This is a genomic window from Streptomyces sp. NPDC013317 (assembly GCF_055563155.1).
The window spans coordinates 1-112,417 of sequence record NZ_JBVHDX010000008.1 but is presented as its reverse complement, the minus strand read 5'-3'; the positions used below and the strand labels follow the sequence as shown (position 1 = coordinate 112,417).

Genomic DNA, 112,417 nt, shown 5'->3' with positions numbered 1-112,417 from the left:
AGTCCGTCGCCACCCGTCTCGTCGTCGAGCGCGAGCGCGAGCGCATCGCCTTCCGCTCCGCCGAGTACTGGGACCTCACCGGCACCTTCTCCACCGGTCGCGCCGGCGACCCCTCCGATCCGTCGTCGCTGGTCGCCCGGCTGAACACGGTCGACGGCAAGCGCGTCGCGCAGGGCCGTGACTTCGGCCCCGACGGCCAGCTGAAGACCGCGAACATCCTCCACCTCGACGAGGAGAAGGCGCGGGCGCTCGCCGCCTCGCTCGCCGACACCTCGTTCAGCGTCCGGTCGGTCGAGTCGAAGCCGTACCGCCGCTCCCCGTACGCCCCGTTCCGTACGACCACCCTCCAGCAGGAGGCGAGCCGGAAGCTGGGCTTCGGCGCGAAGGCGACCATGCAGGTCGCCCAGAAGCTGTACGAGAACGGCTTCATCACGTACATGCGTACGGACTCGACGATCCTGTCCGACACCGCCGTCTCGGCGGCCCGGGCGCAGGTCACGCAGCTGTACGGCGCCGACTACCTGCCGGAGAAGCCGCGCGTCTACGCGGGCAAGGTCAAGAACGCGCAGGAGGCGCACGAGGCGATTCGCCCTTCGGGTGATCGTTTCCGCACCCCGGCGGAGACCGGTCTCACCGGCGACCAGTTCCGGCTGTACGAGCTGATCTGGAAGCGGACCGTCGCCTCCCAGATGAAGGACGCGACCGGAAACTCGGTCACCGTGAAGATCGGCGGCCGCTCCGCGGACGGCCGGGACGCCGAGTTCAGCGCCTCCGGCAAGACGATCACCTTCCACGGCTTCATGAAGGCGTACGTCGAGGGCGCCGACGACCCCAACGCCGAGCTGGACGACCGTGAGCGCCGGCTGCCGCAGGTCGCCGAGGGCGACGCGCTCTCCGCCGAGGAGATCACCGCGGACGGCCACGCGACCAAGCCCCCGGCCCGCTACACCGAGGCCTCGCTGGTCAAGGAGCTGGAGGAGCGCGAGATCGGCCGCCCGTCGACGTACGCGTCGATCATCGGCACGATCCTGGACCGCGGCTACGTCTTCAAGAAGGGGACGGCGCTCGTGCCGTCGTTCCTGAGCTTCGCCGTCGTCAACCTGCTGGAGAAGCACTTCGGCCGGCTCGTCGACTACTCCTTCACCGCCAAGATGGAGGACGACCTCGACCGCATCGCGCGGGGCGAGGCCCAGGCCGTGCCGTGGCTGAAGCGTTTCTACTTCGGCGAGGGCGGCGACTCCGCGGAGGGCGGCGCCGCCGACGCGGGCAACGGCGACGGCGACCACCTGGGCGGGCTGAAGGAGCTGGTGACCGACCTCGGCGCGATCGACGCCCGGGAGATCTCCTCCTTCCCGGTCGGCGAGGGCATCATGCTGCGCGTCGGCCGGTACGGCCCGTACGTCGAGCGCGGTGAGAAGGACGCCGAGGGGCACCAGCGGGCGGACGTGCCCGAGGACCTCGCGCCCGACGAGCTGACGATCGCGTACGCCGAGGAGCTGCTCGCCAAGCCGAGCGGCGACTTCGAGCTGGGCGTCGACCCGGTCAGCGGCAACCAGATCGTCGCGAAGGACGGCCGGTACGGCCCTTACGTCACCGAGATCCTTCCCGAGGACACCCCGAAGACCGGCAAGAACGCGGTGAAGCCGCGGACCGCCTCCCTCTTCAAGTCCATGGCGCTGGACACCGTCACGCTGGAGGACGCCCTCAAGCTGATGTCCCTGCCGCGCGTGGTGGGCGCGGACGCCGAAGGCGTGGAGATCACGGCGCAGAACGGCCGCTACGGCCCGTACCTGAAGAAGGGCACCGACTCGCGGTCGCTGACGGAGGAGGAGCAGCTCTTCACGATCACGCTGGAGGAGGCGCTCGCGATCTACGCGCAGCCCAAGCAGCGTGGCCGGGCGGCCGCCAAGCCGCCGCTGAAGGAGCTGGGCGTCGACCCGGTCAGCGAGAAGCCCGTCGTCGTCAAGGACGGCCGCTTCGGCCCGTACGTGACCGACGGCGAGACCAACGCAACCCTGCGGACCGGCGACAGCGTCGAGGAGATCACGCCCGAGCGCGGCTTCGAACTGCTCGCCGAGAAGCGTGCCAAGGGTCCGGCGAAGAAGGCGGCCAAGAAGGCGCCCGCGAAGAAGACGGCAGCCAAGAAGGCCACGCCGGCCAAGAAGACGGCGGCCAAGAAGACGGCCGCGAAGAAGACGACGACGGCGAAGTCCGCGGCGGCGAAGAAGACCACCGCCGCGAAGACGGCGGCGTCCAAGTCGGCCGCGTCCAAGCCGGAGTAGCCACACGTTCGCAGGTGTAAGGGGCGGGGTCCTGGACACCCGTCCCTTACACGTTTCCCGGGCCCCCGACGTTTGTTCGGATGCAGGCCACGGGGAGTCAGAGGGTCCGGATAGGGTGGACGGATGACGCGAGCAGAGCAGCCAGACTCCGACGTCGCGCTTGTCGCAGACTCCCGGGAGCGCGCCGTACGGGCGCTTTTGCGCCACCAGCCCCTCCGGAGACTGTGGAGCGCTCAGTTCGTCGGTGGGACCGGTGACGCGCTCGCCGTGCTCGTCCTGGTGCTCCTCGGGCTCCAGGCCGCCGTCTCCGAAGGCGCCTTCGGTGGCGGGTACCGCGGCGCGGCGCTCGCCGTCGCGGCGGTGATCGGCGCCCGGCTGCTGGCCTCGGTGCTCTTCGGGGCCGTCCTGCTCGGACCGCTCACCACGCTCACCGGGCCCTCGGGCGTGCTCGACCGCCGCTGGACGATGATCGGCGCCGACGGTCTGCGGATCGCGCTGCTCGTGATCGCCCCCCTGTGGATCGACTGGGTCCCGGACAAGGCGCTCGGCTTCCTGCTCGGCACCGTCTTCGTCACCGGCGCCGCCGAGCGGCTGTGGACCGTGGCCCGCGAGGGCGCGGCCCCCGCACTGCTGCCCGCGCCGCCGCTGGAGGGCGCCGCCGTACGTCCGCTGCCGGACCACCTCGACGCGCTGCGCCGACTCTCGCTGCGTACCGGCTTCCTGGCCGTACCGGCAGCGGCCGCCGTGCTCCTCGTCGCCACACTGCTCAGCAATCTGCTGGGCACGGGCATCGAGTGGTTCACGCTGCATCAGGCCGCCCTCGGCTCGTACGTCGCCGCCGGCCTCTTCGCCGCCTCCGTCTCCGTCCTCTACTTCATCGAGCTGCCCGGCGGACAGACGCCGAGGCCCCGCTCGCCGCTGGAGGGCCTGCGCCGTCCCACGGCCGAGAAGGGCCGCACGGGCGCGGTCGGACTGCTCGTCCTCGCCTGCGCCATGGTCGCCGGAGCCGTCGCCGCCGCGGCGGCGGTCTCCGTCCTGCACGCGTACGACCTCGGCGGCGGCCCGGTCACCTTCGCCCTGCTCGTCCTGGCGCTGAGCGGCGCCACGGCCGTCGGCATCCGGACGGCCGGCTCCGTGCTCACCGTCCTCTCCCGCCGCCGGCTCCTCGCCCTCGCGATCGCCCTCACCGGCGTCGCGCTGCTCGCGATGGGCCTCGTGCCGGACACGGCCACGGTGCTCCTCCTCGCCGTCCTCGCCGGCTACGCGGCCGGTGTCGCCGCCAACACCGGCCACACCCTCGTCGACCAGGAGACCGAGGAGGCCCGGCGCCCCCGCGTCACCGAGCACCTGCAGGCCGTCGCCCTGGTCGCCATGGCCGTCGGCGCCCTCGGCGCGCCCCTGCTCGCCGCCGCCATCGGGCCGCACCGGCTCGCCTCCGGCAGCTTCGTCTTCGCCCACGGCGGCGCCGCGTTCACCCTGATGCTGGTCGGCGCGCTGCTGCTGCCCGTCGCGGCCGTCGTCCTTGCCAAGACCGACGACCGGTCCGGTGTACCGCTGCGCCGCGACCTGCGCGACGCGCTGCGCGGCGCCGACCCCGTCCAGGCGCCCGCCACGACGGGCTTCTTCATCGCCCTGGAGGGCGGCGACGGCGCCGGCAAGTCCACCCAGGCCGAGGCGCTCGCGGAATGGATCCGCGCCAAGGGCCACGAGGTCGTCGTCACACGCGAGCCGGGCGCCACCCCGATCGGCAAGCGGCTCCGCTCGATCCTGCTCGACGTCTCCAGCGCCGGGCTCTCGAACCGCGCCGAGGCGCTGCTGTACGCCGCCGACCGCGCCGAGCACGTCGACTCGCTGGTCAAGCCCGCCCTGGAGCGGGGCGCGGTGGTGATCTCCGACCGGTACATCGACTCGTCCGTGGCCTACCAGGGCGCGGGGCGTGATCTGTCGCCGACCGAGATCGCCCGGATCAACCGCTGGGCGACCGGCGGACTGGTCCCGCATCTGACCGTGCTCCTCGACGTCTCGCCGGAGACCGCGCGGGAACGGTTCACCGAGGCGCCGGACCGTCTGGAGTCCGAGCCGCCCGAGTTCCACGCGCGCGTGCGGGCCGGATTCCTCGCCCTGGCCGCCGGTGACCCCGGCCGCTACCTCGTCGTCGACGCCGGCCAGGAGCCGGAGGCCGTCACCACGGTCGTACGGCACCGGCTCGACCGGATGCTGCCGCTCTCCGAGGCCGAGGTGAAGGCCCAGGAGGAGGCGCGCCGGAAGGCCGAGGAGGAGGCCAGGCGCCGCGCCGAGGAAGAGGCCGCGCGCAAGGCGGAGGAGGAGCGGCTGGAGCGCGAGCGCCAGGAGCAGCTCGCCCGGCTCCGTGCCGAGGAGGAGGAGCGCAAGCGCCAGGAGGAGGAAGAGGCGCGTCGCCGCGAGGCGGAGCGCCAGGCCGAGGAGGCGCGCCGGCGCGCCGAGGAGGCCCGGCTGGCCGCCGAGGAGGAGCGCAAGCGGCGCGAGGCCGAGGAGAAGACCCGCCGCGAGGAGGAGGAACGCCGCCGCAAGCAGGCCGAGGAAGAGGCCCGGCTGCGTGCGGAGGCGGAGGAGCGCCGCCTCGAGAAGCAGCGCAAGGCCGAGGAGGCCCTGCTGCGTGCGGAGGAGGCCCGGCGCCTGGCGGAGGCCGCGGCGGCCAAGGCCGCGGAGGAGGCCGCGCGCAAGGCGGCGGCGGAGGCCGCCGAGAAGGCGGCTGCCGAGGCCGCGCGTGCCGAGGAGACGAGGAAGGCCGCGGAGGCGGCCCGTGCCGAGGAGGCGCGGAAGGCCGCCGAGGCACAGCGGGCGGCGGAGGCGAAGAGCGCCGCCGAGGCCGCCGAGGCACGGAAGGCCGCCGAGGCCGCTGCCGCCAAGGCCGCCGAGGCCGCCCGCGCGGCGGAGGCGTCGGCCAACGAGGTGACCGTCGAGACCCCCGTGGTGCAGCCGAACGACGTGACGCAGGCGGTGCCCCGCGTCTCGCCGAACGAGATCACCGTCCCGACCCCGATCGTGGACCCGGAGGCCGTTCGCCCGGAGGGGGCGAAGACGGCCCGGCCGGAGGCGAAGACGGCCCGGCCGGATGCCAAGAAGGCCCGGCCTGAGGCGGAGACCGTCCGGCCCGAGGCGGAGACCTCCGTCCTGCCGCAGGTGCGCGAGGCGGACGAGACGGCGGTCCTGCCGCCGGTGCGGGCCGCCGACGAGACGGCCGTGCTGCGTCCCGTACGGTCCACGGACCCGGTCGACCGGGTCCCGCCGGGCATCTTCCGTGACGAGCAGGCCGCCGGATCCAACGAGCAGACGCGCGAGCTGCCCCAGGTCGACGACCAGGGCCGTCCGCGCCGCCGCTCCGACTGGGCGGAGGAGACCCCGCTCGACGACCTCCCGACCCTGGCGGACGAGCTGCTCGGCCCGCACGACGACGAGGACGACGGCCGCCGCCGACGCCGCTGACGCGGGGCGGGATCTGGGACGGGGATCTGGGACGGGGATCTGAGACGGGGATCTGAGACGGGGATCTGAGGGGCGGGGCGCGGTGCGCCCCGCCCTCCGCTCTTCTCGCTCAGCCCGGCCGGTGGTGTCAGAGGGGTGCCCCACAATGGAGGGCGTACCTGAGGAGGGCACATGGCCGTATGGGACGACCTGGTCGGGCAGGCGCGGGTCGAGGAGCAGCTGGCCGCCGCTGCGCGGGACGCCGACGCCCTCGTGACCGCCCACGCCGCCCGGGAGCCCGAGCCCGAGGCGTCCAAGATGACCCACGCCTGGCTCTTCACCGGCCCTCCGGGCTCGGGGCGGGCCACGGCGGCGCGGGCCTTCGCCGCCGCGCTGCAGTGCGTGAGCCCGGACCGGGCGCTGGGCGGGGCGCCGGGGTGCGGGTTCTGCGACGGCTGCCACACCGCGCTCGTCGGGACGCACGCCGACGTGGAGGTCGTCCGCACGGACCTGCTCTCCATCGGTGTGAAGGAGACCCGCGACCTCGTCCGGCGCGCCCAGCTCTCGCCGGCCAACGGCCGCTGGCAGGTGATCGTCCTGGAGGACGCCGACCGGCTCACCGAGGGCGCGGGCAATGTGCTTCTGAAGGCCGTCGAGGAGCCCGCGCCGCGCACGGTCTGGCTGCTCTGCGCGCCCTCCCTGGAGGACGTGCTGCCGACCATCCGCTCCCGCTGCCGCCACCTGACCCTGCGTACGCCCGCCGTCGACGCGGTCGCCGACGTGCTCGTACGCCGCGACGGCATCGACCCCCGGATCGCGGCGGCCGCCGCCCGCGCCACCCAGGGCCACATCGACCGCGCCCGCCGACTGGCCACCGACGAGCGCGCCCGGGCCCGCCGGGCCGTCGTCCTCAAGCTGCCGCAGCGCGTCGGGGACATCGGAGGCTGCCTCAAGGCGGCCCAGGAGCTGGTGGACGCGGCGGGCGAGGACGCCAAGCAGGTCGCCGAGGAGATCGACGTCAAGGAGACCGAGGAGCTGAAGGCCGCGCTCGGCGGCGGCCAGGGCTCGCGGATGCCCCGCGGCACCGCCGGTGCGATGAAGGAGCTGGAGGAGCGGCAGAAGCGGCGCAAGACCCGTACGCAGCGCGACAGCCTGGACCTGGCGCTCACCGACCTGACCGGCTTCTACCGCGACGTGCTCACCCTGCAACTGCGCACGCGGATCCCGATCGCCAACGAGGACGTACGGGACGCGGTGGAGCGGATCGCCCAGGACACCGCTCCCGAGCGGACCCTGCGCCGGATCGAGGCGGTACTCGCCTGCCGCGAGGCGCTGGACCGGAACGTGGCCCCGCTGCTGGCGGTGGAGGCGATGACCATGGCCCTGCGCGACTGATTGGACACGGTCCGTACTCGTGCGGATACCCTCCGGACATGGATTCCAGGCGTTTGCTCCGTACGTCCGCCACGGCCCTCGCGGCCGCCGGGCTGATCCTCTCCGGCTGCGCGGGCGGCAGCGACGCCGCCGCGCCTTCGGGCCCGTCGGCGGCCGCGCCGCCCGCCGCGCCCACCACGCCGGACCCGGCCCTGGCGAGCTTCTACGGGCAGAAGCTCGCCTGGCGCGACTGCGGTGTGCCGAAGTTCCAGTGCGCGACGCTCCGCGCCCCGCTCGACTACGCGAAGCCGACGGCCGGTGAGGTGAAGCTGGCCGTCTCGCGTGTCGCGGCGACCGGCCCGGGCAAGCGGCTCGGCTCCCTCCTGGTCAACCCCGGCGGACCCGGCGGCTCCGCCGTCGGCTACCTCCAGGGGTACGCCGGCATCGGCTACCCCGCCCCGGTCCGGGCGAGGTACGACATGGTCGCCGTCGACCCCCGCGGAGTGGCCCGCAGCGAGCCCGTCGAGTGTCTGACGGGACCCCAGATGGACACGTACACCCAGATCGACCAGACGCCGGACGAGGCGGCCGAGACCACGGCGCTGACCACCTCGTTCCGGGGCTTCGCGACGGGCTGCGAGAAGCTCTCCGGCACGGTCCTGCCCCATGTCTCCACGGTCGAGACGGCGCGGGACATGGACATCCTGCGGGCCGTTCTCGGCGACGCGAAGCTGAGCTACGTCGGCGCCTCGTACGGCACCTTCCTCGGTGCCACCTACGCCGAACTGTTCCCCGGCCGGGTGGGCCGCCTGGTCCTCGACGGAGCGATGGACCCCTCGCTGCCCGCGATCGACCTCAACCGCGACCAGACCGCCGGCTTCGAGACCGCCTTCCGGGCCTTCGCGGCCGACTGCGTCGAGAAGCCGGACTGCCCGCTCGGCACGGGCTCCGTCGAATCTGCCTCGGACGCGCTGAAGGGCTTCTTCCGCGCCCTGGACGCCAACCCCGTGCCGACCGGCGAGAGCCGCCGGCTCGGCGAATCCCTGGCGACGACCGGGGTGATCGCGGCCATGTACGACGAGGGGGCCTGGCCGCAGCTGCGCGAGGCGCTGACGAGCGCGATGGGCGGCGAGGGCGCGAGCCTGCTCGCCCTGGCCGACAGCTACTACGAGCGCGAGCCGGACGGCACGTACGCGAACCTGATGTACGCCAACGCGGCCGTGAACTGCCTCGACCTCCCGGCGGCCTTCACCGGCCCCGCGGACGTCGAGAAGGCGGTCCCGTCCTTCGAGAAGGCGTCCCCCGTCTTCGGCAAGGGCCTCGCCTGGGCCGCCCTGAACTGCGCCTACTGGCCCGTCCCCCCGACCGGCCGCCCGCACCGCATCACCGCCGACGGAGCCGCCCCGATCGTCGTCGTCGGCACCACCCGAGACCCGGCGACCCCCTACAAGTGGGCCCGGTCCCTCGCGGCCCAGCTCGCCTCCGGCTCGCTCCTGACGTACGAGGGCGACGGCCACACGGCCTACGGCCGCGGCAGCGACTGCATCGACTCGGCGATCAACACCTACCTCCTAGAGGGCACGGTCCCGAAGGACGGCAAGCGCTGCACGTGAGGGGTGTCGTGGACCACGCGAAGGGTGGTCAGGAGCACCCCGGGAAACTGTGTAGACTTGGCGTCGCTGCTGCACCCACCATGGGTACGCAGGGCGTGCCGCCTTAGCTCAGTTGGCCAGAGCAACGCACTCGTAATGCGTAGGTCTCGGGTTCGAATCCCGAAGGCGGCTCCACGAAAACCCCAGGTCGGATCTCATCCGACCTGGGGTTTTGTGGTTCATCGGCCGCGGCGCCGACGTCGGGCGGGAGCGGTCCGGGGATCTTGGAGTCTTGGCCGGACCTGGTGCGCCTGCCTCGGTTGACTCTCCCGTAGGGCGAGACGGGAGGCTGGGGCGCATGGACAGCTACACGCTCTATTCCGTCGGGGAGTTGTCCCGCCGAACCGGGCTGGCGTGAAGACGATCCGGTTCTGCTCCGACCGCCTCCACGGACCTCCACGCCGACCCCGAGTGCGTCGGCCGAATGCGATCCGCTCTGCCGGAGCTCCCCGGCGAGCCCACTCCTGAACAGGCCATCGACCGGGCGATGCGTGAACGGATCGCCGAGGGCGTGGCCGCCGGGCTGCTTCCGGCCTCCGCCGAGGACGCGTCCCCGGCCGGCTCGCTGGGAGAGCTCTACGCCCCCGCTTTCGAGAGCGTCGAGGAGAGCGATCTGCGGCGCCGGCTCCTCGCTCGCATGCGAACGAGTGCCGACCCGTTGATGGAGCGCTACTGGTGGCTCCTGGCGGACGGTCAACGGATGGCCCCCGTCGTCAACGCTCGCGCCCGTTCACTCCTGGTTCGCAGGGGCAGCGGCAGAAGGACGGGCCACCTGACAGGTACCTGGTGATTTCGAGGGTGGCGGTGGGGGGCTCGGGGACGTAGAACACCTTCGAGGCATCCGCCTGTACGCGCCCTACGAAGAGGACACCCATGAGCACCGTCGTCGAACCCATACCCGCGCCGGACGAGTTCGGGCCGAGTGAGCGCACGCGGTTGCGACGGATGCGGCACAAGGGGAGTCATCGGCGGGAGGACCTGGACGCCGTGCTCGCCGCGGGGTTTCTCTGTCATCTCGGGGTCGTCGTCGACGGCACGCCCATGGTCGTGCCCACCGCCTACGGCACCGAGGGTGACCGGCTCTACGTTCATGGTTCCGTCGCGAGCCGGAGTCTCGTGCAGGCCCCCGGTGCCGCCGTCTGTGTCACCGTGACGCACGTCGACGGACTCGTGCTCGCCCGCTCCGTGTTCGAGCACGGCGTCAACTACCGGTCCGCCATGGTCTACGGCGTTCCGCGGGAGGTGACCGATCCCGCGGAGAAGCTGCTCGGGCTGCGGGCGCTCACCGAGCAGTGCGCGCCGGGGCAGTGGGAGTACGCCCGGCAGCCCAGCCGCAAGGAGCTGGCGGCGACCTCGCTGCTCGCCCTCGACCTCACCGAGGCATCGGTCAAGATCGCTTCCGGCCCGCCGGACGACGGCGACGGTTCCGACGCCGAACTGGGGCTCTGGGCCGGGGTCCTTCCCGTCGTCACCGCCTTCGGCGCGCCGGTCGCCGACCCGGTCCTGCCGGCCGGTGTCGAACCGCCCGCGCACATCGCCGCCCGTGGGGGCCGTCCGGCGGTCGGGCCCGCCAAAGGGTAGGAGCGCTTAAGCGTTCCCGTAGAACAATTTGATTGTGCTGATGCGTCGGGGTGCGGCAGGTTCGTGTCCATGCGACCCGACTCACCCTGGCGCGTCCCCGACTTCCGCACGCTCTTCTCCGCGGCCGTCCTCAGCCAACTCGGCACCAACATCGGATACGTGGCCGTTCCGCTGATCGCCGTCGAGGTGCTCGACGCCGGCCCCGGCGAGGTCGGGGCACTCGCGACCCTCTCCACCCTCGCCTTCCTCCTCATCGGGCTGCCCGCCGGGGCGTGGGTGGACCGGCTGCCGCAGCGCCGGATGCTCGTCGTGGCGGACGCGGTCCGTGGGCTGCTTCTGGCTTCCGTGCCCGTCGCCTGGTGGTGCGACGCCCTGACCCTCGCACAGTTGTACGCCGTCGTGCTGCTCAGCGGCTGCGCCACGGTCTTCTACGACGTCACGGGCCAGAGCATCCTGCCCCGCTTCGTCGGCCGCGACGGACTGGTCCCCGCCAACGCCGCCATGGTCAGCCTGATGGCAGCCACCAACGTGGCCGGACGCGGGGCGGGCGGCGGCCTGGTCCAGCTGCTCACCGCGCCGCTCGCTGTGGCGGTCACCGCGGTCAGCCATCTGGCCTCCGCCGTACGGCTCCTGTGGCTCAAGGAGACGGCCGCGCCCTCGTCTTCGCCCCACCGGACGCGGGAGCCGCTGCGGGCCCAGATCGCCACGGGCGTACGGCACGTCCTCGGGAACAGGGAGCTGCGCGCGCTCGCCCTGTCCGCCTCGCTCACCAACCTCGGCTTGCAGATCCTCAACACGATGATGCCGGTCCTCTTCGTCCGCGAACTCGGTCTCTCCGCAGGCGTTCTCGGCCTCTACTGGGCGGCCGGCGGCGTCGGTCTGCTGCTCGGCGCGCGCTGCGCCCGCGCCGTGGCGGCCCGCCTCGGATTCGGCCGTACGCTCGGTCTCGCAGGGCTCGTCCTCGCCCCCGCCGGCCTCCTCGTCCCGCTCGTCGGGCGCGGCCCCTGGCTCTGGGTCGCGGGCGCGGGGTGGCTGTGCGCGATGTTCAAGACAGGGATGGACAACGTCCTCGGCGTGAGCCTGCGTCAGAGGATGACCCCCGACGCGCTGCTCGGCCGCATGAACGCGACCTTCCGTTTCCTGCTCACCGGCGCCATCGCGATCGGCGCCGCCGTCTCGGGCCTCCTGGGCGAACTCGTCGGTCTCCACGCCACCCTGTGGGTGGGCGGCTCTCTCTGCTCGCGTGCGCCTTCCTCCCGGTCTTCCTCTCGCCCGTCCGCACCCGACGGGCTCTTCCGGCAGAGGCGCGGGAGCCGGAGAGCGCCCATCCGGCGCCGCTTCCGCGCGTACGGGAGGGGTGAGGCCCGCCAGGAGCCTGGCGCCTCAGTCCGGGAGGGTCTCCACGGCCAGGCGTTCGACGTGGTTCGGGTCCATCAGGATGTCGGCCGCGGTGACGCGGCCCTCGATGACCGTGAAGGCGATCACCGCGCCCGGACCGCCTTCCGGGGCCGCCACCAGGCCTGCCGCGCCGTCCACCAGGGCCATGCGGGCAGACCCCGCCCGCTCGGCGAGGCGGGCCGCGACGGCCATGGGGCCGTGGGCGGTCGCCGCGCCGGCCCGTACCGCTTCGGTGTCCGCCCGCAGCAGCACCTCCGGATCGAGCAGCTCGCGCAGCGCGAGCGGGTCGCCGTCGCGTGCGGCGGTGAGCACCGCGGCCACCACCTCCCGCTGGCGTGCCAGGTCCGGCTCCGGCATCTCCTCCGTACCCCGCACGCGCGTGCGTGCCCGGCTCACCAGCTGCCGGGTGGCCGCGGGAGTGCGCTCCAGGACCGGGGCGATCTCGTCCACGGGCACTGCGAACATGTCGTGCAGTACGAACGCCACCCGTTCCGCGGGCGTCAGCGTCTCCAGGGCCGCCTCCTCGGACCGGTCCGTCGTCCGGCCGGACTCGGTGGCCGACCACGGATCCCAGGGGGCCTCCTGCCGCGCCGCGCGCGACCGCAGCCTCGCCAGGCAGACGCGCGCGACGGCCGCGGTGAGGTCGGGCGTGGTGCCGCCGGTGTCGGGCGTGGTGGCGTCGGTGTCGGGCGTGGTGCTGCCGGGCGTGGCGGCTGCCCCGGCGGCCGGGTCACCTGGCCGCCGCGCGTCCGGCGCGCTCCGCGCCTCCCGCACCGCGTCGTCCGCCTCGTCGGGCGAGCCCAGCAGCCGGTACGCCACCGCCCGCTCGTGGCTCACGGCACTCACCGCCTGACCGGACACCGCTCAGTCGCCGTGCCCCGTGCCGCCGCTGCCGAAGCCGCCGCTGGAGATCCCGCCCCACTTGCGCTTCTCCTCGCTCGGGGGGTCCGGGGACTCCTCCGAGCCGCTCTTGAGCTCGTACGGCATGAGCCGGTGCTCGCCATCGGTCTGGGGCATCTCCGAGGGCTTGCGGTACTCGGACGTCTCGCCGGGAAGCCCGCCCTCCGGCCGGTGCGGCTGCTCATCCGGCTTGGGTGTGGGGGACTCCTTGTCCCTGACCCTCATCCCCAGCCAGAAGGCGCCGATCAGTACGGCGACCACGACCAGGCCGCCGAGAACCTGAGCCATCCCGGACTGCCAGACACCGGCCGCCGTCGTGACCCCTGTGGAACCCACGAGAAAACCGTTCATACTCCACATTTACCCAATTCTGGGCGATCTGGGACATCCGGCTTGCGGTGAACTCGTGGAAGCTCGTCGAATCTCGTCGAACCTCGTGTGAAACATTTCCCCGGGCCCGTCGCGTCAATGGGGTGTAAGGACGCCGCGACGGAGGGGAGGGGCATGAGACAGTCCCACGTGGACGGCTTTCTGGAGTTCGCCACCGCCAGGACCGGCCATCTCTTCCGGTCGGCATGCCTGCTGACCAGCGGCGACACCCATCTCGCCGAGGACCTCGTCCAGGAGACCCTGGGCCGGATGTACAGCCTGTGGGGGCGCGTCCAGCGGATCGGCAATCCGGCGGGGTACGCGCAGACCGTCCTGGTCCGCACGTTCCTCAGCCACCGGCGCCGACGCTCCGCGACCGAGCGCCCCCTGGGTGAGCTGCCGGACCGGGCTCCCGAGAACGGCGACGACCCGGCTCTCCGGCTGGCACTGCTCGACGCGCTCGCGGCTCTCGCGCCCAAGGACCGGGCCGTGGTCGTGCTGCGGTACTGGGAGGACCGCAGCGTCGAGGAGACCGCCGAGGTGCTCCATGTGAGCTCCGCGGCGGTCCGTACCCGTTCGACGAGGGCGCTCGCCAAGCTCCGGGAGCGGCTCGGCGGCAGCATCGTCGAGTTCGCCTCCCGCTGACCCCGCACCTCGCACGCTTCCCACTTCTTGCTTTCACTCATGGACCGGAGACGGTGATTCGGCATGCCTCTGAACGAGGGACACGACGGTTTCGCGGAGGAGCTCGGCCAGGCCCTGCGCCGCACGGGCGACGGATTCGCCACGGAGGACGGCCGCGAGCTGGTCGCCGGTGGTCTGGCTCGCGGCCGGCGCCGGCTGATGCGCCGCCGCGCGGCCGCGGTGACCGGTGGAGTGCTGGCCTTCGCCGTGGTGGGCGTCGGCGGGATCTACGGCGGAAACCTGCTCGGCGCGGGACCGCGGACCCAGGGAGCCGTGGGGGCCGGGGACTCCTCGGTGACCACGGCGAGCCGGACCGCCCTGCCCGCCACCAAGAGGCCGGGGCCCGCGCCCGCGCTCCAGGTCAAGGACCTGGCAGCCGTCCTCAAGGCGAACACCCCCGCCGGGACCTGGACCATCGCCGACGAGGGCTCCAAGGGTGAACACGTCTCGGGCGTCTACCAGGACGGCAAGGGCGAGTCGGCCGTCTCCGTGGGCCTCTACCGGGCAGGCGACACCGGGGAGGGGGGTGCGGATCAGGTGGAGTGCCCCGACAAGACCTTCGTCCCGCACGACGGGTGCACCAGCGAGAGACTGCCGAACGGCGACCGGCTGATGGTCATTCAGGGGTACGAGTACCCGGACAGGCGGGAGGACACCAAGAACTGGCGGGCGGTCCTGCTCACCAGGGACGGGTTCCTCGTCGACGCGAGCGAGTACAACGCCCCCACGGAGAAGGGCTCCGCCGTCACCCGCGCGAACCCGCCTTTCAGTCCCGCCCAGCTGAAGACCCTGGTCACCGCCGAGGGATGGCGGCCGCTGTTCAAGCAGCTGGCCGTGACCACGAAGCCCACCGTGCCGGGCCAGGGCACCAAGCCGGGCGGGGGCGCCGAGTCAGGCGGAGGCACCAGGCAGGGCGGCGGCGCCGGGCCGGGCGGGGACACCGCGCCGCCGGAGGCGGACGGCCGGGCCGTACGGAAGACCCTGCGCGCGCTGCTCCCCGAGGGGCTGAAGGTGACCTCCCAGGGCGGCGACGGCGAGTTCGCGTACGTGGTCGTGGACGACGGCAAGGGCAAGAGCCTGGTCCAGGTCAACGTGCAGAACGGCATGGACGATGTCGCGGACCAGCTCTACGCCGGCGCCACGAAGCTGCCCGACGGGCGGCTGGTGAAGGTGACGAAGGAGGCCGGCGAGAAGGGCGGAGCGGGTGCCGTCGCGTGGACGGCCGACATGATGCTGCCCTCGGGCTTCCGGGTGGTCGCCTCCGCGTTCAACACCGGCGCGCAGCACCAGGCCGCCACGCGCGCCGAGCCCGCGCTGACGACGGACCAGCTCAAGGCGATCGTCCTCGACGACCGGTGGCTGAAGTTCTCCTGAGGTGACGCCTCGCGGCGCGTCATGCGCGCGTCGCGAGGCGGCCTCCGGAACGGGTGGGCCGGGCCCCGGCGGGGGCCCGGCCGTGCACCCGTTTCCCGTGCACCCGTTTCCCTCGTGCGCACCCGTACGTACGAGCACAGGCGCACGTCACTTGGCGTCCGCGTACCGGCCCACCGTGGCCGTCGTGAACGGAAAACGTACCGGCGTCGCGCCGAAGGCGATCCGCCCCGCCTCGTCCCCGGCCGCGCGGATCGCCGCCGTGACCGCCTCCGCCTCCTCCGCCGGGCAGTGGACGATCACCTCGTCGTGCTGGAAGAAGACCAGCTCGGCCCGCATCCCCGAGAGCGCGCGACGCAGGGCGGCCAGCATCAGCAGCGCCCAGTCGGCGGCGCTGCCCTGGACGACGAAGTTACGGGTGAACCGGCCGCGCGCCCGCGCGTTGCCGGAGGCGTATCCGGGCGTGAACTCCCCTTCCCCCGAGGCCGGTTCGTCCGCGGCCTCCTGGGGGATGCCCGCCTCCTCGGCCTCGCCGGCGCCGACCGCGCGCGGGCTGGTCCGGCCGAGCCAGGTCCGTACGAGCCGGCCCTCCTCGCCGGCCTTCGCCGCGTCGTCCACATAGGCCACGGCGCGGGGGAAGCGGCGGCGCAGCGCGGCCAGGTTCTTCAGACCGTCGCCGCTGGTCTGCCCGTAGATCGCGCCGAGCAGGGCGATCTTCGCGTGGTCGCGGTCGCCGGAGAACGCGCGGTCCGAGAGCCGGGTGTACAGGTCGTCGGGGTGCCCGGCGACCTCCATCAGCCCGGGATCGCGGGAGATGGCCGCCAGGACCCGGGGCTCCATCTGGTCGGCGTCCGCCACGACGAGCCGCCAGCCCTCGTCCGCCACGACGGCCCGCCGGATGACCTTGGGGATCTGCAGGGCGCCGCCGCCGTTGGTCGTCCAGCGGCCGCTGACCGTGCCCCCGGGGAGGTACTCGGGGCGGAAGCGGCCGTCGCGGACCCAGTCCTGGAGCCAGGACCAGCCGTGGGCGGTCCAGATCCGGTACAGCTTCTTGTAGGCGACGAGCGGGGCCACCGCCGGGTGGTCGATCTCCTCCAGCTCCCAGCGGCGGGTGGACCGCACCCGGATCCCGGCCTGGGCGAAGGCCCTGACGACGTCGGCGGGCAGATCGGGACGGACGCGCCGGCCGAACGCGGCGGACACCTCGTCGGCGAGCTCGGCGAGGCGCCGGGGCTCCCCTCCGCCCGCGTACCGCTCGCCGAGCAGCTCGTGCAGCAGCTCGCGGTGCACGTCGGCGCGCCAGGGCAGCCCCGCCCGGTTCATCTCGACGGCCACGAGCATGCCCGCGGACTCGGCGGCGGTGAGCAGCCGCATCCGGCCCGGGTGCTCGGCCAGCTCGTGGCGGCGCTGCTGCTCCGCGTAGACGGCGAGGAGGTCCTCGAAGGGGACGGCGGTGGCGCTGGGTCTGGCCTCGAAGAGGGAGTCCTGCGAGCCGGGTTCGGCGGCGCGCTGGGGCGGATCGGGCGGTACGGGAGCGTTCCGCAGCCGCGCGAGGGCGGCGGCCGCGGACCGGGGCTCCCCGAGCCGTCCCTCATGGCCGAGGAGGAGGCCCTCGGCGACCTCGATGTCGTAGCAGCGCTCGACGCGCACCCCGGCGGCGAGGAGCCGGGGGTGGACGACGGTGGTGGACCGCCACACCCAGCGGGCGACACCGGGCCGGGAGCGGACGGCCTCGACGAGATCCGGTTCGTGGAGGACGGGTCCCGCGGGCAGCGCGTCGGGGCCGAGGGGGACGAGCCGCGCCCCGTCCCCGTCCGCCTCGGCGTCCACCGCCCACCTCTCGCTCACGGATGCGAGTCTGGCACCCGCCACTGACAGCGACCCCGATCACGCGCCGCGTGCGGCCCTGCCGCCTGCGTCCCGGCCCCCACCCCTGCCGTCACGCCGCCCTGTGGAAGAGCGCGGCGGCCTCTCCTCGCGAACCGACCCCCAGCTTCGTGAGGATGTTGGCGACGTGGAACTTCACCGTGGACTCGCTGATGTGCAGCTCCTGCGCGATCTGCCGGTTGCGGTGGCCGAGCGCCAGATGGGTGAGGACCTCCAGCTCACGGCCGCCGAGGTCGGCCAGCGGGTTCGCCGTACCGTCGGGGGCGTCCGAGGTGGCCAGCGGGATCACGGCCAGGAGGGTCGTGCCCCAGCCCTGGACCGCTTCCATGTCCAGGCGGCCGCCCAGCACCTCCAGACGGTCGGTGATGCTGCCCGCCCCCAGGTCGCAGCGTTCGAGCGTGCCCGAGCCGTCGTCCCGCACCGTCGCCCGCAGCTCGTGCTCGGTCAGCTGCCAGCCGACGTGGACCCGCCGCACCGAGTCCTGCTCCAGGATCACCAGGAGCAGCGCCCGCACGATGGCCCGCGCGCTGTGCGCCACGTCCGCCGCGAGCGAGCGGTCGGACTCCGGCGGGCCGAGTTCGAGCCGTACCGGGGTGTGCCGGAGCATCGGGCGCAGATCGTCGGCGAGCCGGGCGAAGGCCTGCTGGGCCGGTTCCTCGGCGATCGCCCGGTCCCGCTTCGTCGCAGCACGCATCTCGATCAGCGCGGAGGCCGTGAGGTCGATGGCCGTCGCCCGGGCCGTGGCGTCGTCCAGGGCCCGGCTGCGGAGCACCCCGAGCACCCCGGAGACGGCGGCCGCGTGGGCGGTGGACAGCTCCGAGATCACCCGGGCCCGGGTGTCGGCCGCCGCGCGCGACCGGGCCAGCGCCCCCGGCGTCGCCTCGACCGCGAACCGGTCGAAGTGGCTGGTGACCAGGTCCCAGAGGGCCTGCGCCACGGCGAGCCCGTCCTCGTCGACGGGCGCGGAGCCCTCGTCGCGTACGAGGACGAGGACGGAACGGCGCGCGGTCGCGTCGCTGGTGACGGCGACGACCTCGCGCTCGGTGCCGCCGATCGTGGCCCGCCCCTGCCAGGGGCTTCCGGCAATGCCGGTGGCCAGCATCGTGGTGAGTTCGGCCGCGACGAGCAGTTCCGTCTCCCCGACGGTCTTGAACGGCGAGTGGGCGCAGTGCGTGGAGAGTTCGGCGGCCCCCCGGTGCGGGATCAGGGGCGCGAGGGCGGCCGAGAGGCGGGGCAGGATCTGCCCGAGGGGCTGCCGGATGATCTCGTACGCGGTCGTCAGCGTGGTCGCGTCCATGGGGCTCAGCGTAATGAGGGGGCCGGGGCGGTTGGCTGTCCTTTCGGCCAGGTGGGACTGGCCGTCGGGAGGGCGGGGTGGCGGGGTCGTCGGGCGCACGCTTGATCCGTCGGAGCGGCGAGTGCTCAACGAGGGTCCACGGAGGGCGAGATGGAAGCGATCACGTACGAGGAGTTCGGCGGCCCGGAGGTCCTGCGCCACGAGGCTGGGGTGACGGTGCCCGAGCCCGGCGCCGGTCAGGTGCGGGTGAAGGTGGCGGCGGTCGGCGTCAACCCCGTGGACTACAAGCGGCGTTACGGCTGGGTCGAGGCGTTCTACCCGACCACCTTCCCGGCCGTGCCCGGCCTGGAGTTCGCCGGCACGGTGGACGCGCTCGGAGAGGGTGTGACGGGGGTCGAGGCCGGTGACGAGGTGTTCGGCTGGACGATGACCGGCGCGTATGCCGAGTACGCCCTGGCCGAGGTCTTCGTCCCCAAGCCGGCGGGCCTGAGCTGGGAGCAGGCGGCGAGCATCCCGGTCGCGGGGGAGACGGCGCAGCGGGTCCTGGACCTGCTCGCCCTCAAGGAGGGCGAGACGCTCCTCCTGCACGGCGCCGCGGGCGCGGTCGGCGCGCTGGCCGTCCAGCTCGCGGTGGCCGCAGGCGTGACGGTCGTCGGCACCGCCTCGGCACGCAACCACGACTTCCTGCGCGGCCTCGGCGCGATCCCCGTGACGTACGGGGAGGGCCTGGCGGACCGCGTCCGGGCGGCCGCGCCCCAGGGCGTCGACGCCGTCTTCGACGCGGCTGGCCACGACACGCTGCCGGTCTCGATCGAGCTGACGGGCGGCGCGAAGGAGCGGATCGTGACGATCGCGGCGGTCGACGCGGAGGAGCACGGCATCGTCTTCAGCGGTGTCACGGTCGACCCTCCCCTCGCCCGCACCTGGCTGGCCACCCACGCCGGCCTGGCGACGGTGGGGCGGCTGCGCCTCGACATCGCCGAGACCTTCCCGCTGAAGGAGGCGGCGAGGGCCCAGGAGCTGAGCGAGTCGGGGCACGTGCGAGGCAAGCTGGTGCTGCTGCCCTAGCCGCGACGGGTGCTGTGACCGGAAGGGCGCGCCGGGGCTGTGCGCCCGGTCCCAGGGCGGGGCGGGTCCCAGGGTGGGTCCGGTCCCAGGGTGGGTCCGGTCCCAGGGTGGGTCCGGACCGGTGGACGTTCCCGGTCGTCGCCCCGGCCGGCCCATGGCAGGCGCACGGCTGCGATCTCGGTGTCCGCGAGCAGCACCCCGACGGGCGGGCGGGGTCGCAGGCCTTCGTGGCCCGCCGCACGGGGCCGCCGGTGAGGGCGGGGCGGTGGCCCGGCTCCGACCCTGGACACCGCCCCGTCCACCCACCTTCGCCGCTCAGCGCGTCAGGCGCCACGCGGGGAGCGCCGCGCAGGCGACCGCGACCACGCCGCACGCCCCGGCCGCCGCGCCCATGGCGCCCCACGGCACGGTCAGGGCCACCGGCGCGGTCAGGGCCGCCAGCCCCGCCCCCAGCGTGCCCAGGTTGACCGCGGTCACGGCGAGGCCGAGGGCTGTCCCGACCGCCACGGCGAGCGCCGCCTCGCCGGTCACGACCCGCAGGATCTGGGCCCGTGTGGCGCCCGCCAGCCGGAGCGAGGCCAGCTCCGCGCCCCGTACGGAGGTCGCCATCAGCAGCGTGTTGGCGAGCGCGATCACCGTGTAGACGAGCGCGATGCCGAGGACCAGGAGCAGCCCGAGCCGGGTCTGCGGGCTGGTCGACGGGTGCGTGGCGGCGGCCCACTCCTCCACCGTGCGTACCGTGCCGCCCGCCGCCGCGAGGGCCTCCGGCGTCACGCCGGCCGCCGCCTCGATCCGGTCCACCGCGGCCCCCGGCGCGTTCGCCCGCGTCACGTACGGGCCGTTGTCGCCCGTACCGAGCGCGAGGACCGCCACCACCCGCAGCGTCACCGGTCCGCTGCCGTCCGCGCGCCACACCTCGACCCGGTCGCCGACCGTCCGACGCTCCCACTCCTCGTTGACGACGATCGATCCGTCGTCGAGGTCGGCCATGTCCCCCGCCACCACCGGCAGCCGCGCCAGCCTCGCGAAGGCCGCGGGGTCGGAGACCGCCCGCGCCCCGTACTTGACCAGCGCCTCGGCCCCGTCCCGTACGAAGACGGACGTCGTCGCGGTCGCCGAGGCACCGGGCACCGGCCGCAGGTCCTCGCCCGTCACCACCCGCTCCGCGCGGGTCTGCTCCCGAGCCTCCGCGGCCCTCGCGCTCGTGACCGAGGCCGCCGAACCGAGGAGCGAGCCCGCCAGCGCGACCGTCACCAGGACCGGGGCGGCGACGGCGGCGGTGCGGCGGACGGCCGCCGCGCTGTTCTCCCGTACGAGCATCCCCGTCGCGCCCGGCAGCCGCAGCGCCCGCGCCACCGGCCGGACCAGCACCGGGGCCAGCAGGGCGACGCCGGTGATCAGAAGCATCGGCACGGTCGTGTAGGTCTTGCGCTTGAGCAGTTCGGACGGCTCCGTGACCGCGGTCCACACGAGCAGCCCAGCGCCCGCCAGGAGCAGCCCCGTGCCGAGCAGCGCGCGGCCGGGCGGCAGGACGTCCGTGTCGACGTCCGCCTCGCGCAGCGCCGCCGTCGGGCCGACCTTTCCGGCCCGCCGCGAGGCGGCCACCGCCCCGGCGAGGGCGACGGTCACCCCTGTCCAGAAGGCGGTGTGCAGCGGCCAGGTCGCGTCGCCGATGCCGAACCAACCGGGGGCCAGACCGCCGTCCACGAGCACGCGCGCCAGCAACGGCGCACCCCACGCGCCCAGTGCGCACCCGGCGGCCGCGGCGAGGACCCCGACGCCCGCGGCCTCCGCGAGGAGCATCCGCCGCACCTGGCCGGGCGTCGCGCCCGCCGTCCGCAGCAGCCCGAACTCGCGGCGCCGCAGCGCGACGGCGAAGGCGAAGGTGGAGGCGACGACGAAGACCGAGACGAAGGTGGTGACGCCGCCGGCCGTCCCGAGGAGGGAGTTGAGGGCGACGAGCGCCTCGGCGTCACGCTCGGGCTCGGGGTCGGCGCGCAGCCGGTCCTTCCCGGTGAGCACCTGGGCCCGGTCGCCGACGAGGGTACGGACCTCGGCGACGGGGCCGTGGACGCCGACGGCGTCGGGGCCGCCCGCGGTGGTGACCGTCCAGCGCGCCTTCAGCTCGGTAAGGAGTTCGATATCCACAGGCTGTGGACGATCGAGTCGCTGGGAGACGGAGGCCGTGGCCGGTCCTCGCCGGACCTCGACGGTGACCGCGTCCCGGCCCTGTACGACCACCGGCGCGGACGCGAACCGCCGCGGTTCGCGCTCCGGTGCGTCGAAGGTCGAGGCGAGACCGAGGCCCATGGTGGCGAGGAGCCCGACGCCGAGGGCGAGGGCGACGAAGCTGCCGAGGAAGGCGGCCCAGCGGTCACGGAGGCCGGAGAGGACGACGGTCAGCATGCGACGGGCTCCGTCCGGGGCGCGGCCGGCAGGGCGGGTGTGCGGTTCGTGGCAGGCAGGGCGGGTGTGCGGTTCGTTGCTGCGACGGTCAGCATGCGACGGGCTCCTTCCCGGGCGCGGTCTCCAGGGCGGCCATGCGGGCCGCGACCCGCTCGGCCGTCGGGGCGTGGAGCTCGCCCGCCACCCGACCGTCGACCAGGAACACCACGCGGTCCGCCCGCGCCGCCGCCACCGGATCGTGCGTGACCATGACGATCGTCTGGCCGTCGCGGTCCACCAGCTCCCGCAGCATCGTCAGCACCTCACGGCTCGTGCCGGAGTCCAGCGCGCCGGTCGGCTCGTCCGCGAAGAGCACCGCGGGCCGGGTGATCAACGCCCGGGCGATCGCGACCCGTTGCTGCTGCCCACCCGACAGCTCCCCGGGCCGGTGTCTCTCCCGTCCGCCGAGCCCGACGCGCTCCAGCGCCGTGCGTACCTCGCCCCGGGACACCCGTCGGCCGGCCAGCCGCAGCGGCAGCGAGACGTTCTGAGCGGCCGTCAGCGAGGGCAGCAGGTTGAAGGACTGGAAGACGAACCCGATCCGGTCCCTCCGCAGCAGCGTCAGCCGCCGCTCGCTCAGCCCCTCCAGGGCGACCCCGCCCACCTGGACCGTCCCACCCGTGGGGCGGTCCAGACCGGCAGCGCACTGGAGCAGCGTGGACTTGCCGGAGCCCGAGGGGCCCATGACGGCGGTGAAGGTGCCGGTACGGAAGTCGAGGTCGACGCCGTCCAGGGCGCGGACGTCGCGGTGGAGGCGGTGCAGGGCGGTGAGCCGGACGGCGGTGTCGGAGCTGGTCGTCGATGTCATGGCTCTAGCGAACCGTTCTCGTGGCCGCCGATCACGACCGCTGGGGGGCGTCTCGGGGGTATGCCTGGCCCTACCCTTCCTGGCCTGGCCTGCCCTGCCCTGACTGGCCCTACCCCTTGCGTAAGGCCTTCACGAACACGTCGAGCGCGTCCAGCGGCTCCCGCCCCAGCAGCTCCCGCAGGCTGCTGTGCCCGACACCCGTACCGTCCATGAAGCCGTGCGCGATCGCCGAGTACGTCCCCGTCAGCATCGGGACCTGGAAGGGCTCGGCTCCCGAGGCGGCGAGGGTGGCCCGCGCGTCGGCGAGCGTACCGGGGGCGTACTCGGCGCCCAGCGCCCGCGCCAGGTCGGCCCCGCCCAGCGGGCGTTCGCCGACCAGCTCGTAGGTGCGCCCGGCGTGCGCGGCCGGGGCGGTGGCGACGGTGACCGCGATCTCGGCGAGGTCCTCGCGGGCCACGGCGGCGAGCCGGCCCTCGCCGAGGGGGCCCGTGATGCGGTTGTCGGCGTCCGGGGTCGCGATCCAGGTGAGGAACTCGGCGTACAGCCCGTTGCGCAGCACCGTCCACGCCAGGCTCGACCGCCGGAGCCGCCGCTCGGTCCAGCGGTGCGCGAGGGAGTACGTGAGGTGGTCGCCGTCGCCCGAGAGGCTCGTGTACACGATGTGGCCCACCCCGGCCGCCTCGGCGGCGGAGATGGCGGCCTCGTGCCGGGCGATCACGGTGTCGTCCTCGCCGTACCCCGCCGAGATCAGCAGCAGGGTGTCGACCCCGGCGAAGGCGCCCGGCAGGCCGGCGGGCTCGTCGAAGTCGACCGGGCGGGTGCCGGACAGCCCGGCGCGCGTGCCGAGGACGACGCCGTCCCGGCCGGCCAGGCGCTCCGCGACGAGCGAGCCGAGGCCGCCGGAGACACCGGTGACGAGCAGCATGATTCCCCCTGAATTCGTTTTCGTGTGCGGTGAGGATCATTCTGGTGAGGGCGGCGGGATCGCGTAAGGAGGCACATCGATGTCAGCGGGGCACACCGAGGTAACCACCGAGCCTGTGGTGAGTTGTGCGGAGGAGTGCGGTGTCCGGGACGTCCAGGACCGGCTCGGAGACAGGTGGACCGTGCACGTCGTGGTCGAACTGGCCCCGGGACCTCGCCGGTTCAGGGAGCTCCAGCGCCTGGTCGACGGCATCTCGCAGCGGATGCTGACGCTCACGCTCCGCCGCCTGCAACGGGACGGCCTGGTGACGCGGACGGTGTATCCGACGACGCCGCCGCAGGTGGAGTACGCGCTGACGGAGACGGGGCACAGCATGACGCACCTGATCAAGCAGCTGATCGACTGGTCGCTCGACCACCGTGCGGTGATCGGGCGGGCGCGCGAGGAATGGGACGCGAAGCAGGCGTGAGTACGACGAAGACCACCGTCGAGCGGGCCTTCGAGGCCCTGTACACGGACGACGACACGGCACTGGACTCCGCGGCGTCCCTGCTCGCAGCGGACCGGGCGGCCGACGGGGAACTGACGCGCCGTGGCGAGGAGTTCGTACGGCGGGCGTGGGAGCGGGGCTGGCAGCCCGCGGATCTCGTACGCCTGGTGCGGCGGGAGCTCGCGGAGGAGCACGTGCGGCTCGCGGGCGCCCTGATCGCGGCGGAGACCGGGCGCTACGAGCGGCTGCCGCACCGGTGGGCCGCGCAGCTGGTCGATCTGGAGACCGCACCCGCCCGCGCGGACCGTTTCTCCTCGGCGACGACGAGCCTGGAGCTGTACCGCCTGCTCGTCCGGCTGCCGTCCCTGGAACCGGTGGGCCCGGTGCCGGGCGACGCGCTCCCGGCCGCCGTGGCGGGGGAGCCGCGGATGCTGACGCGGGTACGGGCCCTGCTCGCGAAGGCGGAGGCGACCGGCTACCCGGAGGAGGCGGAGGCGCTGACCGCAAAGGCCCAGGAGCTGATGGCGCGCCACAGCCTGGACGAGGCCGTGCTGGAGTCCCGTACGCCGTCGGGGGACGTGCCGGGGGCGATCCGGATCGGTGTGGAGCCGCCGTACGAGCAGGCCAAGGCGATCCTGCTGGACGCGGTGGCGACGGCGAACCACTGCCGGGCGGTGTGGAACGAGCCGTACGGCTTCTCGACGGTGGTCGGCTTCGAGGCGGACCTCGATCCGGTGGAGCTGCTGTACACCTCGCTTCTGGTCCAGGGGACGGCGGCGATGACACGTGCGGAGGCGGAGCAGCGGGCGGGCGGCCGGAAGCGCACGAAGTCCTTCCGGCAGTCGTTCCTGCTCGCGTACGCGAACCGGCTGGGCGCCCGGCTCGCGACCACGTCACGCCGCGTCGCCTCCGAGGCCCCGACGCTGCTTCCGGCACTCGCCTCCCGGGAGGTCGCGGTGACGAACCGCGCGGACGAGATGTTCCCGGAGACGCGGACGACCCGTGTCCGCGCGATGTGGGACGAGGCGGGCTGGACCCACGGCACGACAGCCGCGAACGCGGCGGGTCTGGGGCGCGGTCACGGGGAGATCCGGGACGGGCGCTCCTGACGGCCCCGTCGCCCTCCGCCCCGCGGTCCTGGTCTCCTCACCACTCCGTCAGTGCCGCGAGGCCCGAGGCGCAGTCGGGGTAGCGGGGGGTCCAGCCGAGTTCGCTGGTGGCCTTGGCATGGGAGACCGTCAGGTTGGTGGTGCACACCTGGTGGGCGTACGACATCGGCCGCGTCAGCCAGGCCGGCACCGTCGCGGGCTTCGGCGTGCCGAACACCTTCGCCACCGCCCGCACATGGGCGCCGAAGCCCATCGGGCCGTCGTCCACGATGTTGTACGCCTCGCCCGGCCGTCCGCCCCCGACCGCCAGCACGACCGCGCGGGCCGCGTCCTGGAGGTGGATCCAGGGCAGCACCCTGCCCCGGTCGGCGACCGCCGGCAGCTTCCGCTTCCGCAGCAGGTCCACGATGGCCTCGGTCCCGCCGGGGCCGTAGAAGATGCCGAACCGCAGCGCGACGCCCTCGACCCCCTCGGCCCCGAGCATCAGCTCCTCCTTGGTCCGCATGGCGTCCACATGGCGCTGGGACGCCGCGTCGAGGCCGGTCGGCCCGTAGGTGTCCTTCTCCGTGACCACGCGGTTGCCGAAGTCGCCGTACCCGTAGCCGAACACCATGGTCTCGGCGATCATCCGCCGGGCTCCCACCGCGCGCGCCGCCTCGACCAGATGGGAGGTCCCGGCGATCCGCAGCGCGTCGGTCGCGTCCATGTCCCGGTGCCTCATCGGCGTCTCGCGCAGGGCGGTCGCCGCGTGCACGACGGTGTCGATCTCCAGCCCCTCCACCGCTCGGAGCAGCCCGTCGCGGTCCATGAGGTCGGCGACGACCTCGTTCTCCGCCCCACGTCCGAGGCCGAGCACGGTGTGTCCGGCCGCGGTGAGCTCCTCGGCGACGTGGCGCCCGAAGACCCCGCTCGCCCCTGCCAGCAGTACGTTCCCGGTGTCAGTCATGCTCATGGGACGAGCATGCGCCGCGAAACGTGACATCCCCGGAAATGACCCGGGCCAGGGTCCGGGATCGCCTGGCAGGAGGCGGCAGCGGCCTGGGTCCTGACGACGACCGCCCGCTGAGCAGCGGCTCGGCGCTGCTCCTCGACGCACTGGACGACGTGGCCGAAGCGCTCGCCGAGGACGGTTCCGCGCAGCCACGCCGTAGGGTGAGGCGAGAGGGCATGGCGTACCCGCCGGTAGCACGCTCAGTCGCGTAGTCGCTACGCCACCCCGCGTGCACGTGCATCTGCTCATGCATTGGCATATGAACACAGCTATGATCCGAGGAAGTTGACACCTGCATCAAGTCTCTCGGGGAGCTACCAGTGCATCATGCGCATCACGCGTACAACGGCATGGCGGCCACGGAGCTCCAGGGTGTCGTGTGGCAGAAGAGCCGGCACAGCAACTCGCAGGGATCCTGCGTGGAGTTCGCCAAGTTGCCCGGTGGAAACGTTGCCGTACGCAACTCGCGCCACCCGGACGGCCCCGCGCTCGTCTACACGCCCGCCGAGATAGAGGCGCTGCTGCTGGGCGTCAAGGACGGGGAGTTCGACCACCTGGTGTGAGCACACGGGGAAAGGGCCCCGGCGTCCCGCCGGGGCCCTTTCCGCCATGCTGTGCGCGGCTACGCGCGTCACTCCGGTCCGAGCCGGAAGAGCGCCCAGACGACCTTGCCCTGGAGCGTCCCGGCGAGCGGGTGCCAGCCCCAGGTGTCGCTGAACGAGTCGACCAGGAACAGTCCGCGCCCCGACTCCGCCGCGAAGTCCTCGCCGCCCTGGCGCGCCTCCGGGCTCCGGTGGCTGGGGTCGCGGACCGCGCAGACGAGGCGGCTCGTCCATCGCATCAGATGCAGACGCACGGGGGGCCCGTTCCGGCCGTCTTCGTGAAGATCCCGGCGGTCCCTCGCGTCGTGCGCCGCCTCGGACGGCAGCGCGTGCCTCAGGGCGTTGGTGACGAGTTCGGAGACGACCAGGGCAACGTCGTCGAAGCGCTCGGTGAGATCCCACTGCGCGAGCGTGGTCCGGGTGAACTTCCGTGCGCCGCGCACCGCTTCGTACGCGGGTGGCAGGGCGCAGGAGGCCGAGCTGGAGACGGCGGCGGGATCGATCGGCGGAAGCCCCTGCCGTAACGGCTCGAGCATGGTCGATCCATTCGTCCCCATGCGAGGCACTCCCGGGAATCGCGGCGAATCGCGGATGTGGTGCGGTTGCGCGGGCTCCATGGTTCCGAATGGGACCACTGGATGCAAGGGCAGATGCACGTGCACGCGCCGGACCTGTCCGTCCGCGTGCCGATTCTGTGCATATCTTCTGGGCACTACTTTCCCCTTGATCATGAAGTCGCCCTGAAGTTGCCGCCTTTCCGTAATCGAATGTGTACGGGCTGAAGCGTTTAGTGGCACAATCCGGGGGCCCGAGACCGCGAAGGAGAGGCTGGAGCCGTGACCGCAGTCGAATCGAGCGGAGCGAGCGGGAGTGTCGTGCGGCGCATCCTGCTGGGTTCGCAGCTGAGGAGGCTGCGCGAGTCGCGCGGCATCACCCGCGAGGCGGCCGGCTACTCGATCCGCGCGTCCGAATCCAAGATCAGCCGTATGGAGTTGGGCAGGGTGAGTTTCAAGGCCAGGGACGTCGAGGACCTGCTCACGCTCTACGGCGTCAGCGACGAGGCGGAGCGCGGCTCGCTCCTCGGACTCGCGCGCGAGGCCAACGTGGCCGGCTGGTGGCACAGTTTCGGCGACGTCCTGCCGGGCTGGTTCCAGACGTACATCGGCCTGGAGGGCGCCGCCTCCCTCATCCGCGTCTACGAAGTCCAGTTCGTCCACGGCCTGTTGCAGACCGAGGCGTACGCGCACGCCGTCGTCACCCGGGGCATGCCGGGCGCCCCGCGCGCCGAGATCGAGCGACGTGTCGCCCTGCGTCTGGAGCGCCAGAAGGTCCTCGTCTCCGAGCGCGCCCCGCACTTCCACGCCGTCCTCGACGAGGCGTCGCTACGACGTCCGTACGGCGACCGGGCCGTGATGCAGGGCCAGTTGAGGCACCTCATCGAGATCTCCGAGCACCCACATGTGACGCTCCAGGTCATGCCCTTCAGCTATGGAGGGCACGCCGGCGAGAGCGGCTCGTTCACGATGCTGAGCTTCCCCGAGTCCGACCTCTCCGACGTCGTCTACCTGGAGCAGCTGACCAGCGCGCTGTACCTCGACAAGCGTGAGGAGGTCGCCCAGTACGCGCGCGTGATGGAGCGGCTGGCCGAGGACAGCCCCGATCCGGCCGAAAGCCGGGATCTTCTCCGAGGACTCCTTCAACTCACGTAGGACGTAAGTACGATGACGTGACATCAGGGTTCTGCTGTCACAGTCGCCACGTCCGCCACCGCGGGTTAAGGGGTCTCGCCACATGTCCTACTTCACCGACCTGGCCCACCAGTACATCGACGGCGAGTGGAAGCCCGGCAGCGGCTCGTGGGACATCATCGACTTCAACCCGTACACCGGGGAGAAGCTCGCCTCGATCACCGTCGCCACCGCCGACGAGGTCGACCGCGCCTACCGCGCCGCCGAGCGCGCGCAGCGTGAATGGGCCGAGACCAACCCGTACACCCGCCGGCTCGTCTTCGAGCGCGCGCTGCGCATCGTCGAGGAGCGCGAGCAGGAGATCGGCGACACGATCGTCGCCGAGCTGGGCGGTACGCGCCTGAAGGCGGCCTTCGAGCTGCACCTCGCCAAGGAGTTCCTGCGCGAGGCGATCCAGCTCGCGCTGCGGCCCGAGGGCCGGATCCTGCCCTCGCCGGTCGACGGCAAGGAGAACCGCGTCTACCGGCTCCCCGTCGGTGTCGTCGGTGTCATCTCCCCCTTCAACTTCCCCTTCCTCCTCTCCCTCAAGTCGGTCGCGCCCGCGCTGGCGCTCGGCAACGCGGTCGTGCTCAAGCCGCACCAGAACACGCCGATCTGCGGCGGCACGCTCGTCGCCAAGGTGCTGGAGGACGCCGGTCTGCCGACCGGTCTGCTGAACGTCGTCGTCACCGACATCGCCGAGATCGGCGACGCGCTGCTGACCCACCCGGTCCCCAAGGTCATCTCCTTCACCGGCTCCGACAAGGTCGGCCGTCACGTCGCCACCGTCTGCGCGCAGAACTTCAAGCACGCCGTTCTCGAACTCGGCGGCAACAGCGCCCTGATCGTCCTCGAGGACGCGGACGTCGACTACGCCGTGGACGCGGCCGTCTTCAGCCGCTTCGTGCACCAGGGCCAGGTCTGCATGGCCGCCAACCGGATCCTGGTGGACCGCACGCTGGAGGAGGAGTTCACCGAGAAGTTCGTCGCGAAGGTGAAGACCCTGCGCGTCGGCGACCCCGCGGACCCCGCCACCCACATCGGCCCGCTCATCAACTCCCAGCAGGCGGAGTCGGTCTCGGCCGTCGTCGAGCAGGCCGTGGAGTCCGGCGCGACGGCCCTGCTGCACGGTTCGGCGGACGGCAACCTCGTCTCCCCGTCGATCCTGTCCGGCCTTCCGGCGGACGCGCCCGTCCTGAGCCAGGAGATCTTCGGCCCGGTCGCCCTCGTCATCCCCTTCGACGGCGAGGACGAGGCGGTACGGATCGCCAACGACACGCCGTACGGGCTGAGCGGCGCCGTGCACACGGGTGACATCGAGCGGGGTGTACGGGTCGCCCGGCGCATCCACACCGGCATGATCCACATCAACGACGGCACCGTGGCCGACGAGCCGATCGTGCCGTTCGGCGGCGAGAAGCACTCGGGCGTGGGCCGGCTGAACGGCGACGCGATGATCGAGGCCTTCACCACCCAGAAGTGGATCTCGATCCAGCACGGGCGGAGCCGGTTCCCGTTCTAGGACCGTAGCTGTCCGCAAGGGTTCGTAGCGTGGTGGGTGTCGGGGAGAGAAGAGCTCCCCGGCACCCACCGAGTCGTCTGGAAGGCGGACATCATGGTTGCTCTTGTTCCCGCGGAGGCCCAGGGTGACGAGCGCGGAGCGTTCCTCAACTTCATCGAGGCGCAGCGGGCCGCGCTCCGCCGCGCCGCCCTCGGCCTCACCGAGGAGCAGGCGGCGAGCCGCCCCAGCGCCAGCGCGCTCAGCCTCTCCGGGCTGATCAAGCACGTCGCGGAGGTCGAGCTCAACTGGCTGCGGCTGGCCCAGCAGACGCGCAACGAGCGGCAGCGCACCCAGGAGACCTGGGGCGACGGCTTCCGGCTCGTGGAGGGCGAGAGCGTCCCGGCGACGCTCGCCTTCTGGGAGAACGTGGCCAAGGAGACCGAGGAGTTCGTACGGTCGGTGCCCAGCCTGGACGAGACCTTCCCGCTGCCGCCCGCGCCCTGGTTCCCGAAGGACGGCCGGGTCTCGGTCCGCTGGATGCTGCTCCACCTGGTCCAGGAGATGGGGCGCCACGCCGGGCACGCGGACATCATCAGGGAGTCGCTGGACGGCCGGGACTCCTTCTCGCTGATCGCGGAGGAAGAGGGGCGCGAGTAAGGGCGCGTACCCTAGTCAAAATTGACTAGGAGGTACGAGGGTGTCAGCGATCCGGCTACTTGTCCTCGGCGCGGTGCGCCGGCACGGGCGCGCCCACGGCTACCAGATCCGCAACGACCTGGAGTTCTGGGGCGCGCACGAGTGGTCCAACGCCAAGCCCGGCTCGATCTACCACGCGCTCAAGCAGATGGCCAAGCAAGACCTGCTGCACGCCTACGAGATCGCGCCGAGCACGGCGGGCGGACCACCGCGCACCGAGTACGAGGTGACGGAGAAGGGTGAGGCGGAGTACTTCGCGCTGCTGCGCGAGGCGCTGACCACGTACGACCAGAAGATGGACGTGCTGTCCGCGGGGATCGGGTTCATCGTCGACCTCCCTCGCGCGGAGGTCGTGGAGCTGCTGCGGCAGCGGGTGCGGGCGCTCGACGAGTGGCGCGCGGCCGTCACCGAGTACTACACGCCGGAGGGCGGCCCGGGGCAGCTCGGGCACATCGGCGAGATCATGCACCTCTGGGTCCACTCGGCCGACGCGGGAAAGGAGTGGACGCTCGGGCTTATCGAGCGGATCGAGGCGGGTGCGTACTCCTTCGAGGGGGAGGGCGGGGAGCCCTTCCTCGGGGTGCTCGCGGACGGTGAGGAGAACCCGTACTCGACGGGCGGACCTGACCCGGAATTCGATTAATCAAGTTTGACCAATCGGTTTGGGTGGCATACCTTCGATCGAGTGGTCAAGTTTGACTACTGGCTTGGAGGGCTGGAATGACTGACGCGATCGTCGTCGAAGGCGCGCGGAAACGGTACGGCGACAAGCGGGCGCTCGACGGCCTGGATCTGAGGGTGGGGCGCGGCACGGTGCACGGGCTGCTCGGCCCCAACGGCGCGGGCAAGACCACGACGGTACGGATCCTGGCCACGCTGCTGCGGCACGACGAGGGGCTGGTGCGGGTGGCGGGCTTCGACGTCCGGGCCCAGGCGCACGAGGTGCGGCGCAGGATCGGCCTCCTCGGGCAGCACGCGGCCGTCGACGAGGAGCTGGGCGGCCGGCAGAACCTGGAGATGTTCGGGCGGCTGTACCACCTCGGGGCCCGGCGGGCGGGCGCGCGGGCCGACGAACTCCTGGAGCGGTTCGGCCTCGCGGACACCGGACGCAAGCCGGTCAAGCAGTACAGCGGCGGCATGCGCCGGCGCCTCGACCTCGCGGCCTCGCTGATCACCGAGCCGGAGGTGCTCTTCCTGGACGAGCCGACGACGGGGCTCGACCCGCGCGGCCGCGGCGAGGTGTGGGAGTCGGTGCGCTCGCTGGTGGGCGGCGGGACGACCGTCCTGCTCACCACGCAGTACCTGGAGGAGGCCGACCAGCTCGCCGACCGGATCTCGGTCGTCGACCACGGCCGGGTCGTGGCCGACGGAACGGCCGACGAGCTGAAGGCGAAGGTCGGCGGGGACCGCGTCGACGTCGTCCTGCGGGACGCCCGGCGGCTCGACGAGGCGGTGCGCCTGCTGCCCGCCGGTCGGTCCGAGGCGACGGTGGACATCGACCGGCGGCGGATCAGCGTGCCCGTCACCGACCGGATGGCGGCACTGGCGGAGACCGTACGTGCCCTGGAGGAGGCCGGGATCGAGGCGGAGGACATCGCACTGCGGCGGCCGACCCTCGACGAGGTCTTCCTCCGGCTGACGGGCGATGCGAAGGACGGGCGGGCAGCAGAGGACGGGCGGGCGAAGGGCGAGATGGCGAAGGGCCAGGACGCGGAGGTGGCGGCATGAGCGCGGCGTACGTGATGAGCGACTGCTGGACCATGACCCGGCGGGAGCTGGCCCACTGGGCGCGGCAGCCGGTCGTCGTGGTGGTCGGCCTCGCCTTCCCGGTCATGATGATGCTGATGTTCGGCTATCTCGTCGGCGGTGGCCGGGAGATCGAGGGTGCGTACGTCGACTACCTCGTGCCCGGCATGCTCACGCTGACGATGGTCTTCGGCCTCGAGGCGACGATGACGGCCGTCACCCAGGACCTCAACAAGGGTGTGATCGACCGCTTCCGCTCGATGCCGATGGCCGACGGGGCGGTGCTGGTGGGGCGTTCGGCCGCCGACATGCTCCAGTCCGCCGCGGGGCTGCTGGTGATGGCCGGTGTCGGCCACGCGATCGGCTGGCGCGCGCACGGCGGCGCCGGAGCCTTTCTGGGCGCGATGGGTCTGCTGCTCCTGCTGCGCTTCGCGATGCTGTGGATCGGGATCTACCTGGCGATGGTCGCGGGGCGGCCCGAGCTGGTGATGGCCGTGCAGATCCTGGTCTGGCCGGTCGGCTTCCTCTCCAACGCCTTCGCCTCGCCCGACTCCATGCCGGGGTGGCTGGGCACGGTCGTGGAGTGGAACCCGATGTCGGCGACGGCGACGGCGGTACGGGATCTGTTCGGCAACCCGGGCGGCGAGCCGGGGCATGTGACGGCGGCGGTGGTGTGGCCGCTGCTGCTCCTCGCCGTCTTCCTCCCGCTGGCGGTACGGAGGTTCAGGAGGCTCAGCGCGTAGTGGGAACCCGAACCGGTCGAGCGGTGTACCTAAGGCAGACGGTTCACCGCGGACCGGGCGAGGGACAGGGGGACGGGGGATGCGCAGGGTCAAGATGTGCGGGATGGCCGGCGCCGTCGTGGCGCTGGTGCTGACGGCTTGCACGGGGGAGGGGCGCGCGAGGGACCCGGGGGTTTGGGGTTCTTCGGACGCCGGCCGTGCTTCGGACGCCGGCCGTGCTTCGGACGCCGGCCGTGCTTCGGGCGGGGCGGGTGCACCGGGCTCGCCGCCGCCGCGGATTCCGTCCGGGCGGGAGCTGCCCGGGTGGTCGCACTCCCTGGGATTCGCCTCCGACGGCAGCGGGTTCGCCCTGCTGGCGGACTGCGTGGGCGACGAGCGGGTCCCGGAGAACGGCTTCTGCCGGCAGCATGTGGCCGTCCTCGACCGGGGCGCGAGGAGCTGGGCGCTGAGGCGGTCCCCGCTGCCCGAGACGCGGGGCACGGACGGTGTCTCCTCGCAGCTGCGGGTCCTGGGGCCGGGGCGGGCCCTCGTCGAGGAGGGCGGCGCGGAGCCGGAGGCGCGGCGGAGCTGGTTCACCCGTGACGGTGGGCTGACCTGGCACGAAGTCGACGGACGCTCCAGCGGTACGGCCCCGGTGATACCGGCCGGGGCCGTCCTCACCACGGACTGCGCGCAGCCCGCCGACGGCTCCGTGGACGACTGCGCCCGGGAGCGGCTGGTCGTGATCTCCCCCGAGGACGGGCGCCGACGGGCCCTGGCCCAGGAGCCGTTGCTGGGGGCGCGTCCGAGGCCGGCCGAGGTGGCGGAGCCCGACGGCTCCTGGTGGGTCTCCGGCACCGACCCCCTCTCGCGCCGGGCGGCGGTCGCCGTCTCCCGGGACCAGGGACGCAGCTGGTCGGTGAGCAGGCTGCCGAGCCCGACCGCCGAGCCCGGCTGGTTCACGGCGGTCGCGGTCGGTCCTGACGTGGTCTACGCGGCGGAGATGGGGGAGTTGAAGGGCGGCGACCCGGTCAAGAACCCCATGCGGGCGCTGCACCGCTCCCGGGACGGCGGTCGCACCTGGCAGCGGATGTGGACGACCGGGCCGATGGCCGAGCCCCGCACGCTCCTGGGGATCCCCGTGCCGGGTCCCGGTGGCCGGGTGCTGATCGGCGCCGAGGACCGGGAGTACGTGAGCGTCGACGGGGGCCGCAGCTTCCGCCCCTCCGGTGAGAGCACGGCGTACACCCGTCGTACGCCCGCAGGGCTGCTCCGCTCCAGCGCCGGCTGTCTCTACGACATATCGGTCGACGGCGGGCGCTGGGCGGAGTTCGCCCTGGGGTGCGAGGGCGAGTCGTTCTGAGCTTCTCTCCTGCTCAGTGGTGGAAGGAGGTGGCGGCAGCCTTGTTGTCGGTCGACGGGCCGGTCTGCCGCCGCAGTTCGGGCATTGCGCGGTTCAGGTCCCCGATGAACAGATCCGCGAGGTCGGCCGAGAAGCCGTTGCGGCAGACCACGCGCAGCACGGACAGGTCCTCCCGGTTCGCCGGAAAGGTGTACGCAGGGACGAGCCAGCCGCGCTCCCGCAGTCGGCGCGAGACGTCGAAGACGTCGAAGCGGCTGATGTCGGGGGCGGTGGTGAAGGCGAAGACGGGCAGCTGATCGCCGTAGGTGAGAAGGCGGAAGTCGCCCATCGCCTCGATCCGTTCGGCGAGTCCGCGGGCCACGTCCCGGGTGGTCTGCTGCACCGCCCGGTAGCCCTCGCGGCCGAGCCGCAGGAACGTGTAGTACTGCGCGACGACCTGCGCGCCCGGCCGGGAGAAGTTGAGGGCGAAGGTCGGCATGTCGCCGCCGAGGTAGTTGACCCGGAAGACGAGTTCCTCGGGCAGCTCGGCCGGGGAACGCCACAGGGCCCAGCCGACGCCTGGATAGACCAGGCCGTACTTGTGACCGGAGGTGTTGATCGAGGAGACACGCGGCAGCCGGAAGTCCCAGACCAGGTCGTCGTCGACGAAGGGGGCGATCATCGCGCCGGACGCGCCGTCGACGTGGACGGGGATGTCGAGGCCGGTCCGTTCCTGGAGGGCGTCGAGGGCGGCGCAGATCTCCGCGACCGGTTCGTAGGAGCCGTCGAAGGTCGAGCCGAGTACGGCGATGACACCGATGGTGTTCTCGTCGCAGAGCGCGGCGGCCGACTCGGCGTCCATGTGGAAGCGGTCGCCCTCCATGGGCACGAGCCGCGCCTCGACCTCCCAGAAGTTGCAGAACTTCTCCCAGCAGACCTGGACGTTGATGCCCATCACGAGATTGGGCCGGGCGCTGCCCGGATAGCGGTCGGCGTTCCGCTTGGCCCAGCGGCGCTTGAGGGCCATGCCGGCGAGCATGCAGGCCTCGCTGGAGCCGGTGGTGGAGCAGCCGACGGCGGCCGAGGGGTCCGGGGCGTTCCATAGGTCGGCGAGCATGGCCACGCAGCGCCGCTCCAGTTCGGCGGTGCGCGGGTACTCGTCCTTGTCGATCATGTTCTTGTCGCGGCACTCGGCCATGAGGACGCCTGCCTGGGGTTCCATCCAGGTCGTGACGAAGGTGGCGAGGTTGAGGCGGGAGTTGCCGTCGAGCATCAGCTCGTCGTGGACCAGCTGATAGGCGCTCATGGGCGGCACCGGACCGTCGGGGAGCCGGTGGATCGGCGGGGCCTCGGTCATGCCACCGACCGGGTCGGCTTCGCCGTAGAAGGGGTTGAGGGCGAGGTGCCGGTCGGTCTCGGTCTCGGCGGGACCCTTGTGCAGTGGCATGGGGAGTCCTTCCAGGAATGGTCAGTGCAAGGGGGCGCCCGACTCGTCCAGTTCGAGCTGGGGGCGGCCGGTGACGACCAGCCAGGCGGGCAGGGTCGCGAGACAGAGCAGGGCGAGGAGCGAGGTCGAGGAGGCGACGGCAGCGGCGACGAAGAGGCTCACCCAGCCCTGTCGGGTGGTCGCCATCAGCACACCGAGCACGCCGCACGAGACGGCGACGGCCGGGTGGATCTCGGGGACGAGGGCCTGGGCCAGCATGCCGAAGGCGGTCCCGATGAACACGGCGGGGAAGATCCGGCCGCCCACGAATCCGGACGCGGCGGCGACCAGCAGGGCGGCGAGCTTGACGACGGCCATCTTGGCCAGTTCGCCGGACGACCAGCCGCCGAGGTTGTCGGCCAGCTCCTTCATCTGGTCCAGGCCCTTGAACAGCGTCAGTCGCCCGCCCAGCACGCCCAGCAGACCCAGGATCAGGCCACCGACCGGCAGCATGATCATCGGATGGCGCAGCCGGTGGAAGGCGCGGTGCGCGTAGGGAAGGCCGTAGCAGCAGAGGAGACCGAAGAGGGCCGCCGCGGTGGCGACGACCATGGCGGCCAGCAGATCGCTCCACCCCGGGTCGTCGATCTCCGGGAGGCCCAGATCGAAGCTCGGGTGTTCCAGGAGCGACGTGGTCATCGCCCCCGCGCCGGCGGCGATCAGCGGGGCGAAGAGCCGGTCCCACAAGGAGCCCTTGCCGTCGGGCTGGCGGGTCAGGGCCTCGGAGATGACCAGTGCCGCGGCGACCGGTGTGCCGAAGAGCGCGCCGATGGTGGCGGAGGAGGCGAGCGCGACCCAGAAGGCGCCCGGCACGGTGGGCAGCAGTTTGCGGCCCGCCCAGTAGGTGAGCGCGATGTTGGCCGCGATGATCGGGTTCTCCGGGCCGAGGCTGACGCCGCCGGCCAGGGTGAGCGTTCCGGCGAGGAGCAGCCCGGGGACGACCCCGGGCGCCAGCGGCGTGCCTCCGAGCCCGGTCTCGGCCGGGTCGGGGCCGGTGTGTCCCGGCACCTTCCAGATGACGAGACCGACCGCGACACCGGTGGCGGTGAGCATGACGATCGTCCAGAGTGCCGAGTAGTCGCCGATTCCCAGCGCGCTGGGAAGGTCGTCCCAGAGCACATGCTGGAACTCCTCGGAGAGCCACTCGATCGCCAGGAAGAGCAGAGCTGCAGCGACTCCGATCAGGAGGGCGGGCACGATCTGCGGCAACAGGGTTCGCGCGGGCGACCGGGGGGTCGGGGGCGGGGGCTCGGACGACGGTTTATCGATGGCCACCGCCCCACCATAGGGCTACAAAAGCCGCATAACATCCCGAGAGTTGGGGGTGTCGCCGCCCAGTCAGGTGCGAGGGGCGATCACCGCCGCCGTGCCGTAGGCGCAGACCTCCGTCCCCACGTCCGCCGCCTCGGTCACGTCGAAGCGGAACATCAGCACGGCGTTGGCGCCGCGTGCCTTCGCCTGCTCCACCAGCCGCTCCATCGCCTGGTTGCGGGTCTCCACCAGAGTCTTCGTCAGACCCTTCAGCTCCCCGCCGACCATCGACTTCAGGCCGGCGCCGATCTGACTGCCCAGATGCCGGGAGCGCACGGTCAGCCCGAAGACCTCGCCGATCACCTGCCGGACCTCGTGGCCGGGAACGTCGTTCGTGGTGACGACCAGCACGTCCGGCTGCGGCCCCTGACCGCCTCCGTACTCCTCCATGCCCATACGTATCCACCTCCTGGCCACCAGCGTCGGCCCGTCCGCGCACCGCCGCACCCCGAAGGGGTCCGGTGGGATGCCCTTGGAACCCGGAGCCGTAGGAATGCGTTGATACTTTGGGGCAGCCGTCCCCCGCCCCCACCGACCGCAGGAGCCCGGAACCCGTGAATACGCTTGCCCTCGGACCGAGCTGGCTGGACCCGGACTATCTCATTCAGACCTTCGGTCTGATCGGCGTCCTCGTCATCGTCTTCGCCGAGTCCGGACTGCTCATCGGGTTCTTCCTGCCCGGCGACTCGCTGCTCTTCACCACCGGCCTGCTGGTCACCACCGGCAAGCTCGACACGCCCCTGTGGCTCGTCTGCACGCTCATCGTGGCCGCCGCCATCATCGGCGACCAGGTCGGCTACCTCTTCGGCCGCAAGGTCGGCCCGGCCCTCTTCAGGCGCCCCGACTCCAAGCTCTTCAAGCAGGAGAACGTCGAGAAGGCGCACGAGTTCTTCGAGAAGCACGGCCCGAAGTCGCTGATCCTGGCCCGCTTCGTACCGATCGTGCGCACGTTCACGCCGATCATCGCCGGTGTGAGCCGGATGAACTACCGCTCGTTCATCACGTTCAACGTCATCGGCGGTGTGCTCTGGGGCGCGGGCGTCACCCTGCTCGGCGCCTCCCTCGGCAAGATCGACTTCGTGCACGAGCACATCGAGATGATCCTCATCCTGATCGTCGCGATCTCCGTGGTCCCGATCGTGATCGAGTACCTCCGCGCCCGCTCCCAGTCCAAGAAGGCCAAGGCCCAGGAGGACGAGAGCGGCCACGACGGCCCCGGCAACCCCAACGCGGGCGGCCGCGGACGCCACGCCCGCCGCTGACGTCCGACGCCCGACGCCCGACGCCCGACGACGCCCGCCCCCGCCGACCACGGCACGGGGCGGGCGTCGCGCGCTCCCGCCCCATGCCGTGGCCGGCCGGGAGCCGGCGCACGAAGTCCCGCGCCGGTGGCGGCCGGGGTCAGAAGCCCCTCGTACGCTTCGCCGCCCGGCGGGCCGCCGCCGCGCGCGGAGCCTGCATGAAGAGGCGGGCCAGCTCGCCTCCCAGGTTCACCCCGATCGCGATCGCCAGGGCCAGGGCCGCCGCCTTCGCGAGGGAGGCGAAGCCCTGGTCCAGGTTGTTCTGGGCGATTCCGAGCACCCCGAAGTACGTCGCGGAACCCGGCAGCAGCGGCCCGATCGCCGCCGTCACGTACGGCAGCGACGACGTGTGGTTGTACCGGGCAGCCAGCTGCCCGAACAGACCCACCAGACCTGCCGCCACGGCCGTCGCCATCACCGCCGACCCACCGGCCGTCACCGCGATCGACGCGTAGATCACCCACGCCACCCCGCCGTTCAGCGTCGCGAAGAGCACCGTCTGCCGCGACTGCTGCAGCAGGATCGCGAACGTCGCGCACAGCACCATCGACGCCAGGATCTGCACCACCGGCCGCTCGACCGGATTGAGGACCCCGTCCGGGTTCAGCTGCGCGTCGAACTGCACCGCCAGGTACAGCACCGACAGCACCCCCACCACGATCGCCACGAAGAAGTACCCGACCTCCAGGAGCCGGGCCGAGGCCGTGATGTAGAAACCGGTCAGACCGTCCTGCACGGCCGCCACGAGGGCACGTCCGGGGATCAGGGCGAACAGACCACCCGTGATGACCGCCGAGGGCCGCAGATCGGCGTGCAGCAGCGTCAGCAGCACCCCCATCGCCGCCGGAGGCATCGCCGCGACCAGGAACTGGTAGAACTCCGGCAGCCCGCGACCCGCGCACAGCCATGCCAGCCGGTCGCCGAGCACCGCGCCCAGCGCCGCCACCATGAAGACCGTGAACCCGCCGCCGAGCAGCACCGACGCCGCCCCCGCCAGCACACCCGCCGCCGCCGACAGCACCCATCCGGGGTACGGGTGCCGGTTGCGCCGGATCTCCGCCAGTCGCCGGTACGCGTCCTCCGGCGAGACCTCGTCCGCGTTGATGTCGGCGAGCAGCTGGTAGACCGCCTCCAGCCGGGTGTAGTCCGTGCCCCGCCGCCGTACCGTCCGGTTCGCCGTGACCGGGTCGTCCACCAGCGACGGCTGGTGCGTGATCGACAGCAGCGTGAACGTCACCGTCGGCTCGCACCGGTCCAGACCGTAGGCACGGCAGATCGCGAACATCGCGGCCTCGACGTCCTCCGCGCCCTCCCCGCCCGCCAGCAGCAGCTCGCCGATACGCAGGGTCAGGTCGAGCACACGGCCCACCGCGGGCCCCGCCTCGTCCTCCTTGCGCGCCGTCTCCGGCACCGGCCGCTCCCCGACCGGCAGCCGCAGCATCGTCCGCATCCGGTCCTGCCACGGCGCGTCCGCCGGCAGCCGCACGAGCGGCATCCCGTGGGCGGGTGTGAAGGCCGGCGGCGCGTTCTTCGCGGAGTACGTCGACGGCGTCGCGAACGCCGAGCCCTCGGGCTCGGCCGGCGGCTCCGGAGCCAGCCCCTCGGGAATGGCGAACTCGGAGGTCGGATGCTCCTCCTCCGGCACCACCGGCTGTTCGACCCCCGCCGGCGGGATGAAGGCGCTGCGCGCCTCGTCCGACTGCGGCTTCCGGTCCTCCGGGCCGTCCGCCTCCGCGACCACTCTCTTCGCCCTCACTCCCATGCGCGCTTGTCTGCCCAGTATGGGCACGGGCATACGACAGCACGCGAGACGGGCGGCGCACCCGCACGAGGTGCACCGCCCGTCACAGCTTCAGCAGGGACCCACTCAGTGGGCGCCGCCCTGCGCCTCCAGGCGCTTGTAGGAGGCCTCGATCTCGGCCTCGGCCTCGGCGCGGCCCACCCAGTTGGCGCCCTCGACCGACTTGCCCGGCTCCAGGTCCTTGTAGACCTCGAAGAAGTGCTGGATCTCCAGGCGGTCGAACTCCGACACGTGGTGGATGTCGCGCAGGTGCTCGACGCGCGGGTCCGACGCGGGGACGCAGAGCAGCTTGTCGTCGCCGCCGGCCTCGTCCGTCATGCGGAACATGCCGATGGCGCGGCACTTGATCAGGCAACCCGGGAAGGTCGGCTCGTCCAGGATGACCAGCGCGTCCAGCGGGTCGCCGTCCTCGCCGAGGGTGTTCTCGACGAAGCCGTAGTCGGCCGGGTAGCTGGTCGAGGTGAAGAGGCGACGGTCCAGGCGGATACGACCCGTCTCGTGGTCGACCTCGTACTTGTTCCGCGACCCCTTCGGGATCTCGATGGTGACGTCGAACTCCACGGGTGGCTCCTCCTGAATCAACACATGTGAATGCCTGCGGCAACGCGCAGTGATTAAGTGTCCCTCACGCCTGTGTGTGATCGCGAAAGGGGCTGGTCAGCAATGCCGGAGCCGAGGACCTGGCAGCTCACGGCGTGCTCCGCCGTACTCGGCCTGGTCCTGGCCGCCGGAGCGGCGACCGCCGCCGGCCCGTGGGACAACGGTCAGCGTAAGGCCGAGCGCGCCCGCGCGGCCGCCGCGACCCCGACAGGTGGCGCACATCACGCGGAGAAGCGGCCCCCCGCGGGCCCGCCTCAGGGGCCCGCCCCGGCCCCCAGCGCCGCCGGAGTGCTCCGCGCGCTCGACACGCCCCCGGCCGCCCTGAAGGACGACCTCGCCGCCGTCCTCGTACCGCTCCTCGCCGACCCCGGCCTCGGCCCCCTGCGCACCGCGTCGGTCGTCGACGCCACCACCGGCAGGCAGCTCTACGGCGAGGGCGCCACGACCCCGATGACCCCCGCCTCCACCATCAAGATCGCCACCTCGGTCGCCGCTCTCTCCGCCCTCGGCCCCGACCACCGCATCCCCACCACCGTCGTCGCCTCCGCCGACGGCCGCACCGTCACCCTCGTCGGCGGCGGCGACCCCACCCTCGACCGCGCCCGCCTCAAGGCCCTCGCCACCGCCACCGCCCGCGCCCTCGAGGACCGGGGCACCACCGGTGTACGGATCACCTACGACGCGGGCCTCTACCGCGGACCGGCGCGCCACCCCATCGGCCCCAACGAGAACATCGCCCCCGTCAGCGCCCTCATGTTCGACGAAGGGCGCCTCGACGGCTCGCACAGCGGCCCCGCGCCCCGCGCCGACGACCCGGCCCGCGACACCGCCACCGCCTTCGCCGAACTCCTCACCAAGGCCGGTACGAAGGTCCAGGGCGCCCCCGCCCCCGGACGCGCCCCCCAGCCCGCCCAGGGCGCCGAGCCCGCCCAGCCCGCCGAGCCCGCCCAGGGCGCCGAGCCGGCCCACGGTGCCGCGCCCGCCCGGGGCGCCAAGGCCGCCCCGCTGGCCCGTACCGAGTCCGCACCGCTCTCCGACCTGGTCGAGCGCACCCTCACCCACAGCGACAACGACCTCGCCGAAGCCCTCGCCCGCCAGACCGCCCTCGCCCGCAAGCAGCCCGCGAGCTTCGCCGGCGCCGGCAAGGCCGTCCGCGCCGAACTCACCGCCCTCGGCCTGCCCACCACCGGCACCCGCTTCGCCGACGGCAGCGGCCTCTCCCGCGACAACCGGCTCTCCGCGGCCCTGCTCACCGGCCTCCTCACCCGAGCGGCCGACCCCGACCGCCCCGCCCTGCGCCCCGTCCTGACCGGCCTGCCCGTCGGCGGGTTCAGCGGCACCCTCCAAGGCCGCTTCGACACCGGGCCCGCCACCACCGGCGCCGGACTCGTCCGCGCCAAGACCGGCACCCTCACGGGCGTCAACACCCTCGCCGGAACCGTGGTCACCCGCGACGGCCGGCTCCTCGCCTTCGCCTTCCTCGCCGGCCGCACCCCCTCCCCGTACACCGCCCAGCCCGCCCTCGACCGCCTCTCCGCCGCCCTCGCCCCCCAGGGCTGATGGCGAACGAACACTCACCGAACGGGCGTCGAGAACGTACGGTTGACGCATGACGAGCATCGGTGGTGCCGAGATGGTCGACTGGAACCTCGCGGTCGCGACCGCGACCCGACTGGTGAAACCCGGACCCGAGGTGAGCCGGGAAGAGGCCCGCGACGTCGTCGCGGAGCTCCGCAGGCACGCCAAGGCGTCCGAAGAACACGTCAGGGCCTTCACCCGGATGATCCCCGAGGGCCACGAACCACGGGACACCCCCGTCCTCGTCGTGGACCGTACCGGCTGGATCAAGGCCAACGTCGCCGGCTTCCGCGAACTGCTCTCCCCGCTCCTCGACAAGATGCAGGAACGGCGCACCAACACCCCCGGCGGCAGCGTCCTCGGCGCCGTCGGCGGCAAGGTCACCGGCGTCGAACTCGGCATGCTGCTGTCGTTCCTCGCCTCCCGCATCCTGGGCCAGTACGAGACCTTCGCCCCCGCCACCCGCGAACTGCCCGCGGGCGACAACGGCGGCGGCCGCCTCCTGCTCGTCGCCCCCAACATCGTCCACGTCGAACGCGAACTCGACGTCGACCCGCACGACTTCCGCCTCTGGGTCTGCCTCCACGAAGAGACCCACCGCACCCAGTTCACCGCCGTCCCCTGGCTCCGTGACCATCTGCAGGGCGAGATCCAGTCATTCCTCGGAGCCACCGAGGTCGACCCCTCCACCGTCGTCGAGCGACTGCGCGAAGCCGCCCAGGCCCTCGCCGGCAGCCGCCCCGAAGGCGAGGAGGGCGAACCGAGTCCCTCCCTCGTCGAACTCGTCCAGACCCCCGAACAGCGCGAGATCCTCGGCCGTCTCACCGCCGTCATGTCCCTTCTCGAAGGACACGCCGACTACGTGATGGACGGCGTCGGCCCCGAGGTCGTCCCCTCGGTCGCCGACATCCGCGAGAAGTTCCAGCAGCGGCGCGCCCGAGGCGCCTCCCGCCTCGACCTCGCCCTGCGCAAGCTCCTCGGCCTCGACGCCAAACTGCGCCAGTACCGCGACGGGGAACGCTTCGTACGGGCCGTGGTCGACGAGGTCGGCATGGACGGCTTCAACCGCGTCTGGACCTCCCCCAACACGCTCCCCACCAAGGCCGAGATCGCCGCACCGGCGGACTGGATCGCGAGGGTGCACCGTAAGGCAGACTCGTGAGACGGGTGCGACGTACGACGGAAGAACACACCGCCAATCACCCATCCGAGGGACCGTAGACCAGGGGTGGGGCGTGCAATGCTCGGGTAACGGCCAGGTTCTGTCACCATCGACGCACTCTGAGTGACCGAACCCCCTCTTCCGACCGTTAAGACTCCGACCGAGGCACCCCACTCCTCCACGAAGGGCACCGGACATGGGTCCCCATCCTGCGGTCGCGGCGATACGCCTGGCGGTCCGCCGCGTACTCCACGACGTCATCACCGAACACAGCACCGAGCTCGGTACCGAACCGAACACCGGGCACGGCACCGAACCGAGCGCCGAACGGCGCACCGCCCCCGCACCCGACCGGGAGCCCCTCGTCCTCGTGGCCTGCTCCGGCGGCGCCGACTCCATGGCGCTCGCCTCCGCACTCGCGTTCGAGGCCCGCAAGCTCGCCGTCCGGGCCGGCGGCATCACGGTCGACCACGGCCTCCAGGACGGCTCCACCCAACGAGCCGCCGAGGTCGCCGGACGCATGTCCGCACTCGGCCTCGACCCGGTCGAAGCCGTCACCGTGACCGTCGGCCGCGAAGGCGGCCCCGAAGCCGCCGCCCGCGACGCCCGCTACGCCGCACTCGACGCCGCCGCCGAACGCCACGGCGCCACCGCCGTCCTCCTCGGCCACACCCGGGACGACCAGGCCGAGACCGTCCTGCTCGGACTCGCCCGCGGCTCCGGCATCCGCTCCCTGTCCGGCATGGCCGCCGTCTCCGGCGCCTCCGGCCGCTACCGCCGCCCCTTCCTCGAGCTCGACCGGCAGACCGTCCGCAAGGCCTGCGTCGCCCAGGAGCTCGCCGTCTGGGACGACCCCCACAACGCGGACCCCGCGTACACCCGCTCGCGACTCCGCCACGAAGGCCTCCCCGCCCTCGAGAAGGCCCTCGGCAAGGGCGTCGTCGAAGCCCTCGCCCGAACGGCCCAGCTCTCCCGCGACGACGCCGACGCCCTCGACTCCTGGGCCGCCGACGCCGAATCCGCCGTACGCGACGAATCCGGCCGACTCGAATGCGCCAAGCTCTTCGGACTCCCGCCGGCCGTACGCCGCCGCATCCTGCGCCGCGCCATGATCGCCGAAGGCGCTCCCGCCGGCTCACTCTTCGCCCGCCACATCGAAGAAGTCGACCGGCTGATCACCGGCTGGCGCGGTCAGGGCGCCATCAATCTGCCCGGCCGCGTCGAGGCACGGCGGCAGGGTGGCAGACTGGTCATTCGGCAAGGCTGACGCAAGCTGCAACGAAAGTGACCCGGGTGAACGAGAAGGACATGGGCACCGACCTCAAGTCGGTGCTCATCACCAAGGAAGAGATCGACGCGAAGCTGGCCGAGCTGGCCGCGAAGATCGACGCGGAGTACGCGGGCAAGGACCTGCTCATCGTCGGAGTCCTCAAGGGCGCCGTGATGGTGATGGCGGACCTGGCGCGCGCGCTGTCCACCCCCGTCACCATGGACTGGATGGCCGTCTCCTCCTACGGCGCCGGCACCCAGTCCTCGGGCGTCGTCCGCATCCTCAAGGACCTCGACACCGACATCAAGGGCAAGCACGTCCTGATCGTCGAGGACATCATCGACTCCGGCCTGACGCTGTCCTGGCTGCTGTCCAACCTCGGCTCGCGCGAGCCCGCCTCCCTCGAGGTCTGCACGCTGCTGCGCAAGCCGGACGCCGCCAAGGTCGCGATCGACGTGAAGTGGATCGGCTTCGACATCCCCAACGAGTTCGTCGTCGGCTACGGCCTCGACTACGCCGAGAAGTACCGCAACCTCCCGTTCGTCGGCACTCTCGCACCGCACGTCTACGGCGGCTGAGGCACGGGAACCCGTACCGCCCTCCCGCCGTTGGAGCAAGGGAAGGCGGTCACGGGTCACCAGCCTGAGGTACCGTCCGAAGAACAGCTTTTTCTCATAGCAGCTCTCACAGCAGCATTTACCTACGGGCAGGAGGGACGGGGCGTTCTCGCTCCGTATGGATGGACGTGAAGCGATACTTCCGTGGGCCGGTCATGTGGATCGTGCTGGCCGTCCTCGCCGTGGTCGTGCTGATGCAGGTCGTCGGCTCGTCCGAGGGCTACAAGACGGTGGACACCAGCAGGGTCGTCCAGGCGATCAATGACAAGCAGGCCGACCAGGTCAAGCTGACGACCGGCGACGAGCAGGTCATCAAGGTCGAGCTCAAGAAGGGCGCCGACAAGGACAAGTACGGCGGCAGCACCAAGATCCAGGCCAGCTACATCGGTGACCAGGGCGCCAACCTGACCACCACGCTCCAGGAGCAGTCCGCCTCCGGCGACCTCGACAAGGGCTACACCGTCTCCCCCGAGCGCCAGAGCCCGTTCCTGTCGGTGCTGCTCTCGCTGCTCCCCTTCGTCCTCATCGTGGTCGTCTTCCTGTTTCTGATGAACCAGATGCAGGGCGGCGGCTCCCGAGTGATGAACTTCGGGAAGTCCAAGGCCAAGCTCATCACCAAGGACACCCCGAAGACCACCTTCGCCGACGTGGCGGGCTCCGACGAGGCCGTCGAGGAGCTCCACGAGATCAAGGAGTTCCTCCAGGAGCCGGCGAAGTTCCAGGCCGTCGGCGCCAAGATCCCCAAGGGCGTGCTGCTCTACGGCCCGCCCGGAACCGGCAAGACCCTCCTCGCGCGCGCCGTCGCGGGCGAGGCCGGCGTGCCGTTCTACTCGATCTCGGGTTCCGACTTCGTCGAGATGTTCGTCGGTGTCGGTGCCTCCCGTGTCCGCGACCTCTTCGAGCAGGCCAAGGCGAACGCCCCGGCGATCGTCTTCGTCGACGAGATCGACGCCGTCGGCCGTCACCGCGGTGCCGGTCTCGGCGGTGGCCACGACGAGCGCGAGCAGACCCTCAACCAGCTCCTCGTCGAGATGGACGGCTTCGACGTGAAGGGCGGCGTCATCCTGATCGCCGCCACGAACCGCCCGGACATCCTCGACCCGGCCCTGCTCCGCCCCGGCCGCTTCGACCGCCAGATCGCGGTCGACCGCCCGGACATGCAGGGCCGTCTGGAGATCCTCAAGGTCCACCAGAAGGGCAAGCCGGTCGCCCCGGACGTCGATCTGGGCGCGGTCGCCCGTCGCACGCCGGGCTTCACCGGTGCCGATCTCTCCAACGTCCTCAACGAGGCGGCGCTCCTCACCGCCCGCTCGGACAAGAAGCTGATCGACAACCACTCCCTGGACGAGGCGATCGACCGCGTGGTCGCGGGCCCGCAGAAGCGGACCCGGATCATGTCGGACAAGGAGAAGAAGATCACCGCGTACCACGAGGGCGGTCACGCCCTGGTCGCGGCGGCCTCGCCGAACTCCGACCCGGTCCACAAGATCACGATCCTGTCCCGCGGCCGGGCCCTCGGCTACACGATGGTGCTCCCGGACGAGGACAAGTACTCGACCACCCGCAACGAGATGCTCGACCAGCTGGCCTACATGCTGGGCGGGCGGGCGGCCGAGGAGCTCGTCTTCCACGACCCGACCACGGGCGCGGCGAACGACATCGAGAAGGCCACGGCCACCGCTCGCGCGATGGTCACGCAGTACGGCATGACCGAGCGGCTCGGCGCGATCAAGTTCGGCGGCGACAACACCGAACCGTTCCTGGGCCGTGAGATGGCGCACCAGCGCGACTACTCGGAAGAGGTCGCCGCGCTGGTCGACGAAGAGGTCAAGAAGCTCATCGAGACCGCGCACAACGAGGCGTGGGAGATCCTCGTCGAGAACCGAGACGTCCTCGACAACCTGGTCCTGCAGCTCCTGGAGAAGGAGACGCTGGGCAAGGAGGAGATCGCCGAGATCTTCGCCCCGATCGTCAAGCGGCCGGCCCGCCCGGCCTGGACCGGCTCGTCCCGCCGCACGCCCTCGACCCGTCCGCCGGTGCTCTCCCCCAAGGAGCTGGCACTGACGAACGGCGCGAACGGCTCGTCGGCGACGACGGCGACGGTGGAGACCACCAAGGCGATCGAGGTCGCCCCGGAGGACACCCCGGAGTCCTGACCCCGGCCCCCCGGAATGGAAGCCGCGCCCCCACAGGTTTTAGCCTGTGGGGGCGCGGCTCATTTCCGCGCACGACAGTCAGAGGGAACGAGGCACAGATGACCGACCCGGTGACGCTGGACGGCGAGGGCACGATCGGCGAGTTCGACGAGAAGCGCGCCGAGAACGCCGTACGAGAGCTCCTCATCGCGGTCGGCGAGGACCCGGACCGCGAGGGTCTGCGCGACACGCCGGCGCGGGTGGCGCGGGCTTACCAGGAGATATTCGCGGGACTGCGGCAGGTGCCGGAGGACGTGCTGACGACCACGTTCGACCTCGGCCACGACGAGATGGTGCTGGTCAAGGACATTGAGGTGTACTCGACATGTGAGCACCATCTCGTCCCGTTCAGGGGCGTCGCCCACGTCGGCTACATCCCGTCGACCTCCGGAAAGATCACGGGGCTGTCGAAGCTGGCCCGCCTGGTCGACGTCTACGCCCGCCGCCCTCAGGTCCAGGAACGGCTGACCACGCAGGTCGCCGACTCGCTGATGGAGATCCTGGAGCCGCGCGGCGTGATCGTCGTGTTCGAGTGCGAGCACATGTGCATGTCGATGCGCGGAATCCGCAAGCCGGGCGCGAAGACCATCACCTCGGCCGTACGCGGCCAGCTGCGGGACCCCGCGACCCGCAACGAGGCCATGAGCCTCATCATGGCGCGATAGGCCGCCTGAGGCCCGCGTGGGCTACGACGTCGTCTCGCGCGTCATCAGGTACGCATGTCCGCCGTCGGGGTCGCCGTAGAAGAAGAACAGCTTCAGCTCTTCGTGCTGATCCCGGTCCACGTGGAAGGACCACGCGTAGGTCGTCGGCAGATCGGAATCGGCGATGGCGGCGGTCGTCGAGGAACGTCTGTCCACCCGTGTCCGGTCCGTCAGTGAGAGCCGGACGATCTGTCCGCCGTCGTCGTCGGACAGTTGCCAGGTTCCCTTACCGGACAGGCGCCAGCCGTCGTCGAAGTCGAAGTCCTGCCCATCGAGCTTCTCGAGAACGGCTGTGCCGTCCTTGCGCAGCACCACGCGGGTCCCTTCGACGTTCTCCCAGCCGCCGGCGATTTCGGCCGTCGTGGCGTCGTGGACCCCTGTCCCCTCGTAGTACTGATAGGGGCCGGCGCATGCCGTGAGAACGGTGAGAGCCGCCATCAGGCCGACAAGGACCGCTCCCCACCGACGCAGTCTGTTTCCGCTCGCCATCGAGGCCCCCCAGCCGTTTCGCCCCGCCGGCAGGGGCGGGTCGTGGAAGGTACCTTGCCAGAGCCGCTGAACGTGTTCAACTTTTGATGGGCGCGCTACGCCACCGGAGCCGTGCCCTTGCCGTTGTGGTCGTCGTCTTCCGGGAGTTTGCAGACTCGCTCCAGGAAGAGGGCCGCCGCGATCACGCCGATGCCCGCGAGGACCGAGAAGCCGGCGTAGATCGCCTGGTCGCGGCGGGCCGGGATGTCCAGGGAGCCGAGGAGGAAGACGCCCGTGCCGCCGTACATGCCGGCGACCAGGGCGGCGACCAGGGCGCTCGCCTGGCCGAAGACCACGGCGCGGGCCGCCATGAGCGGCTCGACGCCCTTGGCGCCGGGGCGGCGCTCGCGCTGGGCCTTGAGGCGGGAGCGGATCGAGAGGGCCGTCGCCGTGAGGACGACCGCGATCGACGCGAGGACGATGGGCGCCGCGAGCGGCACGCTCGGCAGGGTGCCCACCGCGTCCCAGAGGCGCGCGGCGCCCCAGGACAGCACTCCGGCCACGATGAACAGTCCGGCGAGAACCTTGAGCCGCAGTTGTTTCACCGGGTGTCCTTCGTGTCGTCTCGCGGTCGGTCTTCCACGAGCCTAACGACTACTCGGGCAGACGGAGTTCCAGGTCGGCGCGCGGCACGACGCCGGTCCGGCCGACCAGGGTGAGCAGCTCCGCGACCGTACCGTGTCCGGGCAGCTGGGCGTCGGGGTCGACGTCGTGCCAGGGGGCGAGGACGAAGGCGCGCTGGTGGGCGCGGGGGTGGGGGAGGGTGAGGACGGGGTCGTCGGAGACCACGTCGGCGTACGCGACGATGTCGACGTCGATGGTGCGGGCGCCCCAGCGCTCCTCGCGGACCCGGTGGAACGCCTCTTCGACGGCGTGGGCCCGCTCCAGGAGGGAGCTGGGCGGCAGGGTGGTCTTCACGAGGGCGACCGCGTTGAGGTACGAGGGCTGGGTGCCGGGCTCGACACCCCAGGGCTCCGTCTCGTAGACGGGGGAGACGGCCTTCACCCGGAGGCCGGGGGTGTCTTCGAGGGCGTCGACGGCGCCCTGGAGGGTCTCCAGGCGGTTGCCGAGGTTGGCGCCGAGGGCGATGACGGCCCACTTGGGGTTGGAGAGGGTCACGTCGGCGGCGTCGACCGCCTCGACGACGGAGACCGGTACGGGCTGCACGGTCGGGTCGCTGTGCGTGGCTTTCATACTCGGCTCCGGGTGATGGTGATGGTCACGTCGTCGAAGGGGACCGTGATCGGCGCGTCCGGCTTGTGGACGACGACCTCGACCTCCTGGACGCCCGCGTGCTTGAGGCACTGCTCGGCGATCCGCTCGGCGAGGGTCTCGATCAGGTCCACGGGCTCGCCCTGGACGACGTCGACGACCTCTTCCGCGACGACGCCGTAGTGGACGGTCTTCGTCAGGTCGTCGTCGGCGGCCGCGGGCCGGGTGTCCAGGCTGAGGACGAGGTCGACGATGAAGGTCTGGCCTTCCTCGCGTTCCTTGGGGAAGACGCCGTGGTGTCCTCGGGCCTTGAGGCCGCGCAGCGCGACACGATCCACGCGAATCACTCCTGCTGTCGTAGTTCTTGTGGCCACGCAGCCGGGTGCGGACGGCCGGGTGTCCGTAATCGAATCTACCTGCGAGCACCGACAGCACGTGCCCATGGGGGTTCGGGGCGGCGGCCATAGGGGCTGGGTGCGGCCCCTACCCAGGGGGCCGGATTCCAATCCCGGGCGTCACCCGATCGGTCCCCGGATCCCGTCAGGCGCCGGGTTCCTCGTCCTCTTCGTCGTCGGTTTCGGTGAGGACGGGGGAGCCGTGGTGGGACCAGATCTTCCACCCCTCGAATGTGCGGCGGAACACATTGGTGGCGACGACGAGCTGGCCCACAAGAGGGCCGAGTTCGGCGCCGTCCTCGGCGGGTCCGCCGCTGAGGATGTTCTCGGTGCAGGTGACGACGGCCACGTCGCCGCCGAGGGAGACCTTGACGTCGGTGAGGAAGAACTGGATGTACTCGGTGTTCGCCATGATCAGCGCGTACGACCGGAGGACCTCGCCGCGTCCGGAGAGGACGGGCCAGCCGGGGTGGACGCAGCTGATGGGGGTGGCGCCGTCGTCGAGCCAGAGGGTGGAGATCTCCTCGAAGTCGCCGCGCTCCATGGCCTCGTAGAAGGCGGTGTTGGCGGCCTCGACCGCTGCGGTGTCGGTCTGGTGGGTCACCTGGCTCCTTCGACGGCTCTGGCGACTCGGACGGCGTCCGCGGTGGCTCTGACCTCGTGGACGCGGACGGCCCAGGCGCCTTCGTGGGCGGCGATGGCGGAGACGGCGGCGGTGGCGGCGTCGCGTTCGCGGGCGGGCGGCGGGTTGGCGCCCTCGCGGGTGAGGACGTGGCCGAGGAACCGCTTGCGCGAGGCGGCGACGAGCAGGGGGCGGCCGAGTGCGCGCAGTTCGGGGAGGTGGGCGACGAGGGCGAGGTCGTGGGGTGCGAGCTTGGCGAAGCCGAGGCCGGGGTCGATGACGATCCGCTCGGGCGGGATGCCGCCCTCGACGACGGCCTCCATGCGCCGGCGCAGCTCGGCGAGGACTTCGCCGACGACGTCGTCGTAGACGGCGAGGCTGTTCATGTCCTGGCTGAAGCCGCGCCAGTGCATGACGACGAAGGGGACCTCGGCGGCGGCGACGGCGGGGACCATGCCGGGGTCGGCGAGGCCGCCGCTGACGTCGTTGACGAGTGCGGCGCCCGCTTCGACGGCGGCCCGGGCGACGGAGGCGCGCATGGTGTCGACGGAGACGGTGACGCCTTCGGAGGCGAGGCCGCGGACGACGGGGACGACCCGGCGGAGCTCCTCCTCCTCGTCGACGCGGCTGGCGCCGGGGCGGGTGGATTCGCCGCCGACGTCGACGAGGTCGGCGCCTTCGGCGACGAGGTGGAGCCCGTGCTTGACGGCGGCCGTGGTGTCGAACCAGCGGCCGCCGTCGGAGAAGGAGTCGGGTGTCACGTTGACGACGCCCATGACCGCGCAGCGGTCCCACTCCGGAAGGCCCAAGGCCGTGCCCCGGCCGATCGACGTACTCATATGCCCAGCGTAGGGCCCGGGGCGCGGGTCGGGCCCCGCGGACCTTCCGGGATGGCCGGGCGGGGACCCCGGGGAGGGTCCGCGCCGGGTCATGCGGCGCGGACCTCCCGGTCGGCCTGCGGGGCGACGATGTGGGTGCAGGGGCGGGGCTCCGCGGCGGCGCCGCGGCGGGCGAAGGGGCGGGGCAGCCGGAGGTCGACGAAGCCTTCGGCCTGCATGGCGGCGAAGCCGATGCGGGGCAGGTCGCGGCTCTTGCGGTAGACGACGAAGCGGGGTTCCCACCGGGGCCGGAACTTGGCGTTGAACTTGTACAGGGACTCGATCTGGAACCAGCGGGAGAGGAAGACGAGCAGTCCGCGCCAGAGGCGGAGGACGGGGCCGGCGCCGATCTTCTCGCCGCGGGCGAGGGCGGAGCGGAACATGGCGAAGTTGAGGGAGACGCGTTCGATGCCGAGGCGGGGGGAGTCCTGGAGGGCGGCGACGATGAGCAGCTCGTTCATGCCGGGGTCGGCGGAGCGGTCGCGGCGCATGAGTTCGAGGGACATGCCGTTCGGGCCCCAGGGCACGAAGTGGATGATCGCCTTGAGGTCGCCGTAGGGGGAGGCCGTGCCGTCCTCGTCCGTCTTGTGGGCGGTCGCTATGACGGCGTCCCCGTCGCCGGGGTCGCCGATGCGGCCCAGTGCCATGGAGAAGCCGCGCTCGGTGTCGGTGCCGCGCCAGTCGGCGGCGGCGCGGCGGACGCGGGCGAGTTCGCCGTCGCTGAGGTCACGGACGCGGCGGACCTTGGTGGTGTAGCCATTGCGTTCGATCCGCTTCACCATCTGGCGCACGTTACGCATGGCGCGCCCGGAGAGGGAGAAATCCGCGACGTCCACCACCGCCTCGTCGCCGAGTTCGAGGGCGTCGAGGCCGGTCTCGCGGGTCCAGACCTCGCCGCCGGTCTCGGAGCAGCCCATGACGGCGGGGGTCCAGGAGTGGGCCTGGGCCTCGTCCATGAAGCGGTCGATGGCACCGGGCCAGGCTTCGACGTCGCCGATGGGGTCGCCGCTGGCGAGCATGACGCCGGAGACGACGCGGTAGCAGACGGCCGCCTTGCCGCTGGGGGAGAAGACGACGCCCTTGTCGCGGCGGAGGGCGAAGTGGCCGAGGGAGTCGCGGCCGCCGTGCTTGTCGAGGAGGGCGCGGAGCCGGGTCTCGTCGTCCTCGGTGAGGCGGGCGGCGGGGTGCTCGGGGCGGAAGGCGAAGTAGATGGTGGTGAGGGCGGTGAGCATGCCGAGGGCGCCGAGGGAGTAGCCGACGGTCCAGTCGGCGCCGCCGGTGTAGCCGACGGGGCCTTCGAAGCCGAAGAGTCCGTACAGGACGTGTTCGAGGCGGTCGGTGAGGCTGGGGCTGCCGATGACGCGGCGCGGGTGGGCGCTGACGATGACGAGCCCGAGGAGGATCGACCCGGCGCCCATGAGGACGAAGTTGGCGAGCGCCTTCCAGCGGCTGCGGGGGTCGGGGAGGGCGGCGAACTGGTTCCGGTGGCGCAGCAGCAGGGCGAGCAGCGCGAGGGAGAGCAGGACGCCGACGACGGAGTGGCGCCAGACGAACTGGGCGACGGCGCCGAGCGGCAGAAGGACGACGGCGGCGCGCCAGGCGCGGCGCTTGTGGCGCTTGAGGCCGTGGGCGAGGAGCAGGAGCAGGACGCCGGCGCTGAGGGAGAGGGCCGCGGAGAGCGGCCCGAGAGTGCCGGGCAGGACTTCGGCGAGGGCGTGCATCCGGCTGGCCCGGAAGCGCGGGAAGACGCCCGCGGCGATGTCGATCAGGCCGATGAGCGTGCAGGCCGTTCCGACGAGTGAGGGGACCTTGCCGGGGCGTGGTCCGCGCAGAATCCGGCGTACCCGAACCGGAACCAATCCTGATTTGTCCCCATCTACCGTGACAGACATCGCTTCCCGTGCTTCCCGTGGCTCCGCGAAAGATTCGTTCTCCGTCGGCCGCGCGGTGGTCAGGGGCGGGCCGTTCCGGAGGTTTTGCGCTTTCTAGGACGGCCGGGCGGGGGAGCGGGTTCATTCGGCCACAGGAAATTCTCAGGAAGAGAGCTCGGGCGTCTCATGGGTCTCACCAGCAACAAGGTTCTGGCGCTGGCCGTCGTGCTGGCGGTGGTGCTGTTCGCGGCCACGGTCTGGCTGTGGCCGCGCCTTGCGCGCGGCGGGGTGCGGCCCGTGCTCGGCAGGATCGGGCTGCTGCTCGCCACCCAGCTGGCGCTGTTCGCCTCGGTGGGGCTCGCCGCGAACAAGTCCTTCCTCTTCTACGGGTCGTGGGCGGACCTTCTGGGGCAGGAGCAGGACATGGGGGTGGTCGTGGACCACTCGGCCGGCTCGAAGGACATCAGGGTCGTCGGGAAGCAGGCGCCGGACGTGCCCGGCGCGTCCCGGCCCTCGATCGGGGGTCAGATCCAGAAGGTCGTCGTCACCGGCCGGAAGTCCGGCATCGACTCTCCGGCGTACGTGTATCTGCCGCCGGAGTACTTCCAGAAGGAGTACGCGTCGAGCACGTTCCCGGCCGCCGTGGTGCTGACCGGCTACCCGGGTACCGCGGAGAACCTGCTCAAGGGGCTGAAGTACCCGAAGACGGCGTTCACGCAGGCCAAGGAGAAGAAGATGCGGCCGATGATCCTGGTGATGCTGCGGCCGACCGTGGCACCGCCGCGGGACACGGAGTGCGTGAACGTCCCGGGCGGGCCGCAGACCGAGACCTTCTTCGCCGAGGACCTGCCGAAGGCGGTCTCGGAGACGTACCGGGTGGGGACGAAGGCGCGGAACTGGGGGTTCATGGGGAACTCGACGGGCGGATACTGCGCGTTGAAGATCGCGCTGCACCACCCGGACCGGTTCGCGGCGGGCGCGGGTTTCTCGGCGTACTACAAGGCGGCCGAGGACGTCACGACGGGCGATCTGTTCCACGGTGACGACAGGGCGCGCAAGCGGGCGAACCTGCTGTGGAGCCTGGACCACCTGCCGCAGGGCGCGTCGTCGTTCCTGGTGACGACGTCGAAGCAGGGCGAGGGGAACCTGCGCGGGACGCGAGACTTCATCAAGAAGGTGAAGGCCCCGGCGCGGGTCTCGTCGATCACGCTGGAGAGCGGCGGGCACAACTTCAACACCTGGAACCGGGAGATCCCGTCGGGCCTCGTGTGGATGAGCGGCCGGCTCAGCGCGAACTGAGCTGCTTGGGGGAGTCCGGCGACTCCGGCGACTCCTGGGAGTCCTGCGGGGCCGGGGAGGCCGCGCGCAAGGCGCGGTGGACGGCGGCCGGGGTGAGGACGCCCGCGTACCGGCCGCCTTCGGCGGGGTCGGTGACGGGGAGCCAGCCGGTGTCGTTCTGCAGGAGCGCGGCGAGCGCCTCCCGGAGGGTGGCGCCGAGCGCGACCGGCTCCGGGGCGGGGCGGGTGCGGCCGGGTTCGTCCGCGGAGACCCAGCCCGTGACGCGGCCCTCGGCGTCCAGGACGACGGACCAGGGGGCTCCGGGGGACGGCTGCTCTCCCGCGCGGACCACCGGCACCTCCTCCAGGGCGGCGGCGCCCACCGCGGTGACCGAGAGCCGCTTCAGGCCGCGGTCCGAGCCGACGAAGTCGGCCACGTAGGGGGTCGAGGGGGCGCCCAGGACGGTCGCCGGGGTGTCGAACTGCTCGATCGTGCCCTGTCCGTAGACGGCGATACGGTCCCCGAGCCGGACGGCCTCCTCCAGGTCGTGGGTGACGAGCAGGACCGTCTTGCGGACCTGGGCCTGGAGGCGGAGGAACTCGTTCTGGAGGTGCTCGCGCACCACCGGGTCCACGGCGCCGAACGGCTCGTCCATCAGCAGCACCGGCGGGTCCGCGGCGAGCGCGCGGGCGACGCCGACGCGCTGGCGCTGGCCGCCGGAGAGCTGCTCGGGGTAGCGGCCGCCGTAGACCTTCGGGTCGAGGCCGACCAGGTCGAGGAGTTCGGCGGCGCGGGCGCGGGCCCGGGCGCGCGGGGCACCGAGGAGGTGCGGGACGGTCGCGGTGTTGTCGAGGACCGTGCGGTGCGGGAAGAGGCCGACCTGCTGGATGACGTAGCCGATCCGGCGGCGCAGCTGGACGGGGTCGATCCCGGATATGTCCTGGCTGTCGAGAAGGATCCGGCCCTCGGTCGGCTCGATGAGCCGGTTCACCATCTTCATCGTGGTGGTCTTGCCGCAGCCCGACGGGCCGACGAGCGTGACCAGTTCACCCTCGGCGACCTCGAAGGAGAGGTCGTCGACGGCGGTGGTGCCGTCCGCGTACCGCTTGGTCACATGCTCGAACCGGATCATGTTCCTCATTCTGACGCCTGATCGACGGGTGCGTGTGAAGGGCGTGTTGCCGCAATGTGGCGGTCCTCGGCGATTGTCGGTGCCGGGGGTTAGGGTCGACCAGACACGTGTTCGGCACGGCTGGTGACCGGGGGAGGGTACATGAGCGCGGCGAACTGCCTGGTGACGAACGACTGGATCTGCGGCGAGTATCTGCGCACCCGGAGCCAGGAGTTGACCGACGCGCTGCTCCAGCACGTGGGGATCACGGTCGTGTCGGTGCTCATCGGCATCGCGGTCGCCTTCCCGCTGGCGCTGCTCGTGCGGGCGCGGCCCCGGTTCGCCGGACCGGTGCTCGGACTGACGACGCTGCTCTACACGATCCCGTCGCTGGCGATGTTCTCCCTGCTCCTGCCGCTCTTCGGGCTCTCCGCGGCGCTGGTCGTGACGGGTCTCGTGCTCTATTCGCTGACGATTCTCGTACGGAACACGGTGGCCGGCCTGGACGCGGTCCCCGCCGAGGCGCGGGAGGCCGCGCGCGGGATGGGGTACGGCTCGGCGCGGATGCTGTGGGAGGTCGAGCTGCCGCTCGCACTGCCCGCGCTGATGGCCGGAATACGGATGGCGACGGTCTCCACGATCGCGCTCACGACGGTCGGTTCGATCGTGGGGCGGGGCGGTCTGGGCAACCTCATCGAGGACGCGCTGCCGACGTTCTTCAAGGCGCAGGTGCTCGCCGCGTCGGTGCTGTGCGTCCTGCTCGCGGTGGCCGCGGATCTGCTGCTCCTCGGTGTGCAGCGGCTGCTCACGCCGTGGACCCGCATACGCACGGCGCCGGGGGGCGAGTAGAGGCATGGGAATCATGGCGGACGCCTGGGGCTGGCTGGGCACCGGCGCCAACTGGGCGGGCGACGGCGGGGTGTGGCACCGCCTGGGGGAGCACGTGTACGTCAGCGGGGTCGCGCTGCTGCTGGCCTGCGCCGTCGCACTCCCGCTGGGGCTCGGCCTCGGACATGTCGGCCGGGGCGGCGCGCTCGCCGTCAACGTCTCCAACGTGGGCCGGGCGATACCGGTCTTCGCGGTCCTGGCCCTCTTCATGGTGTCGCCGCTGCGCAACGCCGGCTACGTCCCCACGGTGATCGCGCTGGTGCTGTTCGCCGTGCCGCCGCTGCTCACCAACGCGTACGTGGGCATGCGCGAGGTCGACCGGGCGGTGGTCGAGGCCGCACGGGGGATGGGGATGTCGGGCGGACAGGTCTTCCGGAAGGTCGAACTCCCGCTCGCCCGGCCGCTGATCATGACGGGGTTGCGTTCGGCCGCCGTGCAGGTGGTCGCCACGGCGACCATCGCGGCCATGGTCGGCCAGGGGGGCCTGGGCCGGATCATCACCGCCGGGTTCAACACGTACGACACCCCGCAGGTCGTCGCGGGCGCCCTGCTCGTGGCCCTGCTCGCCCTCGTGGTGGAACTGGTGCTCGTGGGGGCGGACCGACTGCTCGGACGGCGCGCCTGAGGACCGACGGAACCGCTTGTGACGACGGAACGACGACTAGACCTACTGGGAGTGATCTCGTGAGCAGGACCTCGCGTATCGCGGGTGCGGTACTGGGTACGGCGGCGCTGGCCGTCTCGCTCGTCGCGTGCGGCGGCGACAGCCTGGAGGAGGGCAAGGCGGGCGGCGGCGGCGCGTCCGGTGGGAAGAAGGGCTCGCTCGTCGTCGGCGCGGCGGCGTTCACCGAGTCCAAGGTGCTCGCGGAGCTGTACGCGCAGGTGCTGAACGACGCCGGATACTCCGCGACGGTCACCACGGTGAAGAACCGCGAGCTGTACGAACCGTCCCTCGAGAAGGGCGAGATCGACGTCGTACCGGAATACGCGGCGACGATCGCGGAATTCCTCAACGCGAAGGTGAACGGCCCGAAGGCGCCCGAGGAGAAGCCGGTCGCCTCCGGTGACGCTGCCGCGACGGTGGAGGCGTTGAAGAAGCTCGCGGAGCCCCGTGGACTGAAGGTCCTCGCGGTCGGCGAGGCCGTCGACCAGAACGCGTTCGCGGTGTCGAAGGAATTCGCCGAGAAGAACAAGCTGAAGACGCTTTCGGATCTCGGTGCCGCCAAGCTGAAGGTGAAGATCGCGGCCGGCGACGAGTGCGAGATACGGCCGTTCTGCGCTCCGGGTCTGAAGAAGACCTACGGGATCGACGTGACGGGGATCGACCCCAAGGGCGTCGGCACCCCGCAGTCCAAGCAGGCGGTCAAGGACGGCGTGGACCAGCTGGTGCTGACCACCACGACGGACGCCACGATCGAGAGCTTCGGGCTGGTCTTCCTCGACGACGACAAGAAGCTGCAGAACGCCGACAACGTGCTGCCGGTGGTCAATGCCAAGGACGCCGGATCGCCCGAGATCGCGGCCGCTCTCGACAAGATCACAAAGGTCCTCACCACGGCCGATCTCGCCGAACTGAACCGCAAGGTGGACGCCGAGCGGGCGAAGCCCGCGGACGTGGCGAAGGCTTATCTGGAGTCGAAGGGCCTGGTCAGCAAGTAAGGCTCCGGTAAGGGGAGTCGGCCCGGTCGATACCGGGGCTCGGCCACGACGACGAGAAGTGGCCAAGAGATTGCCGGGCCGACACCCCACACGGCGCCTACGCACGGTAAATTTCAGGCCATGCCACGTGGACGCCACCGCCATTCACCTCCCCTGCACAAGCTTCTGCCGCCCTCCGCGGTGGCCGGAGCATCGGCCGTCTGTGCCGCGGGCGCCTGGCTGCTCGCCGATCCCGTGGCCCTGCGGCTGCTCGTGGCCGCCGCGGCGGCGGCCGCCGTCACCGGTGGCGTCATCATGCGCAGTTGGGACCGGAGTGCCGGACGCCAGGTCGCCGAGCTGACCCGGGCCCGCGCCGCGGACCAGTGGAAGACCGAGGAGCGCATAGCCGAGCTCGAGGCCGACCTCGACGAGTCCCGCGAGCTGCGGGCCAAGCTCGACGCCAAGCTGCGCGCCAAGCGGGTCGAACTCGCCGGTCTGCGCGGCGAGCACGCGGCGCTGCTGCGCCGGTACGCCAACGCCGAGACCGAGCGGGCCAGCGCCCTCGAAGGCCGCAGGCAGCTCGCCCTGGAGGCGACCACCCCGGCCAGGGAGCTGCCGGCCGCCGGGTCCACGCCGACCCCGGCCCTGTACCGCCAGGCCGCCGACGCCCTGCGCAACCTGGCCCGCAACGCCGCCGCTCAGGAGGCCCGCCGGACGACGGAGGCCGCCCGCAGCCGCGATCTGGCCGAGCGCGCCCGGGAGACGGAGGAGCCGCAGGGGAAGCACGCGGCGGCCGCCGGGAGCGAGCCGCACGCTCGACCGTCGACCGCCGTGGTTCCCGCGTCCTCCGCACTGCCCGCGGTCCGCGCCGTCCCGGTCGCGAGCGCGATCGTCCCGTACGCGGGCCGGCGCGCCGCGCGCCCCGAGGGAGGCTTCGACTTCTTCGGTACGCAGAAGGAGGCGGCCGCCATCGAGGCCGTCCAGGACGCCGACCTCGCGGACGTGGTGGGCGAGGAGGTCCTCGCGACCGTCGCGCGCCGCACCCCCGAACAGCGGGCGATCGGCAAGGTCATCGACCTGACCGCGCACGACGAGACCGAGCAGATCGACGTGGCGGAGCTGCGCGGCGCCGTCGGCTCGTGACGATCAGGGCGCTCGCCGCCGGGGAGGTCACGGCGGTTCGGGACGAGCTGATCGCCCTCTGCGCGCAGGCGTTCTCCGGCCCGCCCTGGCACGAGCCCCCACGCGGGGCCCTGCGGACGGTGGACCGGCTGCTCGGCCGGCTCTCCGCGGGACAGCCCGGCTTCCGCTGCGTCGCCTCGCTCGACCCGGAGGGCGCCCTGACCGGGTTCGCCGCGGGCTGGCGTGACACCGCGCTCTCGGGCGGTCCGGAGGCGTTCGAACTCGGCGAACTCGTCGTAGCCCCCGCCCATCAGGGCCGCGGCCTCGGCCGAGCGCTGCACGACTCGCTTCTCGCGGAGGCTCCCGTGCCCCGGCTGCTGATGACCCTCGACGTGCCCGAGCTGCGCGGCCGCTACGAGCGCTGGGACTGGCGCGTGGTGGAACGCCGGCGTCCGGAGAAGGACCCCAGGGACTTCGTGGTCATGCGCCGGAACTGACACCCGCGCTCCGGTCGGCCGCGCACCGGCCGGCTACTTGTCGATGTCGCCGACGACGAAGAAGAGCGAGCCCAGGATCGCCACCATGTCGGCGACGAGGGTGCCCGGCAGCAGCTCCGTCAGCGCCTGGATGTTGTTGAACGACGCCGAGCGCAGCTTGAGCCGGTACGGCGTCTTCTCACCCTTGGAGACCAGGTAGTAGCCGTTGATGCCGAGCGGGTTCTCGGTCCAGGCGTACGTGTGGCCCTCCGGTGCCTTCAGCACCTTCGGCAGCCGCTGGTTGATCGGACCAGGCGGCAGCTCGCCGAGCCGGTCGAGACAGGCGTCGGCGAGATCCAGGGAGTTGTGGGTCTGGTCGAGGAGGCACTCGAAGCGGGCGAGGCAGTCGCCCTCCTGGCGCGTGACGACCTCGAGCGTGTCCTGGAGCTCTCCGTAGGCCAGGTACGGCTCGTCGCGGCGCAGGTCGAAGTCGACGCCGGAGGCGCGGGCGATGGGGCCCGAGACACCGTACGCGTGCGCCGTCTCCGCGGTCAGGACGCCGACGCCCCGCGTACGGCCCCGGAAGATCTCGTTGCCGACGACCAGCTTGTCGTACACGTCCATCCGCGACCGCACGTCGGCGACGGCCGCCCGCGCCCGGCCGAGCCACCCGGCGGGGAGGTCCTCCTTGAGCCCGCCGACCCGGTTGAACATGTAGTGCATCCGGCCGCCGGAGACCTCCTCCATCACGGCCTGGAGCTCCTCGCGCTCCCGGAACGCGTAGAAGACCGGGGTGATACCGCCCAGTTCGAGGGGGTACGACCCGAGGAACATCAGATGGTTGAGGACGCGGTTCAGCTCGGCGAGCAGCGTCCGCGTCCAGACGGCCCGCTCGGGGACCTCCATGCCGAGCATGCGCTCGACGGCCATGACGACACCGAGCTCGTTGGAGAAGGCGGAGAGCCAGTCGTGCCGGTTGGCGAGCATGACGATCTGGCGGTAGTCGCGCGCCTCGAAGAGCTTCTCGGCACCGCGGTGCATGTACCCGATGACCGGCTCGGCCCGCTGGATGACCTCACCGTCCAGGACCAGCCGCAGCCGGAGCACACCATGGGTCGAGGGATGCTGCGGCCCGATGTTCAGCACCATGTCGGTGCTCTCCGCCGCCCCGCCGATTCCGACCGTCGTCTCCGTCATGGTCGCCAGTATCCCCTGCGCCACAACCGTTGTGGGCACCTGTTCCGCAGGGCGGAACAGGTGGGCACGGCTCCCGGGCGCGGTGCCCCGTCAGGACCGGCCGCCCCCGGTGCCCGGGCCGCTCGGCCCCGGCACCCTCCGCGTCAGCCACAGGAAGTCCCCGAGCCCCCCGCGCGCGGTCAGCTCGGCCGCCTCGCCCGCCGCCCCGAGCGCCCGGACGTACGCACGGGGGTCGCTCGACGCCAGCGCGAGCGGCGGCCGCTCCCCGCTCACCCCCAGCCGACGCAGCGCCTCCCGCTGCGTGACCAGCACCCCGCCGCCCCGGGCGCACGCGTCCATCGCCACGTGCGCCGTGACGTCGCACGAGCCGTCCGGCACCGCCGGCACCTCCCGCCCCGCCCGGAACCCGGTCAGCGTCCCGAACGGCGGCCTGGACTCCCGTACATGCCCGTAGTCCACCGCCACCGCCGTCCCCGCCGCCAGCGCGCCGGCCGCCGCCGCCCAGGCCTCGTCCCGCGGCCGCCCGATCTCCGCCCGCTCGCCGGGCTCCGCGAGCGGCCACCACCGCTCCAGCCACTCCGCGTCCGGCCCCTCGACGGGTGGCCCCGGCCGCTCGGCACCGTCCGCCGCCCGTACCTCGACGTAGCGCACGACCCCCGCCTCGTCGACGCTCGCGACGTCCACCGGCACGTTGTCGAGCCACTCGTTCGCGAACAGCAGTCCCCGGACCCCGTCCGGCACCCGGGCCGTCCACTCCACCCGCGGGTCGAGCCCCGCCGGCCGCTCCGCGCGCTCGACGCCGTACGCCCGTACCGAAAGCCCCGCCGGTACGGCGGCCAGGACGCCCGTCACCAGTTCACCGCGGCCCGCGCCCAGGTCGACGAAGTCGACCTCGTCCGTCCCCAGCTCCTCCGCCACCTCGGTCAGCAGCCGCGCGACGGCCCCCGCGAAGAGCGGCGAGGCGTGCACCGAGGTGCGGAAGTGCCCGGCCGGCCCCTCGGGGCGCAGAAAGAAGCCGCCGGGGCCGTACAGCGCCCGCTCCGTGGCCTCACGCCACCCCTGCCACTGACACGTCTCATCCGTCACACAGGCCAGTCTCCACCTTGCGGAGTACGGTCCTCGCGTCAAGGATCGACCCCACGGTTGACCCCTGCACCTATCCACCTTCCCTACGCTGGGTTACGTGCAGCGCCTCTACGACTTCCTCCGCAGACACCCGACGGGCGTCGACACCTTCTGGGCCGTCGTCCTCTTCGGGTTCTCCCTGTTGTGGGTGGTGTCGGACTCTCCTGGGGCCGGCCACCCCGCCGCGTACGGACTCGTCGCCGCGCTGTTCAGCCTCGTCGTCGCGCTGCGCCGCCGAGAGCCCGAGAAGATGCTCGTCCTCACCGTCGTGCTGGGCCTCGCCCAGCTGACCCTCGGGCTCCAGCCGTTCTTCGCGGACTTCGCCATGCTGGTGATCATCTACACCGTCGCCGCCCACGACGGGCCGCGCTGGGCGTCCCGTCTCGCGCTCGCCGGCGGTCTCAGCGCCGCCACGCTCTCCAGCCTGAGATGGCCGTCCGAGACCAGCCCGGGTTCGGCCCTCGCGCATGTCTTCTTCACCGTGATCATGACCGTGCCGTTCGCCCTCGCCTGGGTCCTCGGCGACTCCCTGCGCACCCGTCGCGCCTACTTCGCACAGCTGGAGGAGCGCGCCTCCCGCCTGGAGAAGGAGCGCGAGGCCCAGGCCAAGGTCGCCGTCGCCGCCGAGCGCGCCCGGATCGCCCGCGAACTGCATGACGTCGTCGCCCACAACGTCTCCGTGATGGTCGTCCAGGCCGACGGCGCCGCCTACGTCCTGGACTCCTCCCCGGAGACGGCCAAGCAGGCCCTGGAGACGATCTCCTCGACCGGCCGTCAGGCGCTGGCCGAGATGCGCCGGCTGCTCGGCATCCTGCGCACCGGCGAGCACCAGGAGGCGGGGGAGTACGTGCCCCAGCCGGACGTCGAGCAGATCGAGGACCTGGTCGAGCAGGTGCGCGGGGCCGGGCTGACCGTGGACTTCCGGATCGAGGGCACCCCGCGTCCGCTGCCCAGCGGCGTCGAGCTGACGGCGTACCGGATCGTGCAGGAGGCCCTCACCAACACGCGCAAGCACGGCGGCCCGGACGCCGGGGCCAGCGTCCGCCTGGTCTACTTCGACGACGGTCTCGGGCTGCTCGTCGAGGACGACGGGCGGGGCGCGACCCACGAGATGTACGAGGACGGGGGCGCCGACGGCCGCGGCCACGGCCTGATCGGCATGCGGGAGCGGGTCGGCATGGTCGGCGGCACCCTGGACGCGGGACCGCGCCCCGGGGGCGGCTTCCGCATCAGCGCCCTGCTCCCCCTGAAGCCCGCCCACTGACGATCCGAAGGAACCACATGTCCATTCGCGTGATGCTCGTCGACGACCAGGTGCTGCTGCGCACCGGTTTCCGCATGGTGCTCGCCGCCCAGCCGGACATGGAGGTCGTGGCCGAGGCGGGGGACGGTGTGGAGGCGCTGGAGGTGCTGCGTTCCACGGCCGTGGACGTGGTGCTGATGGACGTGCGGATGCCCAAGCTCGACGGGGTCGAGACGACCCGGCGGATCTGCTCGGAGCCGGATGCCCCCAAGGTGCTGATCCTGACCACGTTCGATCTCGACGAGTACGCCTTCTCGGGGCTGAAGGCGGGCGCGAGCGGCTTCATGCTGAAGGACGTGCCGCCGGCCGAGCTGCTCGGCGCGATCCGGTCCGTGCACAGCGGTGACGCCGTCGTGGCCCCGTCCACGACCCGCCGCCTCCTCGACCGCTTCTCGCCGATGCTGCCGTCCTCGGGCCGCGAGCCGCAGCACAAGGAGGTGGACCGGCTCACCGACCGCGAGCGCGAGGTGATGCTCCTGGTCGCCCAGGGTCTGTCGAACGGTGAGATCGCCGCCCGGCTGGTGCTGTCGGAGGCGACGGTGAAGACGCACGTCGGCCGGATCCTGACCAAGCTGGACCTGCGGGACCGGGTGCAGGTGGTGGTCCTGGCGTACGAGACGGGCCTGGTGCGGGCGGGCGGCGGCGCGGTCTGAGCCGCCGCGCGTCAGCGCAGGACGGCCTCGAGGAGGTCGCTGCCGAGGCGGGCGACGACGGTGACGTCGAGCTGGTGCAGCACGTAGCGGCCGCGGCGCTGGGTGGTGAGCAGCCCGGCCCTCTTCAGGACGCCGAGGTGGCGTGAGACCTCGGGGGCGCTGATGCCGTAGGCGTCGGCCAGCTCGCTCGTCGTGTACGGGGCACGGGCGAGGTTGCGGCACATCCGCATCCGCATGGGGTGCGCGACGGCCTCCAGGCGGAGCTTGACCGTCTCCACGGGTGCGGAGCCGGCGAGTTCGCCGGTGGAGACGGGGTACTGGATCACCGGCTGCCAGCCCCGGGCGTGCAGGGCGATCAGGTGCGGCCGGCCGAAGGCGGTCGGCAGGAAGGTGAGCGCCGAGCCCTCGGTGTGGGTACGGCCGTGGACCAGCTTGTCGATGACGATCCGGGAGCCGTCGGCGTCCTCCTCCAGGCTCATCGCCCCGGAGACGGCCGCCAGGGCCTCGGCGAGGCCCTTGCGGCGCAGGAGTTCGGTCTTGTGCCGGGCGTCGGCGGCGAGCTGGACCCGGACGCGGCGCCAGGTGTCGGCGAAGAAGGCCTCGTCGCAGTCCTCCAGGAGCCTGCGGATCCAGGCGCGCGTGCCGGTGGGATCGGCGAGCGTGCGCTCCACGAACGCGTACTGCCGCGGGCCGCGCGCGGCGGCCAGGTCGAGGGCGCGGCAGCGGGAGTGCGGGTCGACGAGCGGGGAGGGCAGCCCGTCCGCGTACTGGGTGCTGCAGGAGATCTCCAGCGCCGCCCCGACGTAGGTCTCGTCGTCCATCCGGTCGAGGTCGTCGAGCTCCTCGGCCAGCGTCTCGCGCGGCCGGGCGGGCAGCAGGAAGTCGGAGCGGGTGGACCGCCACATGAAGTCGGCCTCGTGCAGCCGGTCGGCGAGCTCGGGCTTGAGCGCCGCGCCGGTGGTCGTGGCCCAGCCGTGCAGCCCCGGGTGGTGGCCGGGCTCGGACAGCGCGTGCAGCGCGGCGCCGAGCTCGGCCAGCGGCGAGGGGCCGAAGGAGATGCGCTCGTGCGGCAGTCCGGTGATGTCGATGGTCAGGCTCACCCCCCTATGGTGCGGGGCGGCCCGGGGGCGGTCGAACCGTTTGACGCCGTCCGTTGATCGGCGGGCCGTGCGAGGTGGGTCAGGAACTCCCGTACCGCGTCGCGGACGTCGGTCTCCGTCCACGCGAGCCCCGGTTCCCCCACCGTCACCTCGGTCACGCCCACGCCCGGCGGGCCGCCCGCGCCCGGGCCGCCCCAGCGGCGGAAGAGGACCGTGCCCGTCGCCTCGGCGAGCGCCAGGGAGGCGTCCGTGAGGGCGTCGGGGGCGTACGGCAGCCAGACCTGGAACTGGTGGGTGTGGGGCTCCTCGGGGTGCACCCGGAACCATGGCACGCCCGCCTCCTCGAACCCCGCCCGCAGCCCGGCCGCCACCACGCGCGCGTGGGCCACATACGACGGCAGCCTCGGCAGCTCCCGCTCCAGGCCCCGCAGCGCCGACACCGCGGCCGGGTACTGCTGGAAGACCTGGCCCCCGTACCGGTGCCGCCACACCCGGGCCTCCTCCATGACGTCCTCCGGGCCGGCCAGGGCCGCGCCCGAGAGACCGCCCAGGGACTTGTAGAACGACACGTACACGCTGTCGGCGAGCCCCGCGATCTCCCGCAGCCCGCGCCCGAAGTGCGGGGCGCACTCCCACAGCCGCGCGCCGTCGACGTGCACCACTGCGTCCCGCTCCCGGGCCGCCTCCACGACCTCGACGAGCTCGTCCCAGGTCGGGAGCACGAACCCGGCGTCCCGCAGCGGCAGTTCCAGCATCAGCGTCCCGAAGGGCTCCGGGTACTCCCGTACCTCCTGGGCCGTGGGAAGCCTCGGGCCGTCCGCCGGGTGGACCGTCCGAAGCCCGCTCACCGCCGCGAGCGCCCCGCCCTCGTGGACCTCGGGGTGGGCGAGCGGGTGCAGGGCGACGACGGGGTTCCCGGTCCGCCCCGCCCAGCAGCGCAGCGCCACCTGCTGGGCCATGGTCCCGGTCGGGAAGAACACCGCGGCCGGGTGGCCGAGCTCCTCGGCCACCCGCTGTTCGAGCCGCTCGACCGGCCCGTCCCCGTACATGTCGACGGGGCCGCCGTCGTCCTCCGCCGACCCCGCCCAGTCGGCGAGTTCCCGCAGGCGCTCCCCGACCGTGCCCTCGACCGGCGAGTGCCAGAGCGCGCGCCGCGCACCGCCCCACACCTTCGCCCGATGCAGCCGCGATTCCGTTTCGTCCATGGGCCGATCATCACACCACCACCCACACCCTGTGGACAGTCACGGAGGAGCGCGAAACGCTGGCGTAGCATGACCAGAAATCGTCCGGTACCCCCCGCGGACTGGAACGGAAGGCCGTTGCCGCGTGAATCGACCAGCAGAACCCCGAGCGGAAGACCGTCCCGCGCGACTCACCGTCGGAGTCGTCGGAGCCGGCCGGGTGGGACCCACCCTCGCCGCCGCCCTCCAGCTCGCGGGACACCGCCCCGTCGCCGTCTCCGCGGTCTCCGACGCGTCCGTGCGACGCGCCGGGACCCTGCTCCCGGACGTGCCGATCGTGCCGCCCGCCGAGGTGCTCGCCCGCGCCGAGCTGGTGCTGCTGACCGTCCCCGACGACGCCCTGCCCGGCCTGGTCGAAGGCCTCGCCGAGACCGGGGCCGTACGGCCCGGGCAGCTGCTCGTGCACACCTCCGGGCGGTACGGCGTGAACGTCCTGGACCCCGCCCGCCGGGCCGGCGCGCTGCCGCTCGCCCTGCACCCCGCCATGACCTTCACCGGCAGCTCCGTGGACGTCCAGCGCCTGGCCGGCTGCTCCTTCGGGGTGACCGCGCCCGAGGAGCTGCGGCTGGCCGCCGAGGCCCTGGTCATCGAGATGGGCGGCGAGCCCGAGTGGATCGCCGAGGAGGCCCGCCCGCTCTACCACGCGGCCCTCGCCCTCGGCGCGAACCACCTGGTCACCCTGGTCGCCCAGTCCATGGACCTGCTCCGTTCGGCGGGCGTCTCCGCCCCCGACCGGATGCTCGGCCCGCTCCTGGGCGCCGCCCTGGACAACGCGCTGCGGTCCGGCGACGGCGCCCTCACCGGCCCCGTGGCGCGCGGTGACGCGGGCACGGTCGCCGCACACGTCGCCGAACTGCGCAAGCACGCGCCCGGAACCGTCGCCGGCTATCTGGCGATGGCCCGCACGACCGCCGACCGGGCGCTCGCGCACGGTCTGCTCAAGCCCGAGCTGGCCGAGGACCTGCTGGGCGTGCTCGCCGACGGGGAGACCGACCGATGACATCGACGACCTTCGCCCTGGCCCGCACGGCCGCCGAGCTGCACGCCCTGGCCCCCGCCCCGGGCGTGGCCGGAAACCGCCGTACGGCCGTCGTGATGACCATGGGCGCGCTCCACGAGGGGCACGCCACCCTCGTCCGTACCGCCCGCGCCCACGTCGGACCCGACGGCTTCGTGGTCGTCACCGTCTTCGTCAACCCGCTCCAGTTCGGCGCGGGCGAGGACCTCGACCGCTACCCCCGCACGCTGGACGCCGACCTCCGGACGGCCGAGGAGGCGGGCGCCGACGCCGTGTTCGCGCCCTCGGTCGACGAGGTCTACCCCGGCGGGGAACCCCAGGTGCGGATCACCGCGGGCCCCATGGGCGGGCGCCTCGAAGGCTCCTCGCGGCCCGGGCACTTCGACGGCATGCTCACGGTCGTCGCCAAGCTGCTCCACCTCACCCGCCCCGACCTGGCCTTCTTCGGCCAGAAGGACGCCCAGCAGCTGGCCCTGATCCGGCGGATGGCCCGCGACCTGAACTTCCCCTCGGAGATCGTCGGCGTGCCGACGGTCCGCGAGGCCGACGGTCTCGCCCTGTCCAGCCGCAACCGCTACCTCTCCGACGGCGAACGCCGTACCGCCCTCGCCCTCTCCCGCGCCCTGTTCGCCGCGGGCGACCGGCTGGCCGCCCAGCACGCGCTCCGCGCGCGTGCCGCCTCCCTGCCCGCCTCCCAGGGCCGGGCCGAGACCCGCGCCGAGGCGCTCTCCCGGATCGGCGAGGCCCGCGCCGCGGCCGACGCGCACGCGGTCGCCCAGGCGTCCGAGTGCGGCGGCGCCGACGCCGTACGGGCCGCGGCCCGCGCGGTCCTCGACGAGGCGGCGAAGACCGAGCCGCCGCTCGTCCTCGACTACCTCGCGCTGGTCGACCCGGCCGACTTCACCGAGGTCGGCGACGACCACGACGGGGACGCGATCCTCGCCGTCGCCGCCCGCGTGGGCAGCACGCGCCTCATCGACAACATCCCGCTGACCTTCGGAGCCACCAAGTGACCGGAATACGGCTGCACGCCCCCGCGCCGGGCTGGTCCATCGACGCCGACGTCGTCGTGGTCGGCTCCGGTGTCGCGGGGCTGACCGCGGCCCTGCGCTGCACCGCCGCCGGACTGCGGACGGTCGTCGTCACCAAGGCCCGCCTGGACGACGGCTCCACCCGCTGGGCGCAGGGCGGCATCGCCGCCGCCCTCGGCGAGGGCGACACCCCCGAGCAGCACCTCGACGACACCCTCGTCGCGGGCGCCGGGCTCTGCGACACCGAGGCCGTCCGGCTCCTGGTCACCGAGGGCCCCGACGCCGTCCGCCGGCTGATCGCCACCGGCGCCGACTTCGACAAGACGGACGACGGCGAGATCGCCCTGACCCGCGAGGGCGGTCACCACCGCCGCCGGATCGCCCACGCCGGCGGCGACGCCACCGGCCTGGAGATCTCCCGCGCCCTCGTGGAGGCGATACGGGACGGCGGGCTGCGGACCATCGAGCACGCCCTCGTCCTCGACCTCCTCAAGGACGACGAGGGGCGCACGGCGGGCGTGACCCTGCACGTCATGGGCGAGGGCCAGCACGACGGCGTCGGCGCCGTCCACGCCCCCGCCGTGGTCCTCGCGACCGGCGGCATGGGCCAGGTCTTCTCGGCCACCACGAACCCGGCCGTCTCCACCGGCGACGGCGTCGCGCTCGCCCTGCGCGCCGGGGCCGAGGTCTCCGACCTGGAGTTCGTCCAGTTCCACCCGACGGTGCTCTTCCTCGGCGCCGACTCCGAGGGCCAGCAGCCGCTGGTCTCCGAGGCGGTACGGGGCGAGGGCGCCCACCTCGTCGACGCCGACGGGGTCCGCTTCATGGTCGGGCAGCACGAGCTTGCCGAGCTCGCCCCGCGCGACATCGTCGCCAAGGCGATCATGCGCCGGATGACGGAGCGGGGCGCCGAGCACATGTACCTGGACGCCCGGCACTTCGGCGCCGAGATGTGGGAGACCCGGTTCCCCACGATCCTCGCCGCCTGCCGCGCCCACGGCATCGACCCCGTCACCGAGCCGATCCCGGTCGCCCCCGCGGCCCACTACGCCTCCGGCGGCGTCCGCACCGACCTGACGGGCCGGACCACCGTGCCGGGCCTCTACGCGTGCGGCGAGGTGGCCTGCACGGGCGTCCACGGCGCCAACCGCCTGGCGTCGAACTCGCTCCTGGAGGGCCTGGTCTTCGCCGAGCGGATCGCCGACGACATCGCCACCCGCGGCCCGCACCGCGAGGGCCTGCCGGCCGTGCCCGCCGCCCCGGCCGTGTCCGCCGCCCCGGCCGTCCTGCCGCTGCTCGCACCCGAGACCCGGGTCCGGATCCAGCGGATCATGAGCGCGGACGCCGGGGTGCTGCGCTCCGCCGAGAGCCTCGGCGACGCCGCCGACGCGCTGGAGGCGCTGAGCCTCTCGGCGGCGGAGGACCGCCGGGGCAAGGCGGCCGAGCCGGGCGTCGAGTCCTGGGAGACGACGAACCTGCTGTGCGTCGCCCGGGTGCTGGTCGCCGCCGCCCAGGAGCGCCGGGAGACCCGCGGCTGCCACTGGCGCGAGGACCACCCCGAGCGCGACGAGGACTGGCGGCGCCATCTGATCGTGCGCCTCACCCCGGATCAGCGGCTCGTGGTCCGCCGTACCGCCTCCGCAGACTTTCCGCCCGTAACCGCCGACGCAACCAGGGAGCCGCAGTCGTGAGCACGCCCGAAGAAGCACGTCCGCAGCCCGTGGACGTCCCTCTGATCCAGATCAGCGCCCCGGCCGAGGAGGCGGGCGGCTGCGGTGACGGCTGCGGCTGCGCCGACGGCGACGAGGTCTACGAGTGCGGTCTCGACCCCGCGCTCGCGCAGCTCCTCGCCGACGCCGGGCTCGACCCGGTGCAGGTCGAGGACATCGCCCACCTCGCCATCGAGGAGGACCTCGACGGCGGCGTGGACGTGACGACCGTGGCGACGGTCCCCGAGGACGCGGTCGCCACCGCCGACTTCACCGCCCGTGAGGCGGGTGTCGTGGCCGGTCTGCGGGTCGCCGAGGCGGTGCTCTCCATCGTCTGCACCGAGACGTTCGAGGTCGAGCGGCACGTCGAGGACGGCGAGCGCGTCGAGGCCGGCCAGAAGCTCCTGAGCGTCACCACCCGCACCCGCGACCTGCTCACCGGTGAGCGCAGCGCCCTGAACATCCTGTGCCGCCTCTCGGGCATCGCCACCGCCACGCGCGCGTGGGCCGACGCCCTGGAGGGCACGAAGGCCCGCGTACGGGACACCCGCAAGACCACGCCGGGGCTGCGCGCACTGGAGAAGTACGCGGTGCGCTGCGGCGGCGGCGTCAACCACCGCATGTCGCTCTCGGACGCGGCGCTGGTGAAGGACAACCACGTGGTGGCCGCCGGCGGTGTGGCGCAGGCCTTCAAGGCCGTACGGGAGCTGTTCCCGGACGTGCCGATCGAGGTCGAGGTCGACACGCTGCACCAGGTCCGCGAGGTCCTGGACGCGGGCGCCGACCTGATCCTGCTGGACAACTTCACGCCCCTGGAGACCGAGGAGGCCGTCGCGCTGGTCGCCGGCCGCGCGGTCCTGGAGTCCTCCGGCCGTCTCACGCTGGAGAACGCGGCGGCCTACGCGGCGACGGGCGTGGACTACCTCGCGGTCGGCGGGCTGACCCACTCCTCCCCGATCCTCGACATCGGCCTCGACCTGCGCGAGGTGCGGGCCTGATGCTGCTCACCATCGACGTCGGCAACACGCACACGGTCCTCGGGCTCTTCGACGGGGACGAGATCGTCGAGCACTGGCGCATCTCGACCGACCCGCGTCGCACCGCCGACGAGATGGCGGTCCTGCTCCAGGGCCTCATGGGCATGCACCCGCTGCTGGGCGTCGAGCTGAGCGACGGCATCGAGGGCATCGCGATCTGCGCGACGGTCCCCTCGGTGCTGCACGAGCTGCGCGAGGTGACCCGGCGTTACTACGGCGACGTCCCGGCCGTCCTGGTCGAGCCCGGCGTCAAGACGGGCGTCCCGATTCTCACGGACAACCCGAAGGAGGTCGGCGCGGACCGCATCATCAACGCGGTCGCGGCGGTCGAGCTCTACGGCGGTCCGGCGATCGTGGTCGACTTCGGCACGGCGACGACGTACGACGCGATCACCGCGCGCGGTGAGTACGCGGGCGGCGCGATCGCGCCCGGCATCGAGATCTCGGTCGAGGCGCTGGGCGTCCGCGGTGCCCAGCTCCGTAAGATCGAGCTCGCCCGGCCGCGGAGCGTGATCGGCAAGAACACGGTCGAGGCGATGCAGTCGGGCATCGTCTTCGGCTTCGCCGGCCAGGTCGACGGGGTGGTGGCCCGGATGAAGCGCGAGCTGGTCGGCCGCGACGGCGACCCGTCGACCGTGACGGTGATCGCCACGGGCGGCCTGGCGCCGATGGTGCTCGGCGAGTCCACGCAGATCGACGAGCACGAGCCGTGGCTGACGCTGATCGGCCTGCGCCTGGTGTACGAGCGCAACGTCTCGCGCATGTAGCGGGGCTCGTCTCGCGTGGGCGGCGCCGGACCGGCCGGAGGCGCCGCCACACCGAGCTGATCGGTAAACGAAATTTGTCCGATTAGCGCGTATTGTCACCCCATGCCCACGCCATACGGATCCCGCGGCGGCATGGCGTTCAGTGCGGACGAGCTGCGTGTGCTCCGACGCGCCCTTGCCACCGCCCTCAACCCCGCCCCCCTTCAGGACCAGGACGTCCAGGACTGCCTGCGGCTCGCCGCGTCCGTGGACGACGCCGTCCGGGAGGCCGGCCGGCTGCGTGCCTTCCTCCTCGCCGACCTGACCCGGTACCGCGAGGCCCTGCCCGGCTCGCGCGCCGGCTACCTGGACCTGCTCCACGAGGCCCTCGGGGCCGGGTACGACCCAGGGGTCGACGACCTCACGGCCCTGCGCGCACTGCGGGTCCACCCCCGGGCCGCTGCCCTCCTGGAGCGCTGCCAGGTCCTCGCCGAACGGTCCGTACGCGCTCGCCTCGCCCGCGTCTCCCAGGCCGTGGCCCCCGCGCCCCGAGCCCGGCTGCTGGCCCTCCCCGGCGGCCGCGCCGCCGACGAGCCCAAGCCGCCCGCCCCGAAGCGGCCGCCCGCGCCGACGAAGCGCCCGGCCCCGAAGCCGTCCGAGGTCTTCCCGCCGCGCCGGCGTCCCGTACCGCCGCCCCCGCCCGAGGAACGCGCCGCCGGATAGCTACTCTGGTCGGCATGGACTACGTATCCGCGCTCCTGCCGCCCGTCGTGATGGCCCTGTTCTTCACGGCGCTGGTCGTCACGATCGTCAAGAGCCAGGGTGGCCCGAACAAGGCCAAGGAAGACGCGGCCGTGGACGCCGCTCTCGCCCGTGCCGAGGCCACCCGTCAGGCGGACGGCAACGCCCCGTAGCGCCACCCGCACGCACCGAAGGACGTACGACAGCTTTCAGGTCGTACGTCCTTTTTGTTGCGTTTCATCCGTCAATAGCAGGCCATTCCCGCTTCGCCGACTATGGTGGCGGTGTGCCCCGCCAATTGGGAGAGCTGGAAGACGCCGTCATGACACGCGTCTGGCAATGGAACCGCCCGGTGACAGTCCGGGAAGTCCTGGAGGATCTCCAGCAGGAACGGTCCATCGCCTACACCACCGTCATGACGGTAATGGACAATCTCCATCAGAAGGGCTGGGTACGGAGGGAAGTCGACGGCCGCGCCTATCGATATACCGCGGTCTCCACCCGGGCCGCCTACTCGGCGGCACTGATGAACGAGGCGTGGTCCCAGAGCGACAACCCGGCGGCCGCCCTTGTCGCGTTCTTCGGCATGATGTCGAGCGAGCAGCGAGAAGCCCTCACCGACGCGATCCGAATCGTCGGTCCCACCCTGCCCGAGGCCTCCGCGCCCATGCCCGACGCCCCCGCCCCGCAGTCCGGGGGCGCCCGCGAGGGCGCAGGTGGCAGGGCGGACGAGGGTGCGGCCGGGGGTCCGCCTCCGGGCGCCGGAGAGGCTGCTTCGGAATCCGAGGGCGACGGGCGATAACGTCCCTCCATGCCGTCGTCGCCCGCCGCCTCGAAAGCCGTCACCGTCCGCCGCGCCCGTACCGGTGACGTCGCCGCCGTACGCCGCCTTGTCGACCCGTACGCCCGCCGGGGCATCCTGCTCGACAAAGCCGACGTGACGCTTTACGAGGACATCCAGGAGTTCTGGGTCGCCGAACGCGACGAGGACGGGGTCGTCGTCGGCTGCGGGGCACTCCACGTGATGTGGGAAGACCTCGCCGAAGTCCGCACTCTCGCCGTCGATCCCGAGTTCAAGGGCGCCGGCGTCGGACATCACGTGCTCGACAAGTTGCTGCACACCGCCCGTTGGCTCGGGGTACGCCGCGTATTCTGCCTGACCTTCGAAGTCGACTTCTTCGCGAAGCACGGCTTCGTCGAGATCGGCGAGACTCCGGTCGACGGAGATGTGTACAGCGAGCTCCTGCGTTCCTATGACGAGGGTGTCGCCGAGTTCCTGGGTCTCGAACGAGTGAAGCCGAACACCTTGGGCAACAGCCGGATGCTTCTGCATCTGTGATCCTGACGGGTGCGCGGAACCCTATGTCCGAATCGCGCACGTTTCCCGCACTGCCGGGCTTCTGAACCTCTCCCAGGGGTTTGTGTTTTTCCGGGAAAAGCGGTTTCCTTTCCGCGTACTGCATTTTCGATGAAAGGAAATCCGGTGGCACAGAAGGTTCAGGTCCTTCTTGTCGACGACCTCGACGGCGTCGAGGCGGACGAGACCGTGACGTTCGCGCTGGACGGCAAGACCTACGAGATCGACCTCACCACCGCCAACGCGGACAAGCTCCGTGGCCTGCTCGAGCCGTACACCAAGAGCGGCCGGCGCACCGGTGGCCGCAGCGCCGGTACGCGCGGCAAGGGCCGGGTCGCCGCCGGCGGCAGCCCGGACACCGCGAAGATCCGCGCGTGGGCCAAGGAGAACGGCTACAACGTGAACGACCGCGGTCGCGTTCCGGCGGAGATCAAGGCGGCTTACGAGGACGCGAACCGCTGAGGAGCCAGCTGCTGAGCGACCGGCCTCGCGGAACACTCCACCGGCCGCCCGCCGGGGCGCCCCGGAGGGATTTCCCGGGACCGCGCACTCAGCAGCCGTACCCGATGGCACTCCGCCGCGGCGGCGGCCACGAGCCGTACGAGACAGGGGGCGGCCGCACCACCCCGCTCCGCGGTCCGCAGGGCCGGCAGCGACGGCTCCACGTCGCGGCCCGGCTCGGGGGCGCGCAGCCACACCGCGGCGCCCGGCGCGCCGGAACCGCTCCATCCTGGGGGAACAGGGGCGGGCATCCGGCTGCCGGCGCCCAGGGCGACGAGATCGAGCGCGATCCCGCCCCACTCAAGCCAGTCGAGCAGCCCCGGCAGCTCCTCCGCGCTTCCGGCGGCGACCAGGAGCCGCATCCTCCGCCCGGTGAGGGCCACCGGCCCGGTGGCACCCGCGCCCGTCCGGCGCAGCACCGCCAGGCCGGCCTCGGCGGGCACGTCGAGGACGTCGAAGCGCAGACCCGTCACCAGGCCCACCGGCGGGCCGGTCACCGTCGCCCAGCCGAGTCCCTCCTCGTACCAGCGCGCCGGGCCGCCGTCGACCGGCGAGCGGGGCGGCGGCACGCGCGGTGCGGTGAAGGGCATGTCCGGGCAACGCCCGCGGGGCTCCCTTGGTTACGCCGAAGGCGACCCTGCGTCGTCGTTCCACTGCGCACGGTGTCCGTCATGGGGGCGTACGGGTGCATTCGGCAGCGCAAGGATGTTCGCCCGTAGCGGAGGGAACCGGGGTGTGCCGCATGGAGTGTCAGTGCGGACGGGTAAGACATTCCTAGTGAGGAGGGGCGACTCGCGGGCTTTCGCGTCTCACGTTCGCCATCGGCGTACTGAAGGCGCGGGTAACTGCTTGGCCTGCGGGAACATCGTCTCGCACCATCGAGTTGGAGCATTTGTCGGCTGTTCGGCAGCAGGTCTCCCCAGGGACAAGGGGGTGATCCGGACGGATGTCGGCAGTTGGAATGAGCGGTCCCCGCTTGCGGGACTAAGCTGCGGAAGGACAGGGAGGGGATCGACCCCTAACTGACTGACCGCTCTGAGGAGCGATTAACGATGTTCGAGAGGTTCACCGACCGCGCGCGGCGGGTTGTCGTCCTGGCTCAGGAAGAAGCCCGGATGCTCAACCACAACTACATCGGCACCGAGCACATCCTCCTGGGCCTTATCCACGAGGGTGAGGGTGTCGCCGCTAAGGCCCTGGAGAGCCTCGGGATTTCGCTCGAGGCGGTCCGCCAGCAGGTTGAGGAGATCATCGGGCAGGGGCAGCAGGCCCCGTCCGGCCACATCCCCTTCACCCCGCGTGCCAAGAAGGTCCTGGAGCTGTCGCTCCGCGAGGCCCTCCAGCTCGGCCACAACTACATCGGCACGGAGCACATCCTGCTCGGCCTGATCCGCGAGGGCGAGGGCGTCGCCGCCCAGGTCCTCGTGAAGCTGGGCGCCGATCTCAACCGGGTGCGGCAGCAGGTCATCCAGCTGCTCTCCGGCTACCAGGGCAAGGAAGCCGCCACGGCCGGCGGTCCTGCCGAGGGCACCCCCTCGACGTCCCTGGTCCTCGACCAGTTCGGCCGCAACCTCACCCAGGCGGCCCGCGAATCCAAGCTCGACCCGGTCATCGGGCGCGAGAAGGAGATCGAGCGGGTCATGCAGGTGCTGTCCCGCCGTACGAAGAACAACCCGGTTCTCATCGGCGAGCCTGGCGTCGGCAAGACCGCCGTCGTCGAGGGCCTGGCTCAGGCCATCGTCAAGGGCGAGGTGCCCGAGACCCTCAAGGACAAGCACCTCTACACCCTGGACCTCGGCGCGCTGGTCGCCGGCTCCCGCTACCGCGGTGACTTCGAGGAGCGCCTGAAGAAGGTCCTCAAGGAGATCCGCACCCGCGGCGACATCATCCTGTTCATCGACGAGCTCCACACCCTGGTGGGTGCGGGTGCCGCCGAGGGCGCGATCGACGCCGCCAGCATCCTCAAGCCGATGCTGGCCCGTGGTGAGCTCCAGACCATCGGTGCGACGACGCTGGACGAGTACCGGAAGTACCTGGAGAAGGACGCGGCCCTCGAGCGCCGCTTCCAGCCCATCCAGGTCGCCGAGCCGTCGCTGCCGCACACGATCGAGATCCTCAAGGGTCTGCGTGACCGGTACGAGGCCCACCACCGGGTCTCCATCACCGACGAGGCCCTCGTCCAGGCCGCGACCCTGGCCGACCGGTACATCTCGGACCGCTTCCTGCCGGACAAGGCGATCGACCTGATCGACGAGGCCGGATCCCGGATGCGCATCCGCCGGATGACCGCGCCGCCGGACCTCCGCGAGTTCGACGAGAAGATCGCCGGCGTCCGCCGGGACAAGGAGTCCGCGATCGACTCCCAGGACTTCGAGAAGGCGGCGTCTCTCCGCGACAAGGAGAAGCAGCTGCTGGCGGCGAAGGCCAAGCGGGAGAAGGAGTGGAAGGCCGGCGACATGGACGTCGTCGCCGAGGTCGACGGCGAGCTGATCGCCGAGGTCCTCGCGACCGCCACCGGCATCCCGGTCTTCAAGCTGACCGAGGAGGAGTCGAGCCGCCTGCTCCGCATGGAGGACGAGCTCCACAAGCGCGTCATCGGCCAGAAGGACGCCGTCATCGGCCTCTCGCGGGCGATCCGTCGTACGCGTGCCGGTCTGAAGGACCCGAAGCGTCCCGGTGGCTCGTTCATCTTCGCCGGCCCGTCCGGTGTCGGTAAGACCGAGCTGTCCAAGGCGCTCGCCGAATTCCTCTTCGGCGACGAGGACGCGATGATCTCCCTCGACATGTCGGAGTTCAGCGAGAAGCACACGGTTTCCCGTCTCTTCGGTTCTCCCCCCGGATACGTGGGCTACGAAGAGGGCGGCCAGCTCACCGAGAAGGTGCGCCGCAAGCCCTTCTCCGTCGTCCTCTTCGACGAGGTCGAGAAGGCCCACCCCGATATCTTCAATTCCCTTCTCCAGATCCTGGAGGACGGTCGTCTGACCGACTCCCAGGGCCGGGTCGTGGACTTCAAGAACACGGTCATCATCATGACGACCAACCTCGGGACCCGGGACATCTCGAAGGGCTTCAACCTGGGCTTCGCCGCCCAGGGCGACACGAAGTCCAACTACGAGCGGATGAAGGCCAAGGTCAGCGACGAGCTGAAGCAGCACTTCCGCCCGGAGTTCCTGAACCGTGTGGACGACATCATCGTCTTCCCGCAGCTCACCCAGGACGACATCCTGCAGATCGTCGACCTGATGATCAGCCGGGTGGACGAGCGCCTGAAGGACCGGGACATGGGCATCGAGCTCTCCCAGTCCGCGAAGGAGCTGCTCGCCAAGAAGGGTTACGACCCGGTGATGGGCGCCCGGCCGCTGCGCCGGACGATCCAGCGCGAGGTCGAGGACTCGCTCTCCGAGAAGATCCTCTTCGGCGAGCTGCGTCCCGGCCACATCGTGGTCGTGGACACCGAGGGCGAGGGTGAGGAGAAGAAGTTCACCTTCCGCGGCGAGGAGAAGTCGGCCCTGCCGGACGTCCCGCCGATCGAGCAGGCGACGGGCGGAGCGGGCCCGAACCTCTCGAAGGACGCGTAAGCGTCCGGAGCGTGTGTGACAGGGGCGGCCCCGGACTCGGAAGAGTCCGGGGCCGCCCCTTCGGCGTGGCCGCTCATGATCGTGAACGTACCGGCGGAGGGCCCGCGGCGTCCGCTCCCACGTGAACGACGACCTTGGCCGGCAGGTTTTCGGCGCCGGTGAACGTCGCGCCGAGGCTGTTGACGGACTCGAGCCGCTCCAGGGCCGCCAGCGGTGTCAGGTCGTGGACCAGACCGCCGACGCTGCCCAGGAGGCGCAGCCGGCGCAGGCCGGGGAAGGTGCGGGCGACGGCGTCCAGCGGGGCGGCGGAGCGGTCGCAGAACAGGTACACCATCTCGACCCCCGGCATCCGTACGGCGTCGGGGACGGTCCGCAGCCCCACCGCCGGCAGGGAGACGAACGAAAGGCTGTCCAGGCGGGCGACGGCCTGCCAGTCCTCCTCGGTCATCCCGGAGACCCGTTCGACCGTGAGGACCTTGAGGCCGCTCAGCCGGCGGAGCACGCCGAACCCGCCGTCGGGGTACTCGTTCAGGGCGAGGGTCGCCAGTTCGTTCTCGGCGGGGATCGACTCCAGGACCCGGGCGAGGGACCCCGGAAGCCGCAGATTCCACGACGCGTCGATCAGTTCCCCGAGCAGGGCCGTCCCGTGGTCGGAGACGCCGGGACGGATGTCGAGGCTTCTGGGGCGCAGTCCGAGCCGGGCGATCTCGGCGGCCTGTGCGTCGGAGGTGATCGTGAAGTCGAGTTCGGAAGGGTCGAGCCGGGCGATGATCTCCTCGGCGTACCGGGTGATGTCGAACCGGGTCCACCCCCACATCAGCTGGGATCGGACCGCCAGGGTCGGGTGCCGGGTGAACCGGGCGAGGTACGGCAGCGCCGCGTCGTCCGTGATGTGGGTGGCGGTGGTCACCACGTCCAGGGCCTGCTGGTCGGTCAGCGCCTCGGGGCCCGGCAGGAGGTCCAGGACGGCGCGTCCCACCGATGCCAGCTCCCGCGCCTCCGCCGCGCCGCGCGGCGGGATCACCTGCCTCGTCCGCGCCAGGACAAGTGCCCGGACATCCGGGGACACCTCCGTCGCGTGGTCGAGCGCCGTCGCCGCGACGACCAGGATCCGCAGTTGCGTACGGCGGTCCGGTGCCGCGTCCGAGGCCTTCAGCAGTTCCTCGAAGATCTCGGCGCATTCGCGTGGGCGTGCGTGGCCGACAGCCATGCGGAGGACGTCCTCCCACTGGTCGTCGGCCGCGTGCTGGACCAGGACGCCGATGTCCCAGCGGTCCACCAGGGCCTTCGCCGCGAGGTAGTCCTGGAAGGTGCGGTGCACGAAGTCGACCGTGCCCGCGGTGGGCTCGCGCAGCAGGCCACTGCGGTGGAGGAGATGCAGGAAGATCGCGTCGGGGTCGATCCCGGCCGCCTCCGTGATCGCGGGCGCCGCCTCCCGTACGACCGAGGCCGCGTGCGGGCGGTCCATCGTCGTCCGGCCGTTGAGCGTGAGCCAGTACGCGATCCGCTGGATCAGCTGGATCTGCGGGGCCTCGCCCAGCTGGACCCCGTACGGCATGCCCATGTCCCGTTCGCGGTCCCGGCGGGAGAGCAGCATCGACAGCGCCGCGTCGTACAGCGCCTTGCGGCCGCGGGGCAGGAACCCGCGGCGGTTGCGGTGCAGGGCGCAGATCAGACCGCACATCAGGGGGTTGGTGGCGAGCTGGGCGACCTCGGAGGTGGTGCGCAGCGCGTCGAGGAGGGGCTGCTCGTACGACGCGGCCTCCGGTCCGGCGGCCTGGTGCCAGCGACGGACGAAGGTGGTGACCTCGGCGGTGGACATGGGGGAGAGGGTCAGCTCGCTGAAGCCGTCGGAGGCCAGCCAGTCGTCCCGTACGGCGGTGGGGCGGGAGGTCACCAGCCAGCGGTTGCCCTCGTAGGAGTCGAGGAGCTCGCGGAGCCAGCGGCGGGCGCGGTCGCGTTCGACCTCGGGGATCTCGTCGATGCCGTCGACGAGGACGAGGCCGCGGCCGGCGCCCAGGACGCGGTCGGCCCAGCCCTCGGGCGGGGAGAGCGGGCAGCCGACGGCGGAGAGGAAACGGTCGGGGGAGGGGAGTCGCTCTCCGTGGCGGGTGAGGGTACGGAGGGGGAGGACGAAGGGGATGCGGTCGCGGAGGTACGCCATGCCGTCGGCCTGCTCGTCCCGTGCCGCGGAGACCGCCAGCCACTGGACGAGGGTCGTCTTGCCTGAGCCGGCCAGGCCACGGAGCAGCACCTTGTCGTGCCGGGCGAGGGCGAGGTCGGCGCGGCCGCCCGTTTCGAGGGCGTTCATCAGGCGGGTGACCGTCGCGCGCATGGTGTCGAGCTGTTCGGGGGTGAACGTGATGTCCGTGCCCGGGTCGGTCGGATCGAGGGTGCGCCCGAGTGCCGCGAAGGCCTCGAAGTCGTCGTCGGGCATGCTCGTCTCGACCCACGGGAACGCGCCCAGGCGGCGCACTTCCTCACCCGCCTCCGTCGCCTCCAGCGACAGGTACGCCACGTCCAGGGGCCACCTCTCCGGCGCGTCCCGCAGGTCGACCCCGTAGATCGTGAGGCTGCCGTGCTTCTTCGTCACGTACGCCCGGTAGCGGCGCTCGAACTCCGCGTCCCGTGCGTCCACCCGTGGCGTGCGGCGGATCACCTCGTCGACCTTGGCCGTCAGCTCCGCCTGGCCGCGGGTCTGCTCGACGAGTGAGCGGGCCACGAACGTGGACCGCTGGGTGAAGAACTCCAGGATGTGCAGGCAGGCCCACTCGGTGAGCGAGTCGAGGAAGAGGACGGAGTCCGTCGACAGGCCGTCCGGGGCCGGGGCCGCCGTGCGAAGGGCGCGGGCCAGGGCCGGGGCGCCGAGGCGCACCGCCTGGACGTCGTCCATGTCCAGGTCGCCGAGGGCGAGGAGCGTCGCGGCCAGGGTGTCGGTGAGCGCCTCGGTCTCGTCGGCGGGGAACGGAGGCTCCCCGGGGCCGGTGCCGGCGCGCTCGACGAGGGTCGCGGCCAGTTTCCGGACGTCCTTCTCGCCCAGCGTCCGCTGCTCACCCCGGAAGGAGACGAGCCGGGAGAGCCTGATCGGCTTGCGTGCGCCGATGAGACCGGCCCCCGGACCGTCCTTGACCAGGAGTTTTCGCAGGAGCGGGCCGATCGCCGCCGATGCGAGGCGGGTGCCGATGAGCGCTGGTTCCACGTACGTCCCCCGAACGTCGTCCGAACAGGTCCAACTCCTGCACACCGTAGTCGGGGACGGGGTTCCGAAGCCCCTGGTTGCGTGACCCAGGTCGCATTGGGGGCGGGTGCGCCGTGACAAGGCGCACAGGCCATTTGAGGCGTACTAACCGGGATAGTGACACCGATTGGTGTTCATTCGGGACGTTCAGGGCACCGGTGGTGGGACTTTGGTCCCGAGAGGGGTCGAACCGTACGGGAAGTGGCCTGTAGGTCCGTTTCGGGCGGGTCCGACGTGCGGATAAACCAGTTCATTGATGCCGTTATGTCCGATTTCGAAGGTGGGGGCCCCGGTCGTCAAGAGCTGAACTTCCCCGCCTGTCGCTACGACGCAATGTCGTAGATGGGGTGGTTTACGCCGGATGGGGGTCCGGGTTACCAAGGATGAGCAACAGCCCGCCCGGCGCAGCGATCGCGTCGGGTCCCGTTCTGTCCGGAGGTTTTCCCCCGTATGTCGAAGCGCGTCATGAACCCCGCCGTCCGTACCACCGCCGTCGCTCTCGCCACCGCGGGTCTGGGAGTGTCGCTGGTGGCCGGTGCAGGGTCCGCCTTCGCCGCCGAGGGCAAGGCCGCCACCATCGCGACTGCCGCGACCGGTGCGTCCGCTGCCGTCGCCGCGCAGGCCGATGCCCAGGCCCAGGCCGCCGTGAAGGCCGCCGTCGCCAAGCAGGCCGCCGCCAAGAAGGCGGCTGTCGCCAAGGCCGCGAAGGCCGCGAAGGCCGCCCCGGTCGCCGCCAAGAAGGCGCCCTCCTGGGTCAAGCCGGTCGGTGGCTACACCCTGAGCGCCAGCTTCAACCAGGGCGGCGCCATGTGGGCCCACAAGCACTCCGGCCAGGACTTCGCCGTTCCGGTCGGCACCCCGGTCAAGGCCGCCGGCGCCGGCACCGTCGTGAAGGCCGGCCCGAACGGCGGCGGCGACGGCCCCGCGTACGGCAACGCCATCGTCGTCAAGCACGCCAACGGCAAGTACTCGCAGTACGCCCACCTGTCGAAGATCAACGTGCACATCGGCCAGAAGGTCGGCGCCGGTCAGAAGATCGCCCTCTCGGGCAACACCGGCAACTCCTCCGGCCCGCACCTGCACTTCGAGATCCGCACGACCCCGAACTACGGTTCCGCCCTCAACCCGGCCGCGTTCCTGCGCTCGGTGGGCGTCACCATCTGACCTGAAGAACGCCTCACCGCGCGCTGTGCGCCTGGGTGATCAGATCGAGGGCGACCTCGAGGACGGCTTCACGCTTCTCCTCGGGGTCGCCCTCGACGTTGTCCATGAAGAACATGCCCGAGTGCAGGGCGAAGATCGCGCTCACGCAACGCACGCGGTCGATCACGGCGAAGTCCGGCTCCTGGATCAGGCCGCTCAGCTCCAGCAGCCGCTCCTTGAAGGTCATGCCGATGCTCAGCTCGCGCACGGCCGCCTGGTTCTCCTGCATGAAGCGGAACAGAGGGGCCGCGCCGGCCAGGGACTGCTGGTAGCGGCGGATGATCTCCTCCTTGACCTCCAGCGTGCGCGGCTGCTCCTTCGCCCAGTCGATCAGTTCGTCCATGGGCCGGGTGAGGTCCTGGAAGATGCCGATGATGATGTCTTCCTTGGTCTTGAAGTGGTAGTACAGCGCGGCCTTCGTGACATCGAGGTGCTCGGCGATCTCCCGCAGCGAGGTCTTCTCGTAGCCCTGTGCGGCGAAGAGTTCCAGGGCCACGTCCTGGATGCGCTGGCGGGTGTTGCCTCGGGCCATGGCTGCTCTCCACTTTCCACAAAACTTACTTGACGACCGGCAAGTTACACGTCTACCGTCCCCAGTGTAGTAACTAGCCGGGCGGCAAGTAAGGGAATGACATGGCTGCGCAGTCGACCACCACCACACCGAGCGAGGCGACGGAGGCGCCACCGCGCAGCGTCCGCGTCGTCCTCCTCGCCCTCATGATCGCGATGCTCCTCGCGATGCTGGACAACATGATCATCGGCACGGCCATGCCCACGATCGTCGGCGAGCTCGGCGGCCTGGAGCACCTCTCCTGGGTCGTCACCGCCTACACCCTGGCCACCGCCGCCTCCACCCCGATCTGGGGCAAGCTCGGCGACATGTTCGGCCGCAAGGGCGTCTTCCTCACCTCGATCGTGATCTTCCTGATCGGTTCGGCGCTCAGCGGCATGGCCCAGGACATGGGCCAGCTCATCGGCTTCCGCGCGGTCCAGGGCCTCGGCGCCGGCGGTCTCATGGTCGGCGTCATGGCGATCATCGGCGACCTCATCCCGCCCCGGGAGCGCGGCAAGTACCAGGGCATGATGGCCGGCGTGATGGCCCTCGCCATGATCGGCGGCCCGCTCGTCGGCGGCACCATCACCGACCACTGGGGCTGGCGCTGGTCCTTCTACATCAACCTGCCGCTCGGCGCCGTCGCCCTCGCCATGGTCACCACCGTCCTGCACCTGCCGAAGAAGCAGCGCGCCACCGGCACCCGGATCGACTTCCTCGGCGCCGGACTCCTGACCGTCGGCATCACCGCGATCGTCCTCGTCACGACCTGGGGAGGCACGGAGTACGCCTGGGGCTCGGCCACCATCGTCGGTCTCGCGGTCGCCGGAGCCGTCGCGCTCGCCGCCTTCCTGTACGTCGAGACTCGGGCGAGCGACCCGATCATGCCGCTGCACATCTTCCGCAGCCGCAACTTCACCGTGATGTCCCTGATCGGCTTCATCACCGGCTTCGTGATGTTCGGCGCGGTCCTCTACCTGCCGATCTTCCAGCAGTCCGTGCAGGGCGCCTCGGCCACCAACTCCGGTCTGCTGCTCCTGCCGATGCTTCTGTCGATGATGGTCGTCTCGCTGCTCGTCGGCCGCTTCACCACCAGCACCGGCAAGTACAAGATCTTCCCCATCGCCGGCGGCGCGCTGATGGTGGTCGGCCTCTTCGCGCTCTCCACCATGGACACCGGCACCTCGCGGCTGGTCTCCGGCGTCTGGATGGCACTCCTGGGAGCCGGCATGGGCTTCCTGATGCAGATCACGATGCTCGTGGCGCAGAACAGCGTCGAGATGAAGGACATGGGCGTCGCCTCCAGCTCGACGACCCTCTTCCGTACCCTCGGCTCCTCCTTCGGCGTCGCGATCATGGGCGCGCTCTTCACGAACCGCGTCCAGGACGAGATGGCGCAGCGCGGCGGCTCGGAGCTGACGCTGCACTCCGCCCAGCTCGACGCGGCCTCGCTGGCGAAGCTGCCGGACGCGGTGCGCGAGGCGTACCAGCACGCGGTGGCCGTCGGCACCCACTCCGCCTTCCTGGTCGGCGCGGCGGTCGCGGTCCTCGCCTTCGTCCTCGCCTTCCTGGTCAAGGAGGTCGCGCTGCGCGGCGCCGGACCGGAGAAGGGGCCGCAGGGCTCGGATGAGGCGCCGAAGGTCGCCGAGACCGTCTGACCCCTCCCGCGAGCGTGAAGGGCCCCGGCACACCTGGTGTGCCGGGGCCCTTCGTGCAGTGCAGTGCCGTGCCGTGCGGTGCGGTGCGGTGCTGGGCCGTGCGGTGCCGTGCTGGGGCCGTGCGGTCCCTGTCCTCAGTCCGCGAAGGAGATGATCGGGAAGCTGCCCGTGTTCGTCGGCGCGTGGTCCGGCAGCCAGAGCACCGCGATCGCGCCGCCCGCCCCCTGAGGTGTGCCCTCGGGAGCGGCGTTACGGAAGGTCAGCCGGGCGCCGAGGACCCGGGCCTGCCCCGCCGCGATCGTCAGACCGAGCCCGTGCCCCTGCCCCGCACGGTCGCTCGCGCCGGTACGGAACCGGCTCGGGCCCTCGCGGAGCAGCGCCTCGGGGAAGCCGGGACCGTGGTCCCGTACGCGCACCACCCGGCCCTCGACCGTCACCTCGACCTGCGGCTTCCCGTGCTTGGCCGCGTTCGCCAGCAGGTTGATGAGGATCCGCTCCAGGCGCCGCGGGTCGGTGCTCACCCAGGACTCGTGGACCACGTGCACCACGGCCTCCGGGTCCAGCGCCCGGACCCGTCGCTCCACGAACTCCCCGAGAGCGATCTCCTGCAGCTCGGCACGCTCCGACGCGCTGTCGAGCCGGGCGACCTCCAGGACGTCCTCGACCAGCGTCCGCATCGCCTGCGCCCGGTCCCGCACCAGCTCGGTGGGGCGCCCGGGCGGCAGCAGCTCCGCCGCCGTGAGCAGCCCGGTCACCGGGGTGCGCAGCTCGTGCGCGATGTCGGCGGTGACCCGGCGCTCGGCCTCGATGCGCTCGTGGAGGGCGTCGGTCAGGGCGTCCACCGCGCGGGCGAGGTCGTCGGTCTCGTCGCGTACGACTCCGCCGATGGCGTCCCGTACCCGTACCTCCGTGTTGCCCTGCGCGACCCGGCCGGCCGCGGCGGCGGCCTTCCGCAGCCGGCGCGAGAGCTGACCGCCGATGAGCACGCCGAGCGCGCAGCCGCCCATGACGACCGAGACCGAGCCGATGATCAGCGCCCGGTCGAGGTCCTTCATGATCGTCGCACTGCGGTCGGCGAACGGGATGTGCAGGGACAGCACGTCGCCGTTGGCCAGGGGCACGGCCGCCCAGACGTCCGGCGGACCTCCGTGACGGTGTTCCTGTACGTACGTGCCGCGGCGCCTGTCCCGCATCAGCTGGTCGAGCTGAGGCGGCAGCATCGGGTCGTTGATCTTCGTACCGAACCGCGGTTCCTTCGGCTTGGAGCTCTCGTACAACCGCTGCGCGAACAGCAGCCGCTCCATCTGCACCTCGCGCGCGTTGTCGAGCATCGAGACGCGCGCCGAGTTGTGCACGACCAGGCTGAGCGTGACCGCGATGAGGGCGCCGACGGCGGCGATGGCGACGGCGATCTTCCAGCGGACACCGGTACGGAGGGCGGGCGGCCTCACCTGCGGACCCGCATCGAACTCTCAGGCATCGGACGTGGTCATCCCTTGAGTTTGTAGCCGAAGCCGCGGACCGTCTCGATCCGGTCCTGGCCGATCTTCGTGCGCAGCCGCTGGACATGGACGTCCACGACCCGGGTGTCGCCACCCCAGCCGTAGTCCCAGACCCGCTCCAGGAGCTTGTCCCGGGACAGGACCGTGCCCGGCGCCGAGGAGAACTCGAGCAGCAGCCGCATCTCGGTCGGGGTCAGCCCCACCGGAGCCCCCGCCCTGCGGACCTCCATGCCCTCGGTGTCGATCTCCAGGTCGCCGAAGACCAGCAGGCCGCCCTCGGGCGTCCCGTCGGCCGCCGGGTCGCCGGGCCCCGGGCCGCCTGCGTGGCCGAACCGGCGCAGCACGGCCCGGATGCGGGCCACGAGCACGGACCCGTCGAAGGGCTTGGTCACGTAGTCGTCGGCCCCGGCCTCCAGGCCCAGGACGACGTCGATGGAGTCGGCGCGCGCGGAGAGCATGATCACGGGGACGGTCGACTCGTCACGAATGCGACGGCACAGACTCACCCCGTCCATCCCCGGCAGCATCACGTCGAGCAGCGCGATGTCGGGCCGGTCCGCCCGGAACGCCTCCAGGCCCGACAACCCGTCGGGCATGGCGGTCACCACGAAGCCGTCCCGCTCCAGTGCGAGCTGGGTGGCCTCGCGGATGACGTCGTCGTCCTCGACGAACAGCACATGGGTCTCGGCCATCGCGCGCCCTTCCCTTACCTTCCGTTCAGCTGCCGCTCGGCGCGGTCGTCGCGGCGCCGTCGATGCCGCCGTCGCCGACCGCGCGACTGTAGTCGTTGTGCACCCAGTCGTGCTGGGAGAACCTGCTTCCCGCCCAGCGGTACGTGATCACGTCCTCGCCCGAGGGATACGCGACCGGGTCGCCCTTGGCGTACACCTGCTTGGTCACGACCAGATCGCCCCGGTCGATGGTGGCGTACACCGCCGCGTCCTCGGCCATGAAGACGTTCTTGTAGCCGTCGCCGTCCTCGCGGTACACGTACGTGCCGATGCCGACGGCGTCACCGCAGGTCATCACGTTCACGACCACATCGGGCTTCGTACCGCCGGTCAGGTTCCCGTAGGACGTGTCCACCGGGTACGCGTCCGCGACACAGGGTTTGAGGTCCGCCTTCAGCCGTTCCCCGATCTTCGGGTCACCCTTGATCAGCGCGATCGGGTCGACCCGCTGGGCGGGCATCTGGCCGACGGAGGCGGAACCGGAGGGGGACGGCGCGGGGGCCACCGAACCCACCTCGTCGGCGCGGGCCGCGCCTTCGTCACGGGAGCCCGTACCGCCGGTGGAACAGGCGGTCACGAACAGGCCGACGGCGGCGAGCACGGCCACCGCCGAAATGCTCACCGCCTTGAGGGTCCGACGGCGCGGGCCGCCGGGCCCGTCGTCGCCGTCGTATCTGGCGCCTAGGCCGCGCACCGGTCCTGCCCCCGTTCGTCACGTCGTACGGTCGACCGCTCCAGAGCACGGGCGTCCTCGACACCGCGGCTCTCCAGTTCCTGCCGCAGTCGGGCCAGTGCGCGGTGGAGCGTGGACTTCACCGTACCGGTCGACATGCCGAGCGCGGCCGCGGTCTCCTCGGTGCTCATCTGTTCCCAGTGCCGCAGGACGACGACGCTGCGCTGCTTCGGGGCGAGGACCTTGAGGATGTCCATGAGGAGCGCGCGGTCGGCGTGCTGCTCGGTGGCGTCGTCGACGGACGCGTCGGGCAGCTGCTCGGTGGGGACCTCGTCCAGCTTGCGGGCGCGCCACCACTCCGTACGCGTGTTGATCATCACGCGGCGGAGGTACGCGTCGGCGAGGGACTTGTCGGCGATGCCGTCCCAGCGGCCGAAGGTACGGACGAGAGCGGTCTGGAGCAGGTCCTGGGCGTCGACCGGGTCGGGGACGAGCCGACGGGCGCTGCGCAGCAGCGCGTCCTGGCGCGTCCGTACGTACTCCTCGAAGTCGAGCACCTCGCCGTGCGGCATACCGACCGCCTCCATCCCCGTGACCTGCTTGTTCGCTTGACGGAGATGACGCTACGGAGCGCTTGTCACGAGGTTGTGCGAGCAGGCCGTCGACAGACACACGGCTGTCCATCGGTTGTGTAACAGGGGCCGGAAGTGGGTAAAGGGGCGACTTCCCGTGGGCGGGGACCGGCGTCCTCCGGGTACGGGACCCGGAGGAGCCACGGCCCGCGCCCGCCAAGACCGTGGAGCCGGGAAGGCCAGGCCCGTCAGGACCGGGGGACGCCACGACCGTTTACGCCGGGAAGGCCGGGCCCCTCAGGACCGGGGGAAGGCCCGGCCCGTCAGGACCGGGGGACGCCAGGACCGTTTAGGCCGGGACGGCCGGGCCCGTCAGGACCGGGGGGAGGCCGGGCCCGTCAGGACTGGGGGAGGCCGGGCCCGTCAGGACTGGGGGAGGCGGTACTCCGCGTTCTCCAGGGGCTCCACCAGGCCGTCCGCCACCAGGCCGTCCAACGCGCGGGCCCGCTGGACCGGGTCGTCCCAGACCGCGTCCAGGGCGGCCTGCGCCACCGGGCCGGGCGCGTCCCGCAGGACCGCGAGCAGCCGGCCCCGTACCTGCCGGTCCGTCCCCGCGTACGTCTGGCCGCGGCGCGGCGGCCCGTCGTGGGCCGGTTTGCCGGCCAGCCGCCACGCGCACCGGTCGGCGATCGGGCACCGCCCGCAGTCCTCGTTCTTCGCCGTGCACACCAGCGCGCCCAGCTCCATCGAGGCCGCCGCCCAGCGTGCCGCCGTTCCCTCGTCCTGCGGCAGCAGCTCCCGCGCGAGCCTGCGCTCGGCCGCGGTCGTCGCGTTCGGCGGGTACTGCACGCCCGTCGCCGCCCGGGCGAAGACCCGGCGGACGTTGGTGTCCAGCACCGGATGGCGCTGCCCGTACGCGAACGAGGCCACGGCCGCCGCCGTGTACTCGCCGATCCCGGGCAGGGCAAGCAGCGCCGCGTGCTCGCTCGGCACGTCGCCGCCGTGCCGCTCCGTTATGGCCACGGCCGCAGCGTGCAGCCGCAGCGCGCGCCGCGGATAGCCGAGCCGGCCCCAGGCGCGGACGGCCTCGCCCGGCGCGTCGGCGGCGAGGTCGGCCGGGCGCGGCCAGCGCGCCAGCCACTGCTCGTACACCGGCAGGACCCGTACGACCGGAGTCTGCTGGAGCATGAACTCGCTGACCATCACGCCCCACGCGCCCGCCTCGGGGCGGCGCCAGGGCAGGTCGCGGGCGTGCCGGTCGAACCAGGCGAGGACGGGCCCGTGCAGTGCGGCGGCGGGCGCCGGGACGGCCGGGGCGTCGAACACAGGGATGGGGGCATCGGTGGAAGTCATCGCACCCCCGATCCTGGCACGTCCTGCGCGCGTTCAGCACGCGCCGTGGCGGACGCCCTCGGGGCGCGTGGAGGCGCGCGGGCGCGGCCCGCGCCCCGCGCACCACAGCACGGCGCCGTTCCGGCTCGACCGCGCCGCCTCCACCGCCGCCCGTACGGGCCGGTCCGCCGCCTTCACGGCCAGGAACGCCACCGGGCCGCCGAGCAGCGGCGAGCGAGGCGGGTGCGCCGACGACCGCCCGGCACGGACGCTCCTCGTCCACCAGCGACTTGAGCGCCTCGCTCACCACGTACCCGCAGGCGGTCGCCCATCGAGAGGGAGATCGTCGGAGACGGTGTGCATGGTCGGCGACGCCAACCGGGGGCCGATGCCCGGCACCCGGGGCGAACGACCACCACCACCCCCGACGAAAGTGGGGTATTACGGAGAGGGACGCGTGCCCCGGATGTGATCATCGGCAAAACTTGGTGCCTGGGGCGGCGGGTGGGGCGGGAGTTGGAGCCGATCTCTCGTAAGGTTCGTGGCGTGGGATCACTGCGCAATCCGGTCGGGCCGCTTCCCTCCTCCATCTACTGGCGACGGAGGGCGGTCGCGCTGTGCCTGATCGCCCTGATGGCACTGATCGCCATCTGGGCCGTCACCTCCGGCGGAGGCGGCGGGAAGAAGCCCGACGACTCCGCCAACGGCTCTTCTCCCGCGCCCTCAATCACTCCCGGACCCTCCGGATCCGGTCCCGCGATCAGCGAACAGCCGGGCGGCCGCGACGAGTCGGGCGAGTCCGGTGAGAACTCCGGCGGGGACGGCGGTGACGGCGGCGGCGGTACGGACGCCGGCGCGGGCGGTGACGCGGGCGGCGGGGCCGGCGGCAAGAACGGCGACACCGACGGCGGAGGCGGTGACGGAGGCGCGGGCTCGAGCGCGGGCCAGCAGGTGCCGGCCGACTCCCCGCTGCCGAACTGCGCTCCCGGATCCCTGCAGTTGACCCTCCGTAGCGCCCAGGTCTCGTACGCGCCGGGCGAGAAGCCGCGCTTCCAGCTGGTCGCCAGGAACACCTCGGCCGCCGACTGCAAGACCGATCTCGGTCCTGGCAACGCGGTTCTGACGGTCAGTGACGATCAGGACGACGACGTCTGGTCCTCGAAGGACTGCCCCCGCCCGGCCGGCGCCGTCTTCGTCAGGGTCCCGGCGGGTTCGGAGATCACGCGCACCGTGGAGTGGGACCGCGCCCGCAGCGCCCCGCAGTGCGCCACCGCCCCGGCGGCCCCGGTGGGACCGGGGACGTACCTGGTGGAGGCGACGCTGCCCGGCGTGAAGGTGTCTCCGGCTTCGTTCACACTGGCCAAGGACTGACGGGTCCGGGCTGACGACCCAGGGCTGACGGTACGCGGAAGGGGCCGTACGGGATTCTCCGTACGGCCCCTTCCGCGTACCGCTGCATGACGTACCGCTGCCGGACGGGCCTCCGGCTAGACGTACCGCTCCAGGATCGAGGACTCCGCGAGCCGGGACAGGCCCTCGCGGACGCTGCGGGCCCGGGCCTCGCCGACACCGTCGACGGTCTGCAGGTCGTCGACGCTGGCCGCGAGCAGCTTCTGCAGGCCGCCGAAGTGCTCCACGAGCCGCTCGATGATCGCGCCGGGCAGCCGCGGGACCTTGGCGAGGAGCCGGTAGCCGCGCGGGGAGACCGCGGAGTCGAGGGTCTCGGGGGAGCCGCTGTACCCCAGGGCCCGTGCCACGATGGGGAGTTCGAGGAGCTCCGCGTGGGTGAGCGCGTCGAGCTCGGTCAGCGCCTCCGGGACCGTGCGCGAACGCTTCGCCGTGGGCTCCGGCACGTAGTCGCGGATGACGAGCTCACGCTCGGGCTCCACGCCCGCGATCAACTCGTCGAGCTGGAGCGAGAGAAGCCGGCCGTCGGTGCCGAGCTCGACGACGTACTCGGCGATCTCGGTGGCGATCCGGCGGACCATCTCCAGGCGCTGGGCGACGGCCGTGACGTCCCTGACGGTCACCAGGTCCTCGATCTCCAGCGCGGAGAGCGTGCCGGCGACCTCGTCGAGACGGAGCTTGTAGCGCTCCAGGGTGGCGAGCGCCTGGTTGGCGCGGGAGAGGATCGCGGCCGACTCCTCCAGGACGCGACGCTCGCCGTTCACGTAGATGGCGATGAGCCGCATCGACTGGGAGACGGAGACGACCGGGAAGTTGCACTGCTTGGAGACCCGGTCCGCGGTGCGGTGGCGGGTGCCGGTCTCCTCGGTGTGGATGGAGGCGTCCGGCACGAGCTGGACACCGGCCCGGTGGATCTTGGAGATGTCCTTGTCGAGGACGAGCCCGCCGTCGAGCTTGCACAGCTCGCGCAGTCGGGTCGCGGTGAACTCGACGTCCAGCACGAAGCCGCCGGTGCACATCGAGTCCACCGTCTTGTCCATGCCGAGCACGATCAGACCGCCGGTGTTGCCCCGCAGGACGCGCTCGAGGCCGTCGCGCAGTGCGGTGCCGGGAGCGACCGCGCTGAGGGCCGCGCGCATCAGCGCTTCGTTCCCGTCCTTGGCTGCCACTGCTCTCCTCCGGCTCGTACGGATGGGCGAGACCAGGGCAAAGTCTAGCGACACCGCCCCGCGCCCCTCCGCCGCACGCCGGAGCGCACCGCTTCTCGCCCCGAGTGACCAGCACACGCCACCCCGCCCCGGCGCCGTTCACGACCCCGGGGCGAAGCCGTCCGCGCCCCCGGAACGAAGCGGTCCGCGCTCCCGGGGCGAAGCCGTCCGCGCCCGCCCCCGCTACCCCTGCTCGCCGCGGGCGGCGGCGGGTCTGCGGGTGCGGGGCAGGACCCTCAGCGCGTCCCCCATGTCCGCCACCTCGGTGACCTTCATCCCCGCGGGCACCTTCCCCGGATCGCCGGGGACCAGCGCGTGCGTGAACCCGAGCCGGTGCGCCTCGGCCAGCCGGCGCTGCACGCCCGTGACCCGGCGGACCTCGCCCGCGAGACCGACCTCGCCGATCGCGACGAGGTTCTTCGGGAGCGGGGTGTCGCTGGCGGCGGAGGCCAGGGCGAGGGCGATCGCCAGGTCGGCGGCGGGCTCGGAGAGCTTCACGCCGCCCACGGTCGCCGAATAGATGTCCCGCTTGCCGAGCGCGCTGATCCGGCCGCGCTGCTCCAGGACGGCCAGCATCATCGAGACCCGGGAGGTCTCCAGGCCCGAGGTGGTCCGCCGGGGCGACGGGATCTGGGAGTCGACCGTCAGCGCCTGCACCTCGGCCACCAGCGGCCTGCGACCCTCCAGGGTGACCGTCAGGCAGGTCCCGGGCACGGCCACGTCCCGCCGGGTCAGGAAGAGCCCGGAGGGGTCGGCGAGGCCCGTGATCCCCTCGTCGTGCAGCTCGAAGCAGCCGACCTCGTCCGTCGCCCCGTACCGGTTCTTCACGCCGCGGACGAGCCTCAGGCGCGCGTGCCGGTCTCCTTCGAAGCTCAGGACGACGTCGACCAGGTGCTCCAGGAGCCGGGGTCCGGCGATGTTGCCGTCCTTGGTGACATGGCCGACGAGGAGCGTGGCCATCCCGCGCTCCTTGGAGGCCCGGATGAGCGCCCCCGCGACCTCGCGCACCTGGGCCATGCCGCCCGGAGCCCCGTCGATCTCCGGCGAGGCGACCGTCTGCACCGAGTCCATGATCAGCAGCGAGGGCTTCACGGCGTCGAGGTGGCCGAGGACGGCGGACAGGTCCGTCTCCGCGGCCAGGTACAGATGGTCGTTGAGGGCGTTGATCCGGTCGGCGCGCAGCCGGACCTGGCTCGCGGACTCCTCGCCCGTGACGTACAGCGTGCGGTGCTCCTCGTTCGCGGCCTTCGAGGCGACGTCGAGCAGCAGCGTGGACTTGCCGACGCCGGGCTCCCCGGCGAGCAGCACGACGGCCCCGGGCACGAGCCCCCCGCCCAGGACCCGGTCCAGCTCGTCCACACCCGTGGAGCGGGCGGTGGCCTGCCGGCCGTCGACCTGGCCGATCGGGAGCGCGGCCGTGGAGACGCGGCCGGGGGCGGTGGTGCGGACGGCGGGCGCGCCGTACTCCTCGACCGTCCCCCAGGCCTGGCACTCGGGGCAACGGCCGAGCCATTTGGCGGTCGTCCAGCCGCATTCGGTGCAGCGGTAGGACGGCCGGTCCTTGGCGGATTTCGTACGGGCAGCCATGCGCCACACCGTAGCGGCCCCCACTGACAGTGGACTCCGGGCCGGAGGCCCGCCGGCCCCACGGCATCGGAATGTCCCGCTCCTGTCCCCTTTCGAGCGATACCTTCACCCGTAAGGATTAAAAGTGTTCAACCGGTACGAAGAGTCCGCCCTGCCTTGCCTACGGTCGCCAAGTGACGAGCAGCAGGCTGGAACCCCCCACCCACACCACCGGCGCACACCGGGCGCACCGGCGGGCGGCCGAAGGTGCCCGCACCCTCGGTCAGCACCCGCCCGCCCGCTACGAGGCGTATCTGGACGGTCTGTTCACCTACTGCCTCTCCGTGCTCTGCGACCACGACGCCGCGACGACCGTCCTCGGCGACGTCCTGGCCGTCGCCGAGCGCCACCGCGGCCGCTGTCCCTCCGACGAGGGCGGGCGCAAGGCCTGGCTGTACGCGCTCGCGCGCTGGGCCTGTCTGCGCGGCCTCGCCGAGCAGCGCCGCACCCGGCCGGGCGCGCACACCGGCCGCCCGGCCGTCGAGGAGCCGCAGCCGCCCCGGGTCTCCGATGAGGTCGCCGAGCGCCGCCGTGCCGAACTGGCGCTGCTGGCCTGGCCGGAGGCCGCGGGCACCACCCCCGAGCAGCGCGAGGCGCTCGAACTCGCCGTCCGGCACGGCCTCGGCCACCGCGAGGTCGCCGCCGTGCTCTCCCTCGACCCGCTCGCCGCCCGCGAGCTGCTTTCCTCGGCCGCCTGCGAGGTCGAGCGCACCCGCGCCGCGCTCGCGGTCGTCGAGACCGGGAACTGCCCCACGGTCGCCCGGCTCACCGGCGACCACCAGGTGCTGCTCTCCGCGACCCTGCGCGCCGAGCTGGTCCGCCATGTCGACGACTGCCCGCGGTGCCGCCGGGCGGCCGAGCGGGCGGGCGCGGGCGGCCCGTGGCCCGGTGCGGCGTCGCCCACCCCGGCCCGGCTCCCGCTGGTCGAGGCGCCGAGGGCGGCCGCGTACGTGGCGATGCTGCACGTCCCGCGCGCGCGTGCCGTCGCCCCCCGCTTCGGGCCGGCCGGATTCCCCCTGGACCCGAAGGACCACGCGGCCCGCCGCGACCGGATGCGGGCCCGCGCGGTGACGACGACCGTCGTGGCGGCCGTCGTCGCGGCCCCGGTGCTCGCCCTGTGGGCCTCGTACCGAGGCGGCCCCGCCGGGGAGGGCGACCACGCCGGCGCGCCGGTCAGCGCGAGCGAGGCGGACGACCCGACGGGCCTCGACGGCACTCCGTACGACCACTACGAGAACGCGGGCAACGCCCGCACCACGCCCGAGCCCCGCTTCACCCGGGGCAGCAGGTCCCCGGACGTCTCGGTCGAGGTGATCAGCCCCGGCGGGCCCGTGGGGCCGTCGCTGCCCGGTCAGGCCGGCCCCGGCCGGATCACGGTGACGGCCCGGGGGAACGGCGACACGACGCTGCTCACCCTCACCGCCTCCGGCGGCTCGCCGGTCGACTGGTCGCTCTGGTCGGACGCGCCCTGGCTGTACGTGAGCCAGGCCTCGGGCACCCTGCGGCCCGGCGAGTCCGTGACGGTCCGGATCTCCGTGGACCCCGCGCACGAGCCCGCGGGCGCCTGGTCGGCCCGGGTCGGGGTCAACCCCTCGGGCGCCGTCGTACGGATCGACGGCCGCGGGAGGACGACCCCGGCGCCCCCGACGACGGAAGTGCCCCCGCCGGCGACGGAGGAGCCGCCGCCGACCACGGAGGAGCCGACGACGCCGCCGCCGACGACCGAGGAGCCGCCGCCGACCACGGAAGAGCCGACGACCCCTCCGCCCACGACGGAGCCCACTCCGACGACCGAACCGCCCTCGTCCACGGACCCCGGCACGCCCAGCGGCTCGGACTCACCGCCACCGCCCTAGGGCTACCGCTCGGCCGGGTCCGCCGGGTCCGCCGGGTGCGGAGCCACCAGCGGCAGCTGGGCCGCCAGCCGCGCCTCGCACAGCTCCACCAGCACGTCGTACGCCGCCTTGCCCATCAGCTCGGTCAGCTCGGGCCGGTACGTCACGTACACCGGCTCCCCGGCGCCGTGCGCCGAAGTCGCCGACGTGCACCACCAGTGCAGGTCGTGACCGCCCGGGCCCCAGCCCCGGCGGTCGTACTCGCCGATCGACACCTGGAGGATCCGGGAGTCGTCGGGCCGGTCGATCCACTCGTACGTCCGGCGCACCGGCAGCTGCCAGCAGACGTCCGGCTTGGTCTCCAGCGGCTCCTTGCCCTCCTTGAGGGCCAGGATGTGCAGCGAGCAGCCGGCGCCGCCCTCGAACCCCGGGCGGTTCTGGAAGATGCAGGACCCCTTCCAGCGTCGGGTCTGCCGGTCGCCGTCCTCGTCGAGCTGCACCCAGCCCGACTCCGTCCCGACGTCGTGGAACTGCCAGAGTTCGGGCGTGAGCCGGTCCACGTACGAGGCGACCCGCTTCTCGTCGTCCTCGTCGGAGAAGTGCGCGCCGAGCGTGCAGCAGCCGTCGTCGGCGCGGCCGGCCTGGATGCCCTGGCAGCCGCTGCCGAAGATGCACGTCCAGCGGGAGGTGAGCCAGGTCAGGTCGCAGCGGAAGACCTGCTCGTCGTCGGCCGGGTCGGGAAACTCGACCCAGGCGCGCGGAAAGTCGAGGCCCTTCTCGTCCGGTTCGCCATGGCCGGAGGTCGCGCCCTGCTTCTTGGAGGTCTTCTGAGCCTTGGCAGCGCTGTCTTTGCCCGGCTTCGCCTTTTTCGTCTTTGGCACACCACCAGCGTATGCGGGTGGGAGCAGTAGCGTTCCGTCCATGAGACTCGGAGTCCTCGACGTCGGTTCGAACACAGTGCACCTGCTGGTGGTGGACGCCCACCCCGGCGCCCGCCCGCTGCCCGCCCACTCCCACAAGGCCGAGCTGCGCCTGGCGGAGCTCCTCGACGGCGCGGGCGCCATCGCCCCCGACGGGATCGAGCGGCTCATCGCGACCGTCCGGGACGCGCTGCAGGCCGCCGAGGACAAGGGCTGCGAGGAGGTGCTGCCGTTCGCGACCTCGGCGGTCCGCGAGGCGACCAACGCCGACGCGGTCCTCGACCGCGTGAAGCGGGAGACCGGCATCGACCTCCAGGTCCTCACCGGCGACGAGGAGGCCCGGCTCACGTTCCTGGCGGCGCGCCGCTGGTACGGCTGGTCCGCGGGGAAGCTGTTCCTCCTGGACATCGGCGGCGGCTCGCTGGAGATCGCGTACGGCATCGACGAGGAGCCGGACACGGCGGTCTCGCTGCCCCTGGGAGCGGGCCGGCTGACGTCGGGATGGCTGCCGGGCGACCCGCCCGACGCGGAGGACGTACGGGCGCTGCGCCGCCACGCGCGCGCCCAGATCGCCCGTACGGTCGGAGAATTCAGCCGCTTCGGCAAGCCCGACCATGTCGTGGCCACGTCCAAGACCTTCAAGCAGCTCGCCCGGATCGCCGGAGCGGCCGGCTCCGAGAAGGGGCTCTATCTGCGACGCGTCCTGACCCGCGCGTCCCTGGAGGAGTGGGTTCCCAAGCTCAGCGCGATGAGCGCGGCCCAGCGCGCCGGCCTCCCGGGCGTGTCGGAGGGCCGCGCGCGCCAGCTGCTCGCGGGCGCGCTGGTGGCGGAGGGCGCGATGGACCTGTTCGGCGTGGACGAGCTGGAGATCTGCCCCTGGGCGCTCCGCGAGGGCGTGATCCTGCGCCGCCTGGACCACCTGCCGGAGGAGTAGCCCCTGAACGGAGTCCGGGCCGCACGCATGCGTGGAGCGGTATACCGAACGCTGTCCGGGCCGCGCGCGTGGAGCGGTAAACCGAACGGAGTCCGGGCCGCACGCGCGCGTGGGGGGCTCGCGCGGCGGCCCCGCACCCCCGTCGCGACCGAGCGTGACGGGAACCACCTCCCCGGCCCCCGCCCCGCCCCGTACGCTGTCCTTCGTGGCAGAACCAGTGGTGCGCGTCCCGGATGCGAAGGTCGCCCTGTCGACGGCCTCGGTCTATCCGGAGTCGACGGCGACGGCCTTCGAGATCGCCGCGCGCCTCGGTTACGACGGTGTCGAGATCATGGTGTGGACCGATCCGGTCAGCCAGGACATCGAGGCCCTGCGCCGCCTCTCGGACTACCACCAGGTCCCGATCCTCGCCGTCCACGCGCCCTGTCTGCTGATCACGCAGCGCGTCTGGTCCACGGACCCCTGGGTCAAGCTCCAGCGAGCCCAGGCGGCCGCGGAGAAGCTCGGCGCCTCCACGGTCGTCGTCCACCCGCCGTTCCGCTGGCAGCGCCAGTACGCCCGCGACTTCGTCAACGGCATCTGGCGGATGGCCGACGAGACGGACGTCCGGTTCGCCGTCGAGAACATGTACCCCTGGCGGTACAAGGACCGCGAGATGCTCGCGTACGCCCCCGAGTGGGACGTCACCAAGGACGACTACCGCCATTTCACGGTCGACCTCTCCCACACCGCCACCGCCCGTACGGACGCCCTCGCGATGATCGACCGGATGGGCGACCGCCTCGGCCACGTCCACCTCGCCGACGGCAAGGGCTCGGCCAAGGACGAGCACCTGGTCCCCGGCCGCGGCAACCAGCCCTGCGCCGAGGTCCTGGAGCGGCTGGCGCTCAACGGTTTCGACGGCCACGTGGTCGTCGAGGTCAACACCCGGCGGGCGATGTCCGCGGCCGAACGCGAGGCCGACCTCGCGGAGGCCCTCGCCTTCACCCGCCTGCACCTGGCCTCCGCCGCCAAGTCCTCCCGAGTGCCCCGCTCATGACGGGACCGGCCCCGGCCCCGCGCCGCCGCGGCCGCCCCTCCCGTACCGAGGAGGAGAGCGGACCCGGCGCCCGCGAGCGCATCCTGGAAGCCGCCCGCTCGCAGTTCGCCGAGCGCGGCTACGACAAGACCTCCGTCCGCGGCATCGCCAAGGCGGCCGACGTGGACCCGGCGCTCGTGCACCACTACTTCGGTACGAAGGACGAGGTCTTCGCCGCAGCGATCGAGGTCTCCTTCGAGCCCGCCGTCGTCCTCCCCGCGATCCTCGGCGGCCCCCTCGACGGCATCGGCGAGCGGCTCGCCCGCTACTTCATCGGCGTCTGGGAGAACCCGGTCAGCCGCGCCCCGCTCCTCGCGATCATCCGCTCCGCCCTGACGCACGAGGCGGCGGCCAAGGTGCTGCGCGGCTTCGTCCTGCGCCGGCTCCTGGAGCGGATCGCCGCGGATCTCGACGTACCGGATCCGAAGTTCCGCGCGGAACTCGCCGCCTCCCACATGATCGGGATCGCGATCCTGCGGTACGTCATCAAGGTCGAGCCGATGGCCTCGGCCGACCCCGAGGCGATCGTGGCCCACGTGGCCCCGACGCTCCAGCGCTACCTCACGGACCCGCGCCCCACGTCCTGACCGAAACCCTGACCGAAGGCTGAACAGCGCGTCCGGCATGCGGACAAGCCGTCCAGATATTGGTCGCGCGGCGTACGCTCGACAGCAAGCACACCCATCACTGAGGAGCGAGCGACGATGCCCGAGCTGAGGTCCCGCACTGTCACCCACGGCCGCAACATGGCGGGCGCACGCGCCCTTATGCGCGCCTCCGGTGTACCCGGCGCGGACATCGGCCGGAAGCCGATCATCGCGGTGGCGAACTCCTTCACCGAGTTCGTCCCGGGCCACACCCATCTGCAGCCCGTCGGCCGGATCGTCTCCGAGGCCATCACGGCCGCCGGTGCCATCCCGCGCGAGTTCAACACGATCGCCGTCGACGACGGGATCGCCATGGGCCACGGCGGCATGCTCTACTCCCTGCCCTCCCGCGACCTGATCGCGGACAGCGTGGAGTACATGGTGGAGGCCCACTGCGCCGACGCCCTGATCTGCATCTCCAACTGCGACAAGATCACCCCCGGCATGCTGAACGCGGCCCTGCGCCTCAACATCCCGACGGTCTTCGTCTCCGGCGGCCCGATGGAGTCCGGCAAGGCCACGCTGGTCGACGGCACGGTCCGCACGCTCGACCTGGTCGACGCGATCTCCGACGCGGTCAACGACAAGATCTCGGACGAGGACATCCTCCGGATCGAGGAGAACGCCTGCCCGACCTGCGGGTCCTGTTCCGGCATGTTCACCGCCAACTCGATGAACTGCCTGACCGAGGCCATCGGCCTCTCCCTCCCCGGCAACGGCTCGGTCCTCGCCACCCACACGGCCCGCAAGGCGCTGTACGAGAACGCCGCGCGCACGGTGGTCGACATCACCCGTCGCTACTACGACGAGGACGACGACTCGGTCCTGCCGCGCTCGGTCGCCACCCGCGCGGCCTTCGAGAACGCCATGGCCCTGGACATCGCCATGGGCGGCTCGACGAACACGATCCTGCACCTGCTGGCCGCCGCCCAGGAGGCCGAGCTGGACTACGGGCTCTCCGACATGGACGAGGTCTCGCGGCGCGTGCCGTGTCTGGCCAAGGTCGCGCCGAACGTCGCGCCCGGCGGCACGTACTACATGGAGGACGTGCACCGCGCCGGCGGCATCCCGGCCATCCTGGGCGAGCTGTACCGGGCGGGCCTCCTCAACGAGGACGTGCACACCGTCCACTCCCGCTCCATCAAGGAGTGGCTGGGGACCTGGGACGTGCGCGGAGGCTCCCCCTCCGAGGAGGCCGTCGAGCTGTGGCACGCGGCGCCCGGCTGCGTCCGTTCGGCGACCGCCTTCTCGCAGTCCGAGCGCTGGGACTCCCTGGACACCGACGCGGCCGGCGGCTGCATCCGCGACGCGGCCCACGCGTACTCGAAGGACGGCGGACTCGCGGTCCTGCGCGGCAACCTGGCCGTCGATGGCTGTGTCGTGAAGACGGCCGGTGTGGACGAGTCGATCTGGACCTTCGAGGGCCCGGCGGTCGTCTGCGAGTCGCAGGAAGAGGCAGTCGAGAAGATCCTCAACAAGCAGATCACCGACGGCGACGTGGTCGTCATCCGCTACGAGGGCCCGCGCGGCGGCCCGGGCATGCAGGAGATGCTCTACCCGACCTCCTTCCTCAAGGGCCGGGGCCTGGGCAAGACCTGTGCGCTGGTGACGGACGGCCGCTTCTCGGGCGGTACGTCGGGCCTGTCGATCGGTCACGCGTCCCCGGAGGCGGCTTCGGGCGGCACGATCGCGCTGGTCGAGGACGGCGACCGGATCCGTATCGACATCCCGAGCCGTTCGATCGAACTGCTCGTCGACGACGCCACGCTGGCGACCCGCCGTGAGGCCCTGGGCGGGGTGTACGCCCCGAAGAACCGGCAGCGGAAGGTCTCGGCGGCGCTGCGGGCGTACGCGGCGATGGCGACGAGCGCGGACAAGGGCGCGGTGCGCGACGTGACGAAGCTGGCCTGACCCGGCCGGCCAGGCCGCCCGGGCCCGATCGGTCTTCTGTACCGCGGGCTCGGGGCTGTGACGAAACGAGGCGGGCGCGGACCTACCCGGCCCGGACCTACCCGGCCCGTGCCTACCCGGCGCGGCGGCGCGGCACGGCCCAAAGCCCGACACCACGGTGCGAATCGCGTCCGCACCGCTGCCAGGACCGGCGGGGGTGCGGGCCGGTCGTCCGGGCCGGTCGGCTGTCAGCTGGACGCGGTGGCGGGCGCGGGGAGGGGAGGCGGAGACGTCCGCTCCCCACGCCCGCCGTTCGCGGGACGGGGAGCGCGTCGCGCGGCCCGGCCCGTGGCCCCCTCCCGTTCCGCTGCACCGACCCCGTGAGGCACGGCGGCAGGCCCGCCGTCACCAGTCGGCGGGGTCCCGCCCGTCCACGGCGAACACGGATCCGTCCGGCGCGGTCCCGAAGACCTTCTCCCCGGCGACGACCGGCGCCGGCACGGTCGTCGTGTACCCGAGCCGGCCGTCCCGCAGCCGCGGCGCGGTCTGCCCGAGCAGCGCCCCGCGCCCGGTGTCGACGGCGAGCAACCGCCCGTCGGCGACCGAGAGGTAGAGCCGCTCGCCGGGCCCGAGGACGGGCGCCGAGACGTAGCCCGCCGCGGTGTCCAGCTCCCACAGAACACGGCCGGACGGGCCGGCGGCGGTGTCGACGGCCGTGACGTGGCCGGCCTGGTCGAGGACGTACACGGTGTCGCCGCGCACGGCGAACCGCGCGTCGTAGAGCCGGACCTGCAGAGCAGTACGCCGGACGGAGTGGTCGGCCGGGTCGTAGCGGACCAGGGCGTCGACCTCCATGCCGCGGTGGTGCGACGCGAGGACCAGCGCGCCGTCCTCGGCCTGCCCGATCGGCGTCAGGTGGCCCTCCAGGCGCCGCTGCCACACCACTTCGCCGGTCGCGGGGCGCAGCGCGGCCACGCGGGTGCGGGTCCCGTCGGCGGAGGACTCGGAGACGGTCACGAGGCCGGTGTTCGCCTCGTAGGGCCCCAACTGGGGTGCGGTGAACCCGGGGAGGTCGTGGCTCCAGAGCTCCCGCCCGGTGGAGCTGTCGACGGCCCGGATCCCGCCGGTCCCGGTGGACAGGACGACGGCCGTCCCGGCGGGCCCGACCCGCTCGGCGACGGCCGGGCCGGTGTGCCAGCCGGGAGCGCCGTCGTTGGCCGTGAAGGTGCGCAGGGGGCCGTTCGGCGAGGGGACGGCGACGAGGCCGCCGGGCAGTACGGACGGCGGGGCCGCGACCGGCGGTGCGGACGGACCGCTGTCGGCGGGGTGCGACCACAGGATGCGCCCGGTCGCCGGGTCGAGCCGGGCGGCGGCCGTCCCCCCGCCCGTGCAGTAGAGAGCGCCGGCGCCATGGGCACAGGTCGGCGCGGACGGCTCCCCGTCCTTCCGCAGGACGGTCTGCCAGCCGTCGAAGGCGACGGCCGCCTGGGCCGGGTTCGGCCGGGGCGCGGGCTCGTCGCCGCCGGCGCGCAGGACCACGAGCGCGCCGCCCGCCGCGAGGACGGCGAGCGTGGCGGCGGCCACGACGGACGACCGCCGCCGTCGGCGGGCACGCGGCGCCGGGGCGCGTACGGGCGTGTCCGCGTCCCACGCCGCCGACGCCCCGACGCCCCCGGATCCGACGACCGAGCCGGGCGGGTCGCCGAGGTGGCCGGGCAGCGTGGGCGGCCGCCGCTGCGCGGGTATGAAGGCCGCGGCCTCGTACGAGGGCGGCAGCAGTGCCGCCATGATCTCGGCCGGAGTCGGGCGCTCCGCCGGCTCCTTGGCCAGGCAGCGCGCGACGAGCGGAGCAAGCGCCTCCGGGACGCCCGTCAGATCCGGCTCGTCGTGGACGACCTGGTAGGCGACGATGTACGGACTGTCGGAGTCGAACGGCCCGTGCCCGGTGGCCGCGTGCACCAGCACGGAGCCGAGCGCGAAGACGTCCGCAGCCGGGCCGACCTCGCGCGGCCGCTGGAACTGTTCGGGTGCCATGAACGGCGGCGACCCGATCAGCTTCCCGGTCTCCGTGTGCAGATCGCTGTCGACCGGCCGGGAGATGCCGAAGTCGATGACCTTCGGCCCGGTGTCGGTGAGCAGGACGTTGCTCGGCTTGAGGTCGCGGTGGACGACACCGGCCCGGTGGATGTCGCGCAGGGCCTCGGCGAGTCCGGCCGTCAGCCGGCGCAGTTCGGCGGGGGACAGGGGGCCGTTCCGCTTCACCTGGTCGGCGAGGGTGGGGCCGGGGACGTAGAGCGTGGCCATCCACGGGCGTTCGGCGTCGGGGTCCGCGTCCACGACGGGCGCGGTGAAGGCCCCGCTGACCCGGCGCGCGGCGGCCACCTCCTGGCGGAAGCGAGCCCTGAACTCCGGGTCCTCCGCGTACTGTCCGTGCACCACCTTGACCGCGAGCCGCAGCCCGGAGGCGGAGCTGGCCAGATGGACCACGCCCATGCCGCCCGAGCCGAGGACGGCCTGGAGGCGGTACTCGCCCGCGTACTCGGGCTCTTCCGCGTCCCGGTCGGCACCGCTCCTGCGCAACGGCGGCATCGCCCACCCCCGTGTGGTCCCCGTCGAGTTTCGCGCGCGTGCGCGACGCACGGAGCCTAGTCGATGGCACCCGGGATGTCGGTGGGGCTTGCTAGCCTGCGCGTCGCAGAGAGTGAATCGCACCGGAGCGCTTGCTCCACGGGGGAGGACGCCATGGGCGTGGAGGACACGAAGGAAGCGGTGACCGCCGGACCGGAGGTGTCGGCGCTGAGCGGGGCGCGGTACCCGATCGCGCCGGGGACGCGCGTCAACGTCCGCTCGGGCCCGGGTACGCAGTACGCGGTGGTGCGGATCCTGCCGGCGGGCTCCTGGGTGGCGATCCGCTGCCAGACGCCCGGCCAGACGGTCACCGGCCCGTACGGCACGACGAACATCTGGGACAACATCGGGTCCGGGGAGTTCATCTCCGACGCGTACGTGAAGACGGGCAGTGACGGGTACGTCGCCCCGCGCTGCGGCTGACCCTTCCCTCGCCGTCCGGGGATAATCGACCTCGTGAGCGAAGAAGACCAGACCGCCGAGCCCCGCAGCACCGAGCCTGCCTCGACCCCCGCCGGACCGCAGCCCGAGGAGATCCGTTTCTTCGGGACGACCTGGGTGGAGCACGACGGGCAGTACGGCCTGCGCCGCGCCGGTGTCGCCCTCGGGGCGCTCACCGCCGCGGCCGCGGGCTGCTTCGTGCTGCGGTTCGCCTACCAGGGCCTGGAGATCGCCGAGGTCGGCGGCTTCGTGAACCTGCTCGTGGTGCTCATGTTCGCGATCTGCAGCGCCATCGCGTTCCGCAAGACCTGGGAGGGCTTCGTCCGCCGCCCGGCCGACCCGGCCCGCGAGGACGCGCTGCGCAGCCTGAAGATGATCGGTTTCATCGGCTCGCTGCTGGCCTACTTCTTCCGGAGCCTCGTCGAGGCGCCGGGCGAGAAGCTGCACCGCACCGAGTACGAGACGGCCCGCAGTCAGTACGAGAAGCGGCGCGGCGCCCGGACGGGCAACCCGGCGGCCCGCAAGAAGCCCAAGCCCAAGCGCAGGTAGCGGCGCGGGGTGGCGACGCCCCGCCCATGTCACATTCCGCGGAGGCCGGCCGTCCCCCGTGCATGAAGACGACACCGAGCCACCCCGGCCCGCACGCCACCGCCACCCGCGTCCTGGTCCTCGGAGCCGGTTACGCCGGACTCATGGCCGCTCTCCGCCTGGCTCCGCACGCCCACGTCACCCTGGTCGACCCGGCCGACCGGTTCACCGAACGCGTACGGCTCCACGAACGCGCCGCCGGCCGCCCCGACGTCACCCACCCGCTCGCCGGCTTCCTGCGCGGTACGGGGATCGAGCACATCGCCGCCCGGGCCACCGGCCTCGATCCGGAGGCCCGGCTGGTCACGACCGACGACGGCCGCGGTCTGCCGTACGACCGGCTCGTCTACGCCCTCGGCAGCCGCACCGCCCTCCCGGGTGGCGGCGCCGGAACGACCGACGGCGGCCTCGGTGCCTCCGCCCCCGCCACCTACACCGCCGAGACGGCCCCCGAACTCCACAAGCACCTGCGGGACCGCCCCGGATCCGTCGTCGTCGTCGGCGGCGGTCTCACCGGCATCGAGATGGCCGCCGAACTCGCCGAGACCTACGGTCCCGCAGGCACGCCCGTCCGCCTGCTGACCGCCGGCCGCCTGGGCCAGGGCCTCGCGTCCCGAGGCGCCGACCATGTCCGCTCGGTCCTGCGGGCCCGCGGGGTGCGGATCGAGGAGGGCCACCGGGTCGCCCGCCCCGAGGACGTCGACGCCGCCGTGGTCGTCTGGGCCGCCGCCCTGGCGCCCAACGCCGAGCTCGCCGCCTCCGCCGGCCTCGCTCTCGCCCCCTCCGGCCGCATCGCCGTCGACGCCTTCCTGCGCTCGGTCTCGTACCCCGAGATCTACGTCCCCGGCGACGCGGGCGCCGCCACCACCCCCGTCGCCGGGGCGCTCCGGATGGCCTGCGCGACCGCTCTTCCGACGGGCGCCCACGCGGCGGTGTCGATCATCGGCGAGCTGAAGGGCGATCAACCGGCTCCTCTCGGCTTCGGCTATCTCATCCAGTGCGTCAGCCTGGGCCGCCACGACGGCCTGGTCCAGTTCGTCCGCCCGGACGACTCCCCTCGCGAACGCCTCCTCACCGGCCGGGCCGCCGCCGCCACGAAGGAGCAGGTCGTCCGCTCGACGGTCCGCTTCCTCCGTCTGGCGGCCCGTCGGCCCTCGCTGGTCCGTTACATCCCCGGTATCGGCTGATCCCTCCCGGACCCCCGCCCAGAAGGCCACGGGGTCGGGGCACGCCGCTTGACGCTCCGACCCCCCGCGAGCATTATTCAACGCATGATGAATTACTCGGAAGGGGGCACCGCCCCGGCGATCATGGCGCGCGGCCTCACCGTCGTACGAGGCGACCGCACCGTCCTGCGCGGCCTCGACTTCTCCGTGCCCCCGGGCCGGATCACCGGCCTCCTCGGCCCCTCCGGCTGCGGCAAGTCGACCCTGATGCGCGCGATCGTCGGCACCCAGGCCCACGTCACCGGCACCCTCGACGTCCTCGGCCGGCCGGCGGGCGACGCCTCCCTGCGCTCCCGCATCGGCTACGTCACCCAGGCGCCGTCCGTCTACGACGACCTCACCGTCCGCCAGAACCTCGACTACTTCGCCGCCGTGCTCCTCCCCGGCCGTGCCCACCGCGAAGACCGCCGCGCCGCCGTCGCCCGCGCCATCGACGACGTCGACCTCGGCAGCCACGCCGGCTCCCTCGCGGGACGCCTCTCCGGCGGCCAGCGCAGCCGCGTCTCCCTCGCCGTCGCCCTCCTCGGCACCCCGGAGGTCCTCGTCCTCGACGAACCCACCGTCGGACTCGACCCCGTGCTGCGCCGCGACCTCTGGAACCTCTTCCACCGCATCGCCGAAGAGCGCGACGCCGCGATCCTCGTCTCCTCCCACGTCATGGACGAGGCCGAGCGCTGCCACCGGCTGCTCCTCATGCGCGAGGGCGAGATCCTCGCCGAGGACACCCCCGAAGCCCTCCGGCGACGCAACGACACCGCCACCGTCGAAGAGGCCTTCCTCCACCTCGTCGACGCCGCCGCCGCCCGCGCGGCCGTACCCGTCCAGGAGCACCAGCGATGAGCAGCGCCCGCACCCTCGCCACTGCCGCCCGCGTCCTGCGCCAACTGCGCCACGACCCGCGCTCGATCGCCCTGATGATCCTCGTCCCCTGCCTGATGCTGCTCCTGCTCCGGTACGTCTTCGACGGCAGCCCGGAGACCTTCGACAACATCGGCGCCTCGCTGCTCGGCATCTTCCCGCTGATCACGATGTTCCTCGTGACCTCGATCGCCACCCTGCGCGAACGCACCTCAGGGACCCTGGAACGCCTGCTCGCCATGCCACTCGGCAAGGGCGACCTCATCGGCGGCTACGCCCTCGCCTTCGGACTCCTCGCCATCGTCCAGTCCGCCCTCGCCACCGGCCTCGCCGTCGGCCTCCTCGGACTCGACGTCATCGGCTCGCCCTGGCTCCTCCTTCTCGTCGCCCTCCTCGACGCCCTCCTCGGCACCGCCCTCGGCCTCTTCGTCTCGGCCTTCGCCGCCTCCGAGTTCCAGGCCGTCCAGTTCATGCCGGCCGTGATCTTCCCCCAACTGCTCCTCTGCGGCCTCTTCATCGCCCGCGACCAGATGCAGCCCGTCCTCGAAGGGATCTCCGACGCCCTGCCCATGTCGTACGCCGTCGACGGCATGAACGAGGTCCTCCGCCACCCCGACATCACCGGCGACTTCGTCCGCGACGCCCTCGTCGTCGCCGGCTGCGCCGTGCTCGTCCTCGCCCTCGGCGCGGCCACCCTCCGCCGCCGCACCGCCTGACGCGCCGGGGGCGTACCGCCCCTCGGACGCCACCGCCGCCCCCACCCGCACGATGGGAGGATGTCCCTGCGTGTGGACGAACCGTCCACACGGATGGACACGGCACATGCCCTTCCGGCGAGGTGAACAGAGCCATGACCCAGACCGTCGCAGTCCTCGGCACCGGCAAGATCGGTGAAGCGCTCCTCAGCGGCATGATCCGGGCCGGCTGGCGCCCCGCCAACCTCGTGGTCACCGCCCGCCGCACCGAGCGCGCCGAAGAGCTGCGCGCCCGCTACGGCGTCGAGGCCGTCACCAACGCCGAGGCCGCCAAGCGCGCCGACACCCTCATCCTCGCCGTGAAGCCGCAGGACATGGGCCGCCTCCTCGACGAGCTGGCCCCCCACGTCGCCGCCGACCGTCTCGTCATCAGCGCCGCCGCCGGTATCCCCACCTCCTTCATCGAGGACCGGCTCACCACCGGCACCCCCGTCGTCCGCGTCATGCCCAACACCCCCGTCCTCGTCGACGAAGGCATGTCCGTCATCTCCGGCGGCAGCCACGCCACCCCCGACCACCTCGTCCACGCCGAGGAGATCTTCGGCGGCGTCGGCAAGACCCTCCGCGTCCCCGAGTCCCAGCAGGACGCCGCCACCGCTCTCTCCGGCTCCGGCCCGGCCTACTTCTACTTCCTCGTCGAGGCCATGACCGACGCCGGCATCCTCCTCGGCCTCCCCCGCGCCCAGGCCCACGACCTGATCGTCCAGGCCGCCATCGGCGCCGCCGTGATGCTCCGCGACAGCGGCGAACACCCCGTCAAGCTCCGCGAAGCCGTCACCTCCCCGGCCGGCACCACCATCAGCGCCATCCGCGAACTGGAGAACCACGGCGTACGGGCCGCCCTCATCGCCGCCCTGGAAGCCGCCCGCGACCGCAGCCGCGAGCTCGCCTCCGGCAACGGCTGACCGCCCCCGGCCCACTCACCCGGCCGCAGCACCCTTCAGCACGTCCTCCGTCGACACGACCCGGGCGAACTGCCCACCCTGTAGCGACACCGCCGTCGCCCGGGTCAGCTCCTCGGCCGTCGCCGCCCATCCGAACGGCCCCTCCAGGTCGAACGTGTGCATCGCGTCCAGCGGAAACACCACGTCGTACCCGAGATTGCCGCCCATCCGCGCCGTCGTCTCGTTGCACATGTTCGTCTGGATCCCGACGATCACGATCTGCGCGATGCCCTCCCCCTTCAGCCACACGTCCAGCGACGGCTCCCCGTAGAACGCCGAATTCACGCTCTTCGTCACCAGCAGCTCCGGCCCGTGCCCCTTCCCCCTCCGTTCCTCGACGAAGTCCTTGAAGCCGTTCCCCACCTGCCCGACCCGCAACGGCGACCGCGACTCGGCCGGCGAATCGTGCCGTACGAACACGACCGGCCGCCCCGTCTCCTGCCACAGGTCGATCAGTGCCGCGATGTTCCCCTCGGCGGCAGGGTTGTCGCGCTTCCCCCAGAACTCCTCCTCGAAGCCCCTCTGTACGTCGACGACAACCAGCGCTGCGTTCTCCGCGATCTCCATACCCCCGATGCTGCCGCCCCTGGCCGGTCCCACCCAGAGGGGGAAAAGTCAGCGATCGATGATTTACTGCCAGCCATGCCGACAGCCCCGGAAGAGTCCCGACGCATCGCCCTGATGACCTTCCCCGGCATCCGTGCCTTCGACGTCTCGGTCATCACCGAGGTCTGGGGCAGCGAGCGCCACCTCCGCGGCGTCCCTCCCTTCGAACTCCGCCGCGTCGCAGCCGACCCGTCCACCCCCGTCTCCCTCCGCGGCGGCCTCACCCTCACCCCTGACCGTTCCCTCTCCTGGCTCGCCCGGGCCGACCTCGTCCTCGTCCCCGGCATCGAGAACCCCGACGACGAGACCCCGGCCCCCGTCCTCGAAGCCCTCCGCCGAGCCCACGCCGCCGGAACCCCCGTCGCCTCCCTCTGCGCGGGCGCCTTCGTCCTCGCCCAGGCAGGACTCCTCGACGGCCGGCGCGCGGTCACCCACTGGAACCTCGCCCCGACCCTCGCCGCCCGGTACCCCCGGATCACCGTCGAACCCGACGCCCTCTTCGTCGAGGACTCCGGCATCTGGACCTCGGCCGGCACCGCCGCCGGCATCGACCTCTGTCTCCACCTCGTCCGCACCGCCCACGGCGCCGAGGCCGCCGCGACGATCGCCCGCTCGATGGTCACCGCCCCCTTCCGCACCGGAACCCAGGCCCAGTTCATCGAACGCCCCACACCCCGGGCCGACCGCGACGCCGACGCCCTTGCCGCCGTCCGCTCCTACGCCCTCGCCCACCTCGACGAACCGCACACCGTCGCCGGCCTGGCCGCCCGCGCCGGTATGTCCCCACGCACCTTCGCCCGCCACTTCCACGCCACCACCGGAACCACCCCCCTGCACTGGCTCATCACCCAGCGCGTCGCCGCCGCCCAGAAACTCCTCGAACTCACCGACCACCCCCTCCCCGAAGTCGCCCGCCGCGCCGGATTCGGCAGCGAGGTCACGATGCGCCAGCACTTCGCCTCGCACCTCGCCACCAACCCGCGCGACTACCGCAACGCCTTCCGTCACACGGCAGGCATCAACCCGATCGCCCGATAGGCCCGGTCCACCAACGGCCGCGCCATCCCCCGGGCCCGCTCGGCCCCGTCCCGTAGCACCTGATCCACATATCCCGGATCGGCCGCCAGCTCCGCGTGCCGCTCCCGCACCGGCCGCAGCAGCTCGACCACCGCGTCCGCCGTGTCCCGCTTCAAGGATCCGTACGACTCATATACACCGGCCAGGGCTTCCGGGTTCCCACCCGTCGAGGCGGCCAGCAGATCGAGCAGATTCGCGACCCCCGGCCGGCCCTCCCGGTCGTAGGCGACATCCCGTCCGCTGTCCGTCACCGCACGCATGATCTTCCGGCGCACGGTCGTCCCGTCGTCCAGCAGATAGACGATCCCCGCCGCGTTCTCGTGCGACTTCCCCATCTTCGAACCGGGGTCCTGCAGGTCCATGACCCGAGCCGCCACCGCGGGACGCGTCGCCCTCGGCACCGTGAAGACATGTCCGTACCGCTGGTTGAACCGCACGGCCAGGTCCCGGGTCAGCTCCACATGCTGCGTCTGGTCGTCGCCGACCGGCACCTCATCGGTTCCGTAGGCAAGGATGTCCGCCGCCATCAGCACCGGGTACGTCAGCAGCGACAGCCGGACCCCCTGCCCCGCCGCCAGCGCCCGCGCGCCCTTCTCCTTGTACTGGATCATCCGCCGCAGCTCGCCGTCGGTGGCCGTGCACTCCAGCAGGTACGACAGCCGGGCGTGCTCGTCCACGTGACTCTGGACGAAGAGGGTGCAGAGTCCCGGGTCGAGGCCGGCCGCCAGCAACAGCGTGGCCGCCTGCCGGCTCAGCCGCCGCACACGGGCCGGGTCGTGCTCGACGGTCAGCGCGTGCAGGTCCACGACGCTGAAGAGCGACTCCGACCGGTGCTGGTCCTCCTCGACCCACCGCCGCACGGCCCCGAGGTAGTTGCCCAGGGTCAGATGCCCGGTGGGCTTGATCCCGCTGAAGATCCGCTTCATCGCGTCCGTTCTCCCTCTCTCCTGTGCGCCGACCCGTCGGCCGCACGCCCCGGAGGGGGATACGCGAACGGCCGCCGAGTCGGCGGCCGCTGAGTGCATGCGTCAGTAGGGGCCGCCCTGTCAGGCGGCCCACCACTGAGTCGTGTGCGCATGCGTGGTCATACGGAGAGGCTACGGGAGAGGACGGGGGTTGACACGGGATTCCCCGATACGTAGTGTTCTCCGAGTTGTCCGACGTGAGCACCGACTCCGGTCGGCCCCGGACAACCATTCCGCAAGATCCACTACCAGCTGATGGTGCTTCGTCGTGCCGTCACGCTTTCCGTGCGTTTTTGCGAAATGAGGAATCCGCGTTCGAAGGTTTGAGCGCGAGTCCCCGATTAGCGTCAGGGGCCGGGAATCCGCTAAAGTCTCACTCGTCGGAACGGCCCAACAGCCGCGAAGACAACTCCCGCTGACTGGGAATCAGGACCGAAAGGATCTGATAGAGTCGGAACCGCCGGAAAGGGAAACGCGAAAGCGAAGAACAGCCCGGCAGCCCGCTCCAGCGGGTGGCAGAAACGGAA

General features: G+C 72.3%; 101 protein-coding genes, 1 tRNA gene and 1 pseudogene (1 of these 103 cut by a window edge). 62 read left to right on the top strand and 41 right to left on the bottom strand.

The window, feature by feature from the left end:
• The 8 genes and pseudogenes from topA to ACZ3IJ_RS21465 form a co-directional block, all read left to right on the top strand.
• On the top strand, positions 1–2,282 hold the 3' portion of the coding sequence (topA, locus tag ACZ3IJ_RS21500) for a type I DNA topoisomerase (RefSeq protein ID WP_467470458.1). 565 nt of this gene lie to the left of the window's left edge; the window shows 2,282 of its 2,847 coding nt (coding positions 566–2,847); its start codon lies beyond the left edge, outside the window; its stop codon occupies positions 2,280–2,282.
• A 123-nt stretch (positions 2,283–2,405) separates the two neighbouring features.
• A complete protein-coding gene (tmk, locus tag ACZ3IJ_RS21495) occupies positions 2,406–5,747 on the top strand; it encodes a dTMP kinase (RefSeq protein WP_467470456.1) in 3,342 nt (1,113 codons plus the stop codon).
• Positions 5,748–5,918: 171 nt separating this feature from the next.
• A complete protein-coding gene (locus ACZ3IJ_RS21490; protein WP_467470454.1) occupies positions 5,919–7,121 on the top strand; it encodes a DNA polymerase III subunit delta' in 1,203 nt (400 codons plus the stop codon).
• A 38-nt stretch (positions 7,122–7,159) separates the two neighbouring features.
• Complete coding sequence (locus ACZ3IJ_RS21485) at positions 7,160–8,713, top strand: alpha/beta hydrolase (RefSeq protein ID WP_467470452.1); 1,554 nt, start codon at positions 7,160–7,162, stop codon at positions 8,711–8,713.
• A 97-nt stretch (positions 8,714–8,810) separates the two neighbouring features.
• Positions 8,811–8,887: transfer RNA gene (locus tag ACZ3IJ_RS21480), tRNA-Thr, on the top strand.
• A gap of 289 nt (positions 8,888–9,176) precedes the next feature.
• Positions 9,177–9,542 carry a hypothetical protein gene (locus ACZ3IJ_RS21475; RefSeq protein ID WP_467470450.1) on the top strand — a complete coding sequence of 122 codons (366 nt, stop codon included), beginning with the start codon at positions 9,177–9,179 and terminating at the stop codon, positions 9,540–9,542.
• Positions 9,543–9,625: 83 nt separating this feature from the next.
• Positions 9,626–10,333: a pyridoxamine 5'-phosphate oxidase family protein gene (locus tag ACZ3IJ_RS21470; RefSeq protein WP_467470448.1), complete on the top strand. Its 708-nt coding sequence runs from the start codon at positions 9,626–9,628 to the stop codon at positions 10,331–10,333.
• A gap of 69 nt (positions 10,334–10,402) precedes the next feature.
• Positions 10,403–11,503: pseudogene (locus ACZ3IJ_RS21465) on the top strand (MFS transporter); the annotation flags it as partial.
• A 213-nt stretch (positions 11,504–11,716) separates the two neighbouring features.
• Here ACZ3IJ_RS21465 and ACZ3IJ_RS21460 read toward each other — a convergent pair.
• Both ACZ3IJ_RS21460 and ACZ3IJ_RS21455 read right to left on the bottom strand, forming a co-directional pair.
• Positions 11,717–12,568: a sigma factor-like helix-turn-helix DNA-binding protein gene (locus ACZ3IJ_RS21460; RefSeq protein WP_467470446.1), complete on the bottom strand. Its 852-nt coding sequence runs from the start codon at positions 12,566–12,568 to the stop codon at positions 11,717–11,719.
• A gap of 27 nt (positions 12,569–12,595) precedes the next feature.
• Positions 12,596–12,982, bottom strand: coding sequence for a DUF6479 family protein (locus ACZ3IJ_RS21455; protein WP_467470813.1), 387 nt, complete (start codon positions 12,980–12,982; stop codon positions 12,596–12,598).
• 153 nt (positions 12,983–13,135) lie between these two features.
• Between ACZ3IJ_RS21455 and ACZ3IJ_RS21450 the strand changes: the two genes are divergently transcribed.
• Both ACZ3IJ_RS21450 and ACZ3IJ_RS21445 read left to right on the top strand, forming a co-directional pair.
• Positions 13,136–13,645 (top strand): SigE family RNA polymerase sigma factor, encoded by a 510-nt coding sequence (locus tag ACZ3IJ_RS21450; RefSeq protein WP_467470444.1) that lies wholly within the window; start codon positions 13,136–13,138, stop codon positions 13,643–13,645.
• Positions 13,646–13,708: 63 nt separating this feature from the next.
• Positions 13,709–15,058, top strand: a complete 1,350-nt coding sequence (locus tag ACZ3IJ_RS21445) for a hypothetical protein (RefSeq protein WP_467470441.1) — start codon at positions 13,709–13,711, stop codon at positions 15,056–15,058.
• A 147-nt stretch (positions 15,059–15,205) separates the two neighbouring features.
• Here ACZ3IJ_RS21445 and ACZ3IJ_RS21440 read toward each other — a convergent pair whose 3' ends face one another.
• Together ACZ3IJ_RS21440 and ACZ3IJ_RS21435 are read right to left on the bottom strand one after the other, a co-directional pair.
• Entirely contained in the window at positions 15,206–16,903 is a 1,698-nt protein-coding gene (locus ACZ3IJ_RS21440) for a bifunctional 3'-5' exonuclease/DNA polymerase (RefSeq protein ID WP_467470439.1), read from the bottom strand.
• A 91-nt stretch (positions 16,904–16,994) separates the two neighbouring features.
• A complete protein-coding gene (locus ACZ3IJ_RS21435; protein ID WP_467470437.1) occupies positions 16,995–18,239 on the bottom strand; it encodes a LuxR C-terminal-related transcriptional regulator in 1,245 nt (414 codons plus the stop codon).
• Between the two features lie 150 nt (positions 18,240–18,389).
• On the opposite strand from ACZ3IJ_RS21435, the gene ACZ3IJ_RS21430 reads away from it, so the two are divergent.
• Positions 18,390–19,307: an NADP-dependent oxidoreductase gene (locus ACZ3IJ_RS21430; protein WP_467470434.1), complete on the top strand. Its 918-nt coding sequence runs from the start codon at positions 18,390–18,392 to the stop codon at positions 19,305–19,307.
• 315 nt (positions 19,308–19,622) lie between these two features.
• Here ACZ3IJ_RS21430 and ACZ3IJ_RS21425 read toward each other — a convergent pair whose 3' ends face one another.
• The 3 genes from ACZ3IJ_RS21425 to ACZ3IJ_RS21415 all read right to left on the bottom strand — a co-directional run bounded on the left by ACZ3IJ_RS21425 (position 19,623) and on the right by ACZ3IJ_RS21415 (position 23,485).
• The gene (locus ACZ3IJ_RS21425) at positions 19,623–21,713 is read right to left on the bottom strand and encodes an FtsX-like permease family protein (protein ID WP_467470432.1); all 2,091 of its coding nucleotides are present in this window, start codon (positions 21,711–21,713) and stop codon (positions 19,623–19,625) included.
• An 88-nt stretch (positions 21,714–21,801) separates the two neighbouring features.
• Positions 21,802–22,560 carry an ABC transporter ATP-binding protein gene (locus ACZ3IJ_RS21420; RefSeq protein WP_467470430.1) on the bottom strand — a complete coding sequence of 253 codons (759 nt, stop codon included), beginning with the start codon at positions 22,558–22,560 and terminating at the stop codon, positions 21,802–21,804.
• Between the two features lie 109 nt (positions 22,561–22,669).
• Positions 22,670–23,485, bottom strand: coding sequence for an NAD(P)H-binding protein (locus ACZ3IJ_RS21415; protein WP_467470428.1), 816 nt, complete (start codon positions 23,483–23,485; stop codon positions 22,670–22,672).
• 79 nt (positions 23,486–23,564) lie between these two features.
• Between ACZ3IJ_RS21415 and ACZ3IJ_RS21410 the strand changes: the two genes are divergently transcribed.
• Together ACZ3IJ_RS21410 and ACZ3IJ_RS21405 are read left to right on the top strand one after the other, a co-directional pair.
• Positions 23,565–23,954 (top strand): winged helix-turn-helix transcriptional regulator, encoded by a 390-nt coding sequence (locus tag ACZ3IJ_RS21410; protein ID WP_391801515.1) that lies wholly within the window; start codon positions 23,565–23,567, stop codon positions 23,952–23,954.
• Positions 23,933–25,084: a DUF2786 domain-containing protein gene (locus tag ACZ3IJ_RS21405; RefSeq protein WP_467470425.1), complete on the top strand. Its 1,152-nt coding sequence runs from the start codon at positions 23,933–23,935 to the stop codon at positions 25,082–25,084. The genes ACZ3IJ_RS21410 and ACZ3IJ_RS21405 overlap by 22 nt, the downstream gene beginning before the upstream one ends.
• Before the next feature lie 37 nt (positions 25,085–25,121).
• On the opposite strand, the gene ACZ3IJ_RS21400 is transcribed toward ACZ3IJ_RS21405, so the two are convergent.
• Positions 25,122–26,036 carry an NAD-dependent epimerase/dehydratase family protein gene (locus ACZ3IJ_RS21400; protein WP_467470423.1) on the bottom strand — a complete coding sequence of 305 codons (915 nt, stop codon included), beginning with the start codon at positions 26,034–26,036 and terminating at the stop codon, positions 25,122–25,124.
• Between the two features lie 389 nt (positions 26,037–26,425).
• Here ACZ3IJ_RS21400 and ACZ3IJ_RS21395 point away from each other — a divergent pair, with 389 nt between their 5' ends.
• Positions 26,426–26,638, top strand: a complete 213-nt coding sequence (locus ACZ3IJ_RS21395) for a DUF397 domain-containing protein (protein WP_331910010.1) — start codon at positions 26,426–26,428, stop codon at positions 26,636–26,638.
• Positions 26,639–26,706: 68 nt separating this feature from the next.
• Here ACZ3IJ_RS21395 and ACZ3IJ_RS21390 read toward each other — a convergent pair whose 3' ends face one another.
• Entirely contained in the window at positions 26,707–27,234 is a 528-nt protein-coding gene (locus tag ACZ3IJ_RS21390) for an ATP-binding protein (protein WP_467470421.1), read from the bottom strand.
• Positions 27,235–27,513: 279 nt separating this feature from the next.
• Between ACZ3IJ_RS21390 and ACZ3IJ_RS21385 the strand changes: the two genes are divergently transcribed.
• The 7 genes from ACZ3IJ_RS21385 to ACZ3IJ_RS21355 all read left to right on the top strand — a co-directional run bounded on the left by ACZ3IJ_RS21385 (position 27,514) and on the right by ACZ3IJ_RS21355 (position 34,432).
• Positions 27,514–28,386, top strand: a complete 873-nt coding sequence (locus ACZ3IJ_RS21385; protein WP_352187746.1) for a helix-turn-helix domain-containing protein — start codon at positions 27,514–27,516, stop codon at positions 28,384–28,386.
• 82 nt (positions 28,387–28,468) lie between these two features.
• Positions 28,469–29,926: an aldehyde dehydrogenase family protein gene (locus ACZ3IJ_RS21380; RefSeq protein WP_467470418.1), complete on the top strand. Its 1,458-nt coding sequence runs from the start codon at positions 28,469–28,471 to the stop codon at positions 29,924–29,926.
• A 93-nt stretch (positions 29,927–30,019) separates the two neighbouring features.
• Positions 30,020–30,562, top strand: coding sequence for a DinB family protein (locus tag ACZ3IJ_RS21375; protein WP_467470416.1), 543 nt, complete (start codon positions 30,020–30,022; stop codon positions 30,560–30,562).
• Between the two features lie 40 nt (positions 30,563–30,602).
• Positions 30,603–31,244, top strand: a complete 642-nt coding sequence (locus ACZ3IJ_RS21370) for a PadR family transcriptional regulator (protein WP_467470414.1) — start codon at positions 30,603–30,605, stop codon at positions 31,242–31,244.
• Positions 31,245–31,321: 77 nt separating this feature from the next.
• Positions 31,322–32,329 carry an ATP-binding cassette domain-containing protein gene (locus tag ACZ3IJ_RS21365; RefSeq protein WP_467470412.1) on the top strand — a complete coding sequence of 336 codons (1,008 nt, stop codon included), beginning with the start codon at positions 31,322–31,324 and terminating at the stop codon, positions 32,327–32,329.
• Positions 32,326–33,090, top strand: coding sequence for an ABC transporter permease (locus tag ACZ3IJ_RS21360; RefSeq protein WP_467470410.1), 765 nt, complete (start codon positions 32,326–32,328; stop codon positions 33,088–33,090). The genes ACZ3IJ_RS21365 and ACZ3IJ_RS21360 overlap by 4 nt, the downstream gene beginning before the upstream one ends.
• Before the next feature lie 364 nt (positions 33,091–33,454).
• Positions 33,455–34,432: a WD40/YVTN/BNR-like repeat-containing protein gene (locus tag ACZ3IJ_RS21355; protein WP_467470408.1), complete on the top strand. Its 978-nt coding sequence runs from the start codon at positions 33,455–33,457 to the stop codon at positions 34,430–34,432.
• 13 nt (positions 34,433–34,445) lie between these two features.
• Here the strand turns inward: ACZ3IJ_RS21355 and ACZ3IJ_RS21350 are convergent, their stop codons facing one another.
• The 3 genes from ACZ3IJ_RS21350 to ACZ3IJ_RS21340 form a co-directional block, all read right to left on the bottom strand.
• The gene (locus ACZ3IJ_RS21350; protein WP_467470406.1) at positions 34,446–35,858 is read right to left on the bottom strand and encodes a glutamate decarboxylase; all 1,413 of its coding nucleotides are present in this window, start codon (positions 35,856–35,858) and stop codon (positions 34,446–34,448) included.
• Between the two features lie 21 nt (positions 35,859–35,879).
• Positions 35,880–37,172, bottom strand: coding sequence for an ion channel protein (locus ACZ3IJ_RS21345; RefSeq protein WP_467470404.1), 1,293 nt, complete (start codon positions 37,170–37,172; stop codon positions 35,880–35,882).
• A 63-nt stretch (positions 37,173–37,235) separates the two neighbouring features.
• Entirely contained in the window at positions 37,236–37,604 is a 369-nt protein-coding gene (locus ACZ3IJ_RS21340) for a YbjQ family protein (protein ID WP_467470402.1), read from the bottom strand.
• A gap of 158 nt (positions 37,605–37,762) precedes the next feature.
• Here ACZ3IJ_RS21340 and ACZ3IJ_RS21335 point away from each other — a divergent pair, with 158 nt between their 5' ends.
• A complete protein-coding gene (locus tag ACZ3IJ_RS21335) occupies positions 37,763–38,470 on the top strand; it encodes a DedA family protein (RefSeq protein WP_467470400.1) in 708 nt (235 codons plus the stop codon).
• 139 nt (positions 38,471–38,609) lie between these two features.
• On the opposite strand, the gene ACZ3IJ_RS21330 is transcribed toward ACZ3IJ_RS21335, so the two are convergent.
• Both ACZ3IJ_RS21330 and ACZ3IJ_RS21325 read right to left on the bottom strand, forming a co-directional pair.
• Positions 38,610–40,250, bottom strand: a complete 1,641-nt coding sequence (locus ACZ3IJ_RS21330; RefSeq protein WP_467470810.1) for a threonine/serine exporter family protein — start codon at positions 40,248–40,250, stop codon at positions 38,610–38,612.
• A gap of 126 nt (positions 40,251–40,376) precedes the next feature.
• The gene (locus ACZ3IJ_RS21325) at positions 40,377–40,871 is read right to left on the bottom strand and encodes an inorganic diphosphatase (protein WP_019888410.1); all 495 of its coding nucleotides are present in this window, start codon (positions 40,869–40,871) and stop codon (positions 40,377–40,379) included.
• A 102-nt stretch (positions 40,872–40,973) separates the two neighbouring features.
• Between ACZ3IJ_RS21325 and dacB the strand changes: the two genes are divergently transcribed.
• The 6 genes from dacB to folE all read left to right on the top strand — a co-directional run bounded on the left by dacB (position 40,974) and on the right by folE (position 48,397).
• Positions 40,974–42,470: a D-alanyl-D-alanine carboxypeptidase/D-alanyl-D-alanine endopeptidase gene (gene dacB, locus ACZ3IJ_RS21320; RefSeq protein WP_467470398.1), complete on the top strand. Its 1,497-nt coding sequence runs from the start codon at positions 40,974–40,976 to the stop codon at positions 42,468–42,470.
• A 49-nt stretch (positions 42,471–42,519) separates the two neighbouring features.
• On the top strand, positions 42,520–43,650 hold the full coding sequence (locus ACZ3IJ_RS21315) for a zinc-dependent metalloprotease (RefSeq protein WP_467470396.1): 1,131 nt from the start codon (positions 42,520–42,522) through the stop codon (positions 43,648–43,650).
• Between the two features lie 196 nt (positions 43,651–43,846).
• Positions 43,847–44,917, top strand: a complete 1,071-nt coding sequence (tilS, locus tag ACZ3IJ_RS21310) for a tRNA lysidine(34) synthetase TilS (protein WP_467470394.1) — start codon at positions 43,847–43,849, stop codon at positions 44,915–44,917.
• A 41-nt stretch (positions 44,918–44,958) separates the two neighbouring features.
• Positions 44,959–45,498 (top strand): hypoxanthine phosphoribosyltransferase, encoded by a 540-nt coding sequence (gene hpt, locus ACZ3IJ_RS21305; RefSeq protein WP_132917781.1) that lies wholly within the window; start codon positions 44,959–44,961, stop codon positions 45,496–45,498.
• A 161-nt stretch (positions 45,499–45,659) separates the two neighbouring features.
• Positions 45,660–47,693 carry an ATP-dependent zinc metalloprotease FtsH gene (gene ftsH, locus ACZ3IJ_RS21300; protein ID WP_352187759.1) on the top strand — a complete coding sequence of 678 codons (2,034 nt, stop codon included), beginning with the start codon at positions 45,660–45,662 and terminating at the stop codon, positions 47,691–47,693.
• Positions 47,694–47,791: 98 nt separating this feature from the next.
• Positions 47,792–48,397, top strand: a complete 606-nt coding sequence (folE, locus tag ACZ3IJ_RS21295; RefSeq protein ID WP_467470391.1) for a GTP cyclohydrolase I FolE — start codon at positions 47,792–47,794, stop codon at positions 48,395–48,397.
• 21 nt (positions 48,398–48,418) lie between these two features.
• On the opposite strand, the gene ACZ3IJ_RS21290 is transcribed toward folE, so the two are convergent.
• The 7 genes from ACZ3IJ_RS21290 to ACZ3IJ_RS21260 all read right to left on the bottom strand — a co-directional run bounded on the left by ACZ3IJ_RS21290 (position 48,419) and on the right by ACZ3IJ_RS21260 (position 53,963).
• Positions 48,419–48,874 (bottom strand): hypothetical protein, encoded by a 456-nt coding sequence (locus tag ACZ3IJ_RS21290; protein WP_467470389.1) that lies wholly within the window; start codon positions 48,872–48,874, stop codon positions 48,419–48,421.
• 146 nt (positions 48,875–49,020) lie between these two features.
• Positions 49,021–49,509: a DUF3180 domain-containing protein gene (locus ACZ3IJ_RS21285; protein ID WP_467470387.1), complete on the bottom strand. Its 489-nt coding sequence runs from the start codon at positions 49,507–49,509 to the stop codon at positions 49,021–49,023.
• A gap of 49 nt (positions 49,510–49,558) precedes the next feature.
• Positions 49,559–50,158 carry a 2-amino-4-hydroxy-6-hydroxymethyldihydropteridine diphosphokinase gene (folK, locus tag ACZ3IJ_RS21280; protein WP_467470385.1) on the bottom strand — a complete coding sequence of 200 codons (600 nt, stop codon included), beginning with the start codon at positions 50,156–50,158 and terminating at the stop codon, positions 49,559–49,561.
• Positions 50,155–50,514, bottom strand: a complete 360-nt coding sequence (gene folB / locus ACZ3IJ_RS21275; protein WP_361855822.1) for a dihydroneopterin aldolase — start codon at positions 50,512–50,514, stop codon at positions 50,155–50,157. The genes folK and folB overlap by 4 nt, the downstream gene beginning before the upstream one ends.
• 202 nt (positions 50,515–50,716) lie before the next feature.
• The gene (locus ACZ3IJ_RS21270; protein WP_467470382.1) at positions 50,717–51,175 is read right to left on the bottom strand and encodes a nuclear transport factor 2 family protein; all 459 of its coding nucleotides are present in this window, start codon (positions 51,173–51,175) and stop codon (positions 50,717–50,719) included.
• Positions 51,172–52,032 carry a dihydropteroate synthase gene (gene folP / locus ACZ3IJ_RS21265; RefSeq protein ID WP_467470380.1) on the bottom strand — a complete coding sequence of 287 codons (861 nt, stop codon included), beginning with the start codon at positions 52,030–52,032 and terminating at the stop codon, positions 51,172–51,174. The genes ACZ3IJ_RS21270 and folP overlap by 4 nt, the downstream gene beginning before the upstream one ends.
• A gap of 89 nt (positions 52,033–52,121) precedes the next feature.
• Positions 52,122–53,963, bottom strand: a complete 1,842-nt coding sequence (locus tag ACZ3IJ_RS21260; protein WP_467470377.1) for a phosphatidylglycerol lysyltransferase domain-containing protein — start codon at positions 53,961–53,963, stop codon at positions 52,122–52,124.
• Positions 53,964–54,128: 165 nt separating this feature from the next.
• Here ACZ3IJ_RS21260 and ACZ3IJ_RS21255 point away from each other — a divergent pair, with 165 nt between their 5' ends.
• Positions 54,129–55,241, top strand: coding sequence for an alpha/beta hydrolase (locus ACZ3IJ_RS21255; protein ID WP_467470375.1), 1,113 nt, complete (start codon positions 54,129–54,131; stop codon positions 55,239–55,241).
• On the opposite strand, the gene ACZ3IJ_RS21250 is transcribed toward ACZ3IJ_RS21255, so the two are convergent.
• A complete protein-coding gene (locus ACZ3IJ_RS21250) occupies positions 55,228–56,352 on the bottom strand; it encodes an ABC transporter ATP-binding protein (protein WP_467470373.1) in 1,125 nt (374 codons plus the stop codon). The genes ACZ3IJ_RS21255 and ACZ3IJ_RS21250 overlap by 14 nt on opposite strands.
• A 141-nt stretch (positions 56,353–56,493) precedes the next feature.
• On the opposite strand from ACZ3IJ_RS21250, the gene ACZ3IJ_RS21245 reads away from it, so the two are divergent.
• From ACZ3IJ_RS21245 to ACZ3IJ_RS21225, 5 genes are all read left to right on the top strand, one after another.
• Positions 56,494–57,180 carry an ABC transporter permease gene (locus ACZ3IJ_RS21245; protein WP_467470371.1) on the top strand — a complete coding sequence of 229 codons (687 nt, stop codon included), beginning with the start codon at positions 56,494–56,496 and terminating at the stop codon, positions 57,178–57,180.
• A 4-nt stretch (positions 57,181–57,184) separates the two neighbouring features.
• On the top strand, positions 57,185–57,844 hold the full coding sequence (locus ACZ3IJ_RS21240; protein WP_467470369.1) for an ABC transporter permease: 660 nt from the start codon (positions 57,185–57,187) through the stop codon (positions 57,842–57,844).
• 59 nt (positions 57,845–57,903) lie between these two features.
• A complete protein-coding gene (locus ACZ3IJ_RS21235) occupies positions 57,904–58,878 on the top strand; it encodes an ABC transporter substrate-binding protein (protein ID WP_467470367.1) in 975 nt (324 codons plus the stop codon).
• Between the two features lie 120 nt (positions 58,879–58,998).
• Complete coding sequence (locus ACZ3IJ_RS21230) at positions 58,999–60,000, top strand: hypothetical protein (RefSeq protein ID WP_467470365.1); 1,002 nt, start codon at positions 58,999–59,001, stop codon at positions 59,998–60,000.
• Complete coding sequence (locus ACZ3IJ_RS21225) at positions 59,997–60,476, top strand: GNAT family N-acetyltransferase (RefSeq protein WP_467470363.1); 480 nt, start codon at positions 59,997–59,999, stop codon at positions 60,474–60,476. Before ACZ3IJ_RS21230 ends, ACZ3IJ_RS21225 begins: the two co-directional genes overlap by 4 nt.
• Before the next feature lie 33 nt (positions 60,477–60,509).
• On the opposite strand, the gene ACZ3IJ_RS21220 is transcribed toward ACZ3IJ_RS21225, so the two are convergent.
• Together ACZ3IJ_RS21220 and ACZ3IJ_RS21215 are read right to left on the bottom strand one after the other, a co-directional pair.
• The gene (locus tag ACZ3IJ_RS21220; RefSeq protein WP_385854325.1) at positions 60,510–61,652 is read right to left on the bottom strand and encodes an NADH-quinone oxidoreductase subunit D; all 1,143 of its coding nucleotides are present in this window, start codon (positions 61,650–61,652) and stop codon (positions 60,510–60,512) included.
• Between the two features lie 90 nt (positions 61,653–61,742).
• Entirely contained in the window at positions 61,743–62,738 is a 996-nt protein-coding gene (locus ACZ3IJ_RS21215) for an SAM-dependent methyltransferase (RefSeq protein WP_467470359.1), read from the bottom strand.
• Positions 62,739–62,835: 97 nt separating this feature from the next.
• Here ACZ3IJ_RS21215 and ACZ3IJ_RS21210 point away from each other — a divergent pair, with 97 nt between their 5' ends.
• Complete coding sequence (locus ACZ3IJ_RS21210; protein ID WP_467470357.1) at positions 62,836–64,041, top strand: sensor histidine kinase; 1,206 nt, start codon at positions 62,836–62,838, stop codon at positions 64,039–64,041.
• 17 nt (positions 64,042–64,058) lie between these two features.
• The gene (locus ACZ3IJ_RS21205; RefSeq protein WP_467470355.1) at positions 64,059–64,733 is read left to right on the top strand and encodes a response regulator; all 675 of its coding nucleotides are present in this window, start codon (positions 64,059–64,061) and stop codon (positions 64,731–64,733) included.
• 11 nt (positions 64,734–64,744) lie between these two features.
• On the opposite strand, the gene ACZ3IJ_RS21200 is transcribed toward ACZ3IJ_RS21205, so the two are convergent.
• Both ACZ3IJ_RS21200 and ACZ3IJ_RS21195 read right to left on the bottom strand, forming a co-directional pair.
• Positions 64,745–65,833: a DUF5937 family protein gene (locus ACZ3IJ_RS21200; protein WP_467470353.1), complete on the bottom strand. Its 1,089-nt coding sequence runs from the start codon at positions 65,831–65,833 to the stop codon at positions 64,745–64,747.
• Positions 65,830–67,038, bottom strand: a complete 1,209-nt coding sequence (locus ACZ3IJ_RS21195; RefSeq protein ID WP_467470351.1) for a threonine aldolase family protein — start codon at positions 67,036–67,038, stop codon at positions 65,830–65,832. Before ACZ3IJ_RS21195 ends, ACZ3IJ_RS21200 begins: the two co-directional genes overlap by 4 nt.
• A gap of 124 nt (positions 67,039–67,162) precedes the next feature.
• Here ACZ3IJ_RS21195 and ACZ3IJ_RS21190 point away from each other — a divergent pair, with 124 nt between their 5' ends.
• From ACZ3IJ_RS21190 to ACZ3IJ_RS21145, 10 genes are all read left to right on the top strand, one after another.
• Positions 67,163–68,077, top strand: a complete 915-nt coding sequence (locus tag ACZ3IJ_RS21190) for a Rossmann-like and DUF2520 domain-containing protein (protein WP_391801479.1) — start codon at positions 67,163–67,165, stop codon at positions 68,075–68,077.
• A complete protein-coding gene (gene panC, locus ACZ3IJ_RS21185) occupies positions 68,074–69,108 on the top strand; it encodes a pantoate--beta-alanine ligase (RefSeq protein ID WP_467470349.1) in 1,035 nt (344 codons plus the stop codon). Before ACZ3IJ_RS21190 ends, panC begins: the two co-directional genes overlap by 4 nt.
• The gene (locus ACZ3IJ_RS21180) at positions 69,105–70,817 is read left to right on the top strand and encodes an L-aspartate oxidase (RefSeq protein WP_467470347.1); all 1,713 of its coding nucleotides are present in this window, start codon (positions 69,105–69,107) and stop codon (positions 70,815–70,817) included. Before panC ends, ACZ3IJ_RS21180 begins: the two co-directional genes overlap by 4 nt.
• A complete protein-coding gene (nadC, locus tag ACZ3IJ_RS21175) occupies positions 70,814–71,833 on the top strand; it encodes a carboxylating nicotinate-nucleotide diphosphorylase (RefSeq protein ID WP_391801476.1) in 1,020 nt (339 codons plus the stop codon). Before ACZ3IJ_RS21180 ends, nadC begins: the two co-directional genes overlap by 4 nt.
• On the top strand, positions 71,833–72,639 hold the full coding sequence (locus ACZ3IJ_RS21170; RefSeq protein ID WP_467470345.1) for a type III pantothenate kinase: 807 nt from the start codon (positions 71,833–71,835) through the stop codon (positions 72,637–72,639). The genes nadC and ACZ3IJ_RS21170 overlap by 1 nt, the downstream gene beginning before the upstream one ends.
• Positions 72,640–72,771: 132 nt before the next feature.
• Positions 72,772–73,341: a hypothetical protein gene (locus tag ACZ3IJ_RS21165; RefSeq protein ID WP_467470808.1), complete on the top strand. Its 570-nt coding sequence runs from the start codon at positions 72,772–72,774 to the stop codon at positions 73,339–73,341.
• 14 nt (positions 73,342–73,355) lie between these two features.
• On the top strand, positions 73,356–73,532 hold the full coding sequence (locus ACZ3IJ_RS21160; protein ID WP_352187784.1) for a hypothetical protein: 177 nt from the start codon (positions 73,356–73,358) through the stop codon (positions 73,530–73,532).
• Positions 73,533–73,645: 113 nt separating this feature from the next.
• Complete coding sequence (locus ACZ3IJ_RS21155) at positions 73,646–74,161, top strand: BlaI/MecI/CopY family transcriptional regulator (RefSeq protein ID WP_467470342.1); 516 nt, start codon at positions 73,646–73,648, stop codon at positions 74,159–74,161.
• Between the two features lie 9 nt (positions 74,162–74,170).
• Positions 74,171–74,698, top strand: coding sequence for an amino-acid N-acetyltransferase (locus ACZ3IJ_RS21150; protein WP_391801473.1), 528 nt, complete (start codon positions 74,171–74,173; stop codon positions 74,696–74,698).
• Positions 74,699–74,842: 144 nt separating this feature from the next.
• Positions 74,843–75,178, top strand: coding sequence for a histone-like nucleoid-structuring protein Lsr2 (locus tag ACZ3IJ_RS21145; RefSeq protein ID WP_147979058.1), 336 nt, complete (start codon positions 74,843–74,845; stop codon positions 75,176–75,178).
• On the opposite strand, the gene ACZ3IJ_RS21140 is transcribed toward ACZ3IJ_RS21145, so the two are convergent.
• Positions 75,157–75,807: an SCO3374 family protein gene (locus tag ACZ3IJ_RS21140; RefSeq protein WP_467470339.1), complete on the bottom strand. Its 651-nt coding sequence runs from the start codon at positions 75,805–75,807 to the stop codon at positions 75,157–75,159. The two genes, ACZ3IJ_RS21145 and ACZ3IJ_RS21140, sit on opposite strands and share 22 nt — an antisense overlap.
• 462 nt (positions 75,808–76,269) lie before the next feature.
• Here ACZ3IJ_RS21140 and ACZ3IJ_RS21135 point away from each other — a divergent pair, with 462 nt between their 5' ends.
• A complete protein-coding gene (locus ACZ3IJ_RS21135) occupies positions 76,270–78,795 on the top strand; it encodes an ATP-dependent Clp protease ATP-binding subunit (RefSeq protein ID WP_352187788.1) in 2,526 nt (841 codons plus the stop codon).
• Between the two features lie 73 nt (positions 78,796–78,868).
• Here the strand turns inward: ACZ3IJ_RS21135 and ACZ3IJ_RS21130 are convergent, their stop codons facing one another.
• Positions 78,869–81,994: an NACHT domain-containing protein gene (locus ACZ3IJ_RS21130; protein WP_467470337.1), complete on the bottom strand. Its 3,126-nt coding sequence runs from the start codon at positions 81,992–81,994 to the stop codon at positions 78,869–78,871.
• 489 nt (positions 81,995–82,483) lie between these two features.
• On the opposite strand from ACZ3IJ_RS21130, the gene ACZ3IJ_RS21125 reads away from it, so the two are divergent.
• Positions 82,484–83,197: a M23 family metallopeptidase gene (locus tag ACZ3IJ_RS21125; RefSeq protein WP_467470335.1), complete on the top strand. Its 714-nt coding sequence runs from the start codon at positions 82,484–82,486 to the stop codon at positions 83,195–83,197.
• Positions 83,198–83,210: 13 nt separating this feature from the next.
• On the opposite strand, the gene ACZ3IJ_RS21120 is transcribed toward ACZ3IJ_RS21125, so the two are convergent.
• Positions 83,211–83,768, bottom strand: coding sequence for a TetR/AcrR family transcriptional regulator (locus tag ACZ3IJ_RS21120; protein ID WP_467470333.1), 558 nt, complete (start codon positions 83,766–83,768; stop codon positions 83,211–83,213).
• A 101-nt stretch (positions 83,769–83,869) separates the two neighbouring features.
• Here ACZ3IJ_RS21120 and ACZ3IJ_RS21115 point away from each other — a divergent pair, with 101 nt between their 5' ends.
• Positions 83,870–85,447, top strand: coding sequence for an MDR family MFS transporter (locus ACZ3IJ_RS21115; RefSeq protein WP_467470331.1), 1,578 nt, complete (start codon positions 83,870–83,872; stop codon positions 85,445–85,447).
• Positions 85,448–85,581: 134 nt separating this feature from the next.
• Here the strand turns inward: ACZ3IJ_RS21115 and cseC are convergent, their stop codons facing one another.
• From cseC to ACZ3IJ_RS21085, 6 genes are all read right to left on the bottom strand, one after another.
• On the bottom strand, positions 85,582–86,898 hold the full coding sequence (gene cseC / locus ACZ3IJ_RS21110; protein WP_467470329.1) for a two-component system sensor histidine kinase CseC: 1,317 nt from the start codon (positions 86,896–86,898) through the stop codon (positions 85,582–85,584).
• A gap of 38 nt (positions 86,899–86,936) precedes the next feature.
• Entirely contained in the window at positions 86,937–87,641 is a 705-nt protein-coding gene (gene cseB / locus ACZ3IJ_RS21105) for a two-component system response regulator CseB (protein ID WP_467470327.1), read from the bottom strand.
• Positions 87,642–87,666: 25 nt separating this feature from the next.
• Entirely contained in the window at positions 87,667–88,374 is a 708-nt protein-coding gene (locus ACZ3IJ_RS21100) for a hypothetical protein (protein WP_467470325.1), read from the bottom strand.
• On the bottom strand, positions 88,362–88,925 hold the full coding sequence (locus tag ACZ3IJ_RS21095) for a SigE family RNA polymerase sigma factor (RefSeq protein ID WP_383180754.1): 564 nt from the start codon (positions 88,923–88,925) through the stop codon (positions 88,362–88,364). Before ACZ3IJ_RS21095 ends, ACZ3IJ_RS21100 begins: the two co-directional genes overlap by 13 nt.
• Positions 88,926–89,348: 423 nt before the next feature.
• Positions 89,349–90,278, bottom strand: a complete 930-nt coding sequence (locus ACZ3IJ_RS21090) for an HhH-GPD family protein (RefSeq protein ID WP_467470322.1) — start codon at positions 90,276–90,278, stop codon at positions 89,349–89,351.
• A gap of 33 nt (positions 90,279–90,311) precedes the next feature.
• On the bottom strand, positions 90,312–90,470 hold the full coding sequence (locus ACZ3IJ_RS21085) for a hypothetical protein (RefSeq protein WP_467470320.1): 159 nt from the start codon (positions 90,468–90,470) through the stop codon (positions 90,312–90,314).
• A 333-nt stretch (positions 90,471–90,803) separates the two neighbouring features.
• On the opposite strand from ACZ3IJ_RS21085, the gene ACZ3IJ_RS21080 reads away from it, so the two are divergent.
• Entirely contained in the window at positions 90,804–91,628 is an 825-nt protein-coding gene (locus ACZ3IJ_RS21080; RefSeq protein ID WP_467470318.1) for a hypothetical protein, read from the top strand.
• Between the two features lie 116 nt (positions 91,629–91,744).
• Here the strand turns inward: ACZ3IJ_RS21080 and disA are convergent, their stop codons facing one another.
• On the bottom strand, positions 91,745–92,803 hold the full coding sequence (gene disA / locus ACZ3IJ_RS21075; RefSeq protein WP_383222575.1) for a DNA integrity scanning diadenylate cyclase DisA: 1,059 nt from the start codon (positions 92,801–92,803) through the stop codon (positions 91,745–91,747).
• Positions 92,804–93,055: 252 nt separating this feature from the next.
• Positions 93,056–94,459 carry a DNA repair protein RadA gene (radA, locus tag ACZ3IJ_RS21070; RefSeq protein WP_467470316.1) on the bottom strand — a complete coding sequence of 468 codons (1,404 nt, stop codon included), beginning with the start codon at positions 94,457–94,459 and terminating at the stop codon, positions 93,056–93,058.
• A gap of 173 nt (positions 94,460–94,632) precedes the next feature.
• Here radA and ACZ3IJ_RS21065 point away from each other — a divergent pair, with 173 nt between their 5' ends.
• Positions 94,633–96,354 (top strand): BACON domain-containing protein, encoded by a 1,722-nt coding sequence (locus ACZ3IJ_RS21065; RefSeq protein ID WP_467470314.1) that lies wholly within the window; start codon positions 94,633–94,635, stop codon positions 96,352–96,354.
• A gap of 2 nt (positions 96,355–96,356) precedes the next feature.
• Here ACZ3IJ_RS21065 and ACZ3IJ_RS21060 read toward each other — a convergent pair whose 3' ends face one another.
• Positions 96,357–97,214: a DUF3109 family protein gene (locus ACZ3IJ_RS21060; RefSeq protein ID WP_467470313.1), complete on the bottom strand. Its 858-nt coding sequence runs from the start codon at positions 97,212–97,214 to the stop codon at positions 96,357–96,359.
• 40 nt (positions 97,215–97,254) lie between these two features.
• Between ACZ3IJ_RS21060 and ACZ3IJ_RS21055 the strand changes: the two genes are divergently transcribed.
• The 4 genes from ACZ3IJ_RS21055 (at position 97,255) to ilvD (ending at position 101,823) form a co-directional block, all read left to right on the top strand.
• The gene (locus ACZ3IJ_RS21055; RefSeq protein WP_467470311.1) at positions 97,255–98,187 is read left to right on the top strand and encodes a Ppx/GppA family phosphatase; all 933 of its coding nucleotides are present in this window, start codon (positions 97,255–97,257) and stop codon (positions 98,185–98,187) included.
• A 205-nt stretch (positions 98,188–98,392) separates the two neighbouring features.
• Positions 98,393–99,226 carry a sugar phosphate isomerase/epimerase family protein gene (locus ACZ3IJ_RS21050; protein WP_467470309.1) on the top strand — a complete coding sequence of 278 codons (834 nt, stop codon included), beginning with the start codon at positions 98,393–98,395 and terminating at the stop codon, positions 99,224–99,226.
• Positions 99,223–99,852: a TetR/AcrR family transcriptional regulator gene (locus ACZ3IJ_RS21045; protein ID WP_467470307.1), complete on the top strand. Its 630-nt coding sequence runs from the start codon at positions 99,223–99,225 to the stop codon at positions 99,850–99,852. Before ACZ3IJ_RS21050 ends, ACZ3IJ_RS21045 begins: the two co-directional genes overlap by 4 nt.
• Positions 99,853–99,969: 117 nt before the next feature.
• Positions 99,970–101,823: a dihydroxy-acid dehydratase gene (gene ilvD / locus ACZ3IJ_RS21040; protein ID WP_467470305.1), complete on the top strand. Its 1,854-nt coding sequence runs from the start codon at positions 99,970–99,972 to the stop codon at positions 101,821–101,823.
• Between the two features lie 384 nt (positions 101,824–102,207).
• Here ilvD and ACZ3IJ_RS21035 read toward each other — a convergent pair whose 3' ends face one another.
• Positions 102,208–104,391, bottom strand: coding sequence for a protein kinase domain-containing protein (locus ACZ3IJ_RS21035; RefSeq protein WP_467470303.1), 2,184 nt, complete (start codon positions 104,389–104,391; stop codon positions 102,208–102,210).
• A gap of 153 nt (positions 104,392–104,544) precedes the next feature.
• On the opposite strand from ACZ3IJ_RS21035, the gene ACZ3IJ_RS21030 reads away from it, so the two are divergent.
• The 6 genes from ACZ3IJ_RS21030 (at position 104,545) to proC (ending at position 109,203) form a co-directional block, all read left to right on the top strand.
• Positions 104,545–104,853 carry a peptidase gene (locus tag ACZ3IJ_RS21030; RefSeq protein WP_467470301.1) on the top strand — a complete coding sequence of 103 codons (309 nt, stop codon included), beginning with the start codon at positions 104,545–104,547 and terminating at the stop codon, positions 104,851–104,853.
• 33 nt (positions 104,854–104,886) lie between these two features.
• Entirely contained in the window at positions 104,887–105,420 is a 534-nt protein-coding gene (locus tag ACZ3IJ_RS21025; RefSeq protein ID WP_467470300.1) for a hypothetical protein, read from the top strand.
• 62 nt (positions 105,421–105,482) lie between these two features.
• Complete coding sequence (locus ACZ3IJ_RS21020) at positions 105,483–106,646, top strand: NAD(P)/FAD-dependent oxidoreductase (protein WP_467470298.1); 1,164 nt, start codon at positions 105,483–105,485, stop codon at positions 106,644–106,646.
• A gap of 84 nt (positions 106,647–106,730) precedes the next feature.
• Positions 106,731–107,525 (top strand): ABC transporter ATP-binding protein, encoded by a 795-nt coding sequence (locus ACZ3IJ_RS21015; protein WP_467470296.1) that lies wholly within the window; start codon positions 106,731–106,733, stop codon positions 107,523–107,525.
• Positions 107,522–108,259 (top strand): ABC transporter permease, encoded by a 738-nt coding sequence (locus ACZ3IJ_RS21010; protein ID WP_467470294.1) that lies wholly within the window; start codon positions 107,522–107,524, stop codon positions 108,257–108,259. The genes ACZ3IJ_RS21015 and ACZ3IJ_RS21010 overlap by 4 nt, the downstream gene beginning before the upstream one ends.
• Before the next feature lie 134 nt (positions 108,260–108,393).
• Positions 108,394–109,203 (top strand): pyrroline-5-carboxylate reductase, encoded by an 810-nt coding sequence (proC, locus tag ACZ3IJ_RS21005; protein ID WP_467470292.1) that lies wholly within the window; start codon positions 108,394–108,396, stop codon positions 109,201–109,203.
• Positions 109,204–109,218: 15 nt separating this feature from the next.
• On the opposite strand, the gene ACZ3IJ_RS21000 is transcribed toward proC, so the two are convergent.
• A complete protein-coding gene (locus ACZ3IJ_RS21000; protein ID WP_467470290.1) occupies positions 109,219–109,809 on the bottom strand; it encodes a cysteine hydrolase family protein in 591 nt (196 codons plus the stop codon).
• 75 nt (positions 109,810–109,884) lie between these two features.
• Between ACZ3IJ_RS21000 and ACZ3IJ_RS20995 the strand changes: the two genes are divergently transcribed.
• Positions 109,885–110,886, top strand: a complete 1,002-nt coding sequence (locus ACZ3IJ_RS20995; RefSeq protein ID WP_467470288.1) for a GlxA family transcriptional regulator — start codon at positions 109,885–109,887, stop codon at positions 110,884–110,886.
• On the opposite strand, the gene trpS is transcribed toward ACZ3IJ_RS20995, so the two are convergent.
• Positions 110,853–111,851 (bottom strand): tryptophan--tRNA ligase, encoded by a 999-nt coding sequence (gene trpS, locus ACZ3IJ_RS20990; RefSeq protein ID WP_467470286.1) that lies wholly within the window; start codon positions 111,849–111,851, stop codon positions 110,853–110,855. The two genes, ACZ3IJ_RS20995 and trpS, sit on opposite strands and share 34 nt — an antisense overlap.
• Positions 111,852–112,417 lie beyond the last annotated feature (566 nt).

Bases quoted from the DNA above. Each gene is read 5' to 3' on its own strand.
- ACZ3IJ_RS21340 (WP_467470402.1), bottom strand. From the start codon at position 37,604: ATGGGCATGGAGGAGTACGGAGGCGGTCAGGGGCCGCAGCCGGACGTG.
- ACZ3IJ_RS21160 (WP_352187784.1), top strand. From the start codon at position 73,356: ATGGACTACGTATCCGCGCTCCTGCCGCCCGTCGTGATGGCCCTGTTC.
- ACZ3IJ_RS21125 (WP_467470335.1), top strand. From the start codon at position 82,484: ATGTCGAAGCGCGTCATGAACCCCGCCGTCCGTACCACCGCCGTCGCT.
- ACZ3IJ_RS21095 (WP_383180754.1), bottom strand. From the start codon at position 88,925: ATGCCGCACGGCGAGGTGCTCGACTTCGAGGAGTACGTACGGACGCGC.
- hpt (WP_132917781.1), top strand. From the start codon at position 44,959: ATGGGCACCGACCTCAAGTCGGTGCTCATCACCAAGGAAGAGATCGAC.
- ACZ3IJ_RS21055 (WP_467470311.1), top strand. From the start codon at position 97,255: ATGAGACTCGGAGTCCTCGACGTCGGTTCGAACACAGTGCACCTGCTG.
- ACZ3IJ_RS21045 (WP_467470307.1), top strand. From the start codon at position 99,223: ATGACGGGACCGGCCCCGGCCCCGCGCCGCCGCGGCCGCCCCTCCCGT.
- ACZ3IJ_RS21425 (WP_467470432.1), bottom strand. From the start codon at position 21,713: ATGCTGACCGTCGTCCTCTCCGGCCTCCGTGACCGCTGGGCCGCCTTC.
- ACZ3IJ_RS21420 (WP_467470430.1), bottom strand. From the start codon at position 22,560: ATGACATCGACGACCAGCTCCGACACCGCCGTCCGGCTCACCGCCCTG.
- ACZ3IJ_RS21135 (WP_352187788.1), top strand. From the start codon at position 76,270: ATGTTCGAGAGGTTCACCGACCGCGCGCGGCGGGTTGTCGTCCTGGCT.
- ACZ3IJ_RS21150 (WP_391801473.1), top strand. From the start codon at position 74,171: ATGCCGTCGTCGCCCGCCGCCTCGAAAGCCGTCACCGTCCGCCGCGCC.
- radA (WP_467470316.1), bottom strand. From the start codon at position 94,459: ATGGCTGCCCGTACGAAATCCGCCAAGGACCGGCCGTCCTACCGCTGC.
- ACZ3IJ_RS21415 (WP_467470428.1), bottom strand. From the start codon at position 23,485: ATGCTGCTCGTCACCGGTGTCTCCGGCGGCCTCGGCTCGCTCGTCGCG.
- ACZ3IJ_RS21115 (WP_467470331.1), top strand. From the start codon at position 83,870: ATGGCTGCGCAGTCGACCACCACCACACCGAGCGAGGCGACGGAGGCG.
- ACZ3IJ_RS21255 (WP_467470375.1), top strand. From the start codon at position 54,129: ATGGGTCTCACCAGCAACAAGGTTCTGGCGCTGGCCGTCGTGCTGGCG.
- ACZ3IJ_RS21240 (WP_467470369.1), top strand. From the start codon at position 57,185: ATGGGAATCATGGCGGACGCCTGGGGCTGGCTGGGCACCGGCGCCAAC.
- ACZ3IJ_RS21120 (WP_467470333.1), bottom strand. From the start codon at position 83,768: ATGGCCCGAGGCAACACCCGCCAGCGCATCCAGGACGTGGCCCTGGAA.
- trpS (WP_467470286.1), bottom strand. From the start codon at position 111,851: ATGAAGCGGATCTTCAGCGGGATCAAGCCCACCGGGCATCTGACCCTG.
- ACZ3IJ_RS21400 (WP_467470423.1), bottom strand. From the start codon at position 26,036: ATGAGCATGACTGACACCGGGAACGTACTGCTGGCAGGGGCGAGCGGG.
- ACZ3IJ_RS21365 (WP_467470412.1), top strand. From the start codon at position 31,322: ATGACTGACGCGATCGTCGTCGAAGGCGCGCGGAAACGGTACGGCGAC.
- ACZ3IJ_RS21195 (WP_467470351.1), bottom strand. From the start codon at position 67,038: ATGGACGAAACGGAATCGCGGCTGCATCGGGCGAAGGTGTGGGGCGGT.
- ACZ3IJ_RS21220 (WP_385854325.1), bottom strand. From the start codon at position 61,652: ATGACGGAGACGACGGTCGGAATCGGCGGGGCGGCGGAGAGCACCGAC.
- ACZ3IJ_RS21405 (WP_467470425.1), top strand. From the start codon at position 23,933: ATGGGACGCGAAGCAGGCGTGAGTACGACGAAGACCACCGTCGAGCGG.
- ACZ3IJ_RS21455 (WP_467470813.1), bottom strand. From the start codon at position 12,982: ATGAACGGTTTTCTCGTGGGTTCCACAGGGGTCACGACGGCGGCCGGT.
- folK (WP_467470385.1), bottom strand. From the start codon at position 50,158: ATGAAAGCCACGCACAGCGACCCGACCGTGCAGCCCGTACCGGTCTCC.
- ACZ3IJ_RS21485 (WP_467470452.1), top strand. From the start codon at position 7,160: ATGGATTCCAGGCGTTTGCTCCGTACGTCCGCCACGGCCCTCGCGGCC.
- ACZ3IJ_RS21360 (WP_467470410.1), top strand. From the start codon at position 32,326: ATGAGCGCGGCGTACGTGATGAGCGACTGCTGGACCATGACCCGGCGG.
- folP (WP_467470380.1), bottom strand. From the start codon at position 52,032: ATGAGTACGTCGATCGGCCGGGGCACGGCCTTGGGCCTTCCGGAGTGG.
- ACZ3IJ_RS21010 (WP_467470294.1), top strand. From the start codon at position 107,522: ATGAGCAGCGCCCGCACCCTCGCCACTGCCGCCCGCGTCCTGCGCCAA.
- ACZ3IJ_RS21375 (WP_467470416.1), top strand. From the start codon at position 30,020: ATGGTTGCTCTTGTTCCCGCGGAGGCCCAGGGTGACGAGCGCGGAGCG.
- ACZ3IJ_RS21165 (WP_467470808.1), top strand. From the start codon at position 72,772: ATGGCGTTCAGTGCGGACGAGCTGCGTGTGCTCCGACGCGCCCTTGCC.
- ACZ3IJ_RS21035 (WP_467470303.1), bottom strand. From the start codon at position 104,391: ATGCCGCCGTTGCGCAGGAGCGGTGCCGACCGGGACGCGGAAGAGCCC.
- ACZ3IJ_RS21430 (WP_467470434.1), top strand. From the start codon at position 18,390: ATGGAAGCGATCACGTACGAGGAGTTCGGCGGCCCGGAGGTCCTGCGC.
- proC (WP_467470292.1), top strand. From the start codon at position 108,394: ATGACCCAGACCGTCGCAGTCCTCGGCACCGGCAAGATCGGTGAAGCG.
- ACZ3IJ_RS21470 (WP_467470448.1), top strand. From the start codon at position 9,626: ATGAGCACCGTCGTCGAACCCATACCCGCGCCGGACGAGTTCGGGCCG.
- ACZ3IJ_RS21230 (WP_467470365.1), top strand. From the start codon at position 58,999: ATGCCACGTGGACGCCACCGCCATTCACCTCCCCTGCACAAGCTTCTG.
- dacB (WP_467470398.1), top strand. From the start codon at position 40,974: ATGCCGGAGCCGAGGACCTGGCAGCTCACGGCGTGCTCCGCCGTACTC.
- ACZ3IJ_RS21350 (WP_467470406.1), bottom strand. From the start codon at position 35,858: ATGCCACTGCACAAGGGTCCCGCCGAGACCGAGACCGACCGGCACCTC.
- ACZ3IJ_RS20995 (WP_467470288.1), top strand. From the start codon at position 109,885: ATGCCGACAGCCCCGGAAGAGTCCCGACGCATCGCCCTGATGACCTTC.
- ACZ3IJ_RS21015 (WP_467470296.1), top strand. From the start codon at position 106,731: ATGATGAATTACTCGGAAGGGGGCACCGCCCCGGCGATCATGGCGCGC.
- ACZ3IJ_RS21395 (WP_331910010.1), top strand. From the start codon at position 26,426: ATGGCGGCCACGGAGCTCCAGGGTGTCGTGTGGCAGAAGAGCCGGCAC.
- cseB (WP_467470327.1), bottom strand. From the start codon at position 87,641: ATGGCCGAGACCCATGTGCTGTTCGTCGAGGACGACGACGTCATCCGC.
- ACZ3IJ_RS21450 (WP_467470444.1), top strand. From the start codon at position 13,136: ATGAGACAGTCCCACGTGGACGGCTTTCTGGAGTTCGCCACCGCCAGG.
- panC (WP_467470349.1), top strand. From the start codon at position 68,074: ATGACATCGACGACCTTCGCCCTGGCCCGCACGGCCGCCGAGCTGCAC.
- ACZ3IJ_RS21410 (WP_391801515.1), top strand. From the start codon at position 23,565: ATGTCAGCGGGGCACACCGAGGTAACCACCGAGCCTGTGGTGAGTTGT.
- ACZ3IJ_RS21000 (WP_467470290.1), bottom strand. From the start codon at position 109,809: ATGGAGATCGCGGAGAACGCAGCGCTGGTTGTCGTCGACGTACAGAGG.
- ACZ3IJ_RS21250 (WP_467470373.1), bottom strand. From the start codon at position 56,352: ATGATCCGGTTCGAGCATGTGACCAAGCGGTACGCGGACGGCACCACC.
- tilS (WP_467470394.1), top strand. From the start codon at position 43,847: ATGGGTCCCCATCCTGCGGTCGCGGCGATACGCCTGGCGGTCCGCCGC.
- ACZ3IJ_RS21020 (WP_467470298.1), top strand. From the start codon at position 105,483: ATGAAGACGACACCGAGCCACCCCGGCCCGCACGCCACCGCCACCCGC.
- ACZ3IJ_RS21490 (WP_467470454.1), top strand. From the start codon at position 5,919: ATGGCCGTATGGGACGACCTGGTCGGGCAGGCGCGGGTCGAGGAGCAG.
- ACZ3IJ_RS21290 (WP_467470389.1), bottom strand. From the start codon at position 48,874: ATGGCGGCTCTCACCGTTCTCACGGCATGCGCCGGCCCCTATCAGTAC.
- ACZ3IJ_RS21205 (WP_467470355.1), top strand. From the start codon at position 64,059: ATGTCCATTCGCGTGATGCTCGTCGACGACCAGGTGCTGCTGCGCACC.
- ACZ3IJ_RS21090 (WP_467470322.1), bottom strand. From the start codon at position 90,278: ATGACTTCCACCGATGCCCCCATCCCTGTGTTCGACGCCCCGGCCGTC.
- ACZ3IJ_RS21260 (WP_467470377.1), bottom strand. From the start codon at position 53,963: ATGTCTGTCACGGTAGATGGGGACAAATCAGGATTGGTTCCGGTTCGG.
- folE (WP_467470391.1), top strand. From the start codon at position 47,792: ATGACCGACCCGGTGACGCTGGACGGCGAGGGCACGATCGGCGAGTTC.
- ilvD (WP_467470305.1), top strand. From the start codon at position 99,970: ATGCCCGAGCTGAGGTCCCGCACTGTCACCCACGGCCGCAACATGGCG.
- ACZ3IJ_RS21030 (WP_467470301.1), top strand. From the start codon at position 104,545: ATGGGCGTGGAGGACACGAAGGAAGCGGTGACCGCCGGACCGGAGGTG.
- ACZ3IJ_RS21445 (WP_467470441.1), top strand. From the start codon at position 13,709: ATGCCTCTGAACGAGGGACACGACGGTTTCGCGGAGGAGCTCGGCCAG.
- ACZ3IJ_RS21245 (WP_467470371.1), top strand. From the start codon at position 56,494: ATGAGCGCGGCGAACTGCCTGGTGACGAACGACTGGATCTGCGGCGAG.
- ACZ3IJ_RS21390 (WP_467470421.1), bottom strand. From the start codon at position 27,234: ATGGGGACGAATGGATCGACCATGCTCGAGCCGTTACGGCAGGGGCTT.
- ACZ3IJ_RS21380 (WP_467470418.1), top strand. From the start codon at position 28,469: ATGTCCTACTTCACCGACCTGGCCCACCAGTACATCGACGGCGAGTGG.
- ftsH (WP_352187759.1), top strand. From the start codon at position 45,660: ATGGACGTGAAGCGATACTTCCGTGGGCCGGTCATGTGGATCGTGCTG.
- ACZ3IJ_RS21170 (WP_467470345.1), top strand. From the start codon at position 71,833: ATGCTGCTCACCATCGACGTCGGCAACACGCACACGGTCCTCGGGCTC.
- ACZ3IJ_RS21475 (WP_467470450.1), top strand. From the start codon at position 9,177: ATGCGATCCGCTCTGCCGGAGCTCCCCGGCGAGCCCACTCCTGAACAG.
- ACZ3IJ_RS21140 (WP_467470339.1), bottom strand. From the start codon at position 75,807: ATGCCCTTCACCGCACCGCGCGTGCCGCCGCCCCGCTCGCCGGTCGAC.
- tmk (WP_467470456.1), top strand. From the start codon at position 2,406: ATGACGCGAGCAGAGCAGCCAGACTCCGACGTCGCGCTTGTCGCAGAC.
- ACZ3IJ_RS21315 (WP_467470396.1), top strand. From the start codon at position 42,520: ATGACGAGCATCGGTGGTGCCGAGATGGTCGACTGGAACCTCGCGGTC.
- disA (WP_383222575.1), bottom strand. From the start codon at position 92,803: ATGCGCGCGGCCCTCAGCGCGGTCGCTCCCGGCACCGCACTGCGCGAC.
- ACZ3IJ_RS21435 (WP_467470437.1), bottom strand. From the start codon at position 18,239: ATGGACGCGACCACGCTGACGACCGCGTACGAGATCATCCGGCAGCCC.